This window comes from Burkholderia lata, from assembly GCF_902499335.1.
GTDB classification, from domain to species: Bacteria; Pseudomonadota; Gammaproteobacteria; order Burkholderiales; family Burkholderiaceae; genus Burkholderia; species Burkholderia lata_B.
On sequence record NZ_CABVQK010000004.1, the window covers coordinates 226,154 to 340,107 of the forward strand.

Below are 113,954 nucleotides of genomic sequence, written 5' to 3' on the forward strand. Positions count from 1 at the left end.
TGGAAGGCAGTCCGGATCCGGCGAATTGAATCCCGCGCGCGACGGCGCGGCACACGGCAACCGATCAGGCGGAGTAGCCATGACACCGAACACGATGAACATCGACATCCGCCCTGCCACACCCGCCGATGCCCCGGCCATCGCCGCCATCCACGTCGCATCGTGGCAGGCCACCTATCCGGGCATCATGCCGGCCCCGTTCCTCGCCGGCCTGTCGGTCGACAAGCGCACCGCTTCGTGGCGCTACGCGCTCGACGCGGGACGGCCGCGTGTCGCGCTCGCGTTCGCGGAAAGCGGCCCGACCGGCTGGATCGCCTATGGTCCGACACGCGACACCGACAAGGATCGCACCTGGGGCGAAATCGAAGCGATCTATCTGCATCCAACGCATTGCGGGCAAGGCGTCGGCGCGGCGCTGGTCGACCATGCATGCCATGCGCTGCACGACATGGGCCATGCGTGGGTGTCGCTCTGGGTGCTGGTCAAGAACCGTCGCGCACGGGCGTTCTATGAACGCGAAGGTTTCGTCGCCGAAGACGACATCAAGACGTTCGAGATCGACGGTGCGCCAATCGACGAAGTACGCTACTGGCGCGCATTGCCGAAGCGATCGTCATGACGGCATCGCCCCCTCCGCCGCAAGACGCGCCTGCATCAACTGCAGCAACTCGCGGATCTTCGCGTTGACCGAATTGCGGCTCGAATAGGCGGCCAGCAGTTCGAGCGGCGCCGGCGCCATCTCCAGCGGCACGCGCACGAGCCGCCCGGCGGCCAGTTCCGCCGCGCAACCGCGTTCGACGAGAATCGCGAAGCCGATCCCGTTCACCGCCGCCAGCCCCGCCATCTCGCCGCTATTGACGCGATACCGGCTCGCGACCGGAATCTTGTGAATCCGCCCGTCGCCGTCGGCAAACTGCCACGGCTGCCCTTTCAGCGTGCTCAGCGTCGTGATGCACGGCAACTGCCTGAGCTGCTCCGTCCGGGTCGGCATGCCCGCGCGTTCGATCAGCGACGGCGCGGCCACGACGACGCTCGGCAGGCTCACGAGCGGCCTGACGACGAACGCGCTGTCGTCCAGCTTGCCGCGATTGACGATGATCGACAGGTCGATATCGTCGCGCAACGTCGATACGCCCGCGAGGCTGGTATCGCAATCGATTTCGACACGCGGATGGCGGACGGCGAATTCCGCGACGATCGGCCCGAGCATGCGCGGCCCGATTTCGCCGGGCACGCAGAGCTTCAGCACGCCGCGTAGCTCCGTTTGCTGCGAGGTCAGTTCGAACTCGGCGAGCGTCAGTGCGTCGAGCATCGGCTTCGCGCGCTCGTGCAACAGGCGTCCGGCCTCCGTCATGCGCAGGTGCCGCGTACTGCGCTCCAGCAGGCGCACGCCGAGCCTCGACTCCAGTTGCGCCACATGGCGGCTCACGTTGGAACCGGGTATCGACAGCACGCGCGCGGCGCCGGCAAAGCTGCCTTCGTCGACCACCGACACGAACACGCGCACCGCGTTCAGATCCAGCTTGCTGCGCATCATTATCCCGTTTCAGGTATCAAAGCTCGCCGTTTTTCACGGCTTATCCCGTTCGAGACCGTAATTTACGATCCGGATCCAGTCAAGGCGCGGCCGCCGACGCACGAACCCACGTCGACGCGAGCGCGCGCACGAACCTACGGGAGCATCAACATGGATATCGCCATTCTCGGCGCCGGCGTGGCCGGCATGAGCACCGCGCTCGCGCTTGGCCGGCAGGGGCACCGGATACGGCTGTACGAACGCAGGCCGTCCGAGACGACGATGGGCGCCGGCGTCGTGCTATGGCCGAATGCCGGCTTCGTGCTCGCGCAACTCGGCCTCCTGCCGGACATCGTCGAGGTCAGCGGCCACCTGCGCGCGATGCGGTGCATGGATCGGGACGGCACCCCGTTCAAGCGCTTCGAAATCGGCGAACTCGACCGCCACATGGGGTTTCCAACGCGCTCGATCCTGCGGCGCGACCTGCAGGCCGTGCTGGCGCGGCATGTCGCCGCGCACGACATCGAAGTCTGCTTCGGCCACTGCGCAACCGCGATCGACACCGGCACCGACGGCCGCGCGGTCGTTCGCTTCGATAACGGCATGGCAATCACCCCCGATCTCGTGATCGGCGCCGACGGCCGCATGAATTCCGTCGCGCGGCGCCATGTGGTCGGCGACGCCACGCCCGTCTATCAGGGATTCGTCAACTGGATCGGCGTGGCGCAGAGCGATGTACCGCTGGTCGACGAAGTGTCGATATTCGACTACTGGGGCCAGCGCGAGCGATTCGGCATCGTCGCCGTGGACCGGCATCGGATGTACTGGGCGGCGGCCCGGGCCGAGGCCGCAACCGACGATAACGACCACAACGACGACGGCGACGATGCGGCGCCCGATGATCCCGGCCCACTGCTGGAACGGCTCTTCGACGGCTGGCCGGCACCGATCGCGGACGTGATGCGCGCAACGCCGCCGGGCACCATCGCGAAGATCCGCGTACACGATCTCGATCCGGTCGATGTATGGCACCGCGGCAATGTGCTGCTGATCGGCGATGCCGCGCACGCGCCGCTCCCCACCTCCGGACAGGGCGCATGCCAGGCACTCGAGGACGCGTGGCATCTCGCCCGTTGCCTCGGCGAGCATGGAAAGGGCAACGGCAGCAACCTCGACGCTGCGCTCGCGTCGTTCACACTGCGACGCAGCCGGAAAACCGCGGCGATCACGCTACGCGCACGCGAGTTCGCTCATCGGTTATTCGGCAACGATACGCACGAAGCCGCCCGGCAGGCCGATCCGGTCGCCGAGATCGAAGCGCTCGCGAGCGCGTGGGGAGCGGGCCTGCCGATGCCATCACTTCGGGATCGATAGGCCTTGCCGATGGCGCGGCATGCCGGGAAGTCGTGTCGGTCGATGCCCGCACACGACTGCCCTAATCGTCCTGACTCAATCGTTCAGGTCTGGTAAAGCCGGGCTGCTTCCCGCATATGCCCGACCGTCATTGCGCACGCGCCTTGCCGACCTGCTCGACAGTGACCACGCCCTGCTTCGAGCCGAAGTGACTCAGCACGAAGTTCGCGACCGCCGCGACATCGGCGTCGCTGTATGCAGCACCGAAACCCGGCATCTGTTGCGTGCGGCCGTCGACGGTCAGGCTGGTGCCGTGCAGCAGCACCTGGATGAGTGCCGCGCCGGATGGGTCGTTGACCGCATGCGCGCCGACGAGCGACGCATATTCGCTCTGGCGACCGGCACCGTTCCACTGGTGACAGCCCGCGCAGTCGCCGGCAAAGAGCCGCTGGCCGCGTTCGAGCGCCTGCGGCAGCGACGCCGCGCCCGGCAGCACCGCGTTCGACGCACGCGCGGCGGACGGATCGAGTTCGATCTTGCCTGTCTGCCCGCCCGTGGCCGGACTCACGCTGCGCAGATAGACGACCATCGATGCGATGTCGTTCTGCGTCAGGTACTGCAGGCTATGCTCGACCACGTCCGCCATCGGGCCGGCAGCCGAGCTGCGTCCCGGCGCATGGCCGCGCGACAGGTACTGCGCAATCTGTTCGTCGGTCCACGAGCCGAGGCCGTATGCCTGATCGGAAGTCGTGTTGTAGGCCTTCCAGCCTTCGATGTCGGCACCCGACAGATAGTCGCGCGACTTCATCGCGAAGCCGACGTTGCGCGGCGTATGGCATTCGCCGCAATGGCCGAGCGCACCGGCCAGATAGGCGCCGCGATTCCACTCCACGCTCTGCTTTGGATCCGGTGCGAAGCGCTGTCCGCGGAAGAACACGGCGTTCCACGCGGCCAGGCCCCAGCGCTGGTTGAACGGGAACGACAGTTCGTTTTCGGGCGGCGCCCGACGAACCGGTTCGAGCGTCATCAGGTACTGCCGGATCGCCAGCACGTCGTCACGGCTCATTTCGGCATACGACGTATACGGCATCGCCGGATACAGATTTCCGTGCGAGCCCACGCCTTCGCGCACCGCGCGAACGAACGCGTCGGCCGACCAGTTGCCGATGCCGGTTGCCTTGTCCGGCGTGATGTTGGTGGAATACAGCTGCCCGAACGGCAGCTTGAACGGCCTGCCGCCGGCATAAGGCGTGCCGCCCACGGCCGTATGGCACGCGACGCAATCGGCGGCCTTCGCCAGATACTCGCCACGCGCGATGGTCGCAGGCAGGTCCGCCGGCGTGCCGGCGACCGGCGGTTGGGGTTCGGTGCCGGCGGGGGTCAGCCACGCGCGGCCGGCCACACCGGCCGCGACCACGACGACAGCCGCAACGGCATAGCCGATGACTCGACGAAATTTCACGATGGATGCTTCTCTTGAATTCGATAGGAACGCGAACGGTCAGGCCGGACGCAGCGTGTCACGCATCGGCAACGACCGGAACGTGGTGCCGGTTGCGGCCGTCAGCGCATTCGCGACGGCCGGCGCGGCCGGCGGCACGCCGGGCTCGCCGATACCGCTCGGCGGCTCCTGCGACGGCACGACGTGCACTTCGACGTGCGGCATGCCGCTCATGCGCAGTACCGGATAGTCGTTGAAGTTGCCTTGCTGCACACGCCCGTTCTCCAGCGTGATCTCGGCGCGCAGGAACGTGAGGCCGAAACCGATCCCGCCTTCCACCTGCGACGCGACCACGTCGGGATTCACGACGGTGCCGCAATCGACCGCGCAGACGATGCGATCGATCGTGAACGTGCCGTCCTGCAGCACCGTGACTTCCGCGACCTGCGCCACATACGTGCCGAACGCGAATTGCAGCGCGATCCCTCGTCCGCGCTTCGTGCCGGGTGCACCGGCACGCATCGGCGTCGACCAGCCGGCCTTCTGCGCGACCAGATCGAGTACCCCGCGATGTCGCGGCATCTTCGTGAGCAACGCACGGCGGAACGCGTACGGATCCTTGCCGGCCGCATGCGCGGCCTCGTCCATCAGCGTTTCGCCGACGAACGCCGCGTGCGTATGGCCGACCGAGCGCATCCATTGCGTCTTCACGGCGAACGTCTGGATGTGCTGCGTCACCTTGAAGTTCGGGATCTCGTACGGAATGTCGGCGGACCCTTCGACGAGCGTCGGATCGACGCCCGACGGAAGCGGCGCAAAGAAGCTCTGCCCCACCACGTCCTGGTTCCACGACACGAGGTTCCCTGCCTTGTCCACGGCGAGCCGGACCCGGTGCAGGGTCGCCGGCCGGTAGAAGCCGGCGCGCATGTCGTCCTCGCGCATCCACACGAGCTTGACCGGTGCGTCGATCCCTTGCGCACGCGCGGCGCGGGCGATTCGCGCGGCCTCGCACACGTAGTCGCCGACCGGGTTCGCGCGGCGGCCGAAGCTGCCACCCGCGTACAGCTGGTTGATCGTCACCTGCTCCGGCTTGAGGCCGACTTCCTTCGCGACGATGACCTGGTCGCCGGTATGCCACTGCTCGCCGTTCCAGATCTCGCAGCGATCCGCATGCAACCACACGACGCAATTCAGCGGCTCCATCGGCGCGTGCGACAGATACGGCTGCTCGTAGGTCGCGTCGATGAACTTGCCGCCGGACGGCGCTTCGCTCGCCACGTTGCCGCGCGTCACCGCGACCACGCCCGGCTTGTCGAGCGCGGCCCGGTACTGCTTCGAGATGTCGGCGGAACCGATCGCCAGCGCATGCGTATCGTCCCACGTAATTTTCAATGCATCGCGCCCCTGGCGCGCCACCCACGTATTGCGCGCCAGCACCGCGACACCGCCCTGCACGTTGTCGTCGCCCGGCACCTGGACAACCGCGACCACGCCGGGAATCGCCTTCGCCTTGCTCGCGTCGACGTGACGGACCTTGCCCCACAAGCGCGGCGGATGGGCGATCACCGCGACCAGCATGCCGGGCAGCTTCACGTCCTGCGTATAGATCGCCGAACCGTTGACCTTCGCGGGAATATCGACACGCCGCGTGTCGCGTTTGCCGATCAGCTTGAAGTCGGCCCGCTGCTTGACAACCACTTTCGACGGCACCGGCTCGCGCGCCGCATCGGCGGCGAACTGGCCGAAGCCCGCGCGGCGGCCCGATGCGGCATGAACGATCACGCCGTCCTCGATGCGCAGCGACGCCGGATCGACCTTCCACTTCCGTGCGGCGGCCGACAGCAGCATCGCGCGCGCGGTGGCGGCCGCTTCGCGCATCACCGTCCACGAGCCGGCCATCGCGGTACTGCCGCCCGTCGCCTGGATCATCCAGCCCATCTTCGCGAACATCGGGTTCACGTAGCGCGTCGCATCGGCCTGTGCCGCCACGACCCGCACCTTGTCGAGACCGACGTCGAGTTCGTCCGCCGCGAGCGTCGCGATGCCGGTGAACGTGCCCTGCCCCATTTCGAGGTACTCGGACACGACGCTGACCATGCCGTCGGCGCCGATGCGAATGAAGGCGTTCGGCTCGAACGACACGCCTGCGGTGGCCGGCGTGACCGATTTGGCGAGCGCGATCTCGCCGCTGAAACCGACCGCGAGCGTCAGCGCGGCCATGTTGCCGAGAAACCTGCGGCGCGAAGCCGATACGATGCCGTCTGCGGATTCCGGCGTGCCGGCCGATTGCCGGGAACGTGTGGACTGGCTCATGCCTTGAGGTTCTCCGCGGCTTTGTGGATCGCGACACGGATCCGCTGATAGGTCGCACAGCGACAGATGTTCCCGCTCATCGCGGCATCGATGTCGGCATCCGTCGGAGCAGGTTTCACGGTCAGCAGCGCGACCGCCGACATCACCTGCCCGGACTGGCAATAGCCGCACTGCGGCACCTGTTCGTCGATCCACGCCTTCTGCACGGCCTGGCCGACCTTCTTCTCGTGTGCGGCCTCGATCGTCGTGACGCTGCGGCCGGCGAGCGTACCGATCGGCGTTACGCACGCGCGCATCGGCTGGCCTTCGACATGAACCGTGCACGCGCCGCACAGCGCCATGCCGCAGCCGAATTTCGTTCCCGTCAGCCCGAGCTCGTCGCGCAGGTACCAGAGCAGCGGCATGTCGGGATCGCCAGCGAACTGATGCCGCTGACCGTTGATGGTGATATCTGTCATTCTGTCTGACCTATTCTGTGGGGAACCGGGTTCGACAGCCGGCCGCATCAGGCCGGACGACGCATCCGGCTGGTCGCAGGCATGCCGTCACGGCACGAACGCACTGGACGAACCCGCGACGCTTGCGCGCGCGATGCATCGATGCGAAAGCTCGCATCGCCGAACGCGTGGCAGAGGACGGGTGGAAACCGGAAAACTATAGTCGGCACGTGCCGCGCCGATAAGACTCGAAATTATGAGAATGTTGCCTATTCGTCCGAAAGTGAACGCGCCCCGGAAGGGGCCTGCATGGACGATACGGGCCGCGGCGGCCGGCTGACCGGCGCGTGGTCGAACGAAGTGTGAGCGCACGCGCAGAGCGGCGTGCGGCGTGCGATGCGCGTTCGCGCGACGCGCCGGCCGCGCATGCGGCCGGCGTGATGCCGGTCAGTCGATCACAAGAACCACCGATACTCCCGCGCCCCGATTTCGTTGCGGAAATCCAGCTCCTCCTGCCGCTTGTTCTCGCAATACACCATCACGAACTCGCTGCCGAGCCCGTCGCGCACGGCCGCATGATCTTGCATCTCCGCAACGGCCGACAGCATCTCCTTCGGAAAATCGATCCCGCTGCCGCGATCCTCGTTGAGCGGCGCGATCGGCTCGAGCTTCACGTCGAGCCCGTGCTCCATCCCGGTGAGAATCGCCGCGAGCACGAGGTAGGGGTTCGCGTCCGCACTCGCGAGCCGGTGCTCGATCCGCAGGTTGCGCGCATCCGATTCGGGAATCCGGATGCACGCATCGCGATCCTCGAAGCCCCAGCTCGCACGGCTCGCCGCATTCACCATCGATCCGTAACGCCGGAACGCGTTGTGATTCGGCGCGAACACGGGCATGCAGTGCGGCAGCAGCGCGAGGCATCCGGCCACCGCGTGCCGCAGCGGCCGCTGCCCGTCCGCCGCGAGCAGGTTGCGCCCTGCATCGTCGTAGAGGCTCACGTGCACGTGCATCCCGCTACCCGGCGCATGCAGGTACGGCTTGCCCATGAAGCTCGCGCGATAGCCGTGCTGCAACGCGACGCCGCGCGTGCTGCGGCAGAACATCGCCGACCAGTCGGCCGCGCGCAGCCCGTCGTCGCAATGGCCGAAGTTGATCTCGAACTGGCCCGGCCCCAGCTCGGCGGTGATCACGGTCGCGTCGACCCCCTGCTTGCACGCCACGTCGACCATCTCGTGCAGCACGTCGGAGAAGCGCGACAGCCGCTCGATATGCATGTTCGGCTGATCGTCGCGATCATCGGACAGGCGGTCGCGCGGATACTTCGGCATCCCCTCTTCGAGCTGCGCGTCGAACAGGTAGAACTCGAGCTCGAACGCGACGACCGGCCGGATGCCACGCCGCGCGAGCCGCTTCAGCACCCGCGCGAGCACCTCGCGCGGCTCGAACTCGACCGGCGCGTCGGTACCGTCCGTCGTGATCAGCATTTGGCCGAGCGGCTGCTTCTCCCAGGTCACGGGCTTCAGCGTGCCGGGGATCAATCGTCGTACGGCGTCCGGGTCGCCGTCGTTGAAACAGTAGTCGCCGATCTTGTAGAGCCCGCCCTGCGTGCCGAGCAGGATGCAGTTCTGCGGCAGCTTCAGCAGCGAGCCGGCCGCCACCTTCTCGAGCGCATCGATCGGGTAGCGCTTGCCGTAGAAATGTCCGGGCAGGTCGAGGCAGATCAGGTCGACATAACGAATCTCGGGGTGCGCCTGCCGGAATGCGCGGACTTCACCGACCAGCGCGGGAACGACGTCAGTCATGTCTCATCCTTTCCATGTCTTGTATGGCGGTGCCGCAGCGCGGCGAACCGGATTCACGCGGCACACTCGACAACGATCGCCGCATTTAAATCAGTACTGCAAACAGGCTGCGTGGCGCGGCGGCCTGCAACACCGCCCGCCCCGCCGACAACTCAGGTGAATACCCAGATCACGCGCGTCGGCGCGTCGGTCAGGTTGGCGTAACGGAACCGCTTGTGCGCCGGAAGCTGGAATGCGTCGTTCGGGCCAAGCGTGATGGGTGTATCGTCGCCGTCGATCCAGATCGTCAGCTCTCCTTCGAGCACGAAGCCGCCCTGTTCGTCGCTGTCGTCGACGGGCCGCTCGCCGCTGCTCGCGCCCGGCGCCAGGTGGCTTTCGAGGATCGAGAAGCGCGAGCGCATGTTCGGCGACACGAGGATGTCGGTAATGCCGGCCGCGTAATACACGGTGCGCCGCTCGTCGGGCCGTGTCACCCACGGCACGCTGCGCGGCTTGCTCAGGCTGTAGAAATAGGTGGTCGGCACGCCAAGCGCCTCGCCGATCGCGGTGAGATCCGCAACCGTCGGGCGCGACAGCCCGCGCTCGACCTGCGACAGAAAGCCGACCGAGCGGCCGATCCGTTCCGCGAGATCGTTGAGCGTGACCTTGCGATGCTTGCGCAGGTCGCGGATCAGGATCGCCAGGCTTTCTATCTCTTCCTGTTCATTCATGGTGAGTTCCGGTGCAGTCAAACGGTATCGCGCAAACGGTACCAGGCCTTGCCGATCGCTTCCAGCGGCGCGGCGAGCCGGTCGCCGCCGGGGAAGCGCGGGTTGCGGATGCGCTGGTACTGCGCGAGCAGGCGTTCGTCGCCGAGCACCGCGTCGGCCACCGCGCGCGCCCCCGCGAGCGTCGGCAGCACGCCGTGCCCCGAGAACCCCTGCAGCCAGAAACGCTGCCCGTGGCGGCCGATGTCCGGCGTGCGGCGCATGCTGATGTCGATATGGCCGCCCCACGCGTAGTCGAGCGGCACGCCGGCCAGTTGCGGGAACACGCGCTCGAGGTGCGGGCGCGTCGCCGCCGCGATATCGCCCGGAATGCCGCCGAGATACGTGCAGCCGCCGCCGAACAGCAGCCGGTTGTCGGGGCTCAGGCGGAAATAGTCGGGCACGAACTGGTTGTCGATCACGCAACTGTTCTGCGGCAGCAGCGAACGGGCGACGTCAGGCGCGAGCGGCGCGGTCGCGACCTGGTACGTGCCGACCGGCAGCAGCCGGCGCGCGAGGTCACGATCGAGCCGGTCGACATACGCGTTGCAGGCCAGCACGAGCACGTCCGCGCGCACTTCGCCGCGCGCCGTGCGGGCAACGTGGCCGCCCGCCGTCTCGCGGCAGTCGAGCACACGGCTCTGCTCGAAGATGCGGCCGCCCGTGCGCTCGATCGTCTGCGCGAGGCCGAGCGCGAGCTTCAGCGGATTCAGGTGGCCGGCCTCGGGATCGTGCAGCGCCGCGAGATAGCGTGTGCCGCCGATCCATTCAGGCATTTCCGCCTGGCCGATCACGCGCAGCCGGTCGTAGCCCCAGCGCTCGGCCGCTTCGTCGCGGGCCTGCGCGAGCATCGCGACGCGCCGCGGCCGCACCGCCGCCCACAGGCTGCCGGGCCGGTAGTCGATGTCGAAACCGTGCCGCGCCGGCAATTCGCGCACCTCGGCCGCGGCCCAGCGCATGCTGTCCCACAGCAGGCGCGCGCCATCGCGGCCGAGCGAATCCTCGAGCGGCTGCATGTCGCACGACCAGCCGAGCAGCGCCTGCCCGCCGTTGCGGCCCGACGCGGCCCATGCGACGCGGCTCGCTTCGAGCACGACGACGCGCTTGCCCGCAAGCGCCAGGCGCAGCGCCGTATGCAGCCCGCTGAAACCCGCGCCGACGACGAGCACGTCGGCGTCGATGCGTTCGTCCAGTTCCGGACGACGCGGGATCGGCGCCGGATAAGTGCCGGCGTAGTAGCTTGCGACGTGACGGTCGGACTGCACGAACATGCGGGCTCCCGTGAAATTTATGCCGATAAATTTCATGAAAAATTAGCACGTCAATTTCACGGGAGCAAGCTGGAAATGTTTTCCCCGATCGTCGGGACAGGACAGCAAGATCGGGCACCCTAATTGTCCGATCATTTCCGTTCCGAATTTCATCGTCGCGCGCCCCGATGCAACGCAAGTGCGCCCGGCAACCGTCCGACGTGTCGACGACAACGACACGGGCATCCTGGCGTCCCGGCATCCGGCGCGAACGTATTGCCGCTCACGACACACTGACCCCACCGCGACGGGATATTCGTCACCGCATTCTCTCCGCGCGGGCTTTCGCTACGCGATCGGTACGGTTGCCGCCCTCGTGCGCAACTGGAATGCCGACCCGCTTCCAGTCACGAGAACCGACATCGTTCGAACCTCGGCTTTTTAAAATAATCTGCAGTGCGAATTCAATCGAATCCACCCGCTTGAAAGATGGACCGACAACCCGGCACCGCCTCGCCGTCACGATCGACGCGCGGCAGCACCGTCACCGGCCGGCGCGCCATCGTTTCCCGTCGTCGAAGCGCTCCGACTCTCGCAGCGATCCTTCGCGACGATGCGTGCATCCGGCATCACGACCTCGCTCGACAAGCGTGCGCCACCGTTCGTCACATCGCTCGTTTCGCCCGGATCATCCACTGATGCGCGTCGCGTCGGAGTGCAATATCTGACAGTTTCTCGGCCGGGGGCTTTTCATTAGATTGGCGACACGATCCATGCAAAGTCTCGCTCCCCGACATGACAATCACTGCCAGCGAAGCACAGCACACGACGACCGCCACGTTCCGCGACATCGCCGAACGCCATGCGCAGTCCGCCCCTTCCGGCTCATTCCATCGCGATGCATGGGATGCATTGTCCGAGGCGGGACTGTGGCGCCTGCCGGTACCGCGTGAACTCGGCGGTACGGGAGGTACGTGGCGCGACTTCATCGACGCGTTCGAGTCGATCGCCGCGGCGCTGCGCTCCGTCGGCTTCGCGATGGCGCTCGCCAACCAGGCGACGCTGATTCGCGCGATCGTCGCGTACGGTTCCGACGCGCAGCGCGCACGGCATCTGCCACCGCTGCTGTCCGGCGCCATCGGCGCCACGGCGATCTCGGAGAAAGGCACCGGCACCGAAGTGCGCGCGCTCGAAACGGGCCTCGTGCGGGACGGCGACCACTACCGGCTCGACGGCCACAAATACAACATCAGCCACGCGCCCGAAGCGCGCCTGATGATGATCGTGGCGACCCTTACCGGCGACGGCAAGCCGGCCACCGCGCTGGTGCTGATCGATCCCGAACGCGCAGGCGTGCAGCGCAGCGCGCCGCAGGCAACGCTCGGCGTCACGGACTTGCCGATCGGAGACATCGCGTTGTCCGGCGTACGCGTCGAGGCCGACGAGTTGCTCGGCGCGCCCGGCGACGGACTACGCCTGCTGATGGACATCGCGTCGATGAATCGCGCGCTGTTCGGCCTGTTGTGCGCGAACGTCACCCAGCCGTTCCTCGCCGACGCACTCGCACACACCGGCGCCCGCAAGACGCTCGGCGTCGCGCTGGACAGCCATCAGCACGTGCAGCGCCGGCTGGTCGACGTGCAGGTCGGCATCGAACGTACCCGCTGGACGGCGCGCGCCGCGCTCGACCTGCTCGTCGAGCAGCGTCCCGAAGCCCTCGCGAACTGTTCGATCGCGAAGCTCGCAGGCGCGCGCGATCTCGCGCAGGCCGCGCTGCACCTGCTTGCGATTCACGGCAGCGACGGCTACCGGCACGGCCCGCTCGCCACCTTCGTCGCCGACGCGCTCGCAATGGGATCAGCCGGCGGCACCGAGGAAATGCATTACCGGAACATCTTCAGCCAGATGCAACGACGCGCGGCCGCCACGGCGCGCGCGGCGTGACCGCTCACCTTTCACCACCACTTCAGGAGTTTCTCTTGACTATCCAGACTGGCCTGCGCGCCCGCGCCACCCACCGCGTCGACACGATTTCGCTCGCCGATCAATGGGGAGGCGAAGCGCACGCGCTCGCGAGCCCGATCATGATCATCTTCATCGAGCAGACCTGCATGCAGGCGACCGACCATCTGCTGCCGGACGGGCAGATGACGGTGGGCTACAACTTCGAGATCAAGCATCTCGCACCGACGCCGCCGGAATGGGAAGTGACGGTCGACGCCGAACTGATCGAGGTCGACGGCCGCATGATGACGTACCGGGTCGAAGTGCGCGACGCAGTGGGCGTGGTCGGCGAAGGCGTGCATACGCGCTGCGCGGTCAGCCGCGACGGCTTCCACCGCCGCCTGGGCGAGCGGCGCGACAGCGCGGCGCTCGCGCGCTAACGAGCCGGAGCCCGACCATGATTCCGCTTCCGCTGCAGGGTCTCCGGCTGCCGGTGATTGCGTCTCCGATGCTGATCGCGAGCTATCCCGAGATGGTGCTCGCCCAGTGCAAGAGCGGGATCGTCGGCGCATTTCCCGCGCTCAACGCGCGGCTCAGCGCGCAGCTCGGCGACTGGATCGACACGATCGACGGCACGCTGCGTGCGTACCGGGACGCCCATCCCGATGCGCCGGTCGGCCCGTACGCGGTCAACCACATCTGCCATCCGTCGAATCCGCGCGTCGAACAGGACCTGCTCATCTGCATCGAGCGGCGTGTGCCGCTGATGATCACGAGCCTGCGCGCACCGTCGCGCGACATCGTCGACGCGATCCACGCCTACGGCGGAATCGTGCTGCACGACGTCACGACGGTGCGGCATGCGCAGAAGGCGCTGGAAGCCGGCGTCGACGGCCTCGTTCTCGTCGCGGCGGGTGCGGGCGGCCACGCCGGCACGCTGTCGCCGTTCGCGCTGGTCACGGAAGTACGACGCTTCTACGACGGCTTCATCGCACTGTCCGGCGCGATCGCGACAGGCGATGCGATCGCCGCCGCGCGCGCGCTCGGCGCCGACTTCGCGTACATCGGGACGCGCTTCCTGGCGTCGCACGAAGCAAACGTGGTGCAGCGATACAAGGACACGATCGTCGAAGCCAGCGCGGCCGACATCATCTATACCGACGCGTTCACCGGCGTCCACGGCAACTACCTGCGCCAGAGCATCGAGGCGGCCGGGCTCGACGCGCGCCGGCTCGCGCGGGTCGACGGCGCGCAGCTCGATTTCTCGCCGGAAGGCGGCGCGAAGCAGTGGCGCGACATCTGGGGGGCCGGCCAGGGCGTCGGCGCGATGGACGCGGTACTCAGCGTCGCCGAGATCGTCGAACGGCTCGAGGCCGAATACGCGCGCGCCGTCGCGCGCATGCAGCCGGTGGCGGCCGGGCACGTCGCCGCACACCGGCCGGCCGTTTCCTCGACTTCACGGATCGAAACGCCATGACGCCGTCCGAACTTGCCGCCCCGTCGTCCGTCGACGATGCGATCGCGCGCCGCCGCGCGCAGATCGACGTGATCGACGACGAGCTTCTCGCGCTGATCGGCCAGCGCATCGCACACGCAACCGAGATCGGTCACCTCAAGCGGCACGCGGGGCTCGCGGTGCAGCAGCCCGCCCGCGAAGCGTCGATCGTCGCCGAGCTGTGCACGCGCGCGCCGTGGGGGCTGCGCGACCGTGACCTGAAGGCCATCTGGCAAACGCTGTTCCGCGCGAGCCGTGACGCGCAATCGCTGCCGTCCGTCGCGTTTCTCGGCCCGTCGGGCACCTACACCGAAGCCGCGATGCTGCGGCACTTCGGCGAGTTCGCCCGCGGGCAGGCGCACGAGACGATCGACGCGGTATTTGAAGCGCTCGCGCACGGCGACGCGGAATGCGCGGTCGTGCCGGTCGAGAATTCTTCCGAAGGCAGCGTGACCCGCACGCTCGACCTGCTGATCGGGCAAGCGGCGCCCGTCACGGGCGAGATCGAACTGCCGGTCGCGCACTGCCTGCTGAGCGCCAGCGGATCGCTCGCCGGCGTCGACAGCGTGGTCGGCCATCCGCAGGCGCTCGCACAATGCCGCGTGTGGCTCGACACGCATGCGCCCGGCCTGCGCCGCATCCCCGTTTCAAGCAACGCGGTGGCCGCGCGCGAGGCCTCGCACCTGTACGACTGCGCGGCGATCGCCGGCGAACCGGCGGCCGCGCTTTACGGACTGCGAATCGTATCCCGGGCGATCCAGGATCATCCGGACAACCGCACGCGCTTCGTGATCGTCGGCGGGCAGACGCCCGCCCCGACCGGCCATGACCGCACGAGCATCGTGCTGCGGCCGACCGATGCGCCCGACGCGCTCGCGCGCATATTCGATGCGCTCGCCCACCACCGCGCACCGCTGCTGTGGGTCGACGTGCGTCCGGCACGGGGGGCCGGCCATGCGTATCGGTACTGCATCGATTTCGGCGGGCACCCGCTCGATCCGAACGTGCGCGCGGCGCTCGACGAAGTCGCGCTCGCCGCCGCCGAGCTGCGCGTCCTCGGCGCGTATCCGCGTGCCGCGAGCGGTACGGGCGCACACGCCGACGGCACGGCCGCGCAATGACGACGGCACCCGCTTCGTCCCGCGTCGCCGCCCGGCTGCTCGCGATTCGCGACGGTCGCGACGATCGCCTGCTCGTGCTGTGCGGCATCGCGTCGGCGGGATGCCTGCCGCTCTTCGCCGGACGATGGCTGCGCGCACTGCGCGCCGAATACGACGACGAACTGGAGTTGCTGCCGATCGTGCGCGGCATGCCGGACGCCGCCGACACCGCGTGCCTGTTGCGGCGCTGCGCGCGCCTCCAGCTTCCGGCGGTCGCGATCGGCGACACCGCGGCAACCGCGTACGGCCGCTGGCGCGCCTGCCTGCCCGCGGCGCCGCTGACCTGGCGGGTGCTCGAAACGGCAGCGGCACGGCCCGCAGCGCCGCTGCCAGGCGGCCTGCTGGCGCGCTGGCCCGCACGCCCGGCCGAGCCGGTCGACTGGCCGCGCTCGCGCCGCGTCGTCGCCGATTTCGGCGCCGCGTCACCGGCGCTTGGCGCCCGGATCGGCGCGCTCACCGACGCCCTGTACGACGGCTCGCTCGTCATCGCCGGCATTGCGCTGGACACCGCCCCTGGCGCGCCTCACACCTTCATCACCGATGCACTGGACCCGCTCGCCAACTACGTCCGGATGCAGCGGATCGCCGCCGTGACACGCCGCGCCCCGTCGCTGCGGAGCCGCCTGTGAGCCCGCGCTCGCAGGCCGGCCCGACGCGCATCGCGCTCGTCGGGATGCCCGGCGCCGGCAAGACGACCCTCGGCAGCGCACTGGCCAGCGCGCTCGGGTTGCCGTTCGTCGACGCCGACCGCGAACTCGAACGCCGCTTCGGCGCCCCGGTCGCAGCGCAATTCCATGCGGGCGACTTCCGCGCACGTGAAGCCGACGTCATCGATGCGCTGACGCGCGGGCCGGCGCTCGTGCTCGCGACCGGCGGCGGCGCCGTGCTGCGCGACGAGACGCGCACCCGGCTCGGCCAGCGCTGTTTCGTGATCCATCTTGCGAGCGATCTCGACACCCTGTGGCATCGCACGCGCGACGACGCATCCCGCCCGCTGCTGAACGTCGCCAATCCGCGCGCGGCGCTCGCCGCGCTGCACGACGCGCGCGAATCGCTGTACCGCGCATGCGCGCACTGCCGCATCGACACCTCGGGCCAGTCCGTCGCCCAAACGCTCGCGGCAGCGCTCGACGCGCTTGCCATGGCGTAACCCGCGTACCCCGATCTGCCCCCCTTTCAGCTGTTTCAACGACGCCGGCCGGTTCGGCCGACTGCTATTTCTACCAGTTGCCGAGCGTCAAATAATATCTAAAGATATATTTTTAGATATATATCGTTCGCCATCGCGCACAGGAAACCGACCATGCCCTTCCTCATCGACCGAGCGCGCGGCTCCCGCCGCCTGGTTCCCGCGCTCGCCGCGCTCGCGATCGCCGGCTGCGCGCCGTTCGGCTCGCAACGCCCGGCGGCGCGGATGACGCCCGTCGAGCAACTCGATGCAGGCGCCGCGATCCACGCCGCCGGCGCTGGCTCGCCGACGATCGCCGAACGCTGGTGGACGGCGTTCGGCGATACGCAGCTGGATCGCCTCGTCGACGATGCACTGGCCGGCGCACCGACGCTGCAGGCGCAGCGCGAACGTGTCGCGCAGGCGCTCGCCGACGCCGACGTCGAAAACGCCGCGCTGCTGCCGCAACTCGGCGCGACGGTGAGCGCGGTGCCGACGCGCCTGCCCGGCAGCTACCGGACGCCACCGCCCGCGGCCGGCCACTGGCAGGTCGACGCGCAGGCGCTCCTCGGCGCATCGTGGAATCTCGACATCGCCGGCCGGCAGCACGCGCTGGCGCGCGCCGCGGCGCTGCGCGCGGACCAGCAGCGCGCGCTCGAGCACGCGGCCACCGTGTCGCTGCAGGCGGCGATCGTCGAAACCTATCTGCAGCTCGTGCTCGAACAGCAACTCCTCGCGATCTCGCGCGATACGCTGCAGCAACACAGCTATCTGCTCCGCCTCACGTCGCAACGCGCCGACGCCGGGCTCGACATGCAGGTCGCCGTGCTCCGGGCAAGCGAACCCATTCCGCACGCGCAGGCCGACATCAACACGCATGCGGCCGCATCGGCCCGTCTGCGCCACCGGCTCGCCGCGCTCGTCGGCCGGGGGCCCGGCTACGCCGACGCGCTGACGCCCGCCGCGCCGCCCGCGGCCGAGCTGCCGATGCCGGCCGTCCTGCCCGCGGCGCTGATCGGCCGCCGGCCGGACGTGCTGGCGGCGCGCTACCAGGTCGAAGCCGAAGCGGCGAACATCGACGCGGCGCGCGCCGCGTTCTATCCGGACGTCAACCTGATGGCCTTCGCCGGCGTGCAGAGCTTCGGCTTCCGCGCGCTGTTCCACGGCAACAGCGGCACGTTCGGCGCGGGCCCCGCGATCACGCTGCCGATATTCGAGGGTGGCCGGCTGCGTGCCGGCCTGCGCGCGCAAACCGCCGCCTACAACGCCGCCGTCGCGGTGTACGACGACACCGTCGTCAACGCGCTGGCACAGGTCAGCGACACCCTCGTCCAGATCGACACGCTCCGCCGGCAGCGCGCGCTTCAGCGCGAGGCGCTGTCGCGCGCGCAACAGACCTACACCGTCGAAACGCAGCGCTACCGGAAAGGCATTTCCGGCTACCTCGACGTCCTGCTCGCCGAAGGCCGGCTGCTCGAGGATCGCGCATCGGTCGCCCGTGCGGACGCGTCGTTCGCGATCGAGCACGCCCGCCTGATCGCCGCGCTCGGCGGCACCACTTCCACTGGAGTCACGCAATGAACCGTCCCGAATCCCCCGCCGCCGAGCCCTCGCTGCAACGCGCACGCCGGCGCTACTTCCGCTGGTTCTTCATCGCACTCGCCGGCGCCGCCGGCATCGGCGTCGCCGCGTGGGCCACCACGCGCGGGACCGAGACGACCGACGATGCGTACGTATCCGGCGACGTCGTGCAGATCTCGCCGCAGATCGGCGGCACCGTCGACGCCGTGCGCGTGCAGAACGCCGACTGGGTCGGTCCGGGCGACCTGCTCTTCAGCGTCGACAAGACCGATGCGCGGCTCGCGCTGGACGAAGCGGTCGCCCAGCTCGCCCACGCGGTGCGCGAATACCGTACCGCGCATGCGGACGCGGCGCGCGAGGAAGCGCAGATCCGGCTGCGTCGTGCCGAATTGTCCAAGGCGAATGACGATCTGCAGCGCCGGCAGAGCCTCGCGCAGGACGGCGGCGTGTCGCGCGAGGATCTTCGCCATGCGCGGGATGCGATGGACGGCGCGTCGGCCGCGCTGAACGCGCAGCAGGCCGCCTACGACGCGACGCTCGCGCACACCGACGGCACGTCGATCGACACGAACCCGCTCGTGCGCGCGGCGGCGTCCCGGGTCCGCAGCGCGGCGCTTGCGCTGCGCCGCACCGAAATACGCGCGCCGCTCGGCGGGCTCGTCACGCGCCGGGTCGTGCAGGTCGGCCAGCACGTGTCGCCGGGCACGCCGTCGATGGCGCTCGTGCCGCTCGATCACGTGTGGGTCGAGGCCAACTTCAAGGAATCGCAGCTGCGCGGCATGCGCGCCGGGCAGCCGGTCGAGCTGTTCTCGGATCTGTACGGCAGCGACGTGGTGTTCCACGGGCGCGTCGTCGGGCTCGAAGCCGGCACGGGCGCCGCGTTCGCGGCCGTGCCGGCACAGAACGCGACCGGCAACTGGATCAAGGTCGTCCAGCGCGTGCCGGTCCGGATCGCGCTCGACCCCGCCGAGCTGCGCGCGCACCCGCTGCGCATCGGCCTGTCGATGACGGCATCGGTGCCGGTCGAACACGGCCGCGGCACCGCATCGGCATCGCCGATCGCCCGCTCGCCCGAGGTGCGCAGGTCGGTCGACGCCACGTCGATCTACCGTGACGACGACGAAGCGGGAAATACGCTCGTCGCCGAGACGATTCGCGCGAACAGCGGCGCGCACCCGCTCGCACCGGGAGCCTGACGATGCGCTTTTTCGCCCGGAACGCGGCGCCGAAACTGCCGCTGGAGCCGCTCGCCGGCATGCCGCTGGCGCTCGTCGCGATCGCGGTCAGCGTCGCGAACTTCATGCAGACGCTCGACCTGACGATCGCGAACGTCGCCGTCCCGACCATCGCGGGCGATCTCGGCGTCGCGCCCGACATGGGCACCTGGATGCTGACCTCGTTCGCGACGCCGCTCGCGATCACGCTGCCGCTCACCGGCTGGCTCACGCAGCGCTTCGGCCAGGTGCGGTTGTTCCGCCTGTCGGTACTGCTCTTCGTGCTCACGTCGGTCCTGTGCGGGATGGCGCCGAACTTCGAGTCGCTGCTGCTGTTTCGCGCGCTTCAGGGCGCCGCGTCGGGCCCGATCACCGCGCTGTCCCAGGCGCTGCTGATGGCGGTGTTCCCGTCGACGCGCCGCCACGTCGCGCTGGCCGTGTGGCAGACCACGACGTTCGTCGCACCGGTGCTCGGACCGATCGCCGGCGGCTGGATCACCGACAACCTGAGCTGGCCGTACATCTTCTACGTGAACATACCGCCGGGCCTGCTCGTGCTGGGTGTACTCGCGCGGCTGCTGGCGGGACGCGACAACGCGACGCGGCGCCTGCCGGTCGACGTCGTCGGGCTGCTGCTGCTCACCGCCGCGTTCGGTTCGTTCCAGCTGCTGCTCGATCGCGGACAGAACCTCGACTGGTTTGCCTCCGGCGAAATTCGCGGGCTGGCGGTCGTGGCGGTCGTGTCGTTCATCGCGCTGATCATCTGGGAGCTGACCGACGACCATCCGATCGTCGACCTGCGGCTGTTCGCGGACCGCAACTTCTCGACGAGCACGCTCGCGATCACGGTCGGCTTCGGGCTCTACTTCGGTGCGCTGGTGCTCGTGCCGCTGTGGTTGCAGACCCAGCAGGGCTACACGGCCACCTGGGCCGGCATCGCCACCGCGCCGCTCGGCGTCGCGGGGATCGTGATCGCACCGCTGCTCGGCCGCTTCCAGGGCCGCACCGACCCGCGCCTGCTCGCGACCGTCGCACTCGTCGGCTGGGGCGCCGCATCGTTTTGGCGCATGCATTTCAACACCGACGTGACCCTCGGCGACATCGCCGCCAATTCGCTGCTGATGGGCGCCGCCACCGCGTTCTTCATCACGCCGCTCGTGTCGCTTTCGCTCGCCGGGCTGCCCCGCGAGCGGCTGCCCGCGGCATCCGGGCTGCAGAACGCGCTGCGACGGATCGGCACCAGCGTCGCGACCTCGGTCGCGCCGACTTACTTCGAGCGCCGCTCCCGCGTGCACAACACCTATCTCGTCGACCACATCACACCGTACGATTTCGCGTCCGGCGACTGGTTCGCGCGGCTCGATCACGCGGGACTGTCGCCGTCCGGTGCGCTTGCATCGGTCGCACATTCGATCGACGTCGAAGCGCACATGCTCGCGCTGAACGACTTTTCGTTCGGCTGCCTGCTGCTGTTCGGCGCGACACTGCTGACGGTCTGGTCGATCCGCTACCGCCACGCGTGATGCACGCGCCACGGCCGGCGGCCGTGGCGCGCACCTTCTGCGATACGTACGGCTCCGGCGACTTCGACTTCGACTTCGACTTCGACTTCGACTTCGACTTCGACTTCGACTTCGACTTCGACTTCGACTTCGACTTCGGCTTCGACTTCGACTTCGACTTCGGCTTCGGCTTCGGCTTCGACTTCGGTGCACGCGCGCCGCAACCGCAGCGACGTTCGATCACGACAGCGCATTGACACACCTCCCGCACCGTCAAGCGTGCCCTCACATGCGCAACCTCTGCGTACACCGGGCAACGGCATGGGCGAAACCGCGCGGGGGGAAAATCCGAAACCCGCCACACCCGGCTGAAGCGACCGACCGGGTAGCCGGCCCGCCGGTAAGCAGCGCGGGTATCCGCCGAATCGAATCGCATCGCATCGCCATCACCGACGAACCGAAACCGCCCGCCCCGCCCGACTGCACCCCTGAACGAAAAAAGGGGCTCCACGCCGGACGACCCGGCGCGGAGCCCCTCGACCTTCACCGCTTAACGCGGATCGCTGGCGACCGGCACGTATCCTTCGGCGAGGATACCGGTCGTCCGGGCGGCCGGCTCGCGCAGCAGCTTCGCCGCCTGATAGCCCTCGGACCGATACCACGCGCGGGCGCGCTCCGCCGACTCGAATTCGAGCACGACGACGCGCTTCGGCGACCATTCTCCTTCCAGCGTTTCGACTTCGACGCCGCGCACCAGGAAGCGTCCGCCGTACTCGGCCACCGTCGGCGCGCCGAGCCGGCGGTACGCCTGGTATGCCTCGACGTCGTGAATGTCGATATCGAACACCACGTATGCGCTCATGACTGCGCCTCCGCCGGCGCCGCCGCATCGGCCGCCGCAAGCTGCACGAACACGCGGCCGTTCTCGATCTTCACCGGATAGGTACGCACGCACGTCGTCAGCGGCGCGCACAGCGCAATGCCGGTCCGCACGCTGAAGCGCCCCTGATGCAGCGGGCACTCGATCTCGTCGTCGAGCAGGAAACCGTCGCTCAGCCGCGCGTCGCCGTGCGTGCACTGGTTCTCGGTCGCGAAGATCTCGTCGCCGACCGCATACAGCGCGATGTCGCGGCCGCCCACCCAGACGCCGAGCAATCCGTCGGTCCGCACCGCTTCCGGCGCGACCGCGTCGATCCAATTCGTAGTCACTTTCGGCACCTCGCTCAAACCGGGAAAATCAGCGAGTTCGGAATCATCTCGCTGTCGTAGACGCAGATGCGCGACTCGAAACGCAGCCCCTGCGGCGTACGCACGATGCGGTCCAGGTAGCGCCCGGTGTTGTAGACGTCGCTCATCTGCTCGGTCTTCGTGCGCAGCACCGCGTAGTTCGTCTCCGCCTCGATCACCGTGTCGTCGAGATACGTGACGAGCGGCAGCCCGATCACGTGGCGCTGATAGTACGGATCGAAGAACAGCGTCTCCTTGATCCCGTAGACGCGATCCTTCAGCATGCCCTTGCTCTCGAAGTCCATCACCGCGAGCGGCAGGTTGCGCTCGTGGTTCTCGCGCGGCACTACCGTGTACCGGCATTGCTCGACGAAGAATTCCGGCCACGCGTCCCAGTCGCCGCTGTCGAGCACGGCCGCATACCGCGCATTGAGCTGGACGAGCGCATAGAAATCCTCGAAGCTCGCGCTGCCCAGGTGCGGCTCGGCGGCCGGCCGGCCCGTTCGTGTCGTGATCGTGCTCATTCAGGCCTCCATCACTTGGCGCCAGTACTGGTACATGCCGCGCACCAGCGTTTCACTGACCATATGGTCGGTTTGCTCGTCGATCTGCCGGCCGCCGAGTTCGTTGTAGACGTTGCCGTGCTGGATCTGCTCGAAGCTCTGCTGCACGCATTCGATGACCTCGCCATCGTCCGCCGACACGAAACCGGCCGGCCCGAACAGATTGGCCTGGCGCAGACGGCGCCGCGTCATCTCTTCGGTGTCGGTCTCGAAGCCGAAATGCGTCCATACGTAGTCGAACACGCCCGGGCTGATCGGCCGGATGCGCCGCGTCGACAGCGCATTGACCTGCTGCTGGATGATGACGCTCGGCATCAGCGTGAGCATCACGACGGTCGGATCGCCCCACCACGGTTCGTGCACGACATCGAGGAAGCGGTCGTCGTTCAGCGTCATGCGCTCCTTGAAGCTCGTCACGTTGTGGGTCACCTCGCCGCCGCCGCCGCCGCTGCGGATCGACACCATCGCACCGTGCCGGTGATGCTCGTCGGTCACGAGCTTCGCGGGATTGTCCGCGCGCCACAGGCCGAAATTGACGAACCAGGTATGCAGCAGCCCCGCGTGATACGGATCCTTGATGTTCTCGACCATCAGTTTCCAATTGCTCGGCACGCGCTGCCGCGTGTAGCCGAGCACGGTCAGCTTCGGGCCATGGAACAGGCGATCGTAGTAAGGCAGGATGCGCGGCCCGAGGAAATCCTCGAACGATTCGACATTCTCGTCGAACGACGCGAACACCGCGCCGCCGCGCGTCGACACGCGCAGGCGCCGCAACGCGTGCTTGCCCGGATCGAAATCCGCCGGCATGCCGCCGTTGATCGTGCCGCCCTGACGCACGCCGCGCCGGAACGGCACGCCGATCAGGTTGCCCTTCAGGTCGTAGTTCCACTGGTGATACGGGCAGTGGAAATCCTTTGCTTTCCCCGAGCGTTCCCGGCAAAACTGCATGCCGCGGTGCGCGCACGCATTTTCGAAGACGACGACTTCACCGTCCTCCGTGCGCGTCATCACGACGGAACGCTCGCCGACTTCCGTGCGCTGGAAATCGCCGGGAGACGGCACTTCGGCTTCGAGGCCGATGTAGCACCAGTGATTCGCGTAGAACAGGCGCTCGAGTTCGCGCTGATACAGCGCTTCACTCGTGTACGCCTCGTACGGCGTGCGGCTGGCGCCGTCGCCTTTCCAGTCGAGCGCGCGGGCGATGTCGATGGGTGAGTTCAAGAGAGCTCCTTTCAGTAAGAAACGGCCTGCATCGCGACGGCGGCGCCGTGCGCGATGAAGCCGGCTGGCGAACGCCGCCGCGCAACCACCGCGGCAGCCAACTGCTCGACGAGTTCGGCCGTGTGATCCCAGCCGAGACATGCGTCGGTAATGCTTTGGCCGAACACCGGCGGCGTGCCCGGCACCACGTCCTGCCGCCCCTCGACGAGGAACGACTCGATCATCACGCCCACGATGGCGCGCTCGCCGCGATGCAGTTGCGCGGCGAGATTGCCGCAGACATCGATCTGCGCGCGCGTCTGCTTGCCGCTGTTGCCATGGCTCGCGTCGATCACGACATACGGGGGGAGATGCGCGTCGCGCAGCGCGGCGCAGGCTGCCGCCACGCTCACGGCGTCGTAGTTCGGGGTCTTGCCGCCGCGCAGGACGACATGCGTGTCGGGATTGCCGGGCGTGGTCGCGATTTCCACGCCGCCGGACACCGACGGCCTCAGGTAGCAGTGCGAAACGCGCGACGCGCGGATCGCATCGATCGCGACCTTCACGTTGCCGTCGGTGCCGTTCTTGAAACCGACCGGCAGGTCGAGCCCCGATGCCGCCTGGCGATGGATCTGCGATTCGGTCGTCCGGGCGCCGATCGCGCCCCAGGATACGAGGTCGTCGAGATACGGCGCGGTCATCGGATCGAGAAACTCCGTCGCGGCCGGCAGGCCCAGCGCATTGATGCCCAGCAGCACCTTGCGCGCAACGCGCAGGCCGTCCTCGATCCGGAAACTGCCGTCGAGATACGGATCGTTCAACAGCCCTTTCCAGCCGACCGTGGTGCGCGGCTTTTCGAAATAGACGCGCATCACGATCTCGAGCACATCGGCGTACCGCTCGCGCAGCGGCGCGAGCCGGCGCGCGAACGCCAGCGCGGCCTCTGCGTCATGGATCGAACACGGGCCGACGATCAGCGCAAGCCGATCGTCCTCGCCCGCGATGATCTGGGCCAATGCACGCCGCGCATCGCTGATCGAGCGTGCCAGGCCGGGATCGCATGGCAACTCGGCGCGCAATCGCTGCGCACTGATCACCGCCACACCTTGCGTCAACGCTGCCTCAACGGATTTTTCCATTTATCACTCCACTCTCGCTGATCGGATGCCGATTTACGAAGCAATTAGAGCGCGGTCAAATCCGGGGTGATACTGTCATTTATCTCAGAAGCATTCCGCATAGTGAATATCTGTGATTTCCGACAGTATTCCAATATACGGATCGCGTCTAACTTAACTCCTGAACAAACACGTTCTCACCTGCTGTTCTGCCAAGGAGCCTCGCAATGACAAGAAAATATTTCGAAACCCGAATCGACGTGAAATATCGGGAAACGGACGCACTGGGCCATGTGAGCAGCCCGGTCTATTACGATTATCTGCAGCATGCATACCTGACCTACATGCACGATCTGCTCGAACTGCCCTATTCGGAAAAGCTGCCGCACATCATGGTCAAGACGTCGTGCGAGTATCTGAAACCCGCGCAGTACGGCGATACGATCACGGTTCGCAGCAGCGTCACGCGCTTCGGCTCGAAGAGCTTCGAACTGGAATACCTGATGGTGCGCGACGCACAGGCGGCGAACGAGGATTCGGACGACGATCAGGCGGTGGTTGCGCGGGCCGTGTCCACGCACGTGATGTTCGACTACGGCAGCAAGACCACCGTGCCGGTGCCGGAAGAGTTCAGGACGCGCGTGCTGTCGTTCCAGGGCGCAATCTGATGTCGCAACCGGGGCGCACGCCCCGGTGCCGTTCATGCAAACACGATCAGGCCCATCAGCACGGCCTTCACAACCGCATTGGTCTTGTTGGATGCGTTGAGCTTCGCAATCGACCTCGAGATATGGAAATTGATCGTCCGCTCGGTCAAGCCGAGAATGATGCCGATCTCATACGCGGTCTTCCCCTCCGCCGCCCATCGCAATACCTCGCATTCGCGCATACTCAGTGTGACATCATCGGGAGTCGCGATATTCGCCGCACAATGAACCATTCGTTTCTCCATCCATAATAAGACGCCAATATTTCAGATTCACGATTTCCAATGTTCACCTCAATTCACATACCCCTCGGATTGGATATTTATTATTTAAAGGCGTCACGAATGTTCGGCGAATTCAAAAGCAACAAATGTCCTACCTATTATCTCCGGTGTTGTCCAAACGGAATCGAGCATACCGAATCGATTTACGCTTCGGAAGATGCATGAAACGCAATATATCAATGACGTTGACGCACGCCACAAGACTTGCATGACGCGTCACGTCGAAGCATCCACATAACTAGCGGGCGTTCGCCTCGGCAACGCGCGGCGCACAGATATTGCGCACGCAATCACGCAGCCATCGATGCGCGGGGTCGCGATCGAAACGCGGGTGCCAGATCTGCGAGACGGTGAGATCCGCGATCGGCACCGGCAGCGTAAAGCTGTGCATGCCGACGCGGGACCGCTCGGTCTGTCGCTCCGGCACGCTGGCGACGAAGTCCGAACCGCGCGCGAGCGACAGCGCCGTCGGGAAGCTCGACACGACGGTGGTCACCGAGCGCGCGAGGCCGAGGGAATCGAGCAGCGTATCGATCGGGCCGTTGAACTGCCCGCGGCGCGACACGCCCACCTGCGGAAACGACGCGAAGCGCTCCGGCGTCATTTCTCCTGACGCGAGCGGATGATCCGCGCGGACCACGCCGATGAAGCGGTCGCGAAACAGCGCCTGCACGCGCAACTCCGGGCCGGCCTGGCCGATCACGCCGACCTCGAGATCGATGTCGCCGTTGCGCAGCGCATCGACATGCTTGTTGGGTTTGGGTGCGAAGCGCAGCCGCACGTCGGGTGCCGTGCGCGACGCGTGCTCGAGCAGCGCCGGCGCGAACGTCTCGACGAACGCCTCGTTCGCGCGAATCGAGAACGTGCGCTTGAGCGTGGTCATGTCGACCCGTTCGCACGGGCACATGACCGATTGCGCCTCCACCACGAGCGCATGCACCCTGTCGCGCAACTCGAGCGCGCGCGGGGTCGGGACGAGATCCCGCCCCGCCCGCACCAGCAACGGGTCGCCCGTCATCACCCGCAACCGCGCGAGCGAGCGGCTGAGCGCGGACGGGCTGAGGCCGAGCGCGTTGGCCGCGCCCACTACGCTGTTCTCGGACAGCAATGCGTCCAGAACGACAAGAAGATTGAGGTCAATGGAAGTCGCCATGATGCGCCCATGCTGTACTGTCGGGACCGGCCGGCCGATGGGCCAACGGCATCGTGCCTCGGGCGTATGTGCTCCGTGATTCGCGATATACCGGAAATCGGCAGTCGCGCCGCCGAGCCTGACGCACGATCGTGCGCCCGCCGAAAAGGCGTGCGGTGAATGGCGGGGAGAATTTCTGCCGCTGAGAAAATCCGCTGCGGATTTATTGCACTTGTGAACGATTGTGCACCGCGCTGCAACAAATCGCAACCCGACTCGATGCGCATTCGGTTTAAACGAAACGATGCGCTCCAATGAACAATAAAACAAACCGATTCCATTGCTCCGATCCGCGCATCGCGCACACAAACCTGCCGGCCGACGACGCAAAGCCCGCCGCAGCTAGCCTGCGCGGGCCTCACCAGACACCGCGAGACCGCCCGCCGGCACGGCTTCCGCGCCAAGTACCGCACGTTCTGCGCATCGGGCTGAATTACAGAACTTTTAAACTCTTCTATTGACTTTCACACCGACATTCCGTTTTGGCAGTCAAACGTTTCACAAAACAAATCCCGATCGGTCGATTCACGCATGTCTCTCCGAAATCCGGGAAAATCCGTTTGATTGCCCGGGCCGCCCCTTTCGCGACTCGATCGGCATTTCACGAAAATGCGGCCGGTACGATGTATCCGGACGTGTGGCGCGTGCGTGAAACCTGAAACCGCTTCGCCGGATTCCCGTTTTGCACATCGATCCGGCGGATGGCGGCTGCCACTGCCACGCATCCATGCGTCCAGCGGCACGCCGTGCGGCGGCGACGCCGTCCCGGCCCCCGTTCCCGGCAAACCCGATCCTGCATTACCATCGAGCGTCCGCCACGTTTGCCCGCTTGCGGCAAGCCAGCCCAGCCACTTCCCCGGTCCCGCACCCATGCTCGCTCTCGTCATCCTCGCCGGCCTGTGGGCCGGACTGCAGAACACCCTCGCGGGCGGCGGTTCGTTCGTCACGCTGCCCGCGCTGATCGTGTCGGGCATGTCGCCGCTCGCGGCGAACATCACGTCGACGGTCGCGCTGTTTCCCGCGCAGGTCACGACCGGCTGGGCGAGCCGCAACATGGTGCGCGGCGTGGGCAAACTGTCGTTTCGCGCGATGTTCGCGATCAGCGTGGTCGGCGGCGCGCTCGGCGGGCTGCTGTTGCTGAAGACGCCTTCGTCGATCTTCTCGCGCCTCGTGCCGTGGCTCGTGCTGTTCGCGACGATCGTGTTCGCGTGGGGCAGCTTTTTCCGCAAGCCGAGCGAAGGCACCGCGCACCTCGGCACCGTCCCCGCCGCGCTGTCGCAGTTCATGATCGCGATCTACGGCGGCTATTTCGGCGGCGGGCTCGGCTTCCTGATGATGGCCGTGCTGACGATGGCCGGGCTGTCGCCGCGCCACGCGATGTCGACGAAGAACGCGCTCGCGGGCGTGATGAACGCATCGGCCGTGGTGCTGTTCCTGACGTCGCCGCACCTGCACTGGGGCAAGGCGCTCGCGCTCGGCGGCGGCGCGATCGTCGGCGGGCTGCTCGGCACCTGGGCGCTGCATCGCGTGAACGAACGCGTGCTGCGGATCGGGATCGTCTGCATCGGCGCGGTGCTGACCGTCGGGTTGTTCGTCAAGCCGATCTGACGCGAGCGCGCCGCTCGCGCCGCCCCGCCAGCCATTCCGGGGCCATGACGGCACGAACATGGACGCGATATCCGATCCGTTATGAAGTCCGCCGCGCAAGGCCCGCCCGGGCCGCTCCGGATATCCGCTCGATTGACGACCGAAATATCGCTACGTATACATCGAGACACGATACCCCCACCGGCAGCCGGCATGTCCCGATACGTCATCGATGCACATCTTCTGAAGATCCTTCACACGCTCATCACCGAATCGAGCGTCTCGCGAACCGCCGTGTTACTCGGGCAATCGCAACCGACCATCAGCGTCGCATTGCGCCGGCTGCGCGCAATCACCGGCGATCCGCTGCTGGTGCGAAGCGGCAGCCGGATGGTGCCGACCAGTCACGCGATGACGCTCGTCGAACCGCTCGATCAGGCGCTCGCCGGCATCGCCGCCGTGCTGAATCCGGCCAGCACGTTCGATCCCGCCACGACGCACCGCACCTTCCGCATCGGCTCTCCCGACTATCTCGACGTGTTCTTCCTGCCTGCGATCGTCGATGCGTTCAAGCACGAGGCGCCGGGCGCGAGGATCGAGTTCCAGCATCTGATGACCGTGGACGGCGGATACGAACACGCACTCGAAAGCGGCTCGCTCGACCTGGCGGTCGGCAACTGGAGCACGCCACCGGAGCAGCTGCATCTGCAGCCGCTATGCCGCGACGATCTCGTGTGCGTGATGCGGGACGATCATCGGATCCGGCGCGGCCAGCTCACCGCGGACGTCTACCGCGAAGCCGACCATCTCGGCGTGACCACCCATCACGCGACCGGGCTCGGCACCATCGACCGGGAACTCGCGCGCGGCGGCCTGTCGAGAAACGTCACGACGACGATGCCCTATTTCGGCATGGCGCCTTACGTGCTGATGCGCTCGAACCTGTTGTTCACGACGACGCGCACGCTCGCGATGCATTTCTGCAGCCTGCTGCCGCTGCGCATCGAACCGGTTCCGTGCGAACCGCAGGCGTTGACCTACTACCAGCTCTGGCACGACCGCACGCATCGCAGCGCGGCCGCCGTCTGGTTGCGGCGCCTCGTGTCCGGCGTCGCGAAGAAACTGGTGCCGGAAATCGCGCGGCATCCGCATTGAAAAGCAAAAAAGCCGCGAGCGCATGCTCGCGGCAATGAACGGACGGCGCCGCGTGCAGCGTGCGGGTCGCGTCCGCGACAGGGGTCGGTCAGCAAAGAGGCTGCCTGTCGATGGCGCATCTGGAAAGGCGCCATGTCGGGATCGACGCGGGCCGCAGGCTATTTCGCCCGGTCGCCGGCCATCGTCTTCAGCAACGCGGCCTTTTCCACCGTTGCCGCATCGAGCAGCGCAAAGCCGGTGAGGCGGCCGGAGTCGGGATCCGCGCAGAGCGCGCGCGTCGCGCGCGGCGCGTCACCCACGCCCACCTCCGTGGTCCAGCGGCCGCCACCGTCCGCCGCGACGACCACCGCCGGGATCGCCGGCGTCTTGACGACGATCGGCATCACCGGAAAATCCACGCGTGTCGGCGTACCGCGCAAGCACTGCGCGAGTGCGCGCGCCGCGTGCATGATCGGCAGCACATACGGCCGGACCCGCCCGTCTATCGCCGCGCAATCGCCGAGCGCGAAGATGTCCGGTGCGCTAGTGCGGCACCATGCGTCGGTCACGATGCCGTCCGCGACGTCGAGCCCCGCGTCCCGCGCCAGCGCGACTCGCGACGCGAGCCCGATCGCGGATATCACGAGATCGGCCTCGAGGTGCCCGCCGTCCGTCAGCGCAAGCCGGTACCCGCGCGCGAGACGCGCGATCGAACGCACGCCCGTGCCGAGCCGCAGATGCACGCCCGCGTCACTCAGCGCGTGCCCGAACACGCGGCCGGCCTCCGCCGGCAGCAGTCGCGACAGCGGCACGTCGGCGGGGTCGATCACGGTCACGGTCAGCCCCGCCGCCGCCAGGTCGTTCGCGAACTCGCAGCCGATCAGCCCCGCACCGAGCATCGCGACCGAGCGGCAGTCGCGCAGCCCGCCGCGAAAACGCGCGTAGTCGGCCAGGTCGTTGATCGACAGGACGTCGGCCGCACCATCGCCTTCGCAAGGCACGCGCCGTGCATCGGCACCGGTCGCGAGGACGAGCGCGCGATAGCGCTGCACACGCCCGTCGTCGAGCACGATCTCGTGTTCCGCCGGGCAAATCCGTCGCACCGCGCAGTGCGTCCGGATGGTTGCGCGCAGCTGTTCCGCCATCGTCCGCGCATCGGACATCGCCAGTTGCTCGGGCGTCTTGCGTTGCGCAAGCGCGTTCGACAGCGCCGGCTTCGAATAGAAACTGCCGTCGTCGCGGCTGATCATCACGAGCGGCGTATCGCCGTCGAGCTTGCGCCACTCGCGCGCAACCGTGTAGCCCGCGAGGCCCGTGCCGACGATGACCACCGGATCGCCGCGGCTTCCTGACGTTTCGTTCGCGCTCATGCCGCCACCACCTGCATGTCGAAATCGTGCTTGCCGGTCGCGCAGTCCGGACACATCCAGTCGTCCGGCACGTCTTCCCAGCGCGTGCCAGCCGCGATCCCGTGCTGCGGAAGGCCTTCGGCCTCGACGTATCGAAACCCGCAAATCACGCATTCCCAGATCTTCATCATGGCTCCCGTGCGCCGCTCAGCGCGCATAAGACTGGCCAAGCCCGAGCTCGCCGAGCGCGCGCCGGTACGCACCCGACGAGCGATCGGCCAGGATCGGCGCTTCGTGCGAACGGTCGATCGGCAAGTCCTCCGGACACTGCTGCTCGACGATCTCGCGATCTTCCTCGAATACCTGGCGATTGAATTCATACACGTCGTCGAGCGGCAGGTCGTGATCGAAGTTGCGCGCGATCGGCACGAACAGGCGCGTCAGGCGGGCGGAAACCGGGCTGGCTGCGTTCAGGATCGCGAGCCGGCCACCTTCCGGAAAGTGCACGGTGAGGCGCGCGAAGAACGGCACGTCGACTTCGAACACGCGCCGCCACGGAAAGCCCTCGGGCGCGCGATGCTGCATCGACTTCGGGAAATTGCTGACCGTGCTCACGTATTCCGCATGCAGGCCGTTCTCGCGCCGCTCCACCGAGTACTGCGGCACGACCGGATTGCGGCGGTCGGCAAAGCTCTCGTGATGAATCCATGCGAAGTGCGCGACATCGATGAAGCCTTCCGTCTGCCGGCCGGCCGACGCGCGAATGTCGATCGACGGCGGCAGGATCTGCTGGAACCCATCCGCATTCCACGCGGGGAAATCCGGCAGCGGCAGTTCGCCGCCGCCCAGCGACACCCACACAAGCCCGTAGGCCTGCTGCGCCGCATAGGTCGTCAGGCACAGACGCTCCGGAATCGGGCCGTCGGGCTGCGACGGAATGCGCGCGCACTTGCCGTCCGCCGCGTATTCGAGGCCGTGATACGGGCACACGAGCCGGTCCTCGACCACCCAGCCGCGGCTCAGCGGCGCGCCGCGATGCGGGCATACGTCACGTGCCGCGACGATGGTGCCGCCGGACCGGAACAGCACGATGCGCTCGTCGAGCAGCGTCACGCCAAGCGGGCGGTCGCCCACATCGGTCGCAAACGCGACCGGGTGCCAGTAGCGGCTCAGGATTTCCCAATCGCGCACGTCGAACGTGCAATGGCGGGGCGGAACCGGTGCGCGTGACCGAGTCAACGGCACGACCTGGGTATGCGTCATTCGTGTCTCCATGGAAGCGTTGTCGTCGACGCGGCGGCCGTCTAACCCGAGACGTTGCCGCGTGGAAACAACGATATCGAGAGACCGGCGCCGCTCCCATCGCCGCGCCTTCATGTAGTTCATGTCGACGCCGGCATGGACGAACCGGCAATTGATGAGCAAACCGCAAGACGTCTTTCGCATATCTCGTTTGCCGCGACGGCGGTGTCCGCCCACAATCCGGGGTTGTCGTCGTCATCGCCCTCTCGCGGGCACCGACCGGCACTTCGCGGCCGCCATTCCGATTCACCGCCGGCGGCCCGGCACATCGCGTCACACACGCTCCCTCGACATCGGCGCCCCATGCGGCGGCAGAACGCTTGCCGCCGCGCCGCCCGATGCGTTCCCGGCCAACGGGCCAACAATAACTAGAGGTAGGAGATGCAGGACAACTCGTTGAGGCAAAGCCTCAAGCAACGGCACATCACGATGATCGCGCTTGGCGGCGTGATCGGCGCAGGCCTGTTCGTCGGCTCCGGCGCCATCATCGCGACCGCTGGCCCCGCGGCGATCCTGTCGTACCTGATCGGCGGCGTGATCGTCACGCTGGTCATGTTCATGCTCGGTGAAATGGCGTCGCGCAACCCCGACAGCGGATCGTTCTCCACCTACGCAAGCAACTATCTCGGCGAATGGGCCGGCTTCGCGGTCGGCTGGCTGTACTGGTTCAAGTCGATGATGACGATCACCGTCGAGGCGATCCTGCTCGGCGCGATCCTCCACGATTTCCTGCCGTGGCTGCCCGTGTGGGGCGGCGCGCTGTTCATGCTCGTCACGCTGATCGCAAGCAACGCGTACTCGGTGCGCTCGTTCGGTGAAGCCGAATACTGGCTGTCGTTCGCGAAGGTCACGACGATCATCATTTTCATGGCGCTCGGCGCATCGATCCTGCTCGGCTTCCAGCCGCGCATTCCCGCGCCCGGGTTCGTGAACCTCACCGATCACGGCGGCTTCATGCCGAACGGCATTTCGCCCGTGCTCGCCGGCGTGATGGTCGTGATCTTCTCGCTCGGCGGCAGCGAAATCGCAGCCGTTGCGGCGGGCGAATCCGAGAACCCGAGCAAGAACGTGATCCGCGCGATCAAGAGCGTGATCGTGCGCGTGATGGTGTTCTACGTCGGCTCGGTGTCGATCCTGATCCTGTGCATGCCATGGATCGACAAGGCGAACCTGAAATCGCCGTACGTGTCGCTGTTCAACATGGCAGGCTTCACGAGCGCGGCCGTCGCGATGAAGATCGTGCTGTTCGTGTCGTTCATGTCGGTGATGAACTCGTTCCTGTTCTCGAACTCGCGCATGCTGTTCTCGCTCAGCCAGCGCGGCCACGCGCCCGCGATGTTCGGCCGGACCAACGCGAAAGGCGTGCCGATGAACGCGCTCGTGCTGTGCCTCGCGATCTGCGTGTCGATCCTCGGCGTTCACTTCGTGAGCGGCGGCGACCTGTTCCTGATGCTCGCGAAGAGCAGCGGCGCGTTCGTGATGATCGTGTGGATCTTCATCATCGTCGCGCACTTCGCGATGCGCCGGCAGGAGAAGCATGCACCACGCGATCCGCAGGCATTCCGCGCGTGGTTTTATCCGGTGTCGAACTGGGTCGCGCTGCTGGCGCTGGTCGCCGTGCTCGGCTCGCAGGCCTTCAACCCGGATTCGCGCTTCCAGTTCTGGTTCACGGTATTGACGGCGCTTGCGATCGTCGCGGCATATTTCCTGCGCCGCAAACCGGCTCAACTCGGCGACGCGGCCGGCGTGAAGCTGCGCTGACCGTTGCCCTAGCAGGCGAGCGGCGCGCCGGCCGGCCGCCGCTCAGTTGCTGAGTCGCTCAGCCGAACGGCCGCACGCCGATCAGCCAGCCGTGCAGGAACAGCGCGAAGACCGCCCACACGACGAGCCCGGCCACGATCGTCACCGCGTCGCCCGACAGCCTGCCCGCCGGATAGCGCACACCATCGCGGCGGTCACGCGCACGCCATACGACGAAATCGACGAGCGACCACACGAAGAACGCGCCGAACAGCACGACTGCATGCAGCGTGCCGTTCGCGAGCAGGTGGGCGATCGCCCATACCGCCACGCCGGCCACCATCGGATGGCCGACGAGCGTCTTGATGCGGTTGCCGGGCACGTAGGAGGCGGCGATCAGCACGAATGCGATCGCGGTCAGCATGCCGGTGAGGTGGCGCACGCCGACGGGCGACACCCACAGCAGCGTCGCGCCCTGGCGCGCGATGCCGTAGCCCCAGATGATCAGCACGAAGCCGACGATCGACGCGATCGCATAGGGGCCCTTCCAGCCTTTCTCGCCGATCCGTTCGATCGTCGCTGACCGCCAGCCGTCCGCGACGATCCGGATCGAGTGCACACCGAGGAAGATCGCTAAACCGAGAATCAGGACGAGCATCGGCTGTCTCCGTCTGGAATGATGAGTGGGGAAGCGTTCCGCGCGGCGTACGATGCGCCGTTCGCGGGGCCGGCGGCGAGGCCGGCGCGGGTCGCGCCAGGTACGGGTGCAACCCGCGCCGATCATAAACGCCGTGGCCGCCGTTGTGAAGCATGGGGGATGTGCGGTGCGGCAGGATGGATGATTTTGCGCACCTGTGCGGGTGCGCCACCGGGCACTGTGTGCCGCGCGCCACCTGGATCCCGCGGAAACGGTCGAGATCGAAAGAAAGGAAAGCGAAATTCGCGAAGCGGTCGCTTCGCTCGATCGGAATTAAGTCTGCTTGCGCTTCGCTGACGACTTTGCCGCCGGTTTAGCCGTTGGTTTCGCTACCCGCTTCGCCACCGGCTTCGCTGCCGGCTTCGCCGCTGGTTTCGCCGCTGGTTTCGCCGCTGGTTTCGCCGCCGGTTTAGCCGCCGGTTTAGCCGCTGGTTTCGCCACCGGTTTCGCCGTCGGTTTCGCTGCCGGTTTTGCCACCGGTTTCACTACCCGCTTCGCCACCGCCCTCGCCTTGCGCTTCGGCGGCCCCGCCAGCAGCGCCGCGCGATACGCGCTGCGGCACCAGTCGAACAGCGCGCCCGCATCCTCGAGCACGTCGGCAGGCGTTTCGTAATAGCCGTCGAGCGAAACCGTGCGCGTGGGCCGCTCGTACGAGAACGGCCCCATCCCCGCCGCGACGAACGCCGGACGGTTCACGTCATCCACACGCAGGAACAGCGACCCGCGCGACATGAAGCCGAACATCACGCCGTCGAGCCGCATCGCCGCACCGCTGAAGAACCGCACGACCGTGACGTTGCCGAGCGGCGCGAGCTGATACGCGATCTCCTCGCCGTGCGCCTTCTCCGACTGCCAGCTCATGCGGATTCCGTGCAGCGCCGCGTCCACGCGTCGAGCCCGGCTTCGTCGAAGCCGACCGCAGCCGCGCTCTCGCGAATCTGCCGCCACGTCGCGCGATCGACCGGAATGCCGCCGGCACCGCGCGCCGCGCGGCTGGCCTCTTCCGGCTCGCCCGGCACCTGCACCGGCGCGTCGCCGGCCTGCGGCGACGCCTTCGCCCATGCGACGAACGCATCGGCTTCGCGCTCTGCGTCGGCCGCATCGAACGCGTTCGGATCGATCAGCACCGACAGCATCCCGTTGACGATCGCGCTCGTCTTCTGCAGCGTGTCGCCGTAGGTCGTATGCCCACCGACGAGTGCGCCGCCGAAAATCTCGCACATCGCCGCCAGCGCGTACCCCTTGTGCAGCCCGAACGGCAGCAGCGCGCCGAACGGCTGCTCGTGCATCACGGCCGGATCGTCGGTCGGCTGGCCGCGATGGTCGATCAGCGAGCCGGCCGGCACGCGCTTGCCCTGGTTGTACGCGACGCGTGTCTTGCCGTACGCGATCGCGCTCGTCGCGAAATCGAGCAGCAGCGGCGGCCTGCCCGCACGCGGATACGCGGCGCAGAACGGGTTCGTGCCGAAGCGAGGATCGGTGCCGTGCAGCGGCGCGACCAGCAGGTCGCCCGGCACGTTGACGAAATGGAACGACACGAGCCCCGAGCGCGCGCATTGCTCGGCCCAGTGCCCGATGCGGCCGAGATGATGCACGTCGCGCAGACCGATCGCGCAGATGCCCATGCGCCGCGCGCGCTCGATCCCTTCGACCATCGCCTCGAACGCGATCACCTGGCCGAAGCCGCGCCCGCCGTCGATCGTCAGCACCGCGCCGCCGTCGCGGACGATCGACGCGTGTCCGTTCAACTGCAACTGCCCTTCCCGCCACGACGCGACGTAGTTCGGGATCATCCCGATCCCGTGCGAATCGTGACCCGCGAGATTCGCGCCGACCAGGTGATCGGCAACGAGCCTTGCCTCGCGCTCGCTACTGCCGGCCCGTTCCCAGAGTGCCGCGACGAATGCATGCAGCGGTTCGGCGCGCATGCGCAGCGGTTCGGTATCAGGCGTCGGCAGAGCGGTCATCGGCAAGGTTCCGTCAGGTCGGGTTGAGCAGTCGTTACTGCCAAGCGCTACGCGCCAAGCGATCAGCGCGCGGTTGCGATCACGTCCGCGACCGCCGCCGTGAGCTTCTTCGCATACGGCACGTGCAGGAATTCGTTCGGGCCGTGCGCGTTCGACTTCGGCCCGAGCACGCCGCACACCATGAACTGGGCGGACGGGAAGCCTTCCTGCAGCACGTTCATCAGCGGGATCGTGCCGCCGAGGCCCATGTACGCGCAGTCGGCGCCGAAATGGCGGCGCGACGCGGCATCGAGCGACGACGCGAGCCACGGCGCGAGATCCGGCGCGCTCCAGCCCGTCGCGGCACCCGCGTCGGGCTTGAACGTGACCTTCGTGTTGTACGGCGGATCGAGTTCGAGCAGTGCTTTCAATTGCTGCACGGCCTGTGCGGCGTCGACGAGCGGCGGCAGGCGCAGCGACAGCTTGAACGCGGTGCGCGGACGCAGCACGTTGCCCGCATCGGCGAGCGCCGGCAGGCCGGCCGCGCCGGTGACCGACAGCGACGGACGCCACGTCGAATTCAGCAGCGCCTCGCGCGGATCGGTCGTGGTCGGCAGCACCGGCTTGCCGTCCGCGCCGCACGCCCACGGCAGCCCCTTCCACACGGCGTCACCGAGAATCGACGCGGCCGCTTCGGCTTCGCGCACGCGGCTGTCGGGAATCTCGCAATGGAACACACCCGGCAGCAGGTTGCCGTTCTTCGCATCTTCGAGGCGCTCGAACAGCTGGCGCATCACGCGGAAGCTCGACGGCGCGATGCCGCCGAAGACGCCCGAGTGCACGCCTTCCTCGAGCACCTCGACCTGCAGGTCGCCGGACACGAGCCCGCGCAGCGACGTGGTGAGCCACATCTGGTCGTAATTGCCGGCGCCCGAATCGAGGCACACGACGAGCGACACCTGGCCGAGCCGGTCGCGCAGTGCATCGACGTACGGCAGCAGGTCGTAGCTGCCCGATTCCTCGCAGGTCTCGATCAGGCCGACGCAGCGCGGCCGCTCGATGCCCTGCTCGTCGAGCGCGCCGAGCGCCGCGAGGCTCGCGTAGATCGCATAGCCGTCGTCCGCGCCGCCGCGGCCGTACAGCTTGCCGTTCTCGTACTTCGGCGTCCACGGGCCGAGGTCCGCGCGCCAGCCGTCGAATTCGGGCTGCTTGTCGAGGTGGCCGTACAGCAGGATCGTGTCGGTGCTGCCCGAACGCGTGGCCGGCGATTCGAAGAAGATCACCGGCGTGCGGCCGGCCAAGCGCACGATCTCGAGCTTCAGGCCCTTCACGGGTTGCCGCTCGGCCCACTGCGCGGCATCGGTGACGACGCGCTCGAGATAGCCGCGTTTCGCCCAGTCGGGGTCGAATGCGGGGCTCTTCGCGGGGACCGCGATGTAGTCGGTCAGCGCGTGGAGGATTTCATCGTTCCACTTGCGCTCGATGAAGGTAACGAGCTTGTCATGGTCGAGGACGGGGGTAGTGTCGACGGAGGTCATGGTGGGGGTGCCTGGATCGGGCTGACGAAAACCCAGATGATACGCCGATGCTCCCGCGCCGGCGCCCCCTTCCCGGTCGCTCAGACCGCCTGCGGGAACGCGTCGCGCAACCCCGCCGCGCACGCCAGCGCGTCGTGCCACAGGCGTTGCGTCAGTTCGCCCGCATCCTCTTCACGCGCAAGCGCCGCGGCCTCGCCCGACCACAGCAGCGAGAAGTCGTCGCGGCCCTGCCGCTCGAACGCGCCGCGCAGCGGATCGACCGCGGCCGTCGCGAGCGGGAACGCCGGCGCGAGCGCGCTCATCGGCCCCTGCTCGCGCATGAAGCGCGTCAACAGCCCGCGCGCGGGGCGGCCCGTGTACAGGTTGGTCATGCGCGTGCCGTCGTCGCGCGCGGCACGCACCGCCGCGCGATGCTGTGCCGAGCGGCCCGCCTGCGGCGTCAGCAGGTAGCCCGTGCCGATCTGCACCGCACGCGCGCCGAGCGCGAACGCCGCCGCGATGCCGCGCCCGTCGGCGATCGCGCCGGCCGCGATCACCGGTGCGCGCACCGCGTCGACGATCTGCGGCAGCAACGCGAACAAGCCCGGTTGCGCATGGATGTCGTCGGTCAGGAACATCCCGCGATGGCCACCGGCCTCCGCGCCCTGCGCGACGATCGCGTCGACGCCGCGCGCATCCAGCCAGCGCGCTTCCTCGACGGTCGTCGCGGACGACACGACCAGCGCGCCCGTGCGCCGCACGCGCTCGAGCAGCGTGTCGTCCGGCAGCCCGAAATGGAAGCTCACGACGGCCGGCCGCAACTCCTCGACGACCGCGCACATCGCATCGTCGAACGGCGCGCGGCCGGGGCCGCCCTTCACGCCGGCCGGATCGAGCCCGGCTTCCGCGTAATAGCCGGCGAGCGCCGCGCGCCAGCGCGTGTCGACCTCGGCATCGGGTGCCGGCGGCGTATGACAGAAGAAGTTCACGTTGAACGGTGCGGGCGTTCGCGCGCGAATCGCCGCAATCTCGTCGCGCAGTTGCTGCGGGCCGAGCGCCGCGCATGCGAGCGAGCCGAGCCCGCCGGCTTCGCACACCGCGATCGCGAGCGGGCTCAGCGAACCGACCATCGGGGCCTGGATCAGCGGCAAACGGGAAGGCAGCGTCGTCATCGGAATCGTCCTCGGGGAAGAAGCGGTGGCCGCGCGCGCCGGCGGCGCGCATTTAATGCGCTCGATATTAACCGACAAACTCAAACCCCGATTGAGACGCGAGTTACATCACAATCTGATTTAACCGATTCGAAAAAACGATTATTGATGGAGGTTTCATCGACTCGATTTCGCCCTCCCGGATCGAACCCGACAAAAACACCCCTCATCCTTTCCACACGGGCCACCCACACCCGCACTCAAACACCGATTTACCGGATTCAATGACATTCATCAATATTCAAGTTATTAAATACAAGCGTTTACCCTTATTAACGACCACCAAGGCGATAACATGAAAACGTTAAATAAAACGACGATTCGTGCCGGAATCGTCAACCGGCGCCACGCCGCGCCACCTCAACCGCAACACGTCTCGTCAAGGAGCGTCGCATGTCCGATGCCAGCTCGTCCTCCTCCCGCTCCGCCGCCACGCCGGCCGCGGCTTCCGCGCCGAAAATCGGCGTCATTCCCGCCACGCTGATGGTCGCGGGCAACATGATGGGCTCCGGCGTCTTCATGCTGCCCGCGAACCTCGCCGCCACCGGCGGCATCGCGATCTTCGGCTGGCTGATCACCGTCGTCGGCGCCGTGTCGCTCGCGCTCGTGTTCGCGAAGCTCGCCGCGATCGACCCGGCCGCCGGCGGCCCGTATGCGTATGCACGCAAGTCGTTCGGCCCGTACATGGGCTACCAGACCAACCTGATCTACTGGCTCGCGAACGTGCTCGGCAACGTCGGCCTCGCGGTCGCCGGCCTCGGCTACCTCACGCACTTCTTCCCGGTACTGAAGGACCCGCTCGTGTTCGCGCTCGCGCAGATCTTCGTGATCTGGCTGTTCACGTACGCGAACATCCTCGGGCCGAACGTCGTCGGCCGCGTGCAGTCGGTCACGACGATCTTCGCGCTCGTGCCGATCCTCGGGATGGCCGTGTTCGGCTGGTTCTGGTTCAGCAAGGACGTGTACTTCGCCGGCTGGAACGTGTCGGGCACCAACAGCTTCAGCGCGATCGGCGCGACGCTGAACTTCACGCTGTGGGCGTTCATCGGCGTCGAGAGTGCGTCGGTATCGGCCGGCGTCGTCGAGAATCCGTCGCGCAACGTGCCGATCGCGACCGTCGGCGGCGTCGTGCTCGCGGCCGTCTGCTACGTGCTCAGCTCGACCGTGATCATGGGGATGATCCCGAACAAGGCGCTGCTCGCATCGAGCGCGCCGTTCGCGGATGCCGCGCGCCTCGCGCTCGGCAATACGGCCGCGAACGCGGTCGCGCTGTGCGCGGCGCTCGGCTGCCTCGGCTCGCTCGCGGGCTGGACGCTGCTGGTCGGCCAGACCGCGAAGGCGGCCGCCGACGACGGCCTGTTCGCCGGCGTGTTCGCCCGCGTGAACTCGAAGAACGTGCCGTCGGCCGGCCTCGCGATCGTCGCGCTGATCATGTCGGTGCAAGTGCTCGCGACGATGTCGCCGAGCGCCAGCGAGCAGTTCGGCAAGATCGCGTCGATCGCCGTGATCATGACGCTGCTGCCGTACATCTACTCGTGCATCGCGATCAAGGTGCTCGGCTACGGCAAGATGCCGTCGCACCAGTTCACGTTCTACACGATCGTCGGCCTGATCGGCGCCGTCTACGCGCTGTGGGCGATGGTCGGCTCCGACGGCCAGCAAACGCGCTGGTCGCTGATCTTCGTCGTCGCGACGATCGTCTTCTACGAGCTGTCGATCAACCGCCAGCGCGAGATCGAGGAAACCCACATCCATCCGGGCGGCCGCTCGCCGCGCTGGGTGCGCTACCTCGCGCTCGGCGTGACCATCGCCGCGCTCGCCGCCACCTTCTGGATCTCCGTCGGCCGTCACCAGGCCGACACCCTTCACGCGCGCTCGCCGGCCGTTGCCGCGAGCGTCCAGGCAACCCAGCAAACGGGGGAATGACACATGACCACTTCCTTGACCCAACCGGCCTTCCGCCGCCTCGGCATGAAGGCGCTGCTCGTGCAGCACGACATCGATGAACGCACGGCCACCGGGCGCGCCGCGACAGCGCTTGCCGAGGAGCTGCGCACGCGGCTCGTCGACGTCGTGATCGCGACGTCCGCCGACGATGCCTGCGCGGTGGTCGCCGCCGATCCGGCGATCCAGTGCCTGCTGCTCAACTGGGAACTCGGCAACGATGCCGACCACGCACCCGCGCGGGCCGTGCTCGACGCGATGCGCGCGCGCAACGCGACCGTGCCCGTGTTCCTGCTCGCGAGCCGCGCGAGCGCGTCCGCGATTCCGGTCGACGCCATGCGCAAGGCCGACGACTTCATCTGGATGCTGGAAGACACCACCGCGTTCATCGGCGGCCGGATCGTCGCCGCGATCGAGCGCTACCGCGAAACCGTGCTGCCGCCGATGTTCCGCGCACTCGCGCAGTTCTCGCGCGTGTACGAATACTCGTGGCATACGCCCGGCCACACGGGCGGCACCGCGTTCCTGAAATCGCCGGTCGGCCGCGCGTACTTCGAATTCTTCGGCGAATCGCTGTTCCGCTCCGACCTGTCGATCTCGGTCGGCGAACTCGGCTCGCTGCTCGATCACTCGGGCCCGATCGGTGAAAGCGAACGCTATGCGGCGCGCGTGTTCGGCGCGCATCGCACGTATCACGTGACGAACGGCTCGTCGATGTCGAACCGCGTGATCCTGATGGCGAGCGTCACGCGCAACCAGGTCGCGCTGTGCGACCGCAACTGCCACAAGTCGGCCGAGCACGCGATGACGATGTCGGGCGCGATTCCGACCTACCTGATTCCGTCGCGCAACCACTACGGGATCATCGGGCCGATCATGCCCGAGCGGCTGACGGCCGCCGCCGTGCGCCTCGCGATCGACGCGAACCCGCTCGTGCGCGGCCGCGACGGCACCGACCCGACGCCCGTGCATGCGCTGATCACGAACTCGACGTACGACGGCCTCTGCTACAACGTCGCGCGCGTCGAGGAACTGCTCGGCCAGAGCGTCGATCGGCTGCATTTCGACGAGGCGTGGTACGGCTACGCGCGCTTCAACCCGATCTACCGCGACCGTCATGCGATGCACGGCGATCCGTCGCAACACGACGCGAGCAAGCCGACCGTGTTCGCGACGCAGTCGACGCACAAGCTGCTCGCCGCGCTGTCGCAGGCTTCGTTCATTCATGTTCGCGACGGCCGCAACCCGATCGAGCACGCGCGCTTCAACGAGGCATACATGATGCATGCGTCGACGTCGCCGAACTACGCGATCATCGCGTCGAACGACGTGAGCGCCGCGATGATGGACGGCCCCGGCGGCGAGGCGCTGACGACCGACGCGATCCGCGAGGCCGTCGCGTTCCGCCAGATGCTGGCGCGCCTGCATACGGAATGCGCGGAGAACAACGATTGGTTCTTCAATGGCTGGCAGCCCGATAGCGTCGTCGATCGCAAGACGGGCCGGCGCGTGCGCTTCCACGAAGCGGACGAGACGCTGCTCGCCACCGATCCGTCGTGCTGGGTGCTGCATCCGGGCGACACGTGGCACGGCTTCGGCGATATCGAGGACGACTACTGCATGCTCGACCCGATCAAGGTGTCGATCGTCACGCCGGGTGTCGCGTCGCACGGCGGGCTGATGCCGGTCGGCATTCCGGCGTCGGTCGTCACCGCGTATCTCGACCGGCACGGGATCGTCGTCGAGAAGACGACCGACTTCACGATCCTGTTCCTGTTCTCGCTCGGCGTGACGAAAGGCAAGTGGGGCACGCTCGTCAACACGCTGCTCGACTTCAAGCGCGACTACGACGCGAACGCGCCGCTCGAACAGGCGCTGCCCGAACTCGTCGCGCGCTATCCGGAACGCTACGGCAAGCTCGGCCTGCGCGACCTGTGCGACCTGATGTTCAGCGCGATGAGCGACCTGAAGACGACCGAGATGATGTCGCGCGGCTTCTCGACTCTGCCGAAGCCCGACTACAGCCCGGCCGAGGCATTCGAGCATCTCGTGCACAACGACATCGAGATGCTGGAGCTATCGGAGATGGAAGGCCGCACCGTCGCGACGGGCGTCGTGCCCTATCCGCCCGGCATTCCGCTGCTGATGCCCGGCGAGAACGCGGGGCCGGCCGACGGCCCGCTGCTCGGCTACCTGAAGGCGCTCGAGCAGTACGACCTGCGCTTCCCCGGCTTCACGCACGACACGCACGGCGTCGAAGTCGAGGATGGTGTGTATCGCATCGCATGCATCAAGCAGAACGCGCGCGATACCAATACGCGCTGAGTGTGTGATGCGCCGCCGCCCGGCGGCAGGCGTCGCCACTTGCAGCTGGCGTCGGCCGCTCAGGCGGCCGGCTGCGCCTTCAGCTGGCCGACCCACTCGGCGAGCTGCGCCGCCCCCTCTTCGTCGAGCTTGCCCTCGAGTTCGCCGTACCACGACACGATCGCATCGGTCGGCTGCGTGGCCTTCAGGATCTCGAGGCTCTTCTCCAGGAACGACGAGAAGAACGGAATGCCGCGCATGTAGAGGAAGGTTGAATCGGTGATGCGCATGTGGGCATAGACGTCGCGCATCCAGGCAAGATGCGGCAACGTCTCGCGCAGACGGCCGCTCTGCATCAGCGCCGAAATGAAGTTCACGCGCGCGGCGGCGTCGGACTGCTCGTGCGTGTCGCGATTGACCTGGGCGGCCTTCGTCAGCCACGCTTCGCCGCGCTCCACTTCGCCGCACATCACCGACGTCGTTGCGAGTTGCAGCGCGTTGTGCGCGCTCGGCTCCTGCTCGAACAGCTTGTGCCAGTACGAGAAGGCTTCCGGGTAGCGCTCCATTTCCGAGTACGCGATCGCGCACAGGCGCGCCGCATCGGCCAGCCGCTCCACGTGCGGCATGGCGCCCTCGATCGCCTTCTTGTACCGGCCCGCCTGCAACGCGGCCAGCGCGGACGCGAGTTCGGGGGCGATGTCGGGCTCGCGCGACGCGCCCTGTTCGCCCGCTTCGGTAGCGTCATGCGTCGACGGCGCCGGCGACGACGCTTCATCGCGCGATTTCTTTCCGAACAGCTTTCCCAGCAGGCCCATGATGGTTGTCCTTGTCGTTATCGTTGTGCCGCATGAACGGCGCAAGCCGGCCACCACGCGGCCGGCTTCTCTCAGTGATGCGCGATCTTACGCCACTGCGGTTGTCACCCGAGGAGAACGTCGACAGGAATCAGCGCCGCGCTCAAGCGTCCCGTGCGCTTTCGCCGCGACTCATCCCGCGGCGATAAGCGGCCGGGCTCGTCGCCGCGACGCGCCGGAAATGCCGGCGCAGCGATTCCTCGGAACCGAACCCCGCGCGCGCCGCGACCTGCGCGAGCGACAGCGCGGGATGCGCTTCGAGCATGTCCTTCGCGACGTTCACGCGTTCGCGGATCAGCCACGCGAGCGGCGACATCCCTGTTGCGTCCGCGAACTGACGCTGCAGCGTGCGCGTGCTCATCGCGGCCTGCGCGGCGAGCGACGCGAGCGTGTGCGGCTCGGCCGCGTGCGCGCGCATCCAGTCGATCAGCTTCGCGAGCCGGTCGGTGCCGCCCGGCGCGACCGGGCGCGGCACGAACTGCGCCTGGCCGCCATCGCGATGCGGCGGCAGCACGAGGCGCTGCGCGACGCGGTTCGCGATCGCGCCGCCATGATCGCGGCGCACGAGATGCAGCAGCATGTCGAGCCCCGCCGCCGACCCGGCCGACGTGACGACCTGCCCTTCGTCGACGTACAGCGCATCGGGGTTCACGCACAGCGCGGGATAGCGCGCCTGCAGTTTCTCCGCATAGCGCCAGTGGGTCGTCACCGTGAGGCCGTCGAGCACGCCGGCCGCCGCCAGCACGAACACACCCGAGCAGATCGAGCAGAGCCGCGCGCCGCGGCGATGCGCGGCCCGCAGTTTCTTCAGCAACGGCTCGGGCGGCGGTTCGTCCGGATCGCGCCAGCCGGGAATCACGATGGTATCGGCGCGATCGAGCGTCGCGAGCCGGTACGGCGCGGCGACCGTGATGCCGCCCGCCGCGCGCACGGGCCCCGGTTCGCTCGCGCAGACCGCGAAGCGATACCAGTCGACCCCGAGCTCGGGGCGTTCAAGGGCAAACAGTTCGACCACGCAGCCGAATTCGAACGTGCAGAGGCGATCGTAGGCGAGCGCGACGACGAGATGATTGTGCATGGCGCGATGTTACCGGAACTTGTCGATCACGCCACTGCCGCGAAACGCGCCGAACCGCGATACTGCCCTTCATTCCACCGCGTTCCGCGCAACCTTCAGGAGAACCTGCTCATGTCCTACGTCACCGACGTGCCCGCCGCCGACAGCCCCGCCGCCCTCGCGCATTTCGAGGCGTCGCTGGGCTTCGAGACCGATTGCTGGGACGTGCACGACGCGCTCGCATCGGGTGCGCCCGATTTCGTGCTGCTCGACGTGCGCGGCCCCGATCAGTTCGCCGCCGGCCACGTGCCCGGCGCGCGCAACCTGCCGCGCCGCAAGATCATCGAGAGCAAGCTCGCCGGCTATCCGGCCGGCACGCTGTTCGTCGTCTACTGCGCGGGCCCGCACTGCAACGGCGCCGCGCGCGCGGCGATCCAGCTTGCGCGCCTCGGCCGGCCGGTCAAGCTGATGATCGGCGGCGTGACGGGCTGGCTCGACGAAGGTTTCGCGCTGAGCAACGAAGTGCGGCCGGCGGACGCCGAAGCCGGCTGATCGTCATTAAAAACGCAACAATCAATTGCCAGCGCACGGCCTGCACGCGAACGGAAAAAGCGCGACAATCAGTCCCATTGCAGTTCGGATGGAGCAGCAACATGCAGAACGCAGTCCTGATTCAAGTGGCCGGTTCGGTGGCCGCGATCGCGATCTATTTTCTGCCGGCGGTCATTGCCGACCGGCGTGGCCGGCACGACAAGCTGACGGTCGCGATGTTCAACGCGCTGTTCGGATGGACCGGCATCGGCTGGCTGATGACGCTCTACTGGGCCTGCCAGCCGAACCCGCGCACCGATGTCGCGCAGACGATCCTCGCGAAGCGCCGCGGTATCAGCATGCGGACCTTCTCGACCGGTCTCGTCGAACGCGTGCAACGCCGTGTCGCCGCCCAGGAACAATGGGCCGAGAAGCAAGGCTGCCGTTAAGTCCCTCTTTCCCGTTCACCCTGCCGCGTCGAACTTCGGCATCCTGACGTTGGTCGACGCGCGGTAACTCCACGCCAGCCCGTCGTGCGTCGCGCCCCCGCCCGCCCGCAGCCACGCCCCGAACGCCCCCGTCGTCACCGCTCGCGCGATCCGCTCGCCCGGGCAACCATGCGGCCCCGTGCCGAAGCCGAAATTCGGCCCGGCCGCGCGGCCAGGCATGAATCGGTGCGGTTCGCGATGCACGGCCGGGTCGCGGTTCGCGGCGGCAAGCACGACGAGGATCGCGTCGCCGGCTTCGACGGTCACGCCTTCGATCGTCGTGCGCGATGCAACGAAGCGGCGCGTGTTCTGCACCGGTGAATCGAAGCGCCCGACTTCGGCAACGAATGCGTCCAGCGCGGCATCGTCCGGCACGACGCGATCGGCACCCGCGCCCGCTTCCCCGTTCCACGCCACCAGCGCATTGCCGAGCCACGCGGCGGTCGCCTCGCAGGTCTGCGACAGCAGCCCGACGAGATTCGCGACCAGCGCGCCGCTCGCCTGCCAGCCCGACGCGCGGGCCGCCTGCTGCACCGCGGCGACGAGCGTGCCGTCGTGCGCATGCGTCTGCGCGACGCGCTCCGTCATCCGGTCGAGCAGCTTTCGCGCGGCGTCGCTCGCGCGGGCCAGTGCCACGGCATCCGACAACGGCGACAGCGCGGCGACGAAGTCGACGACCTGCGCCGCGATGTCGTCGAGCTGCGTCTCGTCGAAGCCGAGCAGATCGGCAACCGCGCAGACGGGCACCGTCATGCACCACGTGTTCAGCGCGCCGGCATCATGCGGCGCCGACAAGCGCCGCGCGGCAAGCTGTTCGGCACGGTCGCGCAATGCCGCCGTGTCGATCGGCGCAAACGCCGTGCGCAGCGCCTGCTTCGGCACGTCGTGCCGCAACGCGCCGTCGTTCATGCGCACCAGCTCGCCGAACAGCGCGCCGGCCGTCGTGCCGCGCAACGCGGGCGGCACCGGCGCGTCCAGCGGGCGCACGCGGCAGGCCGGATGGCCGAGCACGGCCGTCACGGCGGCCGCGCCGCTCGCGACCCACAGGCCGAGCGTGGCGTCGAACGCGAGCGGCGGCCCGTCGACGAGCGCCGCATAGTAGGGATAGGGATCGCGGTGCGTGACCGCTGCGATGGGATCGGTCGGGTTCATGCGGACAGTATCGGCGCAGCGCGCCGCCGCATGTTTCGGGCTGGCGTGAAATGTCGCGGCGCGGGCGCTGCGTGTGGCCGCATCGCGACGACAGGTAAATGTCAGGCAGCCGACCGGTAGCGATGCGACTGCATGCGCATGCGGACACGCCCGGCCGAAATCGCGCGCGGCTCGGGCGCCACCGCGTCGTGAGGGAACATTTCCTGCCGGAATTCGCCGCTTTCGTCGAACCACTGGCAGATCAGCCAGTCACCGTCGTCGAACACGACCGGCCCGGCAAAAGTGACGGTCATGCGCGGCCCGCCCGTCTTCAGCGTCACGACATCGCCGACGCGAAACCTGACGCGTTGATTTTCTCGGATCGTCATCGCTCTCTCAGCATTTTTATATATCGATATTACCGGCGGCCCACCAACCGTTCATTCGAACGTGCCGCAGATTATCAATCAAAAAACCTGCCCGCAACTCCCGCGCGCAAAAACTTACCGGACGGGAAAATGCAACAATGTGCAGCATCGGCATGCAGGGCGGGCGCCCGTTCGCCCGATCCGGCGCGGTTTGCGCGCCAGCGCCGGTCGAACGGGCGGAATGCGGAGAATAGACGATGTATTTTGCGTCGTCACCGACGTTTAATTCGGACGCGAAATCGGTTGATTATTGTCAATCAATGTTTCGACTGGGAACGATCCCACGATTTAATTACCCTCAATCCCGGAACAAATCCAGTGAATTATCCGGCGACGCAAACCAGCGATTGATATCGCGCCCCGGTACGGCAGCTTGCGTAAATGTAAACGTGCCCTCCTGCGCCATCTCCTTCGCCGCGCGCAGGAACGCGCCGAGCGCGGCCCGAGCCAGTGCGCCGCCGACGCTCACGCGCTTCACGCCGAGCACGGCCAGCGCGTCGAGGCTCAGCAAGCCGCCCTGCAGCCCCATCACGACGTTCACGGGTGCACCGACCGCCTGCGTCACCGCCGCGATCTCGTCCGCATCGGTGATGCCCGGCGCATACAACACGTCGGCGCCCGCGTCGCGATAGGCGACGAGCCGCGCGATCGTGTCGGCAAGGTCGTGGCGGCCATGCAGGTAGTTTTCGCAGCGCGCAGTCAGCGTGAACGGAAACGGCAGCGCGCGCGCCGCGTCGACGGCCGCCGCGATGCGCTCGATCGCCGCTTCGCGCGCGTAGATCGGTGCGTCGGCACGGCCCGTCGCGTCCTCGATCGAGCCGCCGACCGCGCCGGCCTCGGCCGCGAGCCGGATCGTTTCGGCCACCGTGCCGGGCGCGTCGCCGAAGCCGTTCTCGAGATCGGCACTGACGGGCAGGCCGCCCGCGGCGACGATCTCGGCGATGTGATCGAGCATCGCGTCGCGGTCGATCGCATTGTCGGGCTGCCCCTTCGAAAACGCGTAGCCGGCACTCGTGGTCGCGAGCGCCTCGAAGCCGGCCATTGCGAGCAGGCGCGCGGTGCCGGCGTCCCACGGGTTCGGGATGATGAAGGCGCCGGGGCGCGCGTGCAGTGCGCGGAAGGCTTCGGCTTGGCGGGCTTGCAGGTCGGAACGGGTCATCGTGGGCTCCGGAAGGAAGTTGACGGCTGAGCTTACGCCCGTCGTGCACACGACGTTTCAGCGTTCGCCGAAATGTCGTCGCGCGACAGGAAAAAACCAATGCGCCGACTGCGTGCCGGCAGCCGGCAACGAGCAGGCTGGCTCCGCCACCCGTCCATTGCCGGCCCGCGGTCGCTTACTTCGCTGCGGGTGCCGCGCTATCGACGCCGAGCAACACGTCGGTGACGGCTTCGGAGAAGCGCATCGCGCGACCGTCGATCAGCACACCCTCCGGATTCGACGGGTCCCGCGCGGCTTGCGGCACGCCGTGCGCGAGCAGCACCCGCGCGCACGCCTCCCAGTCGGACGCGCCGACATGCTCCGGTTCGTTGACGGATGCCCAGGACAACGTGCCGAGCGCGTCGCTGTCGAATCCGTGCATGTCGCGCCAGCTCGCGCCGTGTGCGAGCAGGAACGCCAGCAATTCCGCATCGCCGCGGAACACTGCATGATTCAGCGCGCTCGCGTCCCAGTCGCCGCCCCGCGCCGCGATCGGCCAGCCCAGTTCGACCATGACCTTCACCGCGTCGCCCGACCCCCACGCGGCGGCGTCCGGCAGCAGCCGCAGCCGCTCATCGGGCAGCGCGCCGGGCAGTTCGGGATGGCGCGCCTGGATGCGTCGCGCATCGCCGGCGTCGGCGCGCGCGCAGGCCGCGACGAACGCGTCCTCCGCGTCGAGCGTCTCTTCCGCGCCGGCTTCGCGCAACAACGCCGCGACGTCGGACAGCCCGGTCTGCATCGCCAGCCGGTACGCACTGACGCCCGTCGGGGTCCGCGCGCCGGGATCGGCGCCGGCCGCCAGCAGCGCGGCGACGTGGCGCGCCGAGCAGCGCACGCCGATCGCCCGCAACAACGGCGCGCCCCAGGTCTGCGCCAGCCCCGCGCCGGGGGGCTCGTTCGGGTCGCCGCCATGCGCGAGCAGCAGTTCGAGTGCATCCGCGTCGCGCATGTCGAACGCACGCCGCAGCGCATTCGTCCCGCCCACCCGCGCACCGTGTTCGAGCAGCACGCGCGTGCAGGCCGGATTTTCCACCGAGTGATACAGCGATTCGCCGTCGTTCGGGTCGGCGCCGGCTTCCAGCAGCATGGCGGTAAGCACCGGATCGCGATTGACGCCCGCCGCACCGTACAGCGCCGACAGCGGCTCCGCTTCGTCGGGTGCGGCGAGCGAAGCCGGCGGAAAGCGGTTACCTATCCGCTGGTTCGGATCGGCACCGGCATCGAGCAGAAGACGCGCGCAAGCGCGCAGCCTGACGGCGAACTCGGGCATCTGCCCGAGCCGCGAATGCGTGACGGCGACCAGCGGCGGCAGCTTCAGCACGCCGCCGGCGCGCGCGATCCAGCCGGGATCGGCTGTCAGTGCCGCCGTCACGGCGTCGAGATCGCCGGCCGCACATGCGACGGTCGGATCGCCCGCAACGAGATCGGGATGGTCGAGCAGCAGTTGCGCGGCGACACGCGGCCGGGGCGCGTCGTAGCCGCCGGTCACGTCGCCGCCGTACGCCAGGTCGAGCCAGCGCCGGATCAGCTGCGACCGCTGTTGCCCTGCCAGCGCATGCGTTTCGACGAATGCGCCGAGATCGGCCCATGATGCAAAACCGTACTCGCGCGCGATGCAGGATTGCGCGTCGTGCAGCCGGAGCCCGAGCGCGCGCGCGTCGTCATGCGTGCGGTTCGCGGCAACAGGGAGAAACCGGACAAAGCGCGCGACGGCCTCGGCGTCACCTTGCCGGTACAAGCGCAACAATGCCTTGGCCTGCTTTTTCAGATGATCGGGATTGGCCTTGGGAGGCAGCTTTTTCATGCGAATCCTCGTGCAGTCATGGCCGAAGGTCCGCAATACCGCCAGCACAAAGGACAGGAGGAAGACTGGATTTGCTGCGACAGGTGGGTTCAACCCTTTCCGCGGACCCGGAAGCGCCCTGCATCGCTGACCGGTATCCTAGGCGACGGCCGGTGACCTCGTCAACCGTGCCGCGCCACGTGGCAGCGCCACTCAACCCGCGAGCTTCTTCGTCAGGAAAATGCGCGTGTGTCCGGCCGGATAATCCGGCAGCTCGCCGAAGCGGACATAGCCGCGTTTCTCGTAGAACGGCCGCGCCTGGAAGTCGAACGTGTCGAGCCACGCGCCGTGGCATCCGCGCGCGACGGCTTCCGCTTCGGCCAGATCCATGATGCGCGTGCCCGCACCCTGACCGCGTGCTGCCTCGGGCACCACGAGCAGGTCGACATGCAGCCAGCCGTACGCCGTGCTGCCCCACAGGCCACCGACCACCGCGCCGTCGCCATCGGTCACGACCACGGCGAGCGCACGGAAGTCGTTCGGGCCCGCCTGGCTTTCGTTGAACCGGACGAGCGGCGCGACGATCTGCTTGCGAACGTTCGCGTCGCCCGCGTCGGTCACCTCGTATGTGAACGTCATCGGTTGAATCCGCTTGAATCGACAATAAGGAACGGTTGAAGCGGTACGTGCCGCGTCAAACGACGTAAGCGCCCTTCGCGTGCAGTTCCGCTTCCGTGCGCTCGAGCGCGGCAATCGCATCGCTGCCTTCGAGCGCCAGCAGCTGCGCGACCAGCGCTTCGGCCATCGCGTGCGCGGCCACCAGCGACGGGAAGAACGACGGGCTGTCGTGCGTGAAGATCAGTTGCGCATCCGCGTGCAGCGCGATCGGCGACACCGCGCTGTCGGTGATCGCGACGATCCGGCTGCCCTGCGCCTTCGCGGCCTGCGCGACGCGCGTCGCTTCCGCCGAATATGGCGCGAAGCTGACGACGACGGTCACGCTCTGCTTCGCGATCGTCCGCAGCTCCATTTCGAGCGAACCGGCGACGCCGTTGAGCAGCGACACGGTCGGGCGGAACAGCCGGTAGCCGTACACGAAGCCGAACGCGACCGGATAGCACGAGCGAAAACCCGCGACGTGCACGTGCGACGCCTTGCGGATCAGTTTCGCGGCATCGGCGAGCGCGTGCTCGTTCTGCGCGGCAGTGGCGGACAGGTTGTGTTGTTGCGCGGCGAGCAGGTCGTGCGCGAGCGACGCCTTGGCGTCGGGCCGCACGAGCGAGCGAGCCCGCTGCGTGAGCGGCTCGGGACGCGTGCGCACGCGCGCGACGCACAGGTCGCGCAGCTCGTTCCAGCCGGGGAAGCCGAATTGCTGCGCGAGCCGCACGAGCGATGCAGGCTGCACCTGCGCGCGCTGTGCGACCTTGCGCATCGACGAGGTGGCGACCTCGTCGGGATGATCGAGCAGGAAGGCAGCGCCCGCCTGGAATTGCGGGCTCAGCTCGGAAAATTGCGCCCGGATCCGGGACGCGAGTTCGTCGAAATTGGCGGCCATCTTGGTGGGAACGGGAACCGGTCGTCCATGGTATCACCGGCCCCGCGCGCACCGGTCAGCGCAGCACTTCGACGTGATCGGCGTCGACCTTCACGCTGCCCGACCATTTGCGCTCGAATTCGCCGCTCACCTTCACTTCGCTCTTGTCGCTGACGGGCTGGCCGGCCGCCCACAGCTTGTGGTCGATCTCGACGCGGATCGTGCCGGTCGCATCGGCGAATTCGTAATCCTCGCCGCCGACATGCTTGACGATGCGCCCCTGCAACTGCACGTGCTGGTCGTCCTTGCCGCTCGCGAGCAGCTCCTTCACGGTGGTCGTGGTCAGCGTGGACGGTCCCGTGTATTGCGCGTAGACGGCGGCAGGCAGCGTAGCGAGCGCGACCGTCAGGATTCTGGCCAGGTGTTTCATGATCTCGTTCCTCTTCTTCGATGTGACGCCGCGCTCCGTTGAACGCGACGGCGCCAGATTACGGACCGTAAGATTAAGCAAACCTGAAGGTCGCGCCGAAGTGACACGGTGCCGCATCAGACGAGTACGAAAGCCCGCCGCGCGCCGCCCGCATTTAAGGTCCACCTAAGACACGGGCGCTTATCATGGGAACCCCGGGTGCCACGGCGCCCCGTTGAAGAGACACCAATTCATGCGCGTATTGCTCGTCGAGGACGATCCGTTGATCGGCAGCGGGCTCGAACAGGGCCTCAAACAGGAAGGCTTCGCGGTCGACTGGGTGAAGGACGGCGACGCCGCGTCGCTCGCGCTGCGCGCGACCGGCTATGGCCTGCTGCTGCTCGATCTCGGGCTGCCGAATCGCGACGGCCTGTCGGTGCTCGCCGCGCTGCGACGCCGCGACGAAAACCTGCCTGCGATCATCATCACCGCGCGCGACGGCGTGCCCGACCGCATCGCGGGCCTCGACAGCGGCGCGGACGACTATCTCGTCAAGCCGTTCGAGCTCGACGAATTGCTCGCCCGCATCCGCGCGGTCAGCCGCCGCCACGCGGGCCGCGCGCAAACGACGCTCGTGATCGGCCCGCTGCGCCTCGACCCCGTCAAGCACCTCGTCTGGCTCAACGACGACGAAGTGCCGCTGTCGCCGAAAGAGTTCGTGCTGCTGCACGAGCTGATGCGCGACCCGGGCGCGGTGATTTCGCGCGAGCAGTTCGAGGAGCGGCTGTACAGCTGGGGCGAGGAAATCGAAAGCAACGCCGTGCAGGTGCACATCCACAACCTGCGCAAGAAGCTCGGCCACGACATGATCCGCACGGTGCGCGGCGTCGGCTACCGGATCGGTGACGGCGCATGACGCGCATGCAACGCGCGGTCGCGCGCTGGCGCAACGCGTCGCTGCGGCGGCGCCTGCTCACGTGGCTGATGCCGGCCGCGTGCGTGATCGGCCTCGTCGCGAGCGCCGGCACCTACTGGGGCGCGCTGCGCGAGCTCGACGACCTGCTCGACGACCAGATGCGCAGCATGTCGAAGCAGATCGTCGTCGGCCCGAACGGCGAGCTGTCGTTCAGCGACCACGCCAACGGCAAGCACGGCTTCGAAGCGAGTGACCCCGACGCCGTGCTGCTGCAGGTCTGGCGCAACGGCACGCTCGTGTATTCGACCGACCGCGATTCGAAACTGCCGCCGCCTGATCAGAAAGGCATCGCGAGCGTCGACGTCGGCGGCCAGCCGTGGCGCACCTATGTAACCGAGCGCGGCGGCACGACGATCCGGCTCGCGCAGGCACGCCATGCGCGGTGGGAAGCGATCGCGGGCATCGCCGTGCACCTGCTGTGGCCGGTGTTCTCAATGCTGCCGCTGCTCGCGATCGGCCTGTGGTTCGGCATCGGCGCGGGGTTGCGGCCGCTGCGCACGATTGCATCCGGCCTCAAACGCAGGAATGCGAACAATCTGGAACCGGTCGACCTCGGCTCGATGCCGAACGAAGTCCGTCCGCTCGCCGAAGCGATCAACGACCTGCTCGCGCGCCTCGACCGCTCGTTCACGCTGCAGCGCCACTTCATCGCCGATGCCGCGCACGAATTGCGCACGCCGATCATGGGGCTGTCGATCCAGTCGCAGTTGCTGCGGCGCGCGGCGACCGCCGAGGAACGCGAGCACATCCTCGCGCAGATCCAGGCGGGCACGACGCGCCTCGGCCACCTTGCCGAGCAGCTGCTGACGCTCGCACGCCTCGAACCCGATGCGCAGGCGGCGGCTTCCGCGTCGACGCCCGTCGATCTCGCCGCGCTGTGCCGGTCGGTGGTATCGGATCGCACGCGCGTCGCCGACGCGCACCGGATCGATCTCGGCGCGATCGTGTCGACGCCCGTGATGACGTCGGGCAATGCGGACACGCTGCGCGTGCTGCTGAACAACCTCGTCGACAACGCGATCCGCTATGCGGGCGACGGCGCACGCGTCGACGTGTCCGCGCGGATCGACGGCACGACGCCCGTGCTCGAAGTCGCCGACGACGGCCCCGGAATCCCGGAAGCCGAACGCACCGACGTGTGGGAGCGCTTCTATCGCGGCGAGGGCGCGCAGGCGGTCACGTCGTCCGGCAGCGGGCTCGGCCTATCGATCGTCAAGCGGATCGCCGAACAGCATCGCGCGACGGTCGCGCTCGGCACCACGCGCGGCGGGCGCGGGCTGACCGTCACGGTGCGCTTTCCGCTGCCGGCCTGACATCTGCGCGACGCGCGGCTTGTCCACAGATTGTGTTGGCAAGCTTGTGGACAACCGTCCAGCAACGGCACCAAGCCCTTGATCGGAAAGGGTTTGTCGAGCCTGCGCGGCAAATGCGCCAGCCCGGGGCTGTCGCGCGCCCGACTCAGTTGTCAACGACGATCCGCTCGATCCGCAGGCCCGTCGAGGTTTCGAGGATGCTGGCGTGCTTCCGAACCGGGCAGTACAGGCGCCCTTCCGGGTAGTCGTCCGGTCTCGGCAGCGTCCGATCCTCGACGTGAACGACGACAGTCCCGTCGAGCGGATACGCGCCGACCTGTTCGCCCATGTAATAGAGCCTGCCGTTCAACTGGTAATAGCCGTTCCCGAGATACCAGAACGAATCCTTCCCGGTGGCGATCGGCGTGTTGCCGAGGTAGATCGCGTCGCCCTTCCTGACGATCGGGAAGAATCGCAAACCGATCCTCGATTCGACGATCGTGTAGTGATTGGCACGGATATCGTCGAGCACCTTGTCGCGGAGTGCGTCGTTCATGCGTTCCGCGTCATGGAAATACGCGGTCTCGTATCTCGGCGGGATGCACGCATGCGCACTCGCGCCACATGCCGCCGCCAGTAACGGCACGGCGATCTTCTTCCAGGTCGTTCTCACCGATTTCTCTCCAGGTTCCTTGTTGTTGGCCGACCATCCGCTGCAGCCGATGTTACCGGTGCCGGATCGCATCGCCAGTGTACCGACCCGGCCTCGCGCAACGACGTTCACCCATAAACTTGACAACCAGTTGTCCATTACGTAAAGTAGTTGTCAATTCATCCCGCGTATCGAACATGACGAAATCCGCGAAGTTGACCGCCGTCGCGCTGTCCGTATTCCGCTTGAACGGCCTGCTGATCGAGTGGGGCAACACCTTTGCCGGGCCACACGGCCTGACCAGTGCGCGCTGGCAGGTGCTGGGCGCCATCTCGATGGCGCCGGAAGCCCCGAACATCCCGCAGATCGCCGACGCGATGGGCATCACGCGGCAGGCGGTGCTGAAGCAGATCAACGTGCTGACCGACGAAGGGCTGGTCCAGTCGCTGCCCAACCCGGCGCACAAGCGCTCCCCCTTGTACGCGCTGACGCCGCGCGGCGCGGCGGCCTATCAGGCCGTGGTCGGGCAGTGGCAACAGCATGTCCGCGACATCGCCGGCGACTTCAGTTCGGCTGACCTGGATGCGGCGATCCGCGTTCTGTCGGCGATGTCCAGCGCGCATGGTGCCGATGCACCGACGTGAGCGCTCAATCGCCCTCCCCCTCACCCGAAGGAGTTCCCATGCCTCATTTCAAGCCGATGGATCCGGCCTTTCCGATCCAGCAACAGATCGCCATCGACGCGCAGCCGGTCGTCCTCGTCAACCTGTTCACGCTGGCCGCGGCCGACGAAGCAGACTTTCTCGCCGTGTGGAAGGACGATGCCGAATTCATGAAGCGGCAGCCCGGGTTCATCTCGACCCAGCTGCATCGTGCGCTCGGCGACAGCCCGACTTACCTGAATTACGCGATCTGGGAATCGACCGAAGCGTTTCGCGCGGCCTTCACGCATCCCGAATTCGTCGCCAAGCTGTCGGCCTATCCGTCGTCCGCCGTCGCGAGCCCGCACCTGTTCCAGAAAGTCAGCGTGGCCGGTATCTGCACTGCGTGAGTGCACGCCCGAAGCGAGGCAATGCGTGGCATTCGCGGGTGTGTTGCGCGTCGCTCGCGCACCCCGACTTCTCCACAGAAAATGTTGGCAAGCTTGTGGATATCCTGCGCACCGCAACGCTAAGCCCTTGATCCGATGGACTTTGGCACGCGTGATGCAGACGGAGCCCCGGTGATGGCCGTCACGTACCCCGCTTCGCCGCACTTCGCATCACGACGCCACGGCGATGCGTGCCGCCGTCGGCGCACACGTGCCCGCCATGCGCTGCGCCACTTACCCACAGATTTTGTTGGCAAGCTTGTGGATATCCTGCGCAAGCCTGCGCTAACCCGTTGATCGGGCTACGGTTCATGCGCGGTGTCACGGTTGCGGCAACGAGCGGCGCGAGCATGCGCGCATGCGGACGATCCCGCGCAACGGCAGTGCACCGCCGTCGCCTTGACGCTCGCGCCCGCCACGCGTCAAGATCACGCGAGCCGCACGCAGCCACGCATCGCCGGCTTCGCGCGACGGCTCAACGGGCCGGCCTTGCCGCCGGCACCGCACCACGACACTTCACTCCGAGGAAGGCCATGGAACACTTCACCGCGTGGCAGTTGGTCGTCTCACTCGTGCTGGTCGCCGTCGTCATCTATCCGTACGTTCGCATCGTCCGGCGCACCGGGCACTCGGGCTGGTGGATCCTGACGATGTTCGTCCCGATCCTGAACTTCATCATGTTGTGGGTGTTCGCATTCGTGCGCTGGCCCACTGTCGACGATCGGCAGCCCTGAGCGTCGCGACGACAACCGGGTGGGCTTGTCCACAGATTGTGTTGGCAAGCTTGTGGATAGCCTGCGCATACCGCGACCAAGCGCTTGATCCGAAAGACTTTGTCCGCGCCGCTTCAAATGCGGCACGCGGCCGGCAAAGTGCCGCTCGCGCATCGACTTGCTGCGTCACGGACCGCCTTCTACGTGTGCGAACCGGGTTTTCCACAGATTTTGTTGGCAAGCATGTGGATAGCCTGCGCATACCGCGGCCAAGCGCTTGATCCGAAAGACTTTGTCCGCGCCGCTTCAAACGCGGCACGGCGGCCCGCGCCACGCTTGACGCAGCCGCGCGCAGGCTTGTCCACAATTTTTGTTGGCAAGCATGTGGATATCCTGAGCATGCGTGACCTAAGTCGTTGATCGCACAACGTTTGATCGCGCGGATCACGACTGCGGCACGGCATGCATGCGGATCGCGTCATGCACGCCGCGCCGCCCGCCTCAACCGAATGCCTGGACCACGATGCGCGCGACCGACGCGATCACGTCTTCTTTCGAGCGCGCATCGGCACGCGCCTGCGTGTAGTACACGGCCAGCGCGATCGGCGCACGCGACGGCGACCACACGACGCCCGCGTCGTTGGTCGTCCCGTAGTCGCCGGTGCCCGTCTTGTCGGCGACCGTCCACCCGGCCGGCACGCCCGCGCGCAGCCGCTTGTCGCCGACCTTGTTGCCGCGCATCCACGTGACGAGCTGCGCACGCTGCGCAGCCGGCAGCGCATCGCCGAGCATCAGCACGCGCATGCTCGCGGCCATCGCGGCCGGCGTCGTCGTGTCGCGCAGGTCGCCCGGCACCGCGGTATTCAGTTCGGTCTCCCATCGATCGACCCGGAACGCATCGTCGCCGATCGAGCGCGCGTAGGCCGTCACCGCCGACGGGCCGCCGAGCAGCTTCATCAGCAGGTTCGCAGCCGAGTTGTCGCTGTACTGGATCGCGGCCTCGCACAGCGCGGCGACCGTCATGCCGTCGTCGACATGCTTCCCCGACACCGGCGAATAGTTGACGAGGTCGGCCTTGGTATACGTCACGCGCTGTTGCAGCAACGCCGGACGCTCGACGCTCTGCGCCAGCACCGCCGCGCTCAGCATCGCCTTGAACGTGCTGCAGAACGGGAAGCGCTCGTTCTGGCGATGTTCCGCGCGCCGGCCGGTCGCGATGTCGATCGCGCACACGCCGAGGCGGCCGCCCGCGCTGCGTTCGAGCGCCGCCAGCGCATCGAACGTCTCCGCATCGAGCGAGGCCGTCGTGGCCGCCGCGACCGCGGCGGCGGCCTCGCTCGACGGATCCGGTGCGGTAGCCTGCCGCGACGCGCACGCCGCGACGGTCAGGGCGAGCGGCGCCGTCGCGGCAGCCAGCAACAGGGTTCGACGTTTCGATGAGTAAGTCATGTCGGTTGTCTCGTGGTGGAATGGAAGCGAAACAGGTTGAAAACGCCCGGCCGGCGAGACAGCACTATCGGGACTTTACGGTTGCCTGACAAGCAACGATAATTGAGCGCTGACGAAAGAAATTCTTATGACAAAGCTCCGCCCTCATCTTCCGCTCAATGCGCTGCGCGCGTTCGAATCGTCGGCGCGCCACCTGAACTTCACGCGCGCCGGCCTCGAGCTGAGCGTGACCCAGGCCGCGGTCAGCCAGCAGGTGCGTTCGCTCGAGGAGCGGCTCGGCTGCACGCTGTTCACGCGGCTGCCGCGCGGCCTCGGGCTCACCGACGAGGGGCGCGCGCTGCTGCCCGTGCTGAGCGACGCATTCAGCCGCATCGAGACGGTGCTCAAGCAGTTCGACGGCGGGCGCTTCCGCGAGGTGCTGACGCTCGGCGTCGTCGGCACCTTTGCCCTAGGCTGGCTAATGCCGCGGTTGAAGCAGTTCGGCGATACGCACCCGTTCGTCGAGCTGCGGCTGCGGACCAACAACAACGTCGTCGACCTGGCCGCCGAGGGCCTCGACTTCGCGATCCGTTTCGGGGAAGGCAACTGGCCGGCGACGCGCAACGAGCGCCTGCTCGACGCGCCGCTCACCGCGCTGTGTGCGCCCGACATCGCGCGGCGCCTCGCGCAACCGGCCGATCTCGCGAACGAAACGCTGCTGCGCTCGTACCGCATCGACGAATGGCACGGCTGGTTCGATGCGGCGCAGCTTGCGCCGTGGGCGGTCAACGGGCCCGTGTTCGATTCGTCGCGGCTGATGGTCGAGGCCGCGATGCAGGGCGCGGGCGTCGCCCTCGCGCCGGCCTGCATGTTCGCGCGCGAACTGCAGCTCGGCCTGCTCGCGCGGCCGCTTGACATCGACGTGTGCGCGGGCGGCTACTGGCTCACGTCGCTGAAATCGAAGCCGCTCACGCCGGCGATGACACTCTTTCGCGACTGGATCGTGGCCGAAGCGGCCAGCACGGCGCAGGCCGAATGACACGGCCCCGCTTGTCCACAGAAAGTGTTGGCAAGGATGTGGATATCCTGGGTACCCGGGACCTAAGCCCTTGATCGCGCACGAATTAACCCGCCGACGCAGACATCGGGCAGCCCATGTACACGGGGCTTCGCGAGCCGGCCTTCGGCAGCCCGATCCTCAACTGTCACGACGCAATCGATTGCGAGTTATCCACAGAATATGTTGGCAAGCCTGTGGATATCCGTCCAATGCGCCGCGTAACACCCTGATACAAAAGGGGATTCAATATACGGACCTTGCGCGGTCAACCGTGTGGCAGCGCACGCGCTTTCGCTCGGCACGCGCAACACACCCGGCCCGGGGCCGGAAGGTTCTCCACAGATTGTGTTGGCAAGCTTGTGGATATCCTGCGCATCGGCCACCTAACTCATTGAGCGCACGGGGTTTTGTGCTTCGTCTGCAGAATCGGGCAGCGCCGGCGCAGCCCGTGCGGCTGGCGCCGGCGCCATCCGGGCATCAATGCCGGTCGAGCCCGCCGCGCAATTCGCTCGCCTTGTCGCGCAGCGCCTCGTAACCCGAGCGCGCATGCTCCGGCAGGTCGGGATCGCCGATCAGCGCGCCGAGCGTTTCGATCAGGCTGAACAGGATGCCCTTCGCCGCGCCGACCGCGATGCTCTGCGATTCGATCGACTTGTGCAGGTGGTCGACCGCCGCTTCCAGATTCTCGAGCTTGTGCTCGCTGTCGTCGGGCCGGTTGTCGGTCGTCATCGTCTACCTCCGCCATCGTTCAAGGGTCATGTCACGATTCTATGCCGCTGCGCGCGAACGTGGCGCGACATCGCGCAACGTTCGCGCAGCAACGCGCTACAGCACCGCGACCACCTTCACGCGGCCCGGCTGCTCCGCCGATGCAACCACCTGGCCGTCGACGCGGCGGAACGTGAGCGACACGGTTTCGTCGCCGACACGCAGCGCGTCGATCCGCAGCCAGTCAACGCCTTCCGGCAGCGCCGGGCGCTCGACCCGCACCTCGTGACGCGACGCGTCGATGCTCACGCCGAGGCAGGCCTGCAGCATCATGAACGGCGCACCGGCCGCCCACGCTTGCGGCAGGCAGGCCACCGGATACGCGGTCGGCGGTTCGCCGCGCCGGCGCGGGAACCCGCAGAACAGTTCGGGCAGGCGCATCTCGAAGCTCACCGCCGCCTCGAACAACGCGCGCAGCAAGTTCACCGCGGCCGTCTTGTCGCCGTAGCGCGCCAGACCTCGTGCGATCAGCGCATTGTCGTGCGGCCACACCGAGCCATTGTGATACGCCATCGGGTTGAAGCGCGGCTGGCCGGCCGCGAGCGTGCGAATGCCCCAGCCCGTCTGGAACAGCGTCGAGCCGAGCACGCCGGCAACCGCTGCGCCGCGCTCGGCGTCGGGCAACCCGAACGCGAGCAGATGGCCCGCGTTCGACGCGAACACGCGGCACAGGTCGCCATGACCGTCGAGCGCGATGCCGTAGAAATCGCCCTCCGGCATCCAGAACAGCGCGTCGACCTGCTCGCGCAGCGTCTTCGCACGCAACGCGTAGCGCGTGGCGTCGGCCGCGTGGCCGCGCCGGTGCGAGCACATCGACATCGCATCGAGCGCCGCGCACGCATACGCCTGCACTTCGACGAGCGCGATCGGCCCGTCCGGGAAGCGGCCGTCCGCATGGAACACCGAATCGTGGCTGTCCTTCCAGCCTTGGTTCGCGAGGCCGCGTTCCGACGTGCGCTGGTAATCGAGCAGTCCGTACGGATTGCGGTCGCACTTGTCGATCACCCATTGCGCGGCGCGCTCGAGCGCGGGCCACAGCTCGTCGATCAGCGCATCGTCGCCGGTGCGTTCGACATACGCGCCCGCGAGCACGATGAACAGCGGCGTCGTATCGACCCCGCCGTAGTACAGCGCGAACGGCACCTCGCCCGTCGCGGCCATCTCGCTGCGGCGGAACTCGTGCATGATCTTGCCCGGCTCCGCATCGCGGAACGCGGAGGTCTCGCGCGCCTGGTGCTCGGCCAGGAAGCGCAGCACGCCGCGCGCGAGCGACGGTTGCAGCCACAGCATCTGCAGCGACGTGATCACCGCATCGCGGCCGAACGGCGTCGAGAACCACGGAATGCCCGCATACGGGTACGGCCCCGTGTCGAGCTGCGTCGTGAGCAGCCCGAGATCCGCGAGCGAGCGGTCGAGCCATGCGTCGAACAGCGGATTGCCGGTGTTCACACGCGCCATCGATTCGCGCCGCGCGCGCATCTCGCGGTGCACGCCGACGAGCGCGGTGCGCAGCGCGACGCGGCCGCATCCCGGCGCTTCCGCATGCACCGGGCCGAGCGTTGCGTCGACGGTCAGGTAGATCGACACGCAGGCCTGCGCGGCGATCGTCAGCGTGTAGTCGGCACGATCGACCGACAGCGCGTCGGGCGCCGGCGAGAAATGCACGGTCACGTTGCGCTCGACGCCGTCGAGGCCGTCATAGCGCAGCCGCACCGCGCCCGCGTCGACGCGCGGCGCCACCACGGTGCCGCGCTTCGGGCGCTGCGTGCCGCGCACTTCGAACATGTCCTTGAAATCGGCCGCGAACGACAGCGACAGCGGCACCTCGGCTTCGCTCGCGCCGTAGTTCGTCAGCGTCAGCGCTTCGTAAAGCACGTCGCCCGCGAGCACGCGCATCCGCTCGATGTGGATCACGCCCTCGGGCGTTTCGTGGCCGCCGAGCGGCGGCAGCGGGCGGTTCGTCAGGTGCGCGGTAAACGATGCGTTGTCGGCGCTCGTCGCGCCCGACAGCAGCGACGGCGCGCGGCCGCCGAAGGTCAGGCGCCAAGTCGACAGTACGCGCATGTCGTCGACGAACAGGCCGTCGTCACGGCCGCCGATGTCGCCGAGCGCGTCGCTGACCACGAACGCGTCGCCGGATTTCAGGACGTACTGGTTGTTGCGCGCCAATGCCTGCGGATCGGCTTCGGGCGCGATGAATGCGGTGGCCGACGCTGGGGTCGGGGCAGCAGGCGCGACTGACTGCGCCTGGGTCGTCTTGGCTTCGGCGTGATTCGGCATCGATGCTCCTGTGTCGGAACGCAACGCGCGGCGCGTCGCGTGTTTCGCACAGGATAGGACAGAACGGGGGACGCGCGCAGCGACGAAAAAGACGCGATGCCATGCGACGTTGTCGTCGCCGCATGGCATCGCGCAGGCACGTCAGGCGCTGGTCAGAACTTCCACAGGATGTTGCCGAGGATTGCGTTGTCGCGCACACCGCTGCCGTACTGGCCGCTGTACGTGAGGCCGAGCGTCAGGCGTTTCGTGATGTTCGCGTCGATGCCGGCCTCGAGCACGGCGCTGTCGCGAGCAATCGGCACGCCCGATACCTGGAACGACGTCCCGCCGTTCGCGAACGTGAATGCCGACGACGGAGTCACGTTGCCGAACGCATGCCGCCAGCCGACCGTCCCGCGCGCGGTGAACGTGCCGCTCCCGATCGAGCCGAGCTGCGACGCCGCGCGCAAACCGAGGGTCGAGAAGCCGACGTGGGTCGTCTGGCCGCCGGCACGCAGCGCGGCCGCACCACCGGTTTCCGTATAGCCGTCGGTATGCAGGTTCACATACGCGAGGCCCGCGAACGGCTCGATCGCCACGGGCCCGACCGGCAGCGCGAAGCCGACTTCGCCGAACACCTGCGCCGAATTCGCGTCGTAGCCGGCCGAGTCGTGATCGGAGAAGCCCGCGAAGCCCGGGGACCGGTCGCTGTTGATCCGGTACCACGTGTACGACGCGCCGCCGCGCACACCGAGCGCACCATACTGCGCGCCGCCGTACAGCGACAGGTAGTAGCTGTTCACCGACGCCGACGAACTCTGGTCGTTGTCGAGCGAGCTGTGCGTGACACCCGCGGCCAGGCCCGCACGCCACTTGTCGTTGAGCGCCATGTCGGCACCGGCGATGAAGCCGGTCATGCTGCGGTTGATCGTCGACGCGTTGGCGTCGCCGGTGAGCCGGCTGCGGCCGCCGAACGCCTGCCCCCAGACGACCGGCTGGTAAGGCGTGCCGCCGTAGCAGCCGTCGCGCGAGCCGATCCGGCGATCCGGCGGCAGCGTCGAGGCGACCGCGCCGGCCGTGTTGTCGCCGCACAAGGCTGCGCCGCCCGACGACAGCGCGGCGAGCGGGCCCGATCCGGGCGCAAGGCCCTGGCGGACGCGATCGGTCACCGCGTCGCGCACGTAGCGGCTGTCGAGCAGCAGCATGCTCTTCAGGCTCGCCTGCAGCTCGCCGTCGAGCAGCCCGTATGCGCGGCGCGCGGTCGTCGCATCGGTCGTCATCACGGCGTCGTACAGCGGGTTGCCGGCACCGAGCCCGCCGAGTGCGGCCGCGACCGAACGCTGGTTCGGCGTCGTCGCGACATCGGGGAACGCGGTACCGTTCGAGACCAACCGCAGATACACGTGATCCGGATCGTAGCTGAGCGTCGGCGCGAGGAACGCGTAGTTCGCACTCACCTGGCTGAACGTGCCCTGCACGCCCGACGACGCGGAGAGGATCGTATAGGTCGTGCTCGGCTGGTAGCCGCTCTGGTTCGCGAGCACCTGCACGGTGCCGCCGTTCAGCGTCGCCGTGCCGCCCGCCGCGAGGCTGCCGCTTTGCTGCGGCGTCGCCGCGACCTGGAACGTCGAGCCCGGCTGGAACGTGACGTTGCCGCCCACGTTCAGCGCCGCGCCCGGCTGCGACGCGGCCGCCGTCGCGCCGCCCTGCACCACGAGGCCGCCGATCGTGCCGGTACCCGTGACCGTCGCGCCGCTCTGCACGGTCACGGTCGACTGGCCGAGCGAACCATTGACGGCGAGCGTGCCCGCGCTGACCGTGGTCGGGCCGCTCAGCGTGCTGGTGCCCGTCAACGTCAGTTGCCCGCTGCCGGCCTGCGTCAGCGAACCCGCGCCGGACAGCACGCTTGCGATCGTCACGTTGCCGGATTGATTGACGATCAGCGCGCCGTTGTCGACGACATTGCCGACGATGCTGCCCGACGTGCCGCCGTTGCCGAGTTGCAGCGCGCCACCGGCCGCGATCGTGGTGCCGCCCGTGTACGTGTTCGCGCCCGTCAGCGTCTGGATACCGGTGCCGGCGATCGTCACGCCGCCCGCCCCGCCGATGGTCCCGCCGAACGTGCCGTTGCCGCTACCGTTCAACGCCAGTGCATTGGCGCCGAGATTGACGGTCGCGCCGGCCGTGCCGTTCAACCTGCTGATCGTCTGCGCACCTGTCGCGCCGCTCAGGTTGAACGTCGCACCCGTGCCCGCGAGATTCACCGCGCCCGTCGACGCGAGGCTGCCGCCCGCGCCGAGTGCCAGCGTGCTGCCGCCGTTGATCGTCGTGCCGCCGGTGTACGTGTTCGCGCCCGTCAGCGTTTGCGTGCCCGTACCCGCGAACGTCACGGCGCCCGTGCCGCCGATCGCGCCGCCGAACGTGCCGTTGCCGCTGCCGCTCAGCGTCAGCGCATTCGTGCCGAGGTTCACGTTCGTGCCAGCGCCACCGGACAGCGCACCAATCGTCTGTGCGCCCGTCGCGCCACTCAGGTTGAACGTCGCGCCCGTGCCGGCCAGATTCACCGCGCTGCCCGCCGCGAGGCTGCCACCTGCACCCAACGCCAGCGTGCTGCCGCCGTTGATGGTCGTGCCGCCCGTGTAGGTGTTCGCGCCCGTCAGCGTCTGCGTGCCGGTGCCCGCGAACGTCACGCCGCCCGTGCCGCCGATCGCGCCGCCGAACGTGCCGCTGGTGCTGCCGTTCAACGTCAGCGCATTCGCGCCCAGGTTCACGTTCGTGCCGCCGATACCGCTCAGCGTGCCGAGCGTCTGCGCGCCCGATGCACCGCTCAGGTTGAACGTCGCGCCCGTGCCGGCCAGATTCACCGCACTGCCCGACGCGAGGCTGCCGCCCGCGCCAAGCGCCAGCGTGCTGCCGCCGTTGATGGTCGTGCCGCCCGTGTACGTGTTCGCACCGGTCAGCGTCTGCGTGCCGGTGCTCGCGAACGTCACGCCGCCCGTGCCGCCGATCGCGCCGCCGAACGTGCCGCTGGCGGTTCCGCTCAACGTCAGCGCGTTCGCGCCGAGGTTCACGTTCGTGCTGGCCGCGCCGTTCAACGCGCCGATTGTCTGCGCACCGGATGCGCCGCTCAGGTTGAACGTCGCGCCCGTGCCGGCCAGATTCACCGTGCTGCCCACCGCGAGGCTGCCGCCCGCACCGAGCGCCAGCGTGCTGCCGCCGTTGATGGTCGTGCCGCCCGTGTAGGTGTTCGCGCCCGTCAGCGTCTGCGTGCCCGTACCCGCGAACGTCACGGCGCCCGTGCCACCGATCGCGCCGCCGAACGTGTTGTTGCCACTGCCGTTCAGCGTGAGCGCATTCGCGCCGAGATTGACATTCGTGCCTGTGCCGCCACTCAGCGTGCCGAGCGTCTGCGCGCCCGTCGCGCCGCTCAGGTTGAACGTCGCGCCCGTGCCGGCCAGATTCACCGCACTGCCCGACGCGAGGCTGCCGCCTGCGCCAAGCGCCAGCGTGCTACCGCCGTTGATGGTCGTGCCCCCCGTGTAGGTGTTCGCGCCCGTCAGCGTCTGCGTGCCGGTGCCCGCGAACGTCACGCTACCGGTGCCGCCGATCACGCCGCCGAACGTGCCGTTGGTGCTGCCGTTCAATGTCAGCGCATTCGCGCCCAGGTTCACGTTCGTGCCGCCGATACCGCTCAACGTGCCGAGCGTCTGCGCGCCCGATGCGCCGCTCACGTCGAACGTCGCGCCCGTGCCTGCGAGGCTCACTGCACTGCCGGAAGCCAGGCTGCCGCCCGCGCCGAGCGCCAGCGTGCCGGCGTTGATCGTCGTGCCGCCCGTGTACGTGTTCGCGCCCGTCAGCGTCTCGGTGCCGCTGCCTTGCTTCGTCACACCGCCGGTGCCCGTGATCGAGCCGGCGAATGTCTGGCTCGCCGTGTTGCCGAAGGTCAGGCCGTTACCGCCGAGCGCGACCGTCGAACCGGCCACGCCGCTCAGTGCGCCGATCGTCTGGTTCCCGCCCGCGCCGCTCAGGTCGAACGTCGTGCCCGTGACGCCGAGATTCACGGTGCCCGACGCCGCGATGCTGCCGCCCGCACCGATCGCGAGCGTGCCGCCGTTGATCGTCGTCGTGCCGGTATACGTGTTCGTGCCCGTCAGCGTTTCCGTGCCGCTGCCCTGCTTCGTGATCCCGCCCGTGCCGGCAATCGTGCCGCCGAACGTGCCGTTCGTGCCGTTGCCCAGCGTCAGCGTATTGCTGCCGAGCGTGACGTTCGAGGTCGCGACACCGTTCAGCGCGCCGATCGACGTGCTGCCGCCCGCGCCGATGTCGAGCGTCGAACCCGTGCCCGTCAGGTTCACCGCGTTGCTCGACGCGAGGCTGCCGCCCGTACCGATCGCCAGCGTGCCGCCCGCGATCGTCGTATCGCCCGTAAAGGTGTTCGCGCCCGTCAGCGTCTCGGTGCCGCTGCCCTGCTTCGTGATTCCGCCGGTGCCCTGGATCGCACCACCGAAGGTCTGGTTCGTGCCGTCGCCGAACGTCAGCGACTGGCTGCCGATGCGTACAAACGATCCGTTCACGCCCGACAACGCGCCGATCGTCTGGTTCGCGCCCGACGTGGTGATGTCGAATACCGCTCCCGAGGCACCGAGGTTCAGCGCACCCGTCGCCGCAAGCGAGCCTCCCGCGCCGAGCGCCAGCGTGCCGGCGTTGATCGTCGTGCCGCCCGTGTACGTGTTCGTGCCGGTCAGCGTTTCGGTGCCGCTACCTTGCTTCGTCACACCGCCCGTGCCCGTGATCGCGCCGGCAAACGTCTGGCTCGCCGTGCTGCCGAATGTGAGGCTGTTGCCGCCCAGCGCGACCGTCGAACCGGCCAAGCCCATCAGTGCGCCGATCGTCTGGTTCGCCCCCGCGCCGCTCAGGTCGAGCGTCGTGCCTGCGGCGCCGAGATTCACGGTGCCCGACGCCGCGATGCTGCCGCCCGCACCGATCGCCAGCGTGCCGCCGCCGATCGTCGTCGTGCCCGTGTACGTGTTCACGCCCGTCAGCGTTTCGGTGCCGCTGCCTTGCTTGAAAACCCCGCCCGTACCGCCGATCGTGCCGGCAAATGTCCCGTTCGAGCTGCCGCCGTACACCAGCGTGTTGGCGCCGAGATTCACGGCCGAGCCGGCGACACCGCTCAGTGTGCCGATCGTCTGCGGGCCCGTCGCGCCGCTCAGGTCGAACGTCGCGCCCGCACCGGCCACGTTCACCGCGCCGGTCGACGCGAGGCTACCGCCCGCGCCCAGCGCCAGCGTGCCGGCGTTGATCGTCGTGCCGCCCGTGTAGTTGCCCGCGCTCGTCAGCGTCGTCGTCGCCGCGCCGTTCTTCACGAGACCGCCCGCGCCGGAGATGCCGCCGTTCAGCGTGAGGGCGTTGCTGCCGCCGAGCGTGAGTGTCGCGCCCGTGCCGAGATTGACCGCGTTGTTGACCGACAGGTTCGTGCTCGTGTCGAGCGTCGCCGCGCCGCCGACGTTCAGCGCGCCGCCCCCGAGCGCCCCGCTGTTGCCGAGCACCAGACCGCCGCTGTTCAGGTTCGTGCCGCCCGTATAGACGTTCGCACCCGTCAGTGTCTGCGTGCCGGTGCCGGCCAGCGTCAGGCTGCCCGTCCCGCCGATCACGCCGCCGAAGGTGCCGCTGGCGGTCCCGCCCAGCGTCAGCCCGTTGCCGCCCATGTTGACGATCGTCCCCGCGACACCCGACAGCGCGCCGATCGTCTGGGGACTGGTCGCGCCGCTCACGTCGAGCGCCGCGCCCGCGTTGGCGAGATTCACCGCGCCGGTCGCTGCCAGGCTGCCGCCCGCGCCCACCGCCAGCGTGCCGGCGTTGATCGTCGTGCCGCCCGTGTAGGTGTTCGCGCCCGTCAGCGTCGTGGTCGCCGGGCCGTTCTTCACGAGACCGCCCGCGCCGGAAATGCCGCCGCTCAGCGCAAGTGCATTGCTGCCGCTGAGCGTCAGCGTCGAACCGTTCGCAAGACTGACTGCGTTGGCGACCGACAGGCTCGCGTTCGTGTCGAGCGTTGCCGCGCCTGCGACGTTCACCGTACCGGTACCGAGCGCGCTGTTGTTGCCCAGCATCACGCTGCTGCCGCCGTTCAGGTTCGTGCCGCCCGAGTAGGTGCTCGCGCCGTTCAGCGTCTGCGTGCCGGTGCCGGCCAGCGTCAGGCTGCCGGTGCCGCCGATCGCGCCGCTGAAGGTGCCGCTGGCGGTTCCGCCCAGCGTCAGCGCGTTAGCGCCCAGCGCGACGTTCGCCCCGGCGACACCCGACAGCGCACCGATCGTCTGCGCGCCGGTCGCGGCGCTCACGTCGAGCGCCGCACCCGCGCCGGCCAGGTTCACCGCGCCCGTCGCCGCGAGGCTGCCGCCGCCGCTGATCGCCAGCGTGCCCGCGTTGATCGTCGTGCCGCCCGTGTAGGAGTTCGCGGCCGTCAACGTCGTCGTCGCCGCGCCGTCCTTCACGAGACCACCCGCGCCGGTGATGCCGCCGTTCAGCGTGAGGCCGTTGCTGCCGCCCAGTGTCAGTGTCGAACTGGTGGCGAGGTTGACTGCGTTGTTGACCGACAGGTTCGCGCTCGTATCGAGCGTCGCCGCGCCGCTGACGGTCAGCGCGCCCGTGCCGAGCGCCGCGTTGTTGCCGAGCACCAGCCCGCCGGCATTCAGCGTCGTACCGCCGGTGTAGTTGTTCGCGCCGGACAGCGTCACGGTCGCCGCGCCGTTCTTCACGAGACCGCCGCCGCCCGAGACCGTACCGCTCAGGCCGACATTGGTGCTGCCGGCGAACGTGAGCGTCGTGCCGGTGGCGACGTTGACATTGTTCGCGAGCGACACGTTGGTGGTCGCATCGAGCGTCGACGAACCGTTCACGTTCACCGCGCCGGTACCGAGCGCCGTATTGCTGCCGACCGCGACGTTGCCGCCGCTCAGGTTCGTGCCGCCCGTGTAGACGTTGTTGCCTGTCAGCGTCTGCGTGCCGGTGCCGGACAACGTCAGGCTGCCCGCGCCGCCGATCGTGCCCGCATACGTCGTATTGCCGCTACCGTTCAACGTCAGCGAATTGCCGCCGAGGTTCACGTTGGTGCCGGCCGCGCCCGCCAGCGCGCCGACCGCCTGCGCGCCCGACGCGTTGCTCAGGTCGAACGTCGCACCCGCGCCGGTCAGGTTCACCGTGCCGGACGCCGCGAGGCTGCCGCCCGCGCCCAGCGCGAGCGTGCCGCTGTTGATCGTCGTGTCGCCGGTGTAGGTGTTCGCGCCGGACAGCGTCAGCGTCGCCGCACCGTTCTTCACGAGGCCGCCATTGCCGTTGATGGAGCCGGCCAACCCGAGATTGTTGCTGCCGCCGACCGTCAGCGTCGTGCCCGTGGCGAGATTGACGGTGTTGTTGAGCGTCGCGTTCGTACTCGAGTCGAGCGTGGCCGACCCGTTGACGTTCAGTGCGCCGGTGCCGAGCGCCGAATTGTTGCCGACCACGATGCCGCCGGCGTTCAGGTTCGTGCCGCCCGTGTAGTTGTTCGCGCCGGACAGCGTCAGCGTGCCGCCGTCGTTCTTCGTCAGCGCGCCGCCGCCCGACACGGTGCCCGACAGCGTGAGCCCGGTCGAGCCCTGCACCGTCAGTCCGCCCGCGCCGAGCGTCACGTCGTTGGCGACGTTGAGCCCGGCCGTGCCCGCCTGCAACGCGCCGCCGGTGGCCGTGATGGTGCCGGTGCCGAGCGATGCGTTGTTGTTGATGATCGCGGTGCCGCCCGCCAGCGTCGCATCCTGCGCGGTCGATGCGCCATTGATCGTCCAGTTGCCGCTCTGGACGTTCAGGTGATTGAAGTTGATGTAGTTGTTGGCCGCGATCGTGCCGTTCGCGCCGGCCCCCTGCTGCAGCTTGAGCGTGTTGTCCCCGCCCGCGCCGCCGTCGACCGTGCCCGTCGCCGCGACACCCAGCGTGATCGGGCCGACCGTGATGTTGAGCGCGCTGCCGGTGCCGCCCGCCGTGTTGACCGACGAGCCCGTCACCGCGGTGAACGAGTTCGTGCTGTTCGCGCCCATCGACACGCTGCCGTTGATCGTGCCCGAGTTGACGAACGAGTTGCCCGCCCCGGGCGTGCCGTTCGAACCGAGCGACACACGGCCGGTGATCGTCCCGCTGTTGGTCATGTTGACCGTGGCGCCGCCGTATGCGGCGACCACGGGCGCATCCGCGCCGGTGAGGGTCGCGCCGACCAGCGGGTTCGAGCCGATCGTGCCGGTGTTGTTGATCGTCGACGTGCCGCCGGTGCCGTTCTGGACCGACAACGCCATGCCCGTCACGCCGCTGATCGCCACGCCGGTCGAGCCGTTCATCGTGCCGTTGTTGATGACGGTGGTGCCGGCACTCGCCGCCGAGTTGCCGATCACCGCGCCGCTCGACAGCACGCCGAGACCGGTGCCGAGCGCCGACGGGTCGATCGTGCCGTTGTTGGTCAGCTGGGTATTGTTGCCCGTCAGCGACATCGCGGTGCCACCGACGCCGAGCAGCACGCCGACGCTCGCGCCGGCGTTGACGGTCGCGTGGATGTTGTTCGCGCTGTTCGAATAGCTCGGCGCAAGCGGGTTGGCGACCCCGGAGCAGGTCACCGTCGTGCCCGCCGTGGTACAGGTCGCATTGGCGGGCACGATACCGGCGCCGGACAGCGCCAGGAACACCCCCGTCGGCAACAGCAATTTCGGAAACGGCTCGCCGGCCTTTTTCGAACGTGCAAGATTCATGCTTTCCCTCGTCATGTTATTGGAATTGGCATTACCGTGAAATCGAACAGCCGACAGCAGAAAACCGCGGACAATAGCGTGCCCCCCGGCTGTCGCGATGCGACGTCGGTTTATTCATGGACGAATCTTTGATTGGCCCTGGAAGGCAGGATTGAAACTAGTCGAACGACATGTCGATGGCCCCTGTTTTTCTGCAGCGATTTTCTGGTTGATTTGATTACCGCCCCGCTTTTGTCAGACAAGGCTATATCAAAAAAACAGGCTTTTCCAGTCGATCTTTCCCCCGTTCGACCAAGGATCAACGGGCGCGCATTTTTTACTTATCGGAACGCTTTAAACAGGTAAGTCCGTGCACTATTCGCCAGCTTATTTTGATCCGTGTCAAAAAATACCGAAAACGATGCATCCGTGAAAACACCGACATCAGCCTGATTATCGCGATTATCTTTTGCAATGCAATATTTCCATTCCGGAAAGCGTTTGCGCGAGATAATCCGCTCCATCATTCACAGAACAAAAACACTGGAATATTCGGCGCGTATCCGATCCCTTCGAGTTTCGCCACGTACCGCTCGGGAAATGAAACCCGCCGGTATCACGAAAACAGGCTCATCAGATAAAGCATCGGGCGGAACGAGACAGGCCGCGCATCGGGATTCACCCACAACCGCGCTGCATACACCGCGTAGGCCGGCACTTCGCGCCAGCTCGAATAGACATCGCGCAGCTGGAAGCGGCGCGGATACGCGGCGGAGATGTTCGCCCGCGCGATGCCGACGCGTTCGAACGCGAGGCGCGCCCGCGCGAGGTGGTAGTACTGGCTGACGATCAGCACACGCGACAGGCGGTGCGCCTGCAGGTAGGCGAGCGTGTGCTGCGCAGTCGCGAGCGTGTTGTCGCCCTGGTCGTCGACGGCGATCCGGTCGGCCGGCACGCCGCGCGCCACGAGATAGTCGCGCATCGCGGTCGCCTCGTTCAGCCCGGGGCCGTCGATCGCGCCGCTGACGAGGAACGCCGGGCACTGCCCCGTGCGATAGCAGCGCACGCCGACGTCGAGCCTGGCGGCGAGCACTGGCTTCGGCGCGCCGGTCTCGTCGAGCGCGTTGCCGAAGATCACGGCGACGTCGGCCGGCTCGCTCGGCATCCGCATTCCGTACGCGACGAGCGCGACGGCTGCAACGATCCAGAGACAGGCAACGACCGCCAGCAAGCGGCCCATGCGGGCAAACAAGCCCCGTTTGGTGTGGTTTTTCAAGGTTTTCGGTCTCTCAGGTCGTCGGGCGTATCGGCGTGCCCGGCCCCGGACGGGCGCGTAACGCTAGCACGGCGCGCGTTCAGGTGTCCACGCGACGGACGGCGGCCAGCCGTCCGGCAAGTCGACCGGAGAACCGTGCCCGGCGAAGCGGGCAGGTAATACGGAGATTGAAAGAATGTGAATGGCCGCGCCGCGATGCACGGCCCGGCACGGACCGAATCAGTCGATTGGGCACATCGCGAGCCGCCCCATCGCCTCGCCGGCGCCGCGCACCGCGCAGGTGGCCGGCTCGTCGGCGATCCGGGCGACGAGCCCGGTCTCGTCGTACAGCAGGCGCTCGAGATCCGCGAGCAGCGCACCACCGCCCGTCAGCACCACGCCTCGATTGGCGATGTCGGTCACGAGCTCGGCCGGCGCATTTTCCAGCACCGACTTCACCGCGCCGATCACCTGCTTGAGCGGCGCGGCCAGCGCGTCCGCCACATCGTGGTTGGACAGCTCGATCGAGCGCGGCAGGCCGTCGCCAATGCTGCGCCCGACCGCGCGCGTCGACCTGCGCGGCACCGCGCTGGTGGCCGAGCCGATCGACTGCTTGACGTGCTCGGCCGTCTGCTCGCCGAGCAGTACGCCATACAGGTTGCGGACATGGTTGATGATCGCCGCGTCGAACTGGTTGCCGCCGACGCGAATCGCCTCGCGGTAGACGATGCCGCCGAGCGCGATCACCGCCACTTCCGTGGTCCCGCCGCCGATATCGACGACCATCGAGCCGACCGGCTCGGTCACCGGCAGGCCCGCGCCGAGCCCGGCCGCCAGCGATTCCTCGATCAGTTCGACGTCCGACACACCCGCCGCGAACGCCGCCTCGCGGAGCGCGCGGCGCTCGACGGCCGTCGCATCGGACGGCACGCACAGCGTGACCTCGACGCGGCGGCCGAAGCGCGAACGCGTGCGCGACATGTCGATGAAGCTGCGGATCATCTGCTCGGCCGCGTGCGCGTCGGCGATCACGCCGTGCCGCATCGGCCGCACGGCTTCGAGATGCCCCGGTTCGCGGCCGAGCAGCGCCTTCGCGAGCTCGCCGACGGCCTCGAGCGTCGGCCGCGCGTCGGTCGCACCGGCCTTGCGGAAGCAGACGACCGACGGCTGGTTCAGCACCACGCCGCGTTCGTGCGTATAAATCCGCGTACTCGCCGTTCCAGGGTCGATCGCAACGGGTTGCGCAAACAACTTTCCGAACAGCGGTGTCGACATATCAAACCTTTGTAATCGAACGGGCCAGGGCAGCCGCGCCGCATTTCCGCGGCGCATCCATGCCGCTCCATCACGACCTTAGCGGCAAATCGTTCCGATACTTTAGGCAATTCCCATGATTTTTTCGCGAAACAATTGTCAAAAGTGCCGGTCCGGACACATCCGGCTACGCAACAGCCGCTCGCATTGCGCCTGTAAAACACGGTAATCTCTCGGTCTTGCCTGCTCCCGGCAGGCCTCAGACGCCCGATCACGCCAGGTATTTCCTCCATGACAGCGACCGTTTCCTTCCGCTGGGCGCGGGTGCGCCCGCTTTGCACGACGCTCGTCGCCTTCTGGTGCTGCACGGTCGCCGCGCAACCGCTGCCGGCCGCCGAATCCGCCGCCGCCCAGGCAACTGCCGCCAGCGCGCCGGCTGCCGCGCCCGCCGCATCCGCACACACCTGCGACGCCGACGGCGGCCCGGCCGGCCGCCCGTCGATCGGCCTCGTGCTGTCCGGCGGCGGCGCGCGCGGCTACGCGCACCTCGGGGTCCTGAAGGTGCTGGAGGACAACCGCATCCCGATCGACTGCATCGCCGGCACCAGCATGGGCGCCGTGGTCGGCGGCCTGTACGCGAGCGGCATGGCCGCCGGCGAGATGCAGAAGCGGCTGTCGGAGGTCAACCTCGCGGACATCGCATTCGACGTGACGGAGCGCGCGGACCTGCCGCAAACCAGCCGGGAAGATGAACGCCTGTACATCAACGGGCTGACGCTCGGCTTCGGCAAGAACGGCGTGAAGGCGCCGGTCGGCCTCGTGCAGGGCAACCGGCTGCAGGCGCTGCTCGCGAACTGGACGGCCGCCGTGCCGACCAACCAGCCGTTCGACCGCCTGCCGATCCCGTACCGCGCGGTCGCGACCGACCTGCAGACGGGCCAGATGGTGGTGCTCGACCACGGCTCGCTGCCGCTCGCGATCCGCGCGAGCATGGCGATGCCGGGCCTGTTCGCGCCGGCCGAGATCAACGGGCGCGCGCTCGTGGACGGCGGGCTCGTCAGCAACCTGCCCGTCGACACCGCGCGGCAGATGGGCGCGAACGTCGTGATCGCGGTCGACATCGGCTCGCAACTGCGCCCGCTCGACGCGCTCGCGTCGCCCGCCGACGTGATGCAGCAGATGGTCGGCATCCTGATCCGCCAGAACGTGACCGCGCAGCGCAAGCAGCTCGACGCGCAGGACGTGCTGCTCACCCCGAATCTCGGCGCGCTCGCGTTCACCGATTTCCAGAACGCGAAGCAGGCGATCGCCGCAGGCGCTGCCGCCGCGACCGCGGCGCTGCCAAAGCTGAAGCGCTTCGCGCTCACGCCGGAACAGTACGCGGCCTACCGGTCCGCGCACGCGCAGCCGCTGCCGCCGCCGATCCGGATCACGCGCATCGACATCAAGACCACCGGCGGCGTGCCGAAGCGGGTCGTCAGCAACGCGCTGCACGTGAAACCCGGCGACATCTACGATCCGGACACCGTCAGCCAGGACCTGCTCGGGCTCACGACGGGCGGCAACTTCGAGAGCGTCACGCAGCAGATCGTGAGCCACGGCGACGAAAACGTGCTCGAGATCGATGCGCGCGAGAAATACTGGGGGCCGAATTTCCTGCTGTTCGGGCTCGGCATGTCGAGCAGCTCGACCGACGAAGGCGGCTTCCGCCTGCACGTCGGCTACCGGCGGCCATGGCTCACCGAATCGGGGCTCGAATTCCGCGCGGACACGACGATCGGCAGCGACCTGCAATCCGCGCGCATCGAGTTCCGCCAGCCGCTGTCGATGGCCTACGGCGTCTATCTGTCGCCCTACGCGGAATACCAGCGCCGCTACGCGAACCTGTACGACGACAGCGGCAACGTGAAGATCACGCAGTACCTGATGCAGACCGCGCGCGCCGGGCTCGATCTCGGCCTGCCGATCGGGCGGCTCGGCGATTTCCGGATCGGTATCGGTTATGTGACCGGGCACGGCTCGCCGACCTACAACCTGCCGTTCGACGACGGCAGCGGCCAGCAGCTGCTGTGGCCCAGCTTCACGTCGCAGGCGCTGACCGCGCGCGCACGGCTCGTCATCGACCAGCTCGACGATCCGCTGTTCCCGCGCAAAGGCTATTTCACCGAGCTGCGTGTCGAACGCTCGCTGGTATCGCGCAACGGGGGCTCGGCGTCGGACTTCGACGACAGCATCAACACCGCGCCCTACACCGAGATCTACGGCAAGGCGATGGTCGCGCAGCAGTTCGGCCGGCACAGCATCAGCGCGACGATCGAAGGCGGCAAGAGCATCGGCGGCACCAACCTGATCAACGCGTTCAATTTCACGCTTGGCGGCTTCCAGCATCTGTCCGCGTATGCGGCCGACCAGTTGAACGGCAACGAGCTCGCGTATGCGCAGGTGACCTACATGAACCAGTTGATGTCGTTCAATGCATCGCCGATCAAGGCGCTGTCGGTGGGCGCAAGCGCGGAAGTCGGCAACGTCTGGTCGAGCGGCCAGCAGATCGGCGGCGGCGCGCTCAAGCAGAGCTACACGTTCTTCACGAGCCTGTCGACCGCGTTCGGGCCCGTGTACATCGGCGTGGCGCTCGCGCCCGGCGGCCGCCGCAACTTCTACCTGCAGCTCGGCCGCACATATTGAGCGTGCGCGGATGCCGCTTCGGCGGCATCCGCGACTCCGTCGCGCCGCCTCCCCGGATCAGAACTCCGCGGCCATCGCGACCGCCCGGGCGCGCGCCCGCTCGATGCTGTCGCTTGCCCGCGCACTCCACGTGTGTTCGACGGTCAGGCTTCTGACCTCGCTCACGCCAATGAACCTCAGCCAGAATTCGATGTAGTCGGCCTGGTGCCGGAACCCGGGATTGTCGGCGCCCGCGCCGGTTTCCCGGCTCTGTCCGCGAACATGGATGACCAGCGCGCGCGGAATCTCCAGCAGCGGCGCGTAGGCGTGGCCGTCGAACGTAAACAGCATGTTCCGCTGGCTGACGAGATCGATCAGTTGCTTGAGCTTGTACGGATAGCCGAAATTCCACATCGGCACGCCCACGACGATCCGGTCCGCTTCCTGAAAGCGCTTCACGAGCGACTGGATGCGCCGCCAGATCGACTGCTCGGCCTCGTCCATCGGCGCGTTTGCAACGCCCTTGTACTTCGCGCCGATCGCGTCGCTGCCAAAGTCCGGCAAGTCTTCCTCCCAGACATTCAGCGTATCGACGTCGACCGTTGCGCCCGTCTCCCGGTACGCATCGACAAACGCATTGGCGACCGCGACCGAAGCCGACCTGGCGCCACGGGGAGAAGACACGATGTTCAAAAGCCGCATGATGTGTGACCCGGACAGGAATGCATGAACAAGGGGGCGGCCATCGTGGCGGCCCCGGCTTCACTGCTGCGTCGCGGGCCGCCCGCCTCCGCTTTCAGGGATCGGCCCGCCATATAGTTGCAATTGCAATCGTAATGCAAAGCGCGCACGCGCGGCAAACGAATCGTCATGCGATTGCGGTTCGGGGAGGTTATCGATGCGGGAAAGGTACGGCGGGAAAGGCCGGCGACGCGCTCGAATCCGGCGCGCGCGGCTGTGTGCTGTCGTGTTGTCGTGTTGTCGTGTTGTCGTGTTGTCGTGCTGTTGTTGCGATCGAGGCTCGCGGCCCGTGCGGCGTATCGCTAGACCGGCCAGCTGATCTCGAAGCGCGCGCCGCCGAGCTGGACGGGATCGACGACCGCGATCCGGCCGTTGTGCGCGTGGAGCACCTGCCGCGTGATCGACAGGCCGAGGCCATAGCCGCCGGTGCGGCGGTCGAGGCGCACGAATGCGTCGAAGATCCGCTCGCGCTCGCTCTCCGGCACGCCGGGGCCGTCATCCTCGACGAAGATCCCGATGTTGCCGTGCACGAGCGAGATCCCGACGACGATCTGCGATTTCGCGTACTTGCTCGCGTTGCGCAACAGGTTGCGCATCGCATACGACATGAGCCGCCGGTCCATCTTCACGCGCAGGTCCGACGCGATCGCGATGTGCGACTCGATCGCGCGCTCCGGATACAGCAGCTGCGCATCGCTGACCTGATGTTCGAACCACGCGACGGGGGCCGTCATCTCGAGGTTCGACTGCAGCGAGCTGTATTCGAGCCGCGCATAAGTGAGGCTCATGTCGATCAGCTCTTCGAGCTCGGTCACGTCCTGCGCGATGCTCTCGAGCGCGCCCTGGTATTCGGCCGCGGAAGCCGGTTCGCGCAGCATTTCGAGCGCGAAACGCACGCGCGCGAGCGGCGTGCGCAACTCGTGCGAGATGCCGTTCGTGAGATCGCGCTGCGCGGCGATCAGCCGTTCCATGCGCATCGCGAGCGCATTCAGCGTCCGCGCGAGCGGGCCGATGATCACGCTGTGCGATTCACGGGCGCGCGTGTTGAAGCGCCCGCCCGTGAAGTCGATCGCGCGCTCGCGCACCATCACGAGATCCGACCACACGGGCCGCATCCACCGGTATGCCGCGAGCGCGGGCGCGGCGAACACGAATACGAGCACGATCCAGATGTCGCCGGGCAGCGAGTCGAACGCATGCCACACGACCTGCGGCGACAATTCGACGCACAGCGCGAGCGCCGGCACGAGCGCGGTCAGCAGCACGAGGCCGAGCAGATGCAGGTAGGTGCGCACGTAAAGGCGCGACCAGCTCGGAATGCGGTCGGCGCGCGTATCGGTCCACGCGCGGCGGAAATGCAGCCAGCGCCACTTGACGTAGCGCAGCGTCGGCAGCGGCGGTGCATCGGGGTGCGAACGGGTTCGTCGGATCATCTCGGCTCCCGGCCGGCGGATGGAATGCCCGCGCGGAACGTAACGGCGTCGCTCGAACGCCGCGTCATTCCCACGCGTGCTTGCTGAATTGATAACCCTTGCTGCGGATCGTCTTGATCCGCTGCGGGTTGCTCGCGTCGTCGCGCAGCTTGCGGCGCAGCTTCGAGATGCGCCCGTCGATCGTGCGGTCGAGGCCGTCGAATTCGACGCCGCGCAACTGCAGCATCAGGTCGTCGCGGCTGACGACTTCGCCCGCATGGCACACGAGCGCCCACAGCAGGTCGAATTCGGCCGACGTCAGGTCGGGTGTGCTGCCGTCGGGCAGCACCACGGAGCGGTCGGTGCGGTCGATCGAGAACTTGCCGAACGCGTAGCGCTCGGGCTGCGGCGCGGTGCTCTCGGCCACGCGCGCGGGCGCGCGGCGTAGCTGGGCCTTGATCCGCGCGAGCAGGATGCGCGGCTCGACCGGCTTGTGCACGTAGTCGTCCGCGCCGAACTCGAGGCCGAGCAGTTCGTCGAACGGCTCGTCGCGGGCCGTCACCATGATGATCACGCCGTCGTACTGCTTGCGCGCCTCGCGGCAGATTTCGAAGCCGTCCTTGCCCGGCAGGTTCACGTCGAGAATGACGAGATCGGGACGAATGGACAGGATCGCCGGCACCGCGGCGTCACCATGCAGCACAGTGTCGACTTCATAGTCGTTCTTGCGCAGGTAGCCGGCGATCAGCGTGGACAGGCGGGTGTCGTCTTCGACGAGCAGGATACGAAAAGACATGGGCAGCGGTCGGATCATCGGGGAGGCCATGGCGGCGCCGGCCGGTGCCGGACGCCGGCCATTGGCCGAAACGTACCGCATGATACTGCGCCCGCCGATTGCCTGTTTAGAGGTCTTGAAAATAAGGGCACGATATCGGCTGCGCTTGACGAATCGGCGCCGGGGCGGTTCCATACGGGCTCGCCGGAATCCGGGCCGCTCACCTACCCGCCTGACTTGATGAATTATCAGACGATCCTCGAACGCATCCACACCGAACTCGCCCCCTGGATTGGCCAGGGACGGGTTGCCGATTACATTCCCGAACTCGCGAAAGTGCCTGCCGACAAGTTCGGGATGGCCGTCGTGACGCTCGACGGAAACGTTTTCACGGTCGGCGATGCGTACGAGCGCTTCTCGATCCAGAGCATCTCGAAGCTGTTCGCGTGCACGCTCGCGTTCCAGCTGCTGGGCGACGAACTGTGGGAACGGGTCGGCCGCGAGCCGTCCGGCAACGCATTCAACTCGCTGGTCCAGCTCGAGAGCGAGCGCGGCAAGCCGCGCAATCCGTTCATCAACGCGGGCGCGCTGGTCGTCACCGACGTGCTGTGCCGCCGCTTCGTGAAGGCCGAGACGGCGCTCGTCGAATTCGTGCGGCGGCTGATCGGCACGAACGACATCGACTACGATTCGCGCGTCGCGCAGTCGGAGCTGCTGCATGCGGAGCGCAACCGCGCGATGGCGCACTTCATGGCCAGCTTTGGCAACATGCAGATGCCGCCCGACACGGTGATCGATGCGTATTGCCGCCAGTGCGCGATCACGATGAACTGCGTCGAACTCGCACGCGCCGCGCTGTTCCTCGCGAATGGCGGCGTCGCGCCGGTGACCGGAGAGCGGATTGTCGATTCGAGTTCCGCGAAACGGCTGTCGGCGCTGATGCTGACCTGCGGCACGTACGATGCGGCGGGGGATTTCGTGTACCGCGTCGGGCTGCCTGCGAAGAGCGGCGTTGGTGGCGGGATCGTCGCGGTGCTGCCGGGCGAGATGGCCGTGTGCGTGTGGGCGCCGGGGCTCGATGCGAACGGGAACTCGCTGGCGGGGACGCTGGCGCTGGAGTGGTTGACGACTTATTCGGGAAGGTCGATTTTTTGAGGGGGTGGAGTTAGGCGCGCCTCATCTGTCGCAACGGCGGCAGGTTCATATCGGCGCGCGCCGACGCACTCAATGGGGAATTCGGCCATCGGCAGCAATCGACCCATTGCCGTCATTTGACAGACCCGTGTGCCAACGACTTCTCCCAAAGTCCAAGCGCCGTTCGCTCACGCAAGGTCGATTGTCGATCGACCCCAACCCAGGTTCGTCTGCAGACGCTGCCCTTGGTTTTCATGTCGGATCGACGCTTACTCATCCGGCCGGCACAGGTGCCCCATAAGGAAACACTCAAGAAGTTTTCGTTCAACTGGGACAAATTTACTACCATTCGTGATGTCGCAATGGCATGCCCTATGGACCGAATACGGGCTAGTTGATGTCTCTCATGCGGATTCGGTGACTGGCACGTCATGGGTTAGCGCATCGGTTCCATAAGTTTCCATTTGGCGACAGCGAGAGTTAGCGCTTCTTCCCAGTGTTAACCGCCTTTCGCGATGAGTCTTGGCGGCGGCCCCTCAAACAGTCTTGTTTTGAAGGAGATTACGAATGATCTCTAGAACCTATCAAATAACGATTTTTGGTGCGTCCGGCGCCAAGTACACGGGCACTCTGTCTTACGAGGTTCCCAGCGCGAGCGCAGCGGCTGTGGCGCTGCCCGATCTCCCAAAATTGTCGGTCGAGCAGCTTGCGCATGCCGGCCCCCTGGAGATACCGGTGACCGAATTCGCCGCCGCAGGCCAGTTGAAGGCGAAGGATCTGACTGGGCAGAGTGAATACACGCTGAAGCAAGGGCGCTTTTTCGTCACCAAAGACCAGGTGCCGCTTGTGATGTTTCTGTCGGGCGAGACGACTGCGTCAGGTCTCGGCCTGCAGTTCAATCGACTCGACAGCGACAGCTACAATGTTGGCGGCTCCTTGAGCTGGTATCCGTCGGGTTTTAATAAGGAAGTTGTTCCCTTGTGCTTCGTCGGCATTCGCCAAACCTGACCTAAGCAACGAAAAGAGGCGGCAAAGAACCGCAACGGGTCGGCGGCCGGCTGGTGGATGCCGACCCGTTGCGGCCACTCAACCACCTCACCTTCAACGTTTTGCCAACGGCCGCTTCGGAGGCAGAGGGATTGTCAGCGTCCTAGCGCAGCTCGGTGACTAAGTGGCCGTTACCCGATATTTGCGTGCTTTTTGACAGCCTTGGGTAGAAACGTCACATCAATTGCTAACTTTCATTCCAAAGGCATGAATTTTCCTTCGGCATCCAAAAATCCGCAAACTACCGAAACCCAATTAGCAAACTGCGGCATCCACTCCTTCGTTTGCGCAGCGACAGCTTGCGCCATTGATTCGCCATCGGATACAAACACAACCATAAAGGTTGAAAATGATCTACCCATATGACGCATATTGGCGGCACGTCTATAAAGATCCGCCAATCGTCGACCAATATTTTCGGGGCGCCCCACCTTTACATCTACAAGAATATTGCCATTGCTGGAATTCACTTCAAAATCGCCGCCTTCTTGCACTACGGACACAGGCCCTTCACCGCGAGCAACTAGCCAATGATACACCGCCTTTTCTGCGTCGATAGCAAAACCCATTTTGAATTTCTGCGCAGGCATTTCCGGAGTTGCCGACGTCGAAGTTGCAGATTGCAAACGCTCCGCTTCTTTAACTTCCGACACAACATCTTCGTTGGCACCGAAGATCTCGAGCAGATCGTTAAGGTTGATCATGTGAAAAGACATGCCTTCAGTTTCGCGCCGAAATTCCTCCGAAAGCTCGGCTCTGACGTATAGATGCGTGTCTTCACTGCGGTACCACCAGTCTGTCTTTTCTTCACCAGAAACGAAAACGACATGCTTACGCAGTGTTTTCCCCAGATGTAGAATGGTTTTCCATATTGCAAAATCCCCGATCCCCTCATCCGGCTTCCCCTCATCTTTGAAACCGGGCGGTTGACGGCGCGCATATCTTTGCCTCAGTTCATTTGCCAATTGATCGCGAGAATCAGGAGCGTCGACTATGATTTCTGGTGCAAAACATTTCGAATATAAGACAGAAACGGGATCCTCAACATTCCAATTCTTGATTACTTGCTTCAAATCCGAAATTTTGGATCTATACTTTTTTATAGCGAGTTGAAGTTCCTGTTCGGCTTCGATGAGCGACTTGTACTCGCCGATACTCTCTAAAAGAGGATACTGCGTATCAGAGACATTTATATTGCTGCGTCGAGATACTTGCTGAAACAACTGCTTAATCTTTTCCGATCTGTTTCGGACGAACTCACGCGCCACCCGTGCGGGTATCACAAGTTGCTTACGTCCGACCAGTTTTCGGTAGACCTGTCCAAGCGACTCCAAACTGGACTTTCCAGTTAGATAGGGAATCAGCAGTACGTTTGTATCCAGCACTATCAAAGCGGAATCGCTGATAGACTGGAGCGGTTCTAGGTGCGACGAAAAAAGCTGAGTCGCATCAGGGAAAATATCTTCGAGATCGAACATTGTGTTGATCGATCGTTCGTCATTGTTCGCCCGGTTTGTCATGTGCAGGTTTTTTCTGTTGGAAGCGGACTAAGCCAGCGTTGTCTTTTTTCAATTGTAAAGCCTACCTGCGCTTAGTGCGTCATATGTATGGAGAGGTGAACACGTAATGAACGGCCGTTGAACAACGTAAGCTGTATAAGGGCTGTCGCGCGCAGGGCTGTTCTAAAGCAAAATTCACCGTCAGGTGTCGCAGGTCGGACGATTTTTGTCCGCAATCACACAACACAACAGCCACTGGAGTGTCGGCGGGGGCTATGTCAACGAGTGTCGGAAACTGGCCGAACCCGGTCATCGAAGGCCGCGCGGCACTCGCCCACTTGGTCGGCGCCCAGGTGACATAGTCGGTTTATATTGCCGGAGTGCCAGCATGCTGACGCCGGAATAGCTGACTACTTGTTCGGGGCGGTCGATTTTCTGACGCGCCGGCGCCACGCACGATTGCTCCGAAGCAACGACGGCCACCTGATATCAGCACGCACCGGTATGCTCAATGGCGGAGTTGCCCGGCGTCGCCCTCCCGTATGGCCCATCATCCTCATGGATAGCCTCACGATGCATCCGAATCTGCTCACGCTGACGCCCGGTGTCCACGCCGGCGTGCAGATCCGGCCGCGCTGGCCCGCGCGACATGTCCACGTGGATGCGAGCGTCATGGGCAAGCTGCAGACGATCCAGACCGAGTTGCCCGCCGGAATCACCCTGATCCTGACGCGAGGCTACGAGCCGCGAGCGTCCGGTCTCGGTTTTGCCCGCCGTCAGTTTCGCGCACTGGGAATCGGCGCGTTCGGCCTGCTCTATCCCGCCCGCCGCGACGAACTGGCCGATATTTTCGGCAGCAACGGACACGATGTCGATGGAACGCATATCGACGTTTCATTCAGCTCGAACGGTCGGCGCGTACGGATGTTGCCGCTGGGTGTATTCACGCCGCCTTTCTGGCAGCGCCGCCGCGTGCGGCGATGCGCTTCGGCCCTCGCGCAGATCCAGGCCGCGCTGAGACGGCACGGGTTTCAGATTCACCGCAATGCAACGGAAAGCCTGCAGATTCATTGTGATCTGGTGCAATAGCGGAGATTCGCACCATCAGGCCCGCAACGAACCCAACGAAACATACGCCGCTCGACGGCAAACGCCCCTCGCGTTCAATCGACTTGCGCGAAATTCAACTCGACGCCATTGCCTGCCGGATCGCGAAAGAAGAACTGGACATGGCCCGTGAGCGGAACATGCGCGCGCGTGTACGCCACGTTGGCTTCGGTCAAATGACGCGCCATTTCCTCGACGTCCGCGCAGGAAAACGCGACATGATCGAACGTATTCGCAACGTTTGACGGGCGCAACTCGCCCGGCCGCGCTTCCGACAGATGCAGCACGGCCTGCGTGCCCGCGTACAACCAATACCCGAAGCTCTTGAACGGCGGACGAAACCCTTCCTGCAAGCCGACGATGTCGACGTAGAAATCGCGCAGCGAATCGAGTGTCGGCCGATCCGCCCGCAGATTGTAGTGACTGAATCCGGTAACTGGCATGACGTGTAGCTCGTGTTGGCGCAACGTGACATGAAATGACATCGCGCGGGGCATGACCGCTTCGGGCGCGCTCCGCGCGAAAACGGCAAGCCGGTAGCGGCGAGCAGTCGCGGCCGACCGATCGACATCGGCGTCGCACTGCCCCGGCCGACCGTTGGTCGATAAAGCGCACGCCAGTATATTGCGGCCGCGCTGAAACGTGGCTCCGGTGTGGCGAGGGGTGCCGCGCGACGCGACAAACGCCCCTACGAAAATCGCATCGGCAGCCGCCCCGATTTTCCGGTACAAATCTGGGACGCTGAAAATCCCCGCGGGCAAATGGAGACTCTCGTTCATGACTCGGCAAAACACACCGGATATCGCAACGGCAACCCGCACGACTCCCGGCGACAGCCCATCCGCGCCGATTCCTGCCACCGTGCCGTCAAGCACCGCGCTGCTCGTCATGCATTACCAGACTGACATCCTCGGCCTCTTTCCGTCGGTCGCGCCCGAACTGCTCGCCAATACGCGCCGGCTCTGCGATGCGGCGCGGGCAAGCAGCATCGGCGTCTGGTTCGCGAACCTGCGGTTCAGCCCCGGCTATCCGGAAGTCAACCCGCGCAACAAGAACGGCCAGGGCATCAAGCAGCTCGGCCTGTTCATCGACGACGGCCCGTGCCCGGAACTCGGCCGGCAGGCCGACGAGCCGCTGATCGTCGCGCACCGCGCCAGCGTGTTCTTCGGCACCGATCTGCAGGCGCGGCTGGTCGAGCAAGGCGTCGATTCGCTGATCATGGTCGGCATCGCGTCGACGGGTGTGATGCTGTCGTCGATCGCCCACGCGAGTGATGCGGACTTCCGCCTGTACACGGTCAAGGACTGCTGCTACGACCCGGACCCGGTGGTCCACGAGCACCTGTTCTCCACCGCTTTCGAATCGCGCACGACGGTGCTGTCGCTCGCGGACGCGTTGCGGCTACTCGCGTAAGCGCGGGCGTGACGAGCTAACAGCTTCGCCCGAATCGGCCCACCGAATGACCGCTACCGGGCCGTCACGATCCCCTTAAGGATGAGGTCGATGCCGGCCACGAACTGCTCGCGCTCGTCGTGCGCGGCCAGCTGCGCCGCCACCTTGCGCACGAACGGATACGCCTCCGGATCGAGTTGCGTCCACCGGTCGGCGACGGTCGCAACGACCTCCGGCTGCCCCGGATCGCGCGAATGCAGGCGGGCGCCCGCCGCGTATTGGCCGGCCAGCCCGAAGATGTAGTGCATCAGCGCGGATGCCGCGTTGAACTGCGCGGGCTCAGGCACGCCCAGCCCCTGCAGGTGCCCGCCGACGCTTTCGAGAATCCGCAGCACCGCGTCCTGCCACGGCGCGCGGAACAACTGCGCGCCCACCCACGGATGCGCGCTGAACGCGTCGAACAAACGCAACGCGACGCGACGGATCGCCTCCGCCGCATCGCCGTCAGGCGCGCTCGACTCATCCGCCATCGCGCACGCGATCACCCGATCCGCAGCCGCCGCGAGCAGGTCGTGCTTGTCGGCGACATGCCAGTAGATCGCGCCGCTTCCGGTCGCCAGGTGCGCGGCAAGCGCGCGAAACGTCAGCGCGCCCTCGCCTTCGTTGTCGAGGATCTCGATCGCGGCGTCGACGATCCGCTCTTTCGACAGCGCGTCGGCGCGTCGCTCGGTTCGGTTTCGGGTTGTCATGCACGGTAGCTTGACACACCTGGAACAACGTTCCAATATCCCGCAATGGAACGACGTTCCATTAGATTCTCCTTCGCACCGCACGACACCCGTCAGGTGCGGCCTCCTCACCGCCGCCGGCCCGCCCTGGCCGGAAACCGAGCCCTCGATGACCCAGCCCGTCACCCATGATGTCCTGATTGCCGGCGCCGGCCCTGTCGGCCTGTTTCTCGCCTGCGAGTTGCGCCTTGCCGGCCTGTCGGTACTAGTGGTCGAGCAGGCCGGTGACCCGTGCTCCCCGCTGAAGCGGCTGCCGTTCGGCATGCGCGGCCTGTCGGCGCCCACCCTCGAAGCGTTCTACCGTCGCGGCCTGCTCGACGACATCGCGATGCCGTCCGGCGCGTACGACACCGCACACTGGATGCGTCAGGCGCGCCGTCCGGGCGGCCATTTCGCCGGCATCCCGTTCTTCCACGACCGCATCGATACGTCCCGATGGCCGTACCGCCTGCCCGGCCCGGCCGGCACCCACATGCCGACCGATCTCGAACGCGTCGAATCCGCATTGACCGCCCGCGCGAGCGCGAGCGGCGTCGAGATCCTGCGCGGCATCAGTGTGGAAGGCTTCGACCAGTCGGGCGAGAACGACGCGGTGACGCTGCACGCAGGCGGCAACACGTGGCGCGGACGCTGGCTCGTCGGCTGTGACGGCGGCCGCAGCACGGTCCGCAAGGCCGGCGGCTTCACGTTCGCCGGCACCGATCCCGAATTCACCGGCTACTCGATCGAAGCCGTGCTCGGCGATCCGGGCGCGCTGCCGCCGGGCCGTCACTACACCGCGACCGGCATGTACACGTACACGCCGCCCGGGACCCTCGCGATGGTCGAGTTCGACGGCGGCGCGTTCCACCGGCGCGGGCCGGTCACGCTCGACCATGCACAGGCGGTGTTGCGCCGCGTGTCCGGCACGGGCGTCACGCTGACGGCGCTGCGGCTCGCCACGACGTGGACGGACCGCGCGTGCCAGGCGACCACCTATCGCAATGGCCGCGTGCTGCTCGCGGGCGACGCCGCGCACATCCACTCGCCGCTCGGCGGCCAAGGCCTCAACCTCGGGCTCGGCGACGCGATGAATCTCGGCTGGAAGCTGGCCGCCACGATCCGCGGCGACGCGCCGGCCGGCCTGCTCGACAGCTATTACGAAGAGCGGCATCCGGTAGGCGCCCGCGTGCTCGACTGGTCGCGCGCGCAGGTCGCGCTGATGCGGCCGGCCCGGAGTTCGCGCGCGCTCGAGGCGATCGTCCGCGATCTCGTCGACACGTGCGACGGCGCGACCTATTTTGCCGAGCGCGTGTGGGGGGTGTCCGTTGCGTACGATCTCGGCGGCCATCCGCTCGTGGGGCGCAGCGTTCCGGACTTCGAACTCGTCGACGGAACGCGGCTCGGCGAACACGTCAGGCACGGCAAGGGCGTGCTGCTGGACTTCGATGTAGGAAGGCCGTTTCAGGCGCTCGCCGCCCGCTGGCGCGACCGGATCGCGTATCTCGCGAGCGATGTGAAAGACCGGCTGGGACTGCGCGCCGTGCTCGTGCGGCCCGATGGGGTCGTCGCGTGGGCCTGTGACGATGCGTCGAACGTCGACGAAGCCGCGCACGCGGCGATGCGCTGGTTCGGCCAGGGCTGCGGCGCGTCGCCTGTCTCGTCGTAACGGGCGACGGCGCGCACGATGTCGTGCGCGCCGCCGTTCCCCGTTACTTCGCGATATACACGCCCGACGTCGGGCACGTGCCCTGCGTATTGCCGTCCGTCACGAGCGACGCGGCGCTCGGGAACTGCGCGGTCGCATTGGTCTTCACCGCGATCCACGCTTCGGTGAAGTAGCTCACGCCATTCGTCTTCGTGCACTTCAGCGACACCGCGCTGCGCGTATTGCTGCCGAATGCGCCTTCGAACGCCGACAGCAGCTGGTTACGCGTGACCGTCTTGCCCGCGTTCGCCTGCAAGAACGTGTTGAACGACGTATTGCCGAGCCGGCTGATCATGCCGGACGCCTGGTTCCAGTACGCATCGGGTGTCGCCGAGTTCGAGCAGGTGCCGTGCTTGAACCACTCGTGCTTGTCGAGGCACGACGCGACGCCCGGCATGTACGTCGACAGCGTGTTGCGGGTTGCGCTGCTGATCGGGTACGCATCCATGCTGCACCACTGGTGTGCGTTGTCGAGGTCGATGTCGTTCTGCGGCACGCCGCAGTAGAACGGCTGGTTGCCGTCGTACTTGTTCGGCCACAGGCCATGCAGCGACAGGCTCGTCGCCGCATACGTGCCGGCGAGGTTCGTGCATTCGGGCGTGTCGTGCGACGCGCAGAAGCCGGGCTCCCACGACGCGGCGAGCAACAGGTAGTCGTAGCTGGTCTGCGCGGTGGCGTGCAGTGAAGCGGAAGCGACGGCGAGTGCGGCAGCGGCGCGGGCGAGCGTCTTGAGCATGGCGTTTCCTCGGAAAAGGCTTGCGGTCGCGGGATGCGCCGCAAGGTTGTCGAATGTCTGCCTGCGATTGTTGCCGACGCAACGTGGCACGAATGTGAAGGTGGCCGAATGATGTCCGGCGGCACGCTTTCGCTCACGACCCGACGCCGAGCTGCGTGCACGCGCGTGTGATCGATTCGGGGCCTTCGAGCGCGAGGATCTGCCACACGCCGATGCTGACGCGCTGGCGCGCCGCCGTCGACGCATCGACCAGCAACGCCTCGACGCGCGGCGCGGCGTCCGGCGCCTGCTGCTTCAGCGCCGCGTGATGCCGCGCACGCGACGCCGGTTCGGATTCGTAGACGTCGCACAGGCGCACCATGCCGGCGAGACCGGCGAGGTCGTCGTCCTTGTCGATCGCGCCCGGCTCGACGGGCGCGAGCCCCTTGCGCTCCGCCGCAGGCAGCTTGTTGCGCGCGCCTTCGTCGATCGTCGTGGCGGATGCCGGCGGCAGGCCACCGATCGCCGCGACGATCCGGCTGCCCGCGGCGATCATGTCGCCCTGACACTCGATCTTCTCGGCGGTCGCGACGTTCGAGCAGAACGACACCGACGTCCGGTACACGTCGTTGCTCATGCGCGGCACTTCGTCCGCGCTCGCTTGCGCGAAGCCGGCGCTCGTCAGTGCCAGCGCGGCGGGAATCAGGATGCGGAACGCTCTCGTCTTGTTCATTGTTGTATGTGTGTTTGTGGGTTCTGGTGGCGGGCAACATCGCCGGGCCGCGCGGTGGCGGCCGCTGTGACGCCGGGCCCTCGCCCGGCGGCACGCGATCACTTCATCGACGCAGCCTCCGATCCGCCGGGCGACAGCGCAGCGTTGTCCTGCTCGCGCCACGTGCGGCGCGATGCCATGATCGCCTTCACGGCCGAGCGCGCAACCTTCCACCATGCGAACGGCCGCGGGTCGGCAAGCATGCTGAGCGCACGGGCGTAGTCGAGCGTGAGCCCGGGCGTCCACGCCATCGTCACCGCGCGCTTGCGGATCTGCGCGGCGACCCACAGCTCGGGCGTGAGCAGCAGCCGCACGAACGCGCCCCACCCCGCACGCGCCCCCTTCAGCCGCCACACCGCGCCATCGAGCGCGGCTTCGAGTGCGTTCGACACGGTGCTCGAGCAGTTGCGGTACGTGAGGTTGTACGTCACGTTCTGCCGGTACGACGACCAGAAGGCGTCGAGCTTCGCCGGATCGTAATTGCGGATCCGCACGCGCACGGTCGACGGGCACCATGCCTTCGACTCGGTCACATAGTCGGGCTGGAACAGGCCCGGTACGTCGTTTTCGCGCGTCGCGCGCAGGATGCGCGTGAATTCGTCCGGAGAACGATCGATTTCGACGCCCGGATACAGGCTGATATAGATCCCTTCGGGCGACTCCAGCGCCGCGTGCCCGGTCGAGATCACGCCGTTCACATCCACCGCCGCGATATAGCGGTCGATCACCGGATAGCGCTGCGCTTCGGCCTTCGACGTGCCGGTCGGCGTCCACACGTGCACGGTGAGCGCATGCTCGCCGTCGGCGGGCGGGCCGTCCCATTCGGATTGGGCGAAATGCGGCAGGTCGCGCGCATCGTCGAGGTCAGGCGCGAGTGCCGGCGCCGGCGACGTCGCGAACGCCGGATTACGCGTCAGCCGCCGCACGCGCGCGGCGAGGCTCAGCATGTGCATCCCGCCGAATATCAGCAGCAGGCCGAGGCAGTACGGCACGGTGCCCACGTAGTGCGTCGGGTACGGCTGGTAGAAGAAGATCGCCAGCAGGATCTCGACGACGCCCCATGCAAAGGCGACGTTCCAGCGGCGATAGCGCACCATCCACGCGGCGGTGCACTGCAGCAGCCCGTCGACCAGGAACAGCGTGCCGAAGATCATCGACAGCAGGAAATGGCCGTGGTGATGCCCCGCGAACACGAGCCCCGCGGCGACCACGACCACGATCCCCTTCACGTAGCGCAGGATGCGCTGCCCGCCGACGCCGCTGCCGGCCACCGCGAGCGTCGCGAGCCCCTCGATCAGGAACAGCCACGCAAAGATCTGGATCGGAAAGTGCAGCGCGCCGTCGAGCGCGTCAACGAAGATCACGACGCCCGCCACGACCCACACCCAGCCCAGCACCGTCAGCCCGCGCCAGCGGGTGCGCAAGTATTCGATGCCCAGCAGCAGCAAGACCAGTCGTACCATCGCGCCCTCTCGTCATTTTTTTCGGGAAACGCGCTGGTCACGCGGTTCCTGTCGTTTCGACCGCGCGTCGTGCGACGCGCAAGCCGAAAGGCGGTAATTCGTACCGGCGCGTCATGCCTCGACATGACCGTTGGCGGCCGGTACGCCCCCGCACCGGCCAAATAATAAGATATGGCGGAGACGGTTGAAAGCGCGACGAAAACGTTGCCGGCACGGCACGGACGGGGCTGGCCGGCCGCTGCCGCGGCAGATTTCCCGTTCGACAACGCGCGGCGGATACGCGAGAATCCGGCTTCCGAGGGCGAAAGCCTCTGAACCGAACCGCAACAGACGGGACAACAACAATGAACGTATCGATCACGCGCCGGCGCCTGCTGGCCGCCGGCATGGCCGCGAGCAGCCTCGCACTGTCGGGTTGTTTCACGCCGAAGCTGTACAAGGAAGACGGATACAGCGAGCAAGTGTCCGGATTCATGATGACCGAGGACGGCAAGAAGCTCGTCGTCCTGGGCACGGACTACCATTACATCTTCGATCTGCCGGCGCAGTTGCGGCCGGTCCTGATGTCCGGCTACCGGAAATCGCTGCACACGACGTTCGCCGCCTTTCATGCGAGCGGCGGCAGCGTCACGGGCCACTACCGGATCGTGCTGCCGAAGGACGCGTCGGACGGCGATCGGCAGGCGGCCGCCGCCGACGGCTTTACCGCCGAGCAGGCCGGCCTCGTGCTCGAAGGCGACATCAGCGGCAAGCGCTATTCCACGGAAGGGTTCGCCGACAAGTACAAGACGAGCACGCAGCCGTTCAACCAACCGTACTCGGTCTACATCAGGCAATCGCCGTCCGTCGTCGGCATGGGTCTGCGGATTCTCGCCACGCCGATCACGGTTGCCGCCGACGGCGTGCTCGTGCTGGGTGGTGTCGTGCTCTTGCCGTTCGCGGCAATTGCGATCAAGGCGAACGGCGGTATCCGGATCATGTAAAGGCGTGCGGTACGAGCGCAACAGGAGCATCGCCATGACCGCCTCACCGCTTCATACGCCGCCGCTCGGCCCGCAACTCAAGCGCTGGCGCGCGCTGCATCGCGTCAAGCAAAACCATGCGGCCGAGCTGTTCGGCGTCGCGCAATCGACGATCTCGCGCTGGGAAGCCGGCCTCCAGCAGATGTCGCCCGACGAGCGCGCGACGGCCGAGCGGCTGCTGGCCGCGCGGCTCGATTCCGCCGGCGATCACGCGCTCGCGCGGCTCGTCGCGGGCAGTGCGGGTCGCATGCATCTCGTGTGCGACCTCACGCACCGCCTGCTCGCGTCTTCGCCCGCGCGCGCGGCGGAATTCTCGCAGCCGCTGTCAACGCTGCTCGGCACGTCGCTGTGGCGCTACGCGACGCCAGAAATCGTCCGCATGGAAACCGCGCTCGACACGCTCGGCTGGCATGACCATGCGGGGCCGCCGAGCGTCGAATTCGACACCGGCACGAATGCGTCGCGCGTCGTGCCGATCCGCGGCAGCAGGTGCCGGTGGACACGGATGACGCTGTCCGACGGGTCGGCCGCGCGGCTCGTGGAGACGCTCCAGGATGCGTAATCGCCCGATCGCAACGAAGAACCGCATGCAGCCAACGATGCTACGTACTTCGACGTATCCGGCACGACACGCAAAAGATGCCAACGTGAATGGCAGCACGGCCAGGGGAAACACCACATGTCGACGCTTGTCGTACGGGAACTCGTGATCGTCGCGTTCATGCTCTATACGGGCGCCGCCGTGCTGGTCGCGCTTCGCTCGGGTGTGGCCAACGCAGGCGGCAGGCGCGTGGCGCGCCGCAGTCGCCCCTACCTGTTCAGCCTGATCGTTCTTGTTCAGACCGGCTTCTTTGCGCTGTTCTGCTGGGCCGGACTTTCCGTGCAGTAGCCGCGCGACAAAGCGCGCCAGCTCCCCGCACGCCACGCATATTTCATGCGTGGACGAACCGCGCCCGGCCGCAATACGCTTGACGGCTCATCGCAACAACGCCGACCCGCCATGAACCCCGATACGATCCACGCGCGGCTCGCTTTCCTGCGCGACGCCGAACGCCTGAAGGATGTGCTGCGCAGCGGCCACACGTCGTCCGGGCGCGCGGAAAGCACGGCGGAGCACAGCTGGCGGCTGTGCCTGATGGCGCTCGTATTCGCGGACGCACTGCCCGGTATCGACACGCTGAAGCTGCTGAAGCTGTGCGTCGTCCACGATCTCGGCGAGGCATTGCACGGCGACATCCCCGCGATCGAACAGGCCGCACATCCCGACAAAAGCGCGCACGAACGCGACGACCTGCTGACGCTGACCGCGCCGCTCGATCCCGCGCAGCGCGACGAGATCGTCGCACTGTGGGACGAATACGAGGCAGCTGCCTCCCCGGAAGCGCGCGCGGCGAAGGCCCTCGACAAGCTCGAAACGATCCTGCAGCACAACCAGGGCAGCAATCCGCCCGATTTCGACTACGCGTTCAATCTCGGCTACGGCCGCCGCTATACCGACGCCACGCCGCTGTTCAGCGCGATCCGCGACATCGTCGACGCCGACACGCAACGCCGGATCGACGCGGGCGGACAGCACGCGTAAGCGCGCACGCTCTGCACGCTCGTGAACCTGCCGATCGGCAGCGGCTTCACGCTCACGCACCTCGACGAATGGGGGCCGACGCAGGCGCGGGTCGATGCGCTGCCCGCGCTCGACGAGGAACGCGACCGTCCGATGATGGCGCTCGTCGCCGTGCAGCGATAACGCACGTCACCGCAGGCCGCAACACGCGCACGGGCCTTCGCCCGCCGTTCTCACAGATCGAAACAATGACGCCGCACGGCCCCCGCTCGGGCGCGGCGTTCGCACAATTCAGCACAATTTCCACACGATTTGACGTGATTTCCTCGCTTACCATGAGCGGCTGATTCGACTCGGCACGGCCGCGCGATGCGTACGCGGATGCCGTCGCGGGCAACCTGCCCGACATGCGACGCCGGCCGGATCGTCCCGCCCGGCCGCACGCATCGCCGGCACTGCCTGATCCTCGCCGCACGCTCATGACTCAAAAGACCCATCGCCGCCGGCGCATCGTGCTGGCTACCCTTGCCATCGTCGCGATCGCCACAGGTGTCACGCTGAAGGCGTGTGCGCCCGACAAGCATCCGCAATACCTGTCCGCGCCCGTCTCGCGCGGCGATCTCGAGAACGCGGTGCTCGCAACCGGCGCGCTGCAGGCATTCCGGCAAGTCGATGTCGGCGCGCAGGTGTCGGGGCAGTTGAAGTCGCTGAAGGTCAAGCTCGGCGACAAGGTCACGAAGGGCCAGTGGCTCGCCGAGATCGATCCGGTGATCTCGGAAAACGCGCTGCGCCAGGCGCGTGCCAGCGAAGAAAGCCTGCGCGCGCAGCAGCAATCGACCGCCGCGCAACTCACGCAGGCGGAACTCGCATTCAAGCGCCAGCAGGCGATGCTGCCCGACGATGCGACCTCGCGCGAATCGTTCGAAGCCGCGCGCGCGACGCTCGACGTGCAGCGCGCGACCCTCGCGTCGCTCGCCGCGCAGATCCGCTCGGCACGCATCCAGATCGAGACCGCGCAGGCCAACCTCGGCTACACGCGCATCGTCGCGCCGATCGACGGCGAGGTCGTCGCGGTCGTCACGCAGGAAGGCCAGACCGTGATCGCGCAGCAGCAGGCGCCGGTGATCCTGAAGCTCGCCGATCTCGACACGATGACCGTGAAGGCGCAGGTGTCGGAAGCCGACGTGATCCGCGTGAGTGCCGGCCAGGCCGCGTATTTCACGATCCTCGGCGAACCGGACAAGCGCCACTACGGCAAGCTGCGTGCGATCGAGCCGGCACCGCAGAACTACGCCGAAGCGCAGAGCCCGCTCGGCGGTGGTGCGGGCGGCGGCTCGAAGCCGAACTCGGCCGTGTTCTACAACGCACTGTTCGAAGTACCGAATCCCGAGCATCGGCTGCGCATCTCGATGACCGCGCAAGTCAGCATCGTGCTCGGCAACGCACGCAACGCGCTGAGCATTCCGGCCGCCGCGCTCGGCGAAAAACGCAAGGACGGCACCTACGCGGTGCGCGTGCTGCGCGCCGACGGCAGCACGGAAACCCGCAACGTCCGCATCGGCATCAACAACAACGTGCGCGTCGAAGTGCTGGCCGGCCTGAAGGACGGCGAACGCGTCGTGATCGGCGAAGCGGCCGGTGACGACCACGCGCCGCTGGCGGACGTGGTGTGACAATGAGTCAGCCCCTGCTGAAACTCGCTGCCGTCACACGACGCTTTCCGGCCGGCGACAAGGATGTCGTCGTCCTGAACAACGTCAACCTGTCGATCCACGCGGGCGAGATCGTCGCGATCGTTGGCGCATCGGGCTCCGGGAAGTCGACGCTGATGAACATCCTCGGCTGCCTCGACCACCCGAGCGAAGGCACCTACACGGTCGGCGGCCGGGACACGCACATGCTCGACAGCGACGAGCTCGCGCAATTGCGCCGCGAACACTTCGGCTTCGTGTTCCAGCGCTATCACCTGCTGCCGCACGTCGACGCGGTCGCGAACCTCGAAATGCCCGCGATCTATGCCGGCACGCCGCGCGCCGAGCGGCACGCCCGTGCACGCGAGCTGCTCGCGCGCCTCGGGCTCGCGGATCGCGCACACCATCGCCCCGGGCAGCTGTCCGGCGGCCAGCAGCAGCGCGTGAGCATCGCGCGCGCGCTGATCAACGGCGGCCAGGTGATCCTCGCCGACGAACCGACCGGCGCGCTCGATACGAAAAGCGGCCAGGACGTGATCCGCATCCTGCACGAGCTGAACGCGCTCGGCCATACGATCGTCATCGTCACGCACGACAAGGCCGTCGCGCGCCATGCGAAGCGTATCATCGAGATCAGCGACGGCGAGATCGTCGCCGACCGGCCGAACCGGCACTATGCGGAAGCGCTGGCGGAAGCCGGCGTCAACGCAGCGGAAGCCGCCGAAGCGGCCGAAGCAACAGCCGGCGAGCCACCCGCCCGAGATCGCCACGACGCGCCGCCGCCCGCAGCCGACGACACCGATGCGCATGCCGATACCGGCACGCGCACGCGACGCTTCGCGGCCGGTTCAGGCCGCTTCGCCGAGGCCTGCCGGATGGCATGGATCGCACTGGTGTCGCACCGGCTGCGCACGCTGCTGACGATGCTCGGCATCATCATCGGCATCACGTCGGTCGTGTCGATCGTCGCGATCGGCGAAGGCGCGAAGCGCTACATGCTCGACGAGATCGGCAGCATCGGCACGAACACGATCAACATCTATCCGGGCACCGACTGGGGCGACAGCCGCGCCGACGCGATCCAGACCCTCGTGCCCGCCGATGTCGCCGCGCTCGCCGAACAGCCGTACGTCGACAGCGCGACGCCCGAAACGTCGCGCACGCTGCTGCTGCGCTACCGCAACGTCGACGTGAACGCGCTCGTGAGCGGCGTCGGCGACCGCTTCTTCCAGGCGCGCGGGATGCGCTTCGCGCTGGGTGTCGCGTTCGACGAGGACGCGGTGCGCCGCCAGGTGCAGGTGGCCGTGATCGACCAGAACACGCGCCGCAAGCTGTTCGGCGCGACGCGCAACCCGATCGGCGAAGTGATCCTGGTCGACAACGTGCCGTGCGTCGTGATCGGCGTGACGGCCGACAAGAAGAGCGCGTTCGGCAGCGTGAAGAGCCTGAACGTGTGGGTGCCGTACACGACCGCGAGCGGGCGCCTGTTCGGGCAACGCCACCTCGACAGCATCACCGTGCGCGTGCGCGACGGGCAGCCGAGCGCCGCCGCCGAGAAGAGCCTCGAAAAACTGATGACGCAGCGCCACGGCCGCAAGGACTTCTTCACGTACAACATGGACAGCGTGGTGAAGACCGTCGAGAAGACCGGCCAGTCGCTCACGTTGCTGCTGTCGCTGATCGCCGTGATCTCGCTCGTCGTCGGCGGGATCGGCGTGATGAACATCATGCTGGTGTCGGTCACCGAGCGCACACGCGAAATCGGCATCCGGATGGCGGTCGGCGCGCGTCAGTCCGACATCCTGCAGCAGTTTCTCGTCGAGGCCGTGCTCGTCTGCCTGCTCGGCGGCACGATCGGCATCGCGCTGTCGTTCGGGCTCGGCGCGCTGTTCTCGATGTTCGTCGCGCAGTGGAAGATGGTGTTCTCGGCCGGCGCGATCGTGACCGCGTTCATCTGCTCGACGCTCACCGGTGTGATTTTCGGCTTCATGCCCGCGCGCAACGCGTCGCGGCTCGATCCGATCGATGCGCTCGCGCGCGACTGACGCAAGGCCCGCCATGACGCATTCCTCACCGCTTCACCGCCTGGGCGCATTCGCGTGCGCGGCCGCGCTGCTCGCCGGCTGTGCGGGCGCGCGCCACGAACCGCTGCCCGCCGTCGCGATGCCGGCGAACTGGGCTGCGCCGGTTTCCGCCGACGCGCCTGCCACGACGCGCGACTGGTGGCGCAGCTTCGGCGATCCGCAACTCGATGCGCTGATCGACGACGCGCTGCGCGCCAACAACGACCTCGCGATCGCGGCGATCCGCGTGTACCGCGCGCAGCTGCAGGCCGGGCTCGCGAATACGAACCTGACGCCCAACGTGTCGGCCGGCGCGAACGGCGCCGTGTCGCGCACGCTCGATACACACCAGACGAGCCGGTCGAGCAACGCGAACGTTTCGCTCAGCTATGAAATCGACCTGTGGGGCCGGCTGGCCGCGCTGCGCGACGCCGCGCGCTGGGAAGCCGACGCGACGGCCGCCGATCTCGAAGCCGCGCGGCTGTCGCTGATCGGCACGACCGCGTCGCTGTACTGGCAGATCGGCTATCTGAACCGGCAGATCGCGCTCGGCGACGCGAACATCGCGTATGCGGTCCGCACGCTCGCGGTCGTCCGGTCACGGCACACGGCCGGTGCCGTGTCGGGGCTCGATCTCGCTCAGGCCGAGCAGAGCCTCGCCGCGCAACGCGCCGCGCAGACGCAACTGATCCAGCAGCGTACCGAGAATCGCCACGCACTCGCGATCCTGTTCGACCGGCCGCCGCAGCAACTCGCGGCGGAACCGTCGGCGCTGCCCGATGCGCGGCCGCCGGAAGTGGCGGCCGGCCTGCCGGCCAGCCTGCTCGGCCGGCGCCCCGACCTGCGCGCGGCGGAATTCCGGCTGCGCGAGTCGCTCGCGCAGGTCGACGCGACGCGTACGAGCTTCTACCCGACCTTCACGCTGACCGGCCAGGCCGGCACGTCGAGCACGAGCCTCGAGCGCGTGCTCGCGAATCCGGTCGGCACGCTCGGGCTCGGCCTCGCACTGCCGTTCATCCAGTGGAACACGATGCAGTTGCAGATCAAGGTGTCGAAGACGCAGTACGAGGAAGCGGTCGTCGGGTTCCGCCAGAAGCTCTACACGGCGCTCGCGGAAGTCGAGAACGCGCTGTCGGCGCGCGTGCAGCTCGAACGCGAGGCCGATCAGCGCGCGCTATCACTGGCCCAGGCGCAACGCGCCGAGCGGCTTGCCGCCGCGCGCTTCGCGGCCGGCGCGACCGCCGTGCAGCCGTGGCTCGACCAGCAGCGGCTGCTGCGCGACGCGCAAAGCGCCGACGAACTGACACGCCTGAACCGGCTCAACAACCAGATGACGCTGTACCGCGCGCTCGGCGGCGGGATGTCCTGACCGGTGCGCGCACGAGGCCGGCCGCACCGGCCTCGCTCGGCGTCATTCGCACACGGGCGCCCCGCGCCGCGCCGGCGCGAACGCCACCGCACTCGCCGTCGCGAGCACGGCCACGCCCGCCGCGCCGTACACCATCACCCAGCCGAACCCGTGCACGAGCGCCGCGTGCAGCGCCGCGCCGGTCGGGTCGGCCTGCGCGAGCGCCGGTGCGATTTCGTGCAGCCCGTCGGTCCGGCCGGATGCAATCTCCTGCGCGAGCCGGCGCAGCGCCGCGTCGCCGATCGAGCCTGCGACACCGCCCTTCAGGCTCGCGACGATCCCCGCGACCAGCACGAAGCCCATCGCCGCGATGTTCAGCGCGAGCGAGATCATCCGCGCGCTCATGTCGATGCCCGACGCCATCCCGGCCCGCGAGCTCGGCACCGCGCCCGTCGTCGTGTTGGTCACGGGCGTGTTCGTGAGCCCGAGCCCGATCCCGGCGATCACGCAGCCGGGCAGCATCGTCACCCAGCTTGCATGGTCGGCCGCGCCGCCGATCCGCATCAGCGCGAAACCGGCGGCAATCGTGAACAGGCCGCCCGGGATCACGACACCCGGCCCGTAGCGCAGCGCGAGCCGTTCGCCGAACGGCGGCGCGACCAGCGTCGGCAACGTGTACGCGAGCAACGCGAGGCCGGCCGTCACGCTGTCGTAGCCGAGCGCGACCTGGAACCAGATCGGCAGGTAGATCATGAACGGCCAGAAGCTGAAGTTCATCCCCATCGAGCCGAAGATCGCGCCGGTGAACGCGCGGATCCGGAACACCGAGAAGTCGAACATCGGCCGCGCGCTCGCGCGTTCTGCGATGAAGAAACCGGCCAGCGCCAGCACGGTCGCGCCGAGCACACCGAGGCCGGCGGCGCTGGTCAGCCCGAGCTCCGCGCTTTGCGTGATGTAGAACGCCAGGCCGAGCACCGCGAGCGACAGCGTGACGATGCCCGCCACGTCGAGCCTGCCCGCGTGCGGATCGCGCGACTCCTGCACCGCGCCGCCGATCAGCACGAGCGCGATGGCCGCGAGCGGTGCATGGACGAGGAACACCCACGGCCAGCTTGCCAGCGCGACGATCGCGCCGCCGACGATCGGCCCGAACCCGAGCCCGATGCCGAACACGATCCCCCAGATCCCGAACGCGCGGCCGCGCTCGCGGCCCTCGCGGAACTGGTGCGACAGCACCGCAATCTGGCAGATCAGCATCGCACCGCCGCTCGCGCCCTGCAGCAGCCGGCCCGCGACCAGCACCGGCACGTTCGGCGCGAGTCCGCACAGCAGCGACGTCGCGCCGAACAGCACGGTGCCGATCACATACACGCGCTTGCGGCCGAACCGGTCGGCGAGCGTACCGGCCGCCATCAGCACGGTCGTGCACGCGATCGTGTATGCATTCATGATCCACTGCATGCCGTTGAAATCGCCATGCAGCACGTGTTCGAGCGTCGGCAGGATCACCGGCACGCTCGAGATTTCGAGGCCGAACATCAGCGACGTGAGACAGACGGCCGCGAGCGCGACCGCATTCCTGCGGGAGTCGGATAGCGTCATGCGTATTGCGCCGCGGCCCGGCAACGGGCTGCGCGCCTCCAGGTGAGAAGGATGAGTCGCGTGCGGCCGGCAACGCACGCGGAACGGGAATCGGTACTATAGTGAGAATTTCCATCCCCATTGACGCACGCATTTCTCCAGACTGGGGAACCACAGGACTCAATCAGCCCACCCTCCCATGACCGACAGACTCGACGGCGTGACGACCTTCGTCCAGGTAGTGGAATCGGGCAGCTTCGCGCTCGCGGCGGAGCGGCTCGACATGACGCGTTCGGCCGTCGGCAAGGCGGTCGCGCGGCTCGAGAAACGGCTCGGCGCACGGCTGCTGCAGCGCACGACGCGCAGCCAGAGCCTGACCGACGACGGCCAGGCGTACTACGACCGCTGTGTGCGTGCGCTCGCGGAACTGGAAGCGGCGGAGGCCGATCTCGACTGCGGCCGCAACGAGCCGCGCGGCAAGCTGCGCCTGAGCGTGCCGCTCGCGTTCGGGCACCACTGCGTGACGCCGATCGTGCTCGATCTCGCGCGCACCTATCCGCATTTGCGGATCGACGTGTCGATCACCGACCGTTTCGTCGATCTCGTCGAGGAAGGCATCGACCTCGCGGTGCGGATCGGCGCGCTCGCGGACAGCACGAGCCTCGCGGTGCGGCGGCTCGGCACGCAGTACGGCAGCCTCGGTGCGGCGCCGTCGTATCTCGCCCGCTACGGGATGCCGAAGACGCTCGACGATCTGAAAGACCACCGGACGATCGCGTATTCACGTTCGGGCGTGGTTCAACCGTGGGATTTGCGCGCGCCGGACGGCTCGACGGTACGGATCGACATGCCGCACCAGCTCAGTTTCGACGACGTGCAGGCGATCGCGGCCGCCGGCGCGTCGGGGTTCGGGATCGCGTGGCTGCCGAGCTGGCTGCTCGATCACTACGTGAAGCGCGGCGAGATGACGGTCGTGCTCGACCGCTGCTTCGTCTGCGAAGGCGACATCCACGCGATCTGGCCGAAAACGCGCTACCTGCCGCGCAAGACGCGCTGCGTGATCGACGCTTTCGCGCAGGCGATTCCGCCGATGATCGAGCGATAGGCAGGACTGCGCACGGTGCGGCGGATCGTGCCGCCCCCGTACGAGCGGCACGTCCGCGCTACTTCGCGTCGCCGCCGTCGATCGCCAGCATGCGCCGGCGGCGCGCGCGGGCGAGTGCCGCCGGCGCGAAGTGCAGTACGACCAGCCGCGTCAGATGATGAGACAGGACGAACACGACGTTCAACCCGCCGCCATAGGCGACGATCGTGATCGTCTCGATGGCCCCGGGCGCATACGAGAGCCACAGCGGCAGCACCCCGTAGCCGGACAGTCGCGCCATCCCCCACGCGAACGCACCGGCCACCATCAGCATCAGCGCGATGCATGCAAGGCCGGTTCGGCCGTATCGCAGCCCGTCCGCCAGCGTGATCTGCCGGAACTGCGCGCCGATCAGCGCACCCAGGATGACCGACGCCGCATCGACGCACCACGCCGGCACGTCGAAGCCATTCAGCCATCCCGCGCGCACGAACACGCCGGTCAGCACGATGGCCGTGATCATGAACGGCGCCGGGACACCGAGCCCGAGCAACGTCCGCCCGGCCAGCACGCACAGCGCCACCAGCCCGGTCAGCGCCAGCCACGTCTCGACCGGCAATGCAGCGACAGCCGCCTGCTGCGGCGCGCCCACCTGCGCCGGAATGAAACAACTGACCAGGACCGTGATCGACAGGAGCCGCACGAGATGCACGACGATCACCTTGGCCGACGCGCGCTCGGATTCCAGCAGGTCGAATACCGCGGCAAGTGCGCCGGGATAGACGGCCAGCAGTGCATCGGCCCGGTTCCAGCGCGAGACGCGGGACAGCCAAAGACTGCCGACCACGATCTGGGTGGCCAGGCACAAGAGCAGGACGCCCAGGCTCGGCACGATCGAGACGACCATCTGCGTGTCCCACGACCGGAACAGCAAGCCGGTCGCCGTGCCGAGCACGATCTGTACGAACTCGAGGCCGAAGCGCAGCCTGGGCGCGAAGCCGAACCGGCTGGTCGCGATCGACGCGGCGAGAATCGCGCCGAGCAGCAGGCCATGCGGGACGCCCGCAACCCGCAGCGCCAGCCCGACCGCGGTCAGGCAGGCAAGATACGCGAGTGTCTTCATCGGGTAGCGCCCCGGCCGTCGGCCAGGCTCCGGCAAATCGTGTCCGCCTGCATCTGCAGGACGTCGATGTTGCCGGCCCCGTGCCGGCGGTTCAATCCGCGCCCAGCGCCGCCAGCGGATGCGCGAACAGCTTCCACGGCGACGTGAGGAAATGCCGCACGCGTTCGGCGCGCAGCTCGACGAGCGACGCGGGCGCCCAGCGCGGCTTGCGATCCTTGTCGACGAGATGCGCGCGCACGCCTTCGCAGAAATCGCCTTCCTCGATTGCGCGCGCGACGATGCCGAGCTCCATCCGGAACGATTCGGCCAGCGTCATCTGTCGGCCGCGCAGCAGCGCCTCGCGCGTCACGGACAGCATCGTCGGCGAATGGCTCGTGAGCGCGTCGAGCGTCGCCTGCAGCCATTGACGGTGCTCGCGCGACAGTTCCTCGCGCGCGAGGTCCTGCGTCAGCGTCGCGACGATCCGCTCGACGGTCGAGCGCTTGTCGAAGTGACGCACGATCCACGGCATCTGGCTGTCGAGCGCTGCATGCGGCACAACGTTGCACGGCGGTTCGAACACCTTGCGCAGCAACGGCAGCGCATCGCCTTCCCACTTGACGCTTTCGATACGCGTCTCGAACGTGTCGAGCCACGCGGACGGCACGCACAGATCCGCGAGCTTCGCGGTCAGCGCGTCGGCGCCCGACAGCATCGCGCCGGTCAGCCCGACGTACAACTCGAGTTCGACCGGCATGCGCGACAGGAAATGCGTCGCGCCGACGTCGGGCACGAGGCCGATGCGCGTCTCCGGCATCGCGATCTTGCTGCGCTCGGTCGCGACGCGCAGCGCCGCACCCTGTGCGAGGCCCATGCCGCCGCCCATCGTCACGCCGTCCATCAGCGCGACCACCGGCTTCGGGAACGTATGGATCGCGTAGTCGAGCCGGTATTCGTCGACGAAGAACGGCAGCCAGGTTTCGCGCTGCGCGACCATCCTGTACAGCGCGCGCACGTCGCCGCCCGCGCAGAAGCCCTTCTCGCCGGCGCCGCGCAGCACGACCGCGACGATCTGGTCGTCGTCGCGGCAGCGCTCGAGGAGCGCGGCCAGCTCGCCGATCATCGCGTACGACAACGCATTGAGCGCGGCCGGCCGGTTCAGCGTGATCAGCGCCACGCGATTCACCACACGGAACAGCACCTCGGGTGCATGCTCCGCGAATGCGTCGTGATTCGTGACCGGCATGCTCATCGTTGCGACTCTCCATCGGTGTGCCACTGCGGCGCGCGCTTGCCGAGGAACGCGGCCACGCCTTCGCGCGGATCGTTCGTGTCGAACAGGTCGACGAAGCGTTCGCGCTCGACCGCAAGCGCCGCGCTGCGCGGCACGCCGCGGCGCGCGAGGCCGATCAGTTCCTTGCTGTACGCGACCGCGTGCGGGCTCTGCCGCACGACGTTGCGCGCCAGCGCCAGCGCCGCATCGCGCGCCGCACCCGACTCCACGACGTCCTCGACGAGGCCGATCCGCAGCGCGGTGGCCGCGTCGACACGCGCGCCGGTCAGGATGATCTTCTTCGCCCAGCCTTCACCGACCAGCCAGGGCAGCGTCTGCGTGCCGAGCCCGCACGGCAACAGTCCGACCGACGGCTCGGGCAGCGCCATCTGCGCATGCGTCTCGGCGATCCGCAGGTCACACGCGAGCGCGCATTCGAGCCCGCCGCCCATCGCATAGCCGTTGATCGCCGCGATCGTCACGACGCGCGCGTCGTGCAGCGCTTCGAACGCCGCGCCGAAGCGCGACGCCATCGCGCGTGCAACCGCGCGGTCGCCTTCGGCGAACGTGTTGAGATCGGCACCCGCGCTGAAGAACTTCGGGCCGTCGCCGGTGATCACCAGCGCACGCACGCGCGGGTTCGCATTCAGCTCGGCGACGGTTTCCTGCAGTTGCCGCAGCCCGTCGGCGGTAAAGGCGTTCGCGGGCGGACGCTTGAGCGTCGCGCACGCGATCGCGCCGTCGTCGACGTAGTCCAGTTCGATCATCACGCGTCCTTCTTCGTAGCCGGTTGGTACAGGCGGATCACCGCCGAGAAATCGAGCTGGCCGTCGCCGCGGCTGCTCATCGTCTGGTACAGCTGCTGCGCGAGCGCGCCGAGATAGACGGGCTGGCGGGCCTGCTTCGCGGCGTCGTTCGCGAGGCCGAGATCCTTCAGCATCAGGTCGGTGCCGAAGCCGCCCGAGTAGCCGCGCGACGACGGCGCGGTGTCGATCACGCCCGGATACGGGTTGTAGGTGTCCGAACTCCAGCAGCGGCCCGTCGATGTGTTGACGATGCCGGCCAGCACCTTCGGGTCGATGCCGAGCGCGACGCCGAGCGACATCGCCTCCGACACGGCCGCCATCGAGATGCCGAGCACGAGGTTGTTGCAGACCTTCGCGACCTGCCCCATGCCCGTCGCACCGCAATGGACGATGTTCTTGCCCATGCCGGCGAGCACCGGCTTTACACGCTCGAAATCCGCGTCGCTGCCGCCGACCATGAAGGTCAGCGTGCCGGCCGCCGCACCGCCGGTGCCGCCCGACACGGGCGCATCGACGAACGCGCCGCCGTGCTCGCGCACGAGCGCGCCGAACGCCTGCGCGCTCGCCGGGTCGATCGTGCTCGAATCGATCACGGTCGCGCCCGCGCCGAGGCCGGCGAGCACGCCGTTCTCGCCGGACAGCACCGAGCGCACGTGCGGTGCGGCCGGCAGCATCGTGATGACGAACGTCGCACCCGATGCCGCATCGCGCGGCGACGCGGCGACCTGCGCGCCGGCATCCTGCAGCGCGCGCAATGCATCGGCGCTCAGGTCGAACGCGTGCACTTCGTGGCCGGCTTTCAGCAGGTTCAGCGCCATCGGCGCGCCCATGTGGCCGAGGCCGATAAATCCGATTTTCATGTTTGTATCCTCCGTCGCTCAGTGCAGCCGGATCGTCGTATTCACCGGGCCGGCCGTCGTGTCGTCGTCGAACCAGCGCGCGGTGACCGTCTTGGTCTGCGTGTAGAACTGCACGACCTGCTTGCCGTACGGGCCGAGATCGCCGAGCTTCGAGCCGCGCGAGCCCGTGAAGCTGAAGAACGGTACGGGAACCGGGATCGGGATGTTGATGCCGACCTGGCCGATGTCGATTTCGCTCTGGAACTTGCGTGCGGCCGCGCCGCTCTGCGTGAACAGCCCCACGCCGTTGCCGAACGGATTCGCGTTGACGAGCGCGATCGCGTCGTCGAGCGTGTCGGCTTCCATCACGACCAGCACCGGGCCGAAGATTTCATGCGTGTAGACCGACATGTTCGCCTTCACGCCCGAGAAAATCGTCGGGCCGACGAAGTTGCCCTGCTCGTAGCCGGTCACCTGCACGTCGCGGCCGTCGAGTTCGAGCTTCGCGCCCTCCTTCACGCCCGCGTCGATCAGCGACAGGATGCGTTCCTTCGCGGCCTTCGACACGACAGGCCCGACATCCGTGCCGGCTTCCGCGCCCGCATTGACCTTCAGCGCCTTCGCCTTCGCGACGATGTCGGGCAGCCAGTCGCGCGCGTTGCCGACGAGCACCGCGACCGACGTCGCCATGCAGCGCTGGCCGGCCGCGCCGAAGCCCGCACCGACGAGCGCGTTGATCGACTGCTCGCGGTTCGCGTCCGGCAGCACGACCGCGTGGTTCTTCGCGCCCATCATCGACTGCACGCGCTTGCCGTGCGCGCTGCCGAGGTTGTACACGTGCGTGCCGACCGCCGTCGAACCGACGAACGAGATCGCCTTCACGAGCGGATGCGTGCAGATCGCATCGACGACTTCCTTGCCGCCGTGCACGACGTTCAGTACCCCTTTCGGTACGCCGGCCTCGATCGCGAGCTCGACCAGCTGCATCGTCGACAGCGGATCCTGTTCCGACGGCTTCAGCACGAACGTGTTGCCGCACACGATCGCCATCGGGAACATCCACAGCGGAATCATCGCGGGGAAGTTGAACGGCGTGATGCCCGCGCAGACGCCGAGCGGCTGGCGCAGCGTGTAGGTATCGACGCCGCCCGCGACGTTCTCCGCGAATTCGCCGAGCTGCAGCGAACCGATCGAGCACGCATGCTCGACCACTTCTAGGCCGCGGAAGATGTCGCCTTCGGCATCGGGAATCGTCTTGCCCTGCTCGGCCGTCAGCGTCTTCGCGATGCGCTGCTGGTTCGTGCGCACGAGATCCTGGAACTTCAGCATGATGCGCATGCGCGCGGCGATCGGCGTGTTCTTCCACGTCGCGTATGCGGTGTGCGCGGCCTGCACGGCCGCGTCGACTTCCGCGACGGTCGCGAACGGCACGCGCGCGAGCACCTGCTGCGTCGCCGGGTTGACGATGTCGCGCCACTCGTTCGTGGCGGACTCGACGAAGGCGCCGTCGATCAGCAGTTTGACCGTCGGCACGTCTTTCGAATTCGCGTTCATCGATCCACTCTCCTGGCAGAGGGCCGCGAAGCGCGATATCGCCGCGCGGCCGGTTCAATTCGGCTGCGGGCGGCGGCCGCAAAATGCGGCGCGCGCGGCCCGCGGTCACGTCACTTCAGTTCGGCGGCAAAATCCTCTTCCCAGTATTCGCCGGGCATCCGTTCACTTGCATCGTCGCCGCGCTCGATCTCGCGGCGGCGCAGTTCGACGCGGCGGATCTTCCCCGAGATCGTCTTCGGCAGCTCCGCGAACTGCAGGCGGCGAATGCGCTTGTACGGCGCGAGCTTCTCGCGCGAGAAACGGAAGATTTCCAGCGCGAGCTCGGGGCTTTCCTCGTAGCCCTGCCGCAGCGTGATGAAGGTCTTCGGCACCGACAGCCGCACGGGGTCGGGGCTCGGCACGACGGCCGCCTCGGCGATCGCCGGATGCTCGATCAGCACGCTTTCGAGTTCGAACGGGCTCAGCCGGTAGTCGGACGACTTGAACACGTCGTCCGCGCGGCCGATGTACACGTAGTAACCGTCATCGCGGCGCATCGCGATGTCCGACGTGCGGTAGTGACCATCGCGCATCGCGTAGGCCGTCGCGTCGGGGTTGTTCGCATAGCCTTTCATCAGCCCCACCGGCCGGGCGACGTCGGCGCCGATCGGCAGCGCGACTTCGCCTTCGGTCACGGCCGTGCCATCCGGGTCGAGCAGCGCAATGCGGTAGCCGGGCAGCGGCCGGCCCATCGAGCCCGCGACGACCGGCTGGCCCGGCGAGTTGCCGATCAGGCAGGTCGTTTCGGTCTGGCCGTAGCCGTCGCGGATCGCGATGCCCCATGCCTTCTTCACGCGCTCGATGATTTCGGGATTCAGCGGCTCGCCCGCGCCGACGATCTCGCGCAACTTCACGTCGAACGACGCCAGCGGCTGCTGCACGAGCATGCGCCACACGGTCGGCGGCGCGCACAGCGTCGTCACCTGGTATTTGACGAGCGCATCGAGCACCACCTTCGGCTCGAAACGCGCGTAGTTGAACGCGAACACGCATGCCTGCGCGTTCCACGGCGCGAAGAAGCAGCTCCACGCGTGCTTCGCCCAGCCGGGCGAGCTGATGTTCCAGTGGATGTCGCCCGGCTGCAGGCCGACCCAGTACATCGTCGACAGATGGCCGACCGGATAGGTGCGGTGCGTATGCTCGACGAGCTTCGGCTTCGACGTCGTGCCCGACGTGAAGTACAGCAGCATCGGATCGTTCGCGTGCGTGACGGCGTCCGGCTCGAATTCGGCGCTGGCCGCATAGCCATCGTTCATCGCAAGCCATCCCGCGCGCGGCGCGCCGGCGACGATCTTCTGCGCGAGGCCGAGATCCGGCTGTTCGAATTTGGCGGTTTCGTTCTCGTCGACGATCGCGTATTTCGCGCCGCCGATCTGCACGCGGTCGCGCACGTCGTCGGGCGACAGTTGCGTGGTGGCAGGCAGCACGATCGCGCCGAGCTTCATCGCGGCGAGCATCGCATCCCACAGCTCGACACGGTTCGGCAGCATCAGCAGGATCCGGTCGCCGCGCACGACGCCGATCGAGCGCAGCCAGTTCGCGATCCGCGACGAACGCTCGGACATCTGCGCGAACGAATACGGATCGCCCGTGCCGGTCGCCGCGTCGACGATCCACAGCGCGGGCTGGTCGTTGCCGCGCGCCATCGGGTCGAAGTAGTCGAGCGCCCAGTTGAACGCATCGAGCACCGGCCACTCGAACTCGCGGTACGCGGTTTCGTAGTCGGTGCGATGGCGCAGCAGAAAGTCGCGTGCGTTCAGGAATGCCTGTACCGTCATCGTTTCCTCCAGTCTCCATGCGTCGAACCGGACATGTGCTGCAGCGCATGCCCGGTTGCCTCTGTTGCGGCGCACGGTCACGTCGTTGCGTGCCGCGTTCGCCGCGCTGCCCTCGTGCCCTGCGTGATGTCGTCGCCGGGGCAACCGCCTCGGCTCAAAGCTGCCGCGCGATCACCACCCGCTGCACTTCGCTGGTGCCTTCGTAAATCTGCGTGATGCGCGCGTCGCGATAGTGACGCTCGACTTCGTAATCGACCAGGTAGCCGTAGCCGCCGTGGATCTGGATCGCGTCCGAACACACGCGCTCGGCCATCTCCGACGCGAACAGCTTCGCCTGCGACGCTTCCGACAGGCACGGCAGCCCGGCCGTGCGCAGCTTCGCCGCGTGATGCACGAGCAGGCGCGCGGCGTTGATCTGCACGGCCATGTCGGCGAGCTTCTGCTGGATCGCCTGGTGCTCGGCGATCGGCTTGCCGAACTGCACGCGCTCGCCCGCATAGCGGCGCGCCTTGTCGAACGCGGCGCGCGCGATGCCGAGCGCCTGCGCGGCGATGCCGATGCGGCCGCCTTCGAGGTTCGACAAAGCGATCTTCAGCCCTTCGCCGCGATTGCCGAGCAGGTTCTCTTCCGGAATCGCGCAGTTCTCGAACGTGATCGGGCACGTATCCGACGCGCGGATGCCCATCTTCTTCTCGGGCTTGCCGACGATGAAGCCCGGCGTGTCGGTCGGCACCAGGAACGCGGAAATGCCGCGCTTGCCGGCTTCCGGGTCGGTCATGGCAAAAACGATCGCGACGCCGGCGCGCTGGCCGTTGGTCACGAACTGCTTCGCGCCGTTCAGCACCCATTTACCGTCGCGCAGTTCCGCACGCGTACGCAGGTTGTTCGCCTCGGAGCCGGCATGCGGCTCGGTCAGGCAGAACGCGCCGATCACGCGGCCGGACGCCATGTCGGCCAGCCAGCGATCCTTCTGCGCCGGCGTGCCGAAGCCGAGGATCGGCCCGCAGCCGACCGAGTTGTGCACGCTCATCATCGTCGCGCACGCGGCATCGCCGGCGGCGACCTCTTCCATCGCCAGCGCATAGGCCACGTAGTCCGTATACGAGCCGCCCAGCTCCTGCGGCACGATCATCCCGAGCAGGCCGAGTTCGCCGAGCTGCGCGACGATCGCGTCGGGCAGGTGCGCATCGTGGTCCCATTGCGCCGCGTTCGGCGCCAGCATGTCGGTGGCAAACGCGCGCGCGGCATCGCGGATCATCCGCTGGTCTTCGGTGTAAAGCTCGTCCATGGTGCTGCTGTCTCCCGCGGCCGCCGGGCGCGACCGTCCTTGCGTTTCGATGCAACAAGTGTAGGCAAGCAGGCGCGACTGTTCGATGCTCGCGTCGCTCATTTACACTGAGCGTTTTTGCCACACCGGCGGCACGGATGAAGCAGGAAGACAAGGGAACCGTCGCGATCAGCCTCGTCGCTTACAGCGTCGCGCTCGCGACCCGGCGCGGCGTCGCGGCCGAGCCGCTGCTCGCGCAGGCCGGCATCGCGCCCGCGCTGCTCGGGCAGCCGCGCGCACGGGTATCCGCGCAGCAATACGGCGCGCTGTGGAACGCGATCGCGCGCACGCTCGACGACGAGTTTTTCGGGCAGGATCGCCACCCGATGCGCAGCGGCAGCTTCATCGCGATGAGCCAGGCGGCGCTGTCCGCGCGCGACGGGCTGCACGCAATGGCGCGCGCGGTGAATTTCATGCACTGCGTGCTCGACGACCTGCACGCGGAGCTCGACGCGAACCCGCAGCGCGTGCGGCTGCGCTTCGTGCACCGCAACAACAGTGCGACACCCGCGATGTTCACGTACGCGACCTATTTCATCATCGTGTACGGGCTCACCTGCTGGCTGATCGGGCGGCGCATCCCGCTGCTGCACGCGAGCTTCCGCTGCGACACGCCGCCCGCCGACCACGAATACCCGTCGATGTTCTGTGACGACATGCGTTTCAACGAGCCCGATTCATATGTCGATTTCGATCCCGAATTCGCAACGCTGCCGGTCGTGCAGAACGCGAAGACGCTGAAGACGTTCCTGCGCAACGCGCCGGCCAGCTTCATCGTCAAGTACCGCAACCCGAACGCGCTCGCGCAGCGCGTGCGCGCGGTGCTGCGCGGGATGCCGCCGGCCGCGTGGCCGGGCGCCGGCGGGATGGCCGCGCGGCTGCACGTGGCCGAGGCCACGCTGCGCCGCAAGCTGCACCAGGAAGGCCACGCATACCAGTCGATCAAGGACACGCTGCGGCGCGATCTCGCGTTCGAGGCGCTGGCCGACCCCGCGCGCACGATCGCCGACGTCGCGGCCGCGACCGGCTTCGCGGAACCGAGCGCGTTCTACCGCGCGTTCCGCAAGTGGAGCGGGCGCAGCCCGGCCGACTACCGAGACGAAGTGCTCGCGCGGGGCGGCGGCGCGAGCTGAGGTCGACCGGCACGGCCGTCGCTTCGCGCTTTGCGCCGAAACCGCCTAATCTTTAAGCATCGGGCTCACGCCCTTTTCCGCAAGCCGGACGGCGCGCGGCCGCGCGCCGCCCGGACGTCCCGATGCACTTTCATCGTCACGGGCCGTCGCCGGTGCCTGCCGCGCCCGGCGGCCACTCTCGTCACCCGCTGTCCGCGCGGGTCGCGCGCGCCGCGCTGTTCGCGGCGCTGCTCGTCGTGTGTGCCGCGGTCGCCGCACCGCCGCCGGCCGACGCACCCGCCGCCGCCCGCCCGGTCGTCGTGATCCCGATCAACGGCGCGATCGGCCCGGCCAGCGCCGATTTCATCGTGCGCTCGCTCGACCGTGCGGCACGCCAGCACGCGCCGCTCGCGATTCTGCAGCTCGACACGCCCGGCGGCCTCGACACGTCGATGCGGCAGATCATCAAGGCCATCCTCGGCTCGCCCGTGCCGGTCGCCGCGTTCGTCGCGCCGGGCGGCGCGCGGGCCGCGAGCGCGGGCACCTACATCGTCTACGCGAGCCACTTCGCGGCGATGGCGCCCGGCACCAATCTCGGCGCGGCGTCGCCCGTGCAGTTCGGCATCGGCGGCGCCGCGCCGCCGGGCGGGAACCCCGCCGCACCGCGCGCGCCGGCCGGCACGCCGGGTGCATCAGGTGCGTCCGATGCGGCCGCCACGCAGGCCGCGCTGCCGACCGATACCCAATCGACCGAAATCCGCAAGGCGATGCAGGACGCCTCCGCGTATATCCGCGGCCTCGCGCAATTGCGCGGGCGCAATGCCGAATGGGCCGAGCGCGCGGTGCGCGAGGCCGTGAGCCTGTCGGCCAACGAGGCGCGCGCGCAGCATGTGGTCGACCTGATCGCTCAGGATCCGGCCGACCTCGCTCGCCAGCTCGACGGCCACACAGCGACGACCACCGTCGGCACCGTGCGGCTCGCGACCGCGCATGCGCCGCTCGTCGTGGTCGAGCCCGACTGGCGCAGCCGCTTCCTGGCGATCATCGCCGACCCGAACGTCGCGCTGATCCTGCTGACGATCGGCATCTACGGCCTCTTCTTCGAGTTCGCGAACCCCGGCTTCGTGCTGCCGGGCGTCGTCGGCACGATCTGCCTGCTGGTCGGGCTGTTCGCGATGCAGTTGCTGCCGATCAGTTATGCGGGCCTCGGCCTCGTGCTGCTCGGCCTCGGCTGCCTGGTCGCCGAGGCGTTCCTGCCGACCTTCGGCGTGCTCGGGTTCGGCGGGATCGTGTCGTTCACGATCGGCGCGCTGATGCTGATCGACACCGACGTGCCCGGCTACGGGATTCCGTGGCCCGTGATCGCGAGCCTCGCGCTCGGCGGCGGGCTGCTCGTCGCGGGCGTGTCGAGCGTCGCGCTGCGCGCGCGGCGCCGCCCGGTCGTGACGGGCGCCGAGGCGATGGTCGGCAGCATCGGCGAAGTGCTCGACGACGGCCTGCTGGCCGACCAGCCGCACGGTGCGGCCGGCGCCGCGCCGTCCGCCGCCGGCTGGGCGCGCGTGCGCGGCGAGCGCTGGCGCGTGGCCAGCAGCGCGCCGCTTGCCGCGGGCTGCCGCGTGCGCGTCACCGGCCGCCATGGGCTGCTGCTCACCGTCGCCCCGCTCTACGACATGCCGGCGCAAGAACAACACCAGGGAGAACCTTCATGATCGGTTACACGTTCGGCTTCA

General features: G+C 67.5%; 100 protein-coding genes and 1 pseudogene (2 of these 101 running past the window's edge). 46 read left to right on the forward strand and 55 right to left on the reverse strand.

All coding sequences use genetic code 11. From position 1 onward, the window contains the following. Together BCO18175_RS11640 and BCO18175_RS11645 are read left to right on the forward strand one after the other, a co-directional pair. Positions 1-29: the 3' end of a hypothetical protein gene (locus BCO18175_RS11640; RefSeq protein ID WP_174980805.1), read on the forward strand. Its footprint begins 550 nt before the window's first position; the window shows 29 of its 579 coding nt (coding positions 551-579); the start codon falls outside the window, past its left edge; the stop codon is at positions 27-29. A 50-nt stretch (positions 30-79) separates the two neighbouring features. After that, on the forward strand, positions 80-619 hold the full coding sequence (locus BCO18175_RS11645) for a GNAT family N-acetyltransferase (RefSeq protein ID WP_174971787.1): 540 nt from the start codon (positions 80-82) through the stop codon (positions 617-619). On the opposite strand, the gene BCO18175_RS11650 is transcribed toward BCO18175_RS11645, so the two are convergent. Beyond that, positions 614-1,534: a LysR family transcriptional regulator gene (locus tag BCO18175_RS11650; RefSeq protein ID WP_174981409.1), complete on the reverse strand. Its 921-nt coding sequence runs from the start codon at positions 1,532-1,534 to the stop codon at positions 614-616. The two genes, BCO18175_RS11645 and BCO18175_RS11650, sit on opposite strands and share 6 nt — an antisense overlap. Before the next feature lie 153 nt (positions 1,535-1,687). Between BCO18175_RS11650 and BCO18175_RS11655 the strand changes: the two genes are divergently transcribed. Beyond that, entirely contained in the window at positions 1,688-2,890 is a 1,203-nt protein-coding gene (locus BCO18175_RS11655; protein ID WP_174980807.1) for an FAD-dependent oxidoreductase, read from the forward strand. A gap of 127 nt (positions 2,891-3,017) precedes the next feature. Here BCO18175_RS11655 and BCO18175_RS11660 read toward each other — a convergent pair whose 3' ends face one another. The 6 genes from BCO18175_RS11660 to BCO18175_RS11685 form a co-directional block, all read right to left on the reverse strand. Beyond that, positions 3,018-4,331: a c-type cytochrome gene (locus BCO18175_RS11660; protein ID WP_174980809.1), complete on the reverse strand. Its 1,314-nt coding sequence runs from the start codon at positions 4,329-4,331 to the stop codon at positions 3,018-3,020. A gap of 39 nt (positions 4,332-4,370) precedes the next feature. Then, complete coding sequence (locus BCO18175_RS11665; protein ID WP_174980811.1) at positions 4,371-6,623, reverse strand: xanthine dehydrogenase family protein molybdopterin-binding subunit; 2,253 nt, start codon at positions 6,621-6,623, stop codon at positions 4,371-4,373. Continuing rightward, a complete protein-coding gene (locus BCO18175_RS11670; RefSeq protein ID WP_174971795.1) occupies positions 6,620-7,081 on the reverse strand; it encodes a (2Fe-2S)-binding protein in 462 nt (153 codons plus the stop codon). Before BCO18175_RS11670 ends, BCO18175_RS11665 begins: the two co-directional genes overlap by 4 nt. A gap of 434 nt (positions 7,082-7,515) precedes the next feature. Next, positions 7,516-8,862: a glutamine synthetase family protein gene (locus tag BCO18175_RS11675; protein WP_174980813.1), complete on the reverse strand. Its 1,347-nt coding sequence runs from the start codon at positions 8,860-8,862 to the stop codon at positions 7,516-7,518. Between the two features lie 152 nt (positions 8,863-9,014). Continuing rightward, on the reverse strand, positions 9,015-9,572 hold the full coding sequence (locus BCO18175_RS11680) for a helix-turn-helix domain-containing protein (protein WP_174971799.1): 558 nt from the start codon (positions 9,570-9,572) through the stop codon (positions 9,015-9,017). Between the two features lie 17 nt (positions 9,573-9,589). Beyond that, positions 9,590-10,879 (reverse strand): NAD(P)/FAD-dependent oxidoreductase, encoded by a 1,290-nt coding sequence (locus BCO18175_RS11685; protein ID WP_174980815.1) that lies wholly within the window; start codon positions 10,877-10,879, stop codon positions 9,590-9,592. Positions 10,880-11,653: 774 nt separating this feature from the next. Between BCO18175_RS11685 and BCO18175_RS11690 the strand changes: the two genes are divergently transcribed. The 10 genes from BCO18175_RS11690 to BCO18175_RS11735 all read left to right on the forward strand — a co-directional run bounded on the left by BCO18175_RS11690 (position 11,654) and on the right by BCO18175_RS11735 (position 21,179). Then, the gene (locus BCO18175_RS11690; protein WP_174971807.1) at positions 11,654-12,802 is read left to right on the forward strand and encodes an acyl-CoA dehydrogenase family protein; all 1,149 of its coding nucleotides are present in this window, start codon (positions 11,654-11,656) and stop codon (positions 12,800-12,802) included. Positions 12,803-12,837: 35 nt separating this feature from the next. Beyond that, positions 12,838-13,242, forward strand: a complete 405-nt coding sequence (locus BCO18175_RS11695; RefSeq protein ID WP_174918979.1) for a thioesterase family protein — start codon at positions 12,838-12,840, stop codon at positions 13,240-13,242. Positions 13,243-13,259: 17 nt separating this feature from the next. Then, positions 13,260-14,279, forward strand: coding sequence for an NAD(P)H-dependent flavin oxidoreductase (locus tag BCO18175_RS11700; protein ID WP_174980818.1), 1,020 nt, complete (start codon positions 13,260-13,262; stop codon positions 14,277-14,279). Continuing rightward, positions 14,276-15,418, forward strand: coding sequence for a prephenate dehydratase (gene pheA, locus BCO18175_RS11705; protein ID WP_174980820.1), 1,143 nt, complete (start codon positions 14,276-14,278; stop codon positions 15,416-15,418). The genes BCO18175_RS11700 and pheA overlap by 4 nt, the downstream gene beginning before the upstream one ends. Next, positions 15,415-16,086, forward strand: coding sequence for a hypothetical protein (locus BCO18175_RS11710; RefSeq protein WP_174980823.1), 672 nt, complete (start codon positions 15,415-15,417; stop codon positions 16,084-16,086). The genes pheA and BCO18175_RS11710 overlap by 4 nt, the downstream gene beginning before the upstream one ends. After that, positions 16,083-16,607: a shikimate kinase gene (locus BCO18175_RS11715; RefSeq protein ID WP_254608045.1), complete on the forward strand. Its 525-nt coding sequence runs from the start codon at positions 16,083-16,085 to the stop codon at positions 16,605-16,607. The genes BCO18175_RS11710 and BCO18175_RS11715 overlap by 4 nt, the downstream gene beginning before the upstream one ends. Before the next feature lie 153 nt (positions 16,608-16,760). After that, positions 16,761-18,206, forward strand: a complete 1,446-nt coding sequence (locus tag BCO18175_RS11720; RefSeq protein ID WP_174980825.1) for an efflux transporter outer membrane subunit — start codon at positions 16,761-16,763, stop codon at positions 18,204-18,206. Beyond that, complete coding sequence (locus tag BCO18175_RS11725) at positions 18,203-19,402, forward strand: HlyD family secretion protein (protein WP_174980828.1); 1,200 nt, start codon at positions 18,203-18,205, stop codon at positions 19,400-19,402. The genes BCO18175_RS11720 and BCO18175_RS11725 overlap by 4 nt, the downstream gene beginning before the upstream one ends. Positions 19,403-19,404: 2 nt before the next feature. Then, a complete protein-coding gene (locus BCO18175_RS11730; RefSeq protein ID WP_174980830.1) occupies positions 19,405-20,943 on the forward strand; it encodes a DHA2 family efflux MFS transporter permease subunit in 1,539 nt (512 codons plus the stop codon). 23 nt (positions 20,944-20,966) lie between these two features. After that, positions 20,967-21,179, forward strand: coding sequence for a hypothetical protein (locus BCO18175_RS11735; protein ID WP_174980832.1), 213 nt, complete (start codon positions 20,967-20,969; stop codon positions 21,177-21,179). A 293-nt stretch (positions 21,180-21,472) separates the two neighbouring features. On the opposite strand, the gene BCO18175_RS11740 is transcribed toward BCO18175_RS11735, so the two are convergent. Genes BCO18175_RS11740 through BCO18175_RS11760 form a run of 5 tightly spaced genes read right to left on the reverse strand, consistent with a single transcriptional unit; the run spans position 21,473 to position 25,051 of the window. Further along, entirely contained in the window at positions 21,473-21,784 is a 312-nt protein-coding gene (locus tag BCO18175_RS11740) for a DUF1330 domain-containing protein (RefSeq protein ID WP_174971818.1), read from the reverse strand. Then, entirely contained in the window at positions 21,781-22,131 is a 351-nt protein-coding gene (locus tag BCO18175_RS11745; protein WP_174918971.1) for a non-heme iron oxygenase ferredoxin subunit, read from the reverse strand. The genes BCO18175_RS11740 and BCO18175_RS11745 overlap by 4 nt, the downstream gene beginning before the upstream one ends. Before the next feature lie 14 nt (positions 22,132-22,145). Next, complete coding sequence (locus tag BCO18175_RS11750) at positions 22,146-22,673, reverse strand: aromatic-ring-hydroxylating dioxygenase subunit beta (protein WP_174918970.1); 528 nt, start codon at positions 22,671-22,673, stop codon at positions 22,146-22,148. Continuing rightward, on the reverse strand, positions 22,674-23,933 hold the full coding sequence (locus tag BCO18175_RS11755) for an aromatic ring-hydroxylating oxygenase subunit alpha (protein ID WP_174918969.1): 1,260 nt from the start codon (positions 23,931-23,933) through the stop codon (positions 22,674-22,676). Between the two features lie 11 nt (positions 23,934-23,944). Beyond that, positions 23,945-25,051, reverse strand: coding sequence for a 3-deoxy-7-phosphoheptulonate synthase (locus BCO18175_RS11760; protein ID WP_174980834.1), 1,107 nt, complete (start codon positions 25,049-25,051; stop codon positions 23,945-23,947). 206 nt (positions 25,052-25,257) lie between these two features. Here BCO18175_RS11760 and BCO18175_RS11765 point away from each other — a divergent pair, with 206 nt between their 5' ends. Continuing rightward, positions 25,258-25,698 carry an acyl-CoA thioesterase gene (locus BCO18175_RS11765; protein WP_174918967.1) on the forward strand — a complete coding sequence of 147 codons (441 nt, stop codon included), beginning with the start codon at positions 25,258-25,260 and terminating at the stop codon, positions 25,696-25,698. Positions 25,699-25,730: 32 nt separating this feature from the next. On the opposite strand, the pseudogene BCO18175_RS11770 reads toward BCO18175_RS11765, so the two are convergent. Together BCO18175_RS11770 and BCO18175_RS11775 are read right to left on the reverse strand one after the other, a co-directional pair. Next, positions 25,731-25,931 (reverse strand): annotated as a pseudogene (locus BCO18175_RS11770) (LuxR C-terminal-related transcriptional regulator); the annotation flags it as partial. A gap of 328 nt (positions 25,932-26,259) precedes the next feature. Beyond that, a complete protein-coding gene (locus BCO18175_RS11775; RefSeq protein ID WP_174918966.1) occupies positions 26,260-27,174 on the reverse strand; it encodes a LysR family transcriptional regulator in 915 nt (304 codons plus the stop codon). Positions 27,175-28,083: 909 nt separating this feature from the next. Between BCO18175_RS11775 and BCO18175_RS11780 the strand changes: the two genes are divergently transcribed. Further along, positions 28,084-28,821, forward strand: coding sequence for a sulfite exporter TauE/SafE family protein (locus tag BCO18175_RS11780; RefSeq protein WP_174918965.1), 738 nt, complete (start codon positions 28,084-28,086; stop codon positions 28,819-28,821). 192 nt (positions 28,822-29,013) lie between these two features. Next, entirely contained in the window at positions 29,014-29,955 is a 942-nt protein-coding gene (locus BCO18175_RS11785) for a LysR substrate-binding domain-containing protein (protein WP_174981415.1), read from the forward strand. 158 nt (positions 29,956-30,113) lie between these two features. Here BCO18175_RS11785 and BCO18175_RS11790 read toward each other — a convergent pair whose 3' ends face one another. The 3 genes from BCO18175_RS11790 to BCO18175_RS11800 are packed head-to-tail and all read right to left on the reverse strand — an operon-like array spanning position 30,114 to position 32,546. Next, positions 30,114-31,304 carry an NAD(P)/FAD-dependent oxidoreductase gene (locus BCO18175_RS11790; RefSeq protein ID WP_174980837.1) on the reverse strand — a complete coding sequence of 397 codons (1,191 nt, stop codon included), beginning with the start codon at positions 31,302-31,304 and terminating at the stop codon, positions 30,114-30,116. Next, a complete protein-coding gene (locus BCO18175_RS11795) occupies positions 31,301-31,474 on the reverse strand; it encodes a rubredoxin (RefSeq protein ID WP_277403764.1) in 174 nt (57 codons plus the stop codon). Before BCO18175_RS11795 ends, BCO18175_RS11790 begins: the two co-directional genes overlap by 4 nt. A gap of 16 nt (positions 31,475-31,490) precedes the next feature. After that, entirely contained in the window at positions 31,491-32,546 is a 1,056-nt protein-coding gene (locus BCO18175_RS11800) for an aromatic ring-hydroxylating oxygenase subunit alpha (RefSeq protein WP_174980839.1), read from the reverse strand. A 420-nt stretch (positions 32,547-32,966) separates the two neighbouring features. Here BCO18175_RS11800 and BCO18175_RS11805 point away from each other — a divergent pair, with 420 nt between their 5' ends. Beyond that, complete coding sequence (locus BCO18175_RS11805) at positions 32,967-34,346, forward strand: amino acid permease (RefSeq protein ID WP_174980841.1); 1,380 nt, start codon at positions 32,967-32,969, stop codon at positions 34,344-34,346. 58 nt (positions 34,347-34,404) lie between these two features. Here BCO18175_RS11805 and BCO18175_RS11810 read toward each other — a convergent pair whose 3' ends face one another. The 5 genes from BCO18175_RS11810 to BCO18175_RS11830 form a co-directional block, all read right to left on the reverse strand. After that, positions 34,405-34,983 (reverse strand): NnrU family protein, encoded by a 579-nt coding sequence (locus tag BCO18175_RS11810; protein ID WP_174971826.1) that lies wholly within the window; start codon positions 34,981-34,983, stop codon positions 34,405-34,407. A 312-nt stretch (positions 34,984-35,295) separates the two neighbouring features. Then, positions 35,296-35,883, reverse strand: coding sequence for a TfoX/Sxy family protein (locus BCO18175_RS11815; protein ID WP_174980843.1), 588 nt, complete (start codon positions 35,881-35,883; stop codon positions 35,296-35,298). Further along, entirely contained in the window at positions 35,880-36,989 is a 1,110-nt protein-coding gene (locus BCO18175_RS11820; RefSeq protein ID WP_174980845.1) for a malate/lactate/ureidoglycolate dehydrogenase, read from the reverse strand. Before BCO18175_RS11820 ends, BCO18175_RS11815 begins: the two co-directional genes overlap by 4 nt. 62 nt (positions 36,990-37,051) lie before the next feature. Next, a complete protein-coding gene (locus BCO18175_RS11825) occupies positions 37,052-38,506 on the reverse strand; it encodes a M20 family metallopeptidase (protein WP_174917609.1) in 1,455 nt (484 codons plus the stop codon). Between the two features lie 80 nt (positions 38,507-38,586). Then, entirely contained in the window at positions 38,587-39,657 is a 1,071-nt protein-coding gene (locus BCO18175_RS11830) for an NAD(P)H-dependent flavin oxidoreductase (protein ID WP_174980847.1), read from the reverse strand. 432 nt (positions 39,658-40,089) lie between these two features. Here BCO18175_RS11830 and adiC point away from each other — a divergent pair, with 432 nt between their 5' ends. Both adiC and BCO18175_RS11840 read left to right on the forward strand, forming a co-directional pair. Continuing rightward, entirely contained in the window at positions 40,090-41,622 is a 1,533-nt protein-coding gene (adiC, locus tag BCO18175_RS11835) for an arginine/agmatine antiporter (RefSeq protein WP_174980849.1), read from the forward strand. Between the two features lie 3 nt (positions 41,623-41,625). Continuing rightward, a complete protein-coding gene (locus BCO18175_RS11840; protein ID WP_174980851.1) occupies positions 41,626-43,965 on the forward strand; it encodes an Orn/Lys/Arg decarboxylase N-terminal domain-containing protein in 2,340 nt (779 codons plus the stop codon). Between the two features lie 59 nt (positions 43,966-44,024). On the opposite strand, the gene BCO18175_RS11845 is transcribed toward BCO18175_RS11840, so the two are convergent. Then, on the reverse strand, positions 44,025-44,759 hold the full coding sequence (locus BCO18175_RS11845) for a hypothetical protein (protein ID WP_174980853.1): 735 nt from the start codon (positions 44,757-44,759) through the stop codon (positions 44,025-44,027). Between the two features lie 142 nt (positions 44,760-44,901). Beyond that, a complete protein-coding gene (gene ftrA / locus BCO18175_RS11850; protein WP_174980855.1) occupies positions 44,902-45,876 on the reverse strand; it encodes a transcriptional regulator FtrA in 975 nt (324 codons plus the stop codon). Positions 45,877-45,987: 111 nt separating this feature from the next. Here ftrA and BCO18175_RS11855 point away from each other — a divergent pair, with 111 nt between their 5' ends. Both BCO18175_RS11855 and BCO18175_RS11860 read left to right on the forward strand, forming a co-directional pair. Beyond that, complete coding sequence (locus BCO18175_RS11855; protein WP_174980858.1) at positions 45,988-46,407, forward strand: rhodanese-like domain-containing protein; 420 nt, start codon at positions 45,988-45,990, stop codon at positions 46,405-46,407. A 101-nt stretch (positions 46,408-46,508) separates the two neighbouring features. After that, positions 46,509-46,835 (forward strand): superinfection immunity protein, encoded by a 327-nt coding sequence (locus tag BCO18175_RS11860; RefSeq protein ID WP_011354384.1) that lies wholly within the window; start codon positions 46,509-46,511, stop codon positions 46,833-46,835. Positions 46,836-46,850: 15 nt separating this feature from the next. On the opposite strand, the gene BCO18175_RS11865 is transcribed toward BCO18175_RS11860, so the two are convergent. The 7 genes from BCO18175_RS11865 to BCO18175_RS11895 form a co-directional block, all read right to left on the reverse strand. Beyond that, positions 46,851-48,026, reverse strand: coding sequence for a cytochrome P450 (locus BCO18175_RS11865; RefSeq protein ID WP_174980860.1), 1,176 nt, complete (start codon positions 48,024-48,026; stop codon positions 46,851-46,853). A 101-nt stretch (positions 48,027-48,127) separates the two neighbouring features. Continuing rightward, a complete protein-coding gene (locus BCO18175_RS11870) occupies positions 48,128-48,394 on the reverse strand; it encodes a YodC family protein (protein ID WP_174917600.1) in 267 nt (88 codons plus the stop codon). A 337-nt stretch (positions 48,395-48,731) separates the two neighbouring features. Beyond that, the gene (locus tag BCO18175_RS11875) at positions 48,732-49,592 is read right to left on the reverse strand and encodes an isocitrate lyase/PEP mutase family protein (protein ID WP_174980862.1); all 861 of its coding nucleotides are present in this window, start codon (positions 49,590-49,592) and stop codon (positions 48,732-48,734) included. Between the two features lie 175 nt (positions 49,593-49,767). Then, on the reverse strand, positions 49,768-51,435 hold the full coding sequence (locus BCO18175_RS11880; RefSeq protein ID WP_174980864.1) for an ankyrin repeat domain-containing protein: 1,668 nt from the start codon (positions 51,433-51,435) through the stop codon (positions 49,768-49,770). Positions 51,436-51,627: 192 nt separating this feature from the next. Continuing rightward, entirely contained in the window at positions 51,628-52,053 is a 426-nt protein-coding gene (locus BCO18175_RS11885; protein ID WP_174980867.1) for a GNAT family N-acetyltransferase, read from the reverse strand. 55 nt (positions 52,054-52,108) lie between these two features. Then, a complete protein-coding gene (locus BCO18175_RS11890) occupies positions 52,109-52,969 on the reverse strand; it encodes a MurR/RpiR family transcriptional regulator (RefSeq protein WP_011354378.1) in 861 nt (286 codons plus the stop codon). A 55-nt stretch (positions 52,970-53,024) separates the two neighbouring features. Then, entirely contained in the window at positions 53,025-53,378 is a 354-nt protein-coding gene (locus BCO18175_RS11895; protein WP_174917596.1) for a YgiW/YdeI family stress tolerance OB fold protein, read from the reverse strand. Positions 53,379-53,610: 232 nt separating this feature from the next. Between BCO18175_RS11895 and BCO18175_RS11900 the strand changes: the two genes are divergently transcribed. Both BCO18175_RS11900 and BCO18175_RS11905 read left to right on the forward strand, forming a co-directional pair. Next, on the forward strand, positions 53,611-54,273 hold the full coding sequence (locus BCO18175_RS11900) for a response regulator (protein WP_174917595.1): 663 nt from the start codon (positions 53,611-53,613) through the stop codon (positions 54,271-54,273). Then, complete coding sequence (locus BCO18175_RS11905; RefSeq protein ID WP_174980869.1) at positions 54,270-55,646, forward strand: ATP-binding protein; 1,377 nt, start codon at positions 54,270-54,272, stop codon at positions 55,644-55,646. Before BCO18175_RS11900 ends, BCO18175_RS11905 begins: the two co-directional genes overlap by 4 nt. A gap of 145 nt (positions 55,647-55,791) precedes the next feature. On the opposite strand, the gene BCO18175_RS11910 is transcribed toward BCO18175_RS11905, so the two are convergent. Next, positions 55,792-56,181 (reverse strand): hypothetical protein, encoded by a 390-nt coding sequence (locus tag BCO18175_RS11910; protein ID WP_174980871.1) that lies wholly within the window; start codon positions 56,179-56,181, stop codon positions 55,792-55,794. Here BCO18175_RS11910 and BCO18175_RS11915 point away from each other — a divergent pair. From BCO18175_RS11915 to BCO18175_RS11930, 4 genes are all read left to right on the forward strand, one after another. Further along, positions 56,180-56,443, forward strand: a complete 264-nt coding sequence (locus BCO18175_RS11915) for a hypothetical protein (RefSeq protein ID WP_174980873.1) — start codon at positions 56,180-56,182, stop codon at positions 56,441-56,443. The genes BCO18175_RS11910 and BCO18175_RS11915 overlap by 2 nt on opposite strands. Positions 56,444-56,474: 31 nt before the next feature. Further along, a complete protein-coding gene (locus BCO18175_RS11920; protein ID WP_174980875.1) occupies positions 56,475-56,921 on the forward strand; it encodes a MarR family winged helix-turn-helix transcriptional regulator in 447 nt (148 codons plus the stop codon). A gap of 38 nt (positions 56,922-56,959) precedes the next feature. Continuing rightward, on the forward strand, positions 56,960-57,328 hold the full coding sequence (locus tag BCO18175_RS11925) for an antibiotic biosynthesis monooxygenase family protein (RefSeq protein ID WP_174980876.1): 369 nt from the start codon (positions 56,960-56,962) through the stop codon (positions 57,326-57,328). A 572-nt stretch (positions 57,329-57,900) separates the two neighbouring features. Then, positions 57,901-58,101, forward strand: coding sequence for a hypothetical protein (locus BCO18175_RS11930; protein ID WP_174917588.1), 201 nt, complete (start codon positions 57,901-57,903; stop codon positions 58,099-58,101). 480 nt (positions 58,102-58,581) lie between these two features. On the opposite strand, the gene blaPEN-bcc is transcribed toward BCO18175_RS11930, so the two are convergent. Next, entirely contained in the window at positions 58,582-59,529 is a 948-nt protein-coding gene (gene blaPEN-bcc / locus BCO18175_RS11935) for a PEN family class A beta-lactamase, Bcc-type (RefSeq protein WP_174980877.1), read from the reverse strand. Positions 59,530-59,656: 127 nt separating this feature from the next. Here blaPEN-bcc and penR point away from each other — a divergent pair, with 127 nt between their 5' ends. Continuing rightward, the gene (gene penR, locus BCO18175_RS11940; RefSeq protein ID WP_174980880.1) at positions 59,657-60,547 is read left to right on the forward strand and encodes a beta-lactamase transcriptional regulator PenR; all 891 of its coding nucleotides are present in this window, start codon (positions 59,657-59,659) and stop codon (positions 60,545-60,547) included. 498 nt (positions 60,548-61,045) lie between these two features. On the opposite strand, the gene BCO18175_RS11945 is transcribed toward penR, so the two are convergent. From BCO18175_RS11945 to BCO18175_RS11965, 5 genes are all read right to left on the reverse strand, one after another. Then, positions 61,046-61,297 carry a hypothetical protein gene (locus tag BCO18175_RS11945; protein ID WP_011354368.1) on the reverse strand — a complete coding sequence of 84 codons (252 nt, stop codon included), beginning with the start codon at positions 61,295-61,297 and terminating at the stop codon, positions 61,046-61,048. A gap of 96 nt (positions 61,298-61,393) precedes the next feature. After that, positions 61,394-63,616 (reverse strand): amylo-alpha-1,6-glucosidase, encoded by a 2,223-nt coding sequence (locus BCO18175_RS11950; RefSeq protein WP_174980882.1) that lies wholly within the window; start codon positions 63,614-63,616, stop codon positions 61,394-61,396. 152 nt (positions 63,617-63,768) lie between these two features. Next, a complete protein-coding gene (locus BCO18175_RS11955; protein WP_174980885.1) occupies positions 63,769-72,360 on the reverse strand; it encodes an autotransporter-associated beta strand repeat-containing protein in 8,592 nt (2,863 codons plus the stop codon). A gap of 595 nt (positions 72,361-72,955) precedes the next feature. Further along, positions 72,956-73,579 carry a YdcF family protein gene (locus tag BCO18175_RS11960; RefSeq protein ID WP_241020144.1) on the reverse strand — a complete coding sequence of 208 codons (624 nt, stop codon included), beginning with the start codon at positions 73,577-73,579 and terminating at the stop codon, positions 72,956-72,958. 255 nt (positions 73,580-73,834) lie between these two features. Further along, on the reverse strand, positions 73,835-74,869 hold the full coding sequence (locus BCO18175_RS11965) for a rod shape-determining protein (RefSeq protein WP_174980887.1): 1,035 nt from the start codon (positions 74,867-74,869) through the stop codon (positions 73,835-73,837). 270 nt (positions 74,870-75,139) lie between these two features. Here BCO18175_RS11965 and BCO18175_RS11970 point away from each other — a divergent pair, with 270 nt between their 5' ends. Further along, positions 75,140-77,533, forward strand: a complete 2,394-nt coding sequence (locus BCO18175_RS11970; protein WP_174980889.1) for a patatin-like phospholipase family protein — start codon at positions 75,140-75,142, stop codon at positions 77,531-77,533. 57 nt (positions 77,534-77,590) lie between these two features. Here BCO18175_RS11970 and BCO18175_RS11975 read toward each other — a convergent pair whose 3' ends face one another. The 3 genes from BCO18175_RS11975 to BCO18175_RS11985 form a co-directional block, all read right to left on the reverse strand. Beyond that, positions 77,591-78,214: an FMN-dependent NADH-azoreductase gene (locus BCO18175_RS11975; protein ID WP_174980891.1), complete on the reverse strand. Its 624-nt coding sequence runs from the start codon at positions 78,212-78,214 to the stop codon at positions 77,591-77,593. A gap of 341 nt (positions 78,215-78,555) precedes the next feature. Further along, positions 78,556-79,686, reverse strand: coding sequence for an ATP-binding protein (locus BCO18175_RS11980; RefSeq protein WP_174980893.1), 1,131 nt, complete (start codon positions 79,684-79,686; stop codon positions 78,556-78,558). A gap of 64 nt (positions 79,687-79,750) precedes the next feature. Then, entirely contained in the window at positions 79,751-80,461 is a 711-nt protein-coding gene (locus BCO18175_RS11985; protein ID WP_069260487.1) for a response regulator, read from the reverse strand. Positions 80,462-80,680: 219 nt separating this feature from the next. Between BCO18175_RS11985 and BCO18175_RS11990 the strand changes: the two genes are divergently transcribed. Together BCO18175_RS11990 and BCO18175_RS11995 are read left to right on the forward strand one after the other, a co-directional pair. Beyond that, positions 80,681-81,595, forward strand: a complete 915-nt coding sequence (locus BCO18175_RS11990) for a glutaminase (protein WP_174971876.1) — start codon at positions 80,681-80,683, stop codon at positions 81,593-81,595. Between the two features lie 546 nt (positions 81,596-82,141). Continuing rightward, on the forward strand, positions 82,142-82,582 hold the full coding sequence (locus BCO18175_RS11995; protein ID WP_174980895.1) for a hypothetical protein: 441 nt from the start codon (positions 82,142-82,144) through the stop codon (positions 82,580-82,582). 233 nt (positions 82,583-82,815) lie between these two features. On the opposite strand, the gene BCO18175_RS12000 is transcribed toward BCO18175_RS11995, so the two are convergent. Beyond that, positions 82,816-84,099, reverse strand: coding sequence for a PIN domain-containing protein (locus tag BCO18175_RS12000; RefSeq protein WP_174980897.1), 1,284 nt, complete (start codon positions 84,097-84,099; stop codon positions 82,816-82,818). Positions 84,100-84,693: 594 nt separating this feature from the next. Between BCO18175_RS12000 and BCO18175_RS12005 the strand changes: the two genes are divergently transcribed. Next, the gene (locus BCO18175_RS12005) at positions 84,694-85,209 is read left to right on the forward strand and encodes a hypothetical protein (protein ID WP_254608047.1); all 516 of its coding nucleotides are present in this window, start codon (positions 84,694-84,696) and stop codon (positions 85,207-85,209) included. 74 nt (positions 85,210-85,283) lie between these two features. Here BCO18175_RS12005 and BCO18175_RS12010 read toward each other — a convergent pair whose 3' ends face one another. Beyond that, positions 85,284-85,670: a VOC family protein gene (locus tag BCO18175_RS12010; RefSeq protein ID WP_174981424.1), complete on the reverse strand. Its 387-nt coding sequence runs from the start codon at positions 85,668-85,670 to the stop codon at positions 85,284-85,286. 334 nt (positions 85,671-86,004) lie between these two features. On the opposite strand from BCO18175_RS12010, the gene BCO18175_RS12015 reads away from it, so the two are divergent. Next, entirely contained in the window at positions 86,005-86,640 is a 636-nt protein-coding gene (locus BCO18175_RS12015) for an isochorismatase family cysteine hydrolase (RefSeq protein ID WP_174980900.1), read from the forward strand. A 53-nt stretch (positions 86,641-86,693) separates the two neighbouring features. Here the strand turns inward: BCO18175_RS12015 and BCO18175_RS12020 are convergent, their stop codons facing one another. After that, positions 86,694-87,533: a TetR/AcrR family transcriptional regulator gene (locus BCO18175_RS12020; protein WP_254608048.1), complete on the reverse strand. Its 840-nt coding sequence runs from the start codon at positions 87,531-87,533 to the stop codon at positions 86,694-86,696. Here BCO18175_RS12020 and BCO18175_RS12025 point away from each other — a divergent pair. Then, positions 87,517-89,055, forward strand: a complete 1,539-nt coding sequence (locus tag BCO18175_RS12025) for an FAD-dependent monooxygenase (protein WP_174980902.1) — start codon at positions 87,517-87,519, stop codon at positions 89,053-89,055. The genes BCO18175_RS12020 and BCO18175_RS12025 overlap by 17 nt on opposite strands. A 43-nt stretch (positions 89,056-89,098) precedes the next feature. Here BCO18175_RS12025 and BCO18175_RS12030 read toward each other — a convergent pair whose 3' ends face one another. From BCO18175_RS12030 to BCO18175_RS12040, 3 genes are all read right to left on the reverse strand, one after another. Continuing rightward, a complete protein-coding gene (locus tag BCO18175_RS12030; protein ID WP_174917575.1) occupies positions 89,099-89,830 on the reverse strand; it encodes a ribonuclease T2 in 732 nt (243 codons plus the stop codon). A 133-nt stretch (positions 89,831-89,963) separates the two neighbouring features. Beyond that, a complete protein-coding gene (locus BCO18175_RS12035; protein ID WP_174980904.1) occupies positions 89,964-90,542 on the reverse strand; it encodes a hypothetical protein in 579 nt (192 codons plus the stop codon). Positions 90,543-90,640: 98 nt separating this feature from the next. Beyond that, positions 90,641-92,044 carry an HdeD family acid-resistance protein gene (locus BCO18175_RS12040; RefSeq protein WP_174980906.1) on the reverse strand — a complete coding sequence of 468 codons (1,404 nt, stop codon included), beginning with the start codon at positions 92,042-92,044 and terminating at the stop codon, positions 90,641-90,643. A gap of 344 nt (positions 92,045-92,388) precedes the next feature. On the opposite strand from BCO18175_RS12040, the gene BCO18175_RS12045 reads away from it, so the two are divergent. The 8 genes from BCO18175_RS12045 (at position 92,389) to BCO18175_RS12080 (ending at position 99,750) form a co-directional block, all read left to right on the forward strand. Beyond that, positions 92,389-93,027 (forward strand): hypothetical protein, encoded by a 639-nt coding sequence (locus BCO18175_RS12045; protein ID WP_174980908.1) that lies wholly within the window; start codon positions 92,389-92,391, stop codon positions 93,025-93,027. Between the two features lie 34 nt (positions 93,028-93,061). Then, complete coding sequence (locus BCO18175_RS12050; protein WP_174980910.1) at positions 93,062-93,628, forward strand: helix-turn-helix domain-containing protein; 567 nt, start codon at positions 93,062-93,064, stop codon at positions 93,626-93,628. A 117-nt stretch (positions 93,629-93,745) separates the two neighbouring features. After that, positions 93,746-93,955 carry a hypothetical protein gene (locus BCO18175_RS12055; RefSeq protein ID WP_174917570.1) on the forward strand — a complete coding sequence of 70 codons (210 nt, stop codon included), beginning with the start codon at positions 93,746-93,748 and terminating at the stop codon, positions 93,953-93,955. 111 nt (positions 93,956-94,066) lie between these two features. Next, positions 94,067-94,648, forward strand: a complete 582-nt coding sequence (locus BCO18175_RS12060) for an HD domain-containing protein (protein ID WP_174980912.1) — start codon at positions 94,067-94,069, stop codon at positions 94,646-94,648. A 21-nt stretch (positions 94,649-94,669) separates the two neighbouring features. Next, entirely contained in the window at positions 94,670-94,810 is a 141-nt protein-coding gene (locus tag BCO18175_RS12065; RefSeq protein ID WP_174980914.1) for a hypothetical protein, read from the forward strand. A gap of 296 nt (positions 94,811-95,106) precedes the next feature. Next, positions 95,107-96,300 carry an efflux RND transporter periplasmic adaptor subunit gene (locus tag BCO18175_RS12070; protein ID WP_174980916.1) on the forward strand — a complete coding sequence of 398 codons (1,194 nt, stop codon included), beginning with the start codon at positions 95,107-95,109 and terminating at the stop codon, positions 96,298-96,300. Between the two features lie 2 nt (positions 96,301-96,302). Further along, positions 96,303-98,363 (forward strand): MacB family efflux pump subunit, encoded by a 2,061-nt coding sequence (locus BCO18175_RS12075; RefSeq protein ID WP_174980918.1) that lies wholly within the window; start codon positions 96,303-96,305, stop codon positions 98,361-98,363. A gap of 13 nt (positions 98,364-98,376) precedes the next feature. After that, the gene (locus BCO18175_RS12080) at positions 98,377-99,750 is read left to right on the forward strand and encodes an efflux transporter outer membrane subunit (RefSeq protein ID WP_174980920.1); all 1,374 of its coding nucleotides are present in this window, start codon (positions 98,377-98,379) and stop codon (positions 99,748-99,750) included. Positions 99,751-99,792: 42 nt separating this feature from the next. Here BCO18175_RS12080 and BCO18175_RS12085 read toward each other — a convergent pair whose 3' ends face one another. Beyond that, complete coding sequence (locus tag BCO18175_RS12085; protein WP_174980922.1) at positions 99,793-101,331, reverse strand: MFS transporter; 1,539 nt, start codon at positions 101,329-101,331, stop codon at positions 99,793-99,795. Positions 101,332-101,509: 178 nt separating this feature from the next. On the opposite strand from BCO18175_RS12085, the gene BCO18175_RS12090 reads away from it, so the two are divergent. Then, the gene (locus BCO18175_RS12090) at positions 101,510-102,415 is read left to right on the forward strand and encodes a LysR family transcriptional regulator (RefSeq protein WP_174971905.1); all 906 of its coding nucleotides are present in this window, start codon (positions 101,510-101,512) and stop codon (positions 102,413-102,415) included. 58 nt (positions 102,416-102,473) lie between these two features. On the opposite strand, the gene BCO18175_RS12095 is transcribed toward BCO18175_RS12090, so the two are convergent. The 7 genes from BCO18175_RS12095 to BCO18175_RS12125 form a co-directional block, all read right to left on the reverse strand. Further along, positions 102,474-103,517, reverse strand: coding sequence for an AbrB family transcriptional regulator (locus tag BCO18175_RS12095; protein WP_174980924.1), 1,044 nt, complete (start codon positions 103,515-103,517; stop codon positions 102,474-102,476). A gap of 91 nt (positions 103,518-103,608) precedes the next feature. After that, entirely contained in the window at positions 103,609-104,748 is a 1,140-nt protein-coding gene (locus BCO18175_RS12100; protein WP_174980926.1) for an enoyl-CoA hydratase/isomerase family protein, read from the reverse strand. Continuing rightward, positions 104,745-105,536, reverse strand: a complete 792-nt coding sequence (locus BCO18175_RS12105) for an enoyl-CoA hydratase (RefSeq protein WP_174981429.1) — start codon at positions 105,534-105,536, stop codon at positions 104,745-104,747. Before BCO18175_RS12105 ends, BCO18175_RS12100 begins: the two co-directional genes overlap by 4 nt. Beyond that, the gene (gene mmsB, locus BCO18175_RS12110; protein WP_011354325.1) at positions 105,536-106,435 is read right to left on the reverse strand and encodes a 3-hydroxyisobutyrate dehydrogenase; all 900 of its coding nucleotides are present in this window, start codon (positions 106,433-106,435) and stop codon (positions 105,536-105,538) included. Before mmsB ends, BCO18175_RS12105 begins: the two co-directional genes overlap by 1 nt. Positions 106,436-106,453: 18 nt before the next feature. Continuing rightward, positions 106,454-107,968, reverse strand: a complete 1,515-nt coding sequence (locus BCO18175_RS12115; RefSeq protein WP_174980928.1) for a CoA-acylating methylmalonate-semialdehyde dehydrogenase — start codon at positions 107,966-107,968, stop codon at positions 106,454-106,456. 110 nt (positions 107,969-108,078) lie between these two features. After that, positions 108,079-109,785 carry an AMP-binding protein gene (locus tag BCO18175_RS12120; RefSeq protein ID WP_174980930.1) on the reverse strand — a complete coding sequence of 569 codons (1,707 nt, stop codon included), beginning with the start codon at positions 109,783-109,785 and terminating at the stop codon, positions 108,079-108,081. Positions 109,786-109,939: 154 nt separating this feature from the next. Further along, the gene (locus BCO18175_RS12125; protein ID WP_174980932.1) at positions 109,940-111,073 is read right to left on the reverse strand and encodes an acyl-CoA dehydrogenase family protein; all 1,134 of its coding nucleotides are present in this window, start codon (positions 111,071-111,073) and stop codon (positions 109,940-109,942) included. Positions 111,074-111,210: 137 nt separating this feature from the next. On the opposite strand from BCO18175_RS12125, the gene BCO18175_RS12130 reads away from it, so the two are divergent. The 3 genes from BCO18175_RS12130 to BCO18175_RS12140 form a co-directional block, all read left to right on the forward strand. Continuing rightward, positions 111,211-112,245, forward strand: a complete 1,035-nt coding sequence (locus tag BCO18175_RS12130) for an AraC family transcriptional regulator (protein WP_174980934.1) — start codon at positions 111,211-111,213, stop codon at positions 112,243-112,245. 122 nt (positions 112,246-112,367) lie between these two features. Further along, positions 112,368-113,933, forward strand: a complete 1,566-nt coding sequence (locus BCO18175_RS12135) for an NfeD family protein (RefSeq protein ID WP_174980936.1) — start codon at positions 112,368-112,370, stop codon at positions 113,931-113,933. After that, on the forward strand, positions 113,930-113,954 hold the 5' portion of the coding sequence (locus tag BCO18175_RS12140; RefSeq protein WP_011354319.1) for a slipin family protein. Its footprint extends 749 nt past the window's final position; the window shows 25 of its 774 coding nt (coding positions 1-25); its start codon is at positions 113,930-113,932; the stop codon falls past the right edge of the window. Before BCO18175_RS12135 ends, BCO18175_RS12140 begins: the two co-directional genes overlap by 4 nt.

What these genes read in the sequence shown, in the direction of transcription:
- BCO18175_RS11645 (WP_174971787.1), top strand. Translation starts at nt 80, where the DNA reads ATGACACCGAACACGATGAACATCGACATCCGCCCTGCCACACCCGCC.
- BCO18175_RS11650 (WP_174981409.1), bottom strand. Translation starts at nt 1,534, where the DNA reads ATGCGCAGCAAGCTGGATCTGAACGCGGTGCGCGTGTTCGTGTCGGTG.
- BCO18175_RS11655 (WP_174980807.1), top strand. Translation starts at nt 1,688, where the DNA reads ATGGATATCGCCATTCTCGGCGCCGGCGTGGCCGGCATGAGCACCGCG.
- BCO18175_RS11665 (WP_174980811.1), bottom strand. Translation starts at nt 6,623, where the DNA reads ATGAGCCAGTCCACACGTTCCCGGCAATCGGCCGGCACGCCGGAATCC.
- BCO18175_RS11670 (WP_174971795.1), bottom strand. Translation starts at nt 7,081, where the DNA reads ATGACAGATATCACCATCAACGGTCAGCGGCATCAGTTCGCTGGCGAT.
- BCO18175_RS11675 (WP_174980813.1), bottom strand. Translation starts at nt 8,862, where the DNA reads ATGACTGACGTCGTTCCCGCGCTGGTCGGTGAAGTCCGCGCATTCCGG.
- BCO18175_RS11680 (WP_174971799.1), bottom strand. Translation starts at nt 9,572, where the DNA reads ATGAATGAACAGGAAGAGATAGAAAGCCTGGCGATCCTGATCCGCGAC.
- BCO18175_RS11685 (WP_174980815.1), bottom strand. Translation starts at nt 10,879, where the DNA reads ATGTTCGTGCAGTCCGACCGTCACGTCGCAAGCTACTACGCCGGCACT.
- BCO18175_RS11690 (WP_174971807.1), top strand. Translation starts at nt 11,654, where the DNA reads ATGACAATCACTGCCAGCGAAGCACAGCACACGACGACCGCCACGTTC.
- BCO18175_RS11700 (WP_174980818.1), top strand. Translation starts at nt 13,260, where the DNA reads ATGATTCCGCTTCCGCTGCAGGGTCTCCGGCTGCCGGTGATTGCGTCT.
- pheA (WP_174980820.1), top strand. Translation starts at nt 14,276, where the DNA reads ATGACGCCGTCCGAACTTGCCGCCCCGTCGTCCGTCGACGATGCGATC.
- BCO18175_RS11710 (WP_174980823.1), top strand. Translation starts at nt 15,415, where the DNA reads ATGACGACGGCACCCGCTTCGTCCCGCGTCGCCGCCCGGCTGCTCGCG.
- BCO18175_RS11720 (WP_174980825.1), top strand. Translation starts at nt 16,761, where the DNA reads ATGCCCTTCCTCATCGACCGAGCGCGCGGCTCCCGCCGCCTGGTTCCC.
- BCO18175_RS11725 (WP_174980828.1), top strand. Translation starts at nt 18,203, where the DNA reads ATGAACCGTCCCGAATCCCCCGCCGCCGAGCCCTCGCTGCAACGCGCA.
- BCO18175_RS11730 (WP_174980830.1), top strand. Translation starts at nt 19,405, where the DNA reads ATGCGCTTTTTCGCCCGGAACGCGGCGCCGAAACTGCCGCTGGAGCCG.
- BCO18175_RS11740 (WP_174971818.1), bottom strand. Translation starts at nt 21,784, where the DNA reads ATGAGCGCATACGTGGTGTTCGATATCGACATTCACGACGTCGAGGCA.
- BCO18175_RS11750 (WP_174918970.1), bottom strand. Translation starts at nt 22,673, where the DNA reads ATGAGCACGATCACGACACGAACGGGCCGGCCGGCCGCCGAGCCGCAC.
- BCO18175_RS11760 (WP_174980834.1), bottom strand. Translation starts at nt 25,051, where the DNA reads ATGGAAAAATCCGTTGAGGCAGCGTTGACGCAAGGTGTGGCGGTGATC.
- BCO18175_RS11765 (WP_174918967.1), top strand. Translation starts at nt 25,258, where the DNA reads ATGACAAGAAAATATTTCGAAACCCGAATCGACGTGAAATATCGGGAA.
- BCO18175_RS11775 (WP_174918966.1), bottom strand. Translation starts at nt 27,174, where the DNA reads ATGGCGACTTCCATTGACCTCAATCTTCTTGTCGTTCTGGACGCATTG.
- BCO18175_RS11780 (WP_174918965.1), top strand. Translation starts at nt 28,084, where the DNA reads ATGCTCGCTCTCGTCATCCTCGCCGGCCTGTGGGCCGGACTGCAGAAC.
- BCO18175_RS11785 (WP_174981415.1), top strand. Translation starts at nt 29,014, where the DNA reads ATGTCCCGATACGTCATCGATGCACATCTTCTGAAGATCCTTCACACG.
- BCO18175_RS11790 (WP_174980837.1), bottom strand. Translation starts at nt 31,304, where the DNA reads ATGAGCGCGAACGAAACGTCAGGAAGCCGCGGCGATCCGGTGGTCATC.
- BCO18175_RS11795 (WP_277403764.1), bottom strand. Translation starts at nt 31,474, where the DNA reads ATGATGAAGATCTGGGAATGCGTGATTTGCGGGTTTCGATACGTCGAG.
- BCO18175_RS11800 (WP_174980839.1), bottom strand. Translation starts at nt 32,546, where the DNA reads ATGACGCATACCCAGGTCGTGCCGTTGACTCGGTCACGCGCACCGGTT.
- BCO18175_RS11805 (WP_174980841.1), top strand. Translation starts at nt 32,967, where the DNA reads ATGCAGGACAACTCGTTGAGGCAAAGCCTCAAGCAACGGCACATCACG.
- BCO18175_RS11810 (WP_174971826.1), bottom strand. Translation starts at nt 34,983, where the DNA reads ATGCTCGTCCTGATTCTCGGTTTAGCGATCTTCCTCGGTGTGCACTCG.
- BCO18175_RS11815 (WP_174980843.1), bottom strand. Translation starts at nt 35,883, where the DNA reads ATGAGCTGGCAGTCGGAGAAGGCGCACGGCGAGGAGATCGCGTATCAG.
- BCO18175_RS11820 (WP_174980845.1), bottom strand. Translation starts at nt 36,989, where the DNA reads ATGACCGCTCTGCCGACGCCTGATACCGAACCGCTGCGCATGCGCGCC.
- BCO18175_RS11825 (WP_174917609.1), bottom strand. Translation starts at nt 38,506, where the DNA reads ATGACCTCCGTCGACACTACCCCCGTCCTCGACCATGACAAGCTCGTT.
- BCO18175_RS11830 (WP_174980847.1), bottom strand. Translation starts at nt 39,657, where the DNA reads ATGACGACGCTGCCTTCCCGTTTGCCGCTGATCCAGGCCCCGATGGTC.
- adiC (WP_174980849.1), top strand. Translation starts at nt 40,090, where the DNA reads ATGTCCGATGCCAGCTCGTCCTCCTCCCGCTCCGCCGCCACGCCGGCC.
- BCO18175_RS11840 (WP_174980851.1), top strand. Translation starts at nt 41,626, where the DNA reads ATGACCACTTCCTTGACCCAACCGGCCTTCCGCCGCCTCGGCATGAAG.
- BCO18175_RS11845 (WP_174980853.1), bottom strand. Translation starts at nt 44,759, where the DNA reads ATGGGCCTGCTGGGAAAGCTGTTCGGAAAGAAATCGCGCGATGAAGCG.
- ftrA (WP_174980855.1), bottom strand. Translation starts at nt 45,876, where the DNA reads ATGCACAATCATCTCGTCGTCGCGCTCGCCTACGATCGCCTCTGCACG.
- BCO18175_RS11855 (WP_174980858.1), top strand. Translation starts at nt 45,988, where the DNA reads ATGTCCTACGTCACCGACGTGCCCGCCGCCGACAGCCCCGCCGCCCTC.
- BCO18175_RS11860 (WP_011354384.1), top strand. Translation starts at nt 46,509, where the DNA reads ATGCAGAACGCAGTCCTGATTCAAGTGGCCGGTTCGGTGGCCGCGATC.
- BCO18175_RS11865 (WP_174980860.1), bottom strand. Translation starts at nt 48,026, where the DNA reads ATGAACCCGACCGATCCCATCGCAGCGGTCACGCACCGCGATCCCTAT.
- BCO18175_RS11870 (WP_174917600.1), bottom strand. Translation starts at nt 48,394, where the DNA reads ATGACGATCCGAGAAAATCAACGCGTCAGGTTTCGCGTCGGCGATGTC.
- BCO18175_RS11875 (WP_174980862.1), bottom strand. Translation starts at nt 49,592, where the DNA reads ATGACCCGTTCCGACCTGCAAGCCCGCCAAGCCGAAGCCTTCCGCGCA.
- BCO18175_RS11880 (WP_174980864.1), bottom strand. Translation starts at nt 51,435, where the DNA reads ATGAAAAAGCTGCCTCCCAAGGCCAATCCCGATCATCTGAAAAAGCAG.
- BCO18175_RS11885 (WP_174980867.1), bottom strand. Translation starts at nt 52,053, where the DNA reads ATGACGTTCACATACGAGGTGACCGACGCGGGCGACGCGAACGTTCGC.
- BCO18175_RS11890 (WP_011354378.1), bottom strand. Translation starts at nt 52,969, where the DNA reads ATGGCCGCCAATTTCGACGAACTCGCGTCCCGGATCCGGGCGCAATTT.
- BCO18175_RS11895 (WP_174917596.1), bottom strand. Translation starts at nt 53,378, where the DNA reads ATGAAACACCTGGCCAGAATCCTGACGGTCGCGCTCGCTACGCTGCCT.
- BCO18175_RS11900 (WP_174917595.1), top strand. Translation starts at nt 53,611, where the DNA reads ATGCGCGTATTGCTCGTCGAGGACGATCCGTTGATCGGCAGCGGGCTC.
- BCO18175_RS11905 (WP_174980869.1), top strand. Translation starts at nt 54,270, where the DNA reads ATGACGCGCATGCAACGCGCGGTCGCGCGCTGGCGCAACGCGTCGCTG.
- BCO18175_RS11915 (WP_174980873.1), top strand. Translation starts at nt 56,180, where the DNA reads ATGCGTTCCGCGTCATGGAAATACGCGGTCTCGTATCTCGGCGGGATG.
- BCO18175_RS11910 (WP_174980871.1), bottom strand. Translation starts at nt 56,181, where the DNA reads ATGAACGACGCACTCCGCGACAAGGTGCTCGACGATATCCGTGCCAAT.
- BCO18175_RS11920 (WP_174980875.1), top strand. Translation starts at nt 56,475, where the DNA reads ATGACGAAATCCGCGAAGTTGACCGCCGTCGCGCTGTCCGTATTCCGC.
- BCO18175_RS11925 (WP_174980876.1), top strand. Translation starts at nt 56,960, where the DNA reads ATGCCTCATTTCAAGCCGATGGATCCGGCCTTTCCGATCCAGCAACAG.
- BCO18175_RS11930 (WP_174917588.1), top strand. Translation starts at nt 57,901, where the DNA reads ATGGAACACTTCACCGCGTGGCAGTTGGTCGTCTCACTCGTGCTGGTC.
- blaPEN-bcc (WP_174980877.1), bottom strand. Translation starts at nt 59,529, where the DNA reads ATGACTTACTCATCGAAACGTCGAACCCTGTTGCTGGCTGCCGCGACG.
- penR (WP_174980880.1), top strand. Translation starts at nt 59,657, where the DNA reads ATGACAAAGCTCCGCCCTCATCTTCCGCTCAATGCGCTGCGCGCGTTC.
- BCO18175_RS11945 (WP_011354368.1), bottom strand. Translation starts at nt 61,297, where the DNA reads ATGACGACCGACAACCGGCCCGACGACAGCGAGCACAAGCTCGAGAAT.
- BCO18175_RS11950 (WP_174980882.1), bottom strand. Translation starts at nt 63,616, where the DNA reads ATGCCGAATCACGCCGAAGCCAAGACGACCCAGGCGCAGTCAGTCGCG.
- BCO18175_RS11955 (WP_174980885.1), bottom strand. Translation starts at nt 72,360, where the DNA reads ATGAATCTTGCACGTTCGAAAAAGGCCGGCGAGCCGTTTCCGAAATTG.
- BCO18175_RS11960 (WP_241020144.1), bottom strand. Translation starts at nt 73,579, where the DNA reads ATGGGCCGCTTGCTGGCGGTCGTTGCCTGTCTCTGGATCGTTGCAGCC.
- BCO18175_RS11965 (WP_174980887.1), bottom strand. Translation starts at nt 74,869, where the DNA reads ATGTCGACACCGCTGTTCGGAAAGTTGTTTGCGCAACCCGTTGCGATC.
- BCO18175_RS11970 (WP_174980889.1), top strand. Translation starts at nt 75,140, where the DNA reads ATGACAGCGACCGTTTCCTTCCGCTGGGCGCGGGTGCGCCCGCTTTGC.
- BCO18175_RS11975 (WP_174980891.1), bottom strand. Translation starts at nt 78,214, where the DNA reads ATGCGGCTTTTGAACATCGTGTCTTCTCCCCGTGGCGCCAGGTCGGCT.
- BCO18175_RS11980 (WP_174980893.1), bottom strand. Translation starts at nt 79,686, where the DNA reads ATGATCCGACGAACCCGTTCGCACCCCGATGCACCGCCGCTGCCGACG.
- BCO18175_RS11985 (WP_069260487.1), bottom strand. Translation starts at nt 80,461, where the DNA reads ATGTCTTTTCGTATCCTGCTCGTCGAAGACGACACCCGCCTGTCCACG.
- BCO18175_RS11990 (WP_174971876.1), top strand. Translation starts at nt 80,681, where the DNA reads ATGAATTATCAGACGATCCTCGAACGCATCCACACCGAACTCGCCCCC.
- BCO18175_RS11995 (WP_174980895.1), top strand. Translation starts at nt 82,142, where the DNA reads ATGATCTCTAGAACCTATCAAATAACGATTTTTGGTGCGTCCGGCGCC.
- BCO18175_RS12000 (WP_174980897.1), bottom strand. Translation starts at nt 84,099, where the DNA reads ATGTTCGATCTCGAAGATATTTTCCCTGATGCGACTCAGCTTTTTTCG.
- BCO18175_RS12005 (WP_254608047.1), top strand. Translation starts at nt 84,694, where the DNA reads ATGCATCCGAATCTGCTCACGCTGACGCCCGGTGTCCACGCCGGCGTG.
- BCO18175_RS12010 (WP_174981424.1), bottom strand. Translation starts at nt 85,670, where the DNA reads ATGCCAGTTACCGGATTCAGTCACTACAATCTGCGGGCGGATCGGCCG.
- BCO18175_RS12015 (WP_174980900.1), top strand. Translation starts at nt 86,005, where the DNA reads ATGACTCGGCAAAACACACCGGATATCGCAACGGCAACCCGCACGACT.
- BCO18175_RS12025 (WP_174980902.1), top strand. Translation starts at nt 87,517, where the DNA reads ATGACCCAGCCCGTCACCCATGATGTCCTGATTGCCGGCGCCGGCCCT.
- BCO18175_RS12030 (WP_174917575.1), bottom strand. Translation starts at nt 89,830, where the DNA reads ATGCTCAAGACGCTCGCCCGCGCCGCTGCCGCACTCGCCGTCGCTTCC.
- BCO18175_RS12035 (WP_174980904.1), bottom strand. Translation starts at nt 90,542, where the DNA reads ATGAACAAGACGAGAGCGTTCCGCATCCTGATTCCCGCCGCGCTGGCA.
- BCO18175_RS12040 (WP_174980906.1), bottom strand. Translation starts at nt 92,044, where the DNA reads ATGGTACGACTGGTCTTGCTGCTGCTGGGCATCGAATACTTGCGCACC.
- BCO18175_RS12045 (WP_174980908.1), top strand. Translation starts at nt 92,389, where the DNA reads ATGAACGTATCGATCACGCGCCGGCGCCTGCTGGCCGCCGGCATGGCC.
- BCO18175_RS12050 (WP_174980910.1), top strand. Translation starts at nt 93,062, where the DNA reads ATGACCGCCTCACCGCTTCATACGCCGCCGCTCGGCCCGCAACTCAAG.
- BCO18175_RS12055 (WP_174917570.1), top strand. Translation starts at nt 93,746, where the DNA reads ATGTCGACGCTTGTCGTACGGGAACTCGTGATCGTCGCGTTCATGCTC.
- BCO18175_RS12060 (WP_174980912.1), top strand. Translation starts at nt 94,067, where the DNA reads ATGAACCCCGATACGATCCACGCGCGGCTCGCTTTCCTGCGCGACGCC.
- BCO18175_RS12070 (WP_174980916.1), top strand. Translation starts at nt 95,107, where the DNA reads ATGACTCAAAAGACCCATCGCCGCCGGCGCATCGTGCTGGCTACCCTT.
- BCO18175_RS12075 (WP_174980918.1), top strand. Translation starts at nt 96,303, where the DNA reads ATGAGTCAGCCCCTGCTGAAACTCGCTGCCGTCACACGACGCTTTCCG.
- BCO18175_RS12080 (WP_174980920.1), top strand. Translation starts at nt 98,377, where the DNA reads ATGACGCATTCCTCACCGCTTCACCGCCTGGGCGCATTCGCGTGCGCG.
- BCO18175_RS12085 (WP_174980922.1), bottom strand. Translation starts at nt 101,331, where the DNA reads ATGACGCTATCCGACTCCCGCAGGAATGCGGTCGCGCTCGCGGCCGTC.
- BCO18175_RS12090 (WP_174971905.1), top strand. Translation starts at nt 101,510, where the DNA reads ATGACCGACAGACTCGACGGCGTGACGACCTTCGTCCAGGTAGTGGAA.
- BCO18175_RS12095 (WP_174980924.1), bottom strand. Translation starts at nt 103,517, where the DNA reads ATGAAGACACTCGCGTATCTTGCCTGCCTGACCGCGGTCGGGCTGGCG.
- BCO18175_RS12100 (WP_174980926.1), bottom strand. Translation starts at nt 104,748, where the DNA reads ATGAGCATGCCGGTCACGAATCACGACGCATTCGCGGAGCATGCACCC.
- BCO18175_RS12105 (WP_174981429.1), bottom strand. Translation starts at nt 105,536, where the DNA reads ATGATCGAACTGGACTACGTCGACGACGGCGCGATCGCGTGCGCGACG.
- mmsB (WP_011354325.1), bottom strand. Translation starts at nt 106,435, where the DNA reads ATGAAAATCGGATTTATCGGCCTCGGCCACATGGGCGCGCCGATGGCG.
- BCO18175_RS12115 (WP_174980928.1), bottom strand. Translation starts at nt 107,968, where the DNA reads ATGAACGCGAATTCGAAAGACGTGCCGACGGTCAAACTGCTGATCGAC.
- BCO18175_RS12120 (WP_174980930.1), bottom strand. Translation starts at nt 109,785, where the DNA reads ATGACGGTACAGGCATTCCTGAACGCACGCGACTTTCTGCTGCGCCAT.
- BCO18175_RS12125 (WP_174980932.1), bottom strand. Translation starts at nt 111,073, where the DNA reads ATGGACGAGCTTTACACCGAAGACCAGCGGATGATCCGCGATGCCGCG.
- BCO18175_RS12130 (WP_174980934.1), top strand. Translation starts at nt 111,211, where the DNA reads ATGAAGCAGGAAGACAAGGGAACCGTCGCGATCAGCCTCGTCGCTTAC.
- BCO18175_RS12135 (WP_174980936.1), top strand. Translation starts at nt 112,368, where the DNA reads ATGCACTTTCATCGTCACGGGCCGTCGCCGGTGCCTGCCGCGCCCGGC.